Raw genomic sequence first — 81094 nt, 5'->3', positions numbered from 1 at the left:
TCAGATTCCACGTCACCATGGACACCCTTGTCTTAAGCTATGCACTTGGCACTATTAACCCGTGCTAGGGACTTTCACCCTTTAGATTGCGCCCATGCTGGGCGCACAATACAAAAATCCCTATGGATAAATCCATAGGGCGCATATACACGGTACCACCTAATATTTAGAAGCTATAATAAAGCTTCTACTCAAACAGATACACTACGATATCCTACCTTTGTAACGTAAGGCTTACGTCAAGGACTACTTTACTTCATCCCGAATCTTAGAGACCCATTCAACTTAAACATAATTATCGTAATTTCAATATCTACGACTCTCTTTAAATCTGTTTTTAAGCTTACTTACTTCTCATCAACGATTATAACATTATAAATAATTAAAATATCTTTAAATTATAATATTCCTATTTGCTTAAACTGTCAAGAAAAATTTTAATATTATGCTTGACAGCAAAGTTTAAATATTATGCTTTCCAAAGTCCATGTAAGTTGCAGTATTCGCGTACGAATAATACTTCTTCTTCTAATTTAAATTCTGCTTCTGGTTTTTCACCTGGTTTTAAGTATTTTCTGTACACTTTATTTTCTGTGTGTACTTCAATAAATTCTATATGATGTTCTTCAAGCATTGGATGTTCAACTGCTCCAACCTTAACTCTAATTCCACCTTCTATCTTCTCAATTACAGGAACATGTTTCTCAACTGCTGCATCCTGAGTATTTTCTGTTTTAAGTGTCATTGGTTTTCCACAACAGACTAAAGTTCCTCCAGCGTTATGAACTACCTCAACTATATTGCCACATACATCACATTTGTAAATTTGTCTTAATTCAGTCATTTTATATTCCTCCTTTAAACTTATAACTCAATAAATACTGATTATACTTACTTTAACATATAACAATTATTTATTGATAATTATTATATATATTCTACACTAATTAAAATTTTCCTCTTTTTTATAAAAAATTTTCATTTACACTTATATTGTAAGCAAAGCTAACTGATTATATGCAACTATGATTTTATTTCAATGCACCTAATATGACATTCATTTTTTCTCTACTTTGTGGAACACTATATCATATAAATATAAAGGGAGGCATTCAAATGAATAAAAGACAATTAAAAATGTATGCACCTCATCAAAGAGAGTTCTTAGAGCAAGAACCTAAAGAAATAAGATCTTATTCTAAAACGGATTCCACAAAGTTACCGGACCCAGTAAGTGATCCTATAGTTGCTATGAATATATCCAATGTTGAATTTGATTATACCTACAACGGCGGTGAAGACATTTTAGATACAGAAGATTAATTTTTCTCATTGAACCTAAATAGTTTAAAAATAGATGACATCTTGTTAAGATGCCATCTATTTTTTTAAATTATCACTTCTACTTTATGCTCTCCATCAATAAATGGAACTAACGCTCCGGCGCATTGCTTACCATCAAGCCAAGTACCTTTTTCTCCCTGGCGTTTAACCTCAATAAAATATTTAAAGTTATCTTTTTTATAAGTAATCTCATATCCAGGCCAATCCTCTGGAATACAAGGTTCAATGCTAAAACCCTTTCCCTCCTTTATCCTAAACCCTAATATAGCTTCTATTCCCGCTGTATACATCCATCCTGAGCTTCCTGTATACCAGCTCCAGCCTCCGCGCCCAACATGAGGCTCTTTTCCATAAACGTCTGCAGTCATTACATAAGGTTCTGTTTTAAATCTCTCACAGGAAAGCAAAGTTCTTGTATGGTTAATAGGATTTATCATATTATATAACTTAGCTGCCTTATTGCCCTGTGAAAGTTTGGCAAAGGCAACTATGACCCAACTGGCAGCATGTGTATATTGCCCTCCATTTTCTCTAACTCCAGGTACGTAACCTTTTATATATCCTGGTTCTAAATCAGATTTACTAAAAGGTGGGGTTAAAAGTAGTATCATCCCTTTATCTTCTTTTATTAAATAGTGCTCTAATGACTTCATAGCTTTCTCTGCTCTTTCGCTACTTGCTGCTCCCGATATAACTGCCCAAGATTGGGATAGCGAATCTATCTGGCATTCTTCATTTTGTGATGACCCTAGCGGAGTACCATCATCAAAGTAAGCTCTCCTATACCAATTACCATCCCATGCATTTGCCTCTAGATTCACTCTGATATACTCTCGCATTTCTTTATATTTTTCAAGCTTTTCATCGTCTTTTTTATAAGTACAAGCTTCTAAGAAATCACCTAATATATCATATAAGAACCATCCAAGCCATACACTTTCACCCTTTCCTTGGTTTCCCACAGTGCTCATTCCGTCATTCCAATCCCCGCTTCCCATTAGTGGAATATTATGATCACCAAATTTAAGACTTCTATCTATCGCTTTTATGCAGTGTTCATATATATTGCCTGAATAGTCTGCTCTTCCTGAAATGTTATATCTTTCGTCTTCACCTGGTTGCAATGGCGTATCCATTAGATACTCAACTTCCTCATCAAGAATACCAAGATCACCTGTATTTTTTATATAATACATGGTTACAAAAGGTAGCCATAATAAATCATCTGAGAATCTTGTTCTTATTCCACTATCTACAACAGGATGCCACCAATGTTGAACATCACCTTCGACAAACTGTCTTGAAGCACTATATAAAATTTGCTTCTTAGTCATACTTGGTTCTACAAAGCTTAGAGGCATAACATCTTGAAGCTGGTCCCTAAATCCATATGCTCCGCCAGATTGATAAAATGCAGTTCGTGCCCATATTCTACAAGCTATGGTTTGATACATTAGCCATCCATTAAGCATTAAGTCCATACTCTTATCTGGAGTTTTAACTTGTAAAGTGTGAAGTAGTTTATCCCAATAATCCTTCACTGCTATAAGCTCCTCATTCACTTTTTTAAAGTCTTCAAACTGCTTAATAACGCTCGAAATATTCTCTAAGCTTTCATCTTCACCTAGCATTGCCACTAGTTCAATCTCCATGCCAGGCTCTAGTATAATTTTAGATGTAACTGCAAGGCATGGGTCTAGGCCAGCTCCTACAGTGTTTGAAAGTCTTGTTCTCTTTAATGCTTCAGGACTTTCGATGCTTCCTCCTCTACCTAAAAACTCACTTCTATTACCAGTAAAGCTTTGCTGCTCTCCACCAATCAATTTCAAAAAGGCATTTAACTTTCCAAAATTTTGACTATAAGAATTTGTAGCATATATATATTTATTTTCTTCATCTAAATAAGTAACAATGTGCTGTGCTGTGTGCTCCCGTACAACCCCCATTACAAGTTCTGCATAGTAGGTTATAGAAAGTTCACGGGTTACATCACTGTTATTCTTAAGTTTAATTTTGCAAATCTTAAGATTATGCTCCATAGGTACAAACATGGTTACTTCGCCCATAATTCCAAATGCTTCATGTTTAAAATTTGAATGCCCAAAGCCATGCTCAATTAAGTATTCTCCACCATCCCTTATAGGTTTCGGCGTAATACTCCAAATATTTCCTACTGCCTCATCTCTCAAATATATAGCTTCTGAGCATTCATCACTGACCCAATCATTAGACCAAGTAGTAATTTTGTTTTCTCTGCTGTTTTGATGCCAAGTATAAGCTGATCCAGATTCTGACACATGAAAGCCAAAGTTTCTATTAGAAATTACATTTATCCAAGGTGCGGGGGTATTATTAAAATCTTTAAGTAAAATAGTATAGTTTTCACTTTCTTCATTAAAACCACCTAAATCATTAAAGAATTCTAATGGTTTAAGATTAAACTTTTGAGTTTTAAATGTAAAATTAGCGTCTCTAGTTTCTAATAATGGTTGTTTTTCTACTTTCGCTGCATTGCTTCTAATTTGTGATACTAACATCCCCTTACTAGAATCTATAACAATTCTACCTATAGCTATTAAAAGCTCTATATCGTCATCTCTTATCGTCGCCTTGTTAAGTATGAAAATTCCTCCTGGTTTATTTTCCTTATCTCTTAAGTGGCTACTACCTACTAAATCCTTAATATCTACCTGTAATGGTTGATCATATGAGGTTTTTTGAAGATTTATTATTACCAAATCAACTCTTAATCCTTTTAGACTTAAGTATTCATGAGCATTTAAAAGTTGGCGAACTAAATCCCCATCTTTACTCTCACGTACTATGAGTAGAATTATAGGTAAGTCTCCTGAAATACCATAGCCCCAAAGGGTATATTGTCCCTTCTTCACCTCTCTTATATATTTTTCTCTTTCTTTGAAAGTAGAATTTAAAAATAAGATTTTGGAAGCCATTACTTGATATAAATTTGCTTGAGTAGACTTTATACCTAAATACTTCATATCTACTTGAGTTTGACTCCACGCTAATTCAAAAACCCTATTAACATTGTGAAGTTCGCTATATTTTTTAGCTAGACTTATTACTTCCGCTCTGCTACTAGCTATTGCTGTGGTGAAAGCAATAATGCAGGTTTCACCAGGTTTTATCTTAATTCTCCGTCTTATACTTATTATTGGGTCTAACACCGCTCCCACAGTATTAGATAAAAGAGAGTCCCGCTTCATTGTTATAGGATGTATTAAATTTTCGCCACGTCCTATGAAGTTTGCCCTACTTGTTTCATATTGAACTGTTCCTACAGTAGTTCCTAATATTGCAACAGTCTGCATAACCCAAGGCTGCTTCTTACCTTTAGCTCTAGGTCTTCTTGTTGCTAGGATGCAGCTAGGATTATCTACATACTCAGTCTTTATAAATAGATTTCCAAAGGCTGGGTGCACTATATCAGCATCGTAATGTGCTAAGGTTACTTCTAAATAGCTAGTTATTTCTAAGGTTTTACTTTGGGTTCCATGATTTGTAATAGATAACCTTCTTACCTCTGAGTCATCTTCAGTAGACACAGTTATTTCAGTGCTGGTTGAAATATAGCTGTCACTTCTTTTAAATTCAGCTTTGTCTAAAGAGAAAGTTACCTCGTAGCTATCAGCATCTTTTTTACAAGGCTCATATGCAGCACTAAAATATTCATTACTTTCTATATCTTTGATATACACAAACATTCCAGTATTGTCTTTAGTGACATCTTCTCTCCATCTGTAAATCATAGTTCTATTTCTAGCTGCATACCCTGCTCCACTATTAGAAATCATAAGTGAGTAGCTCCCATTAGAAATTAAATGTGTTTCTGGTGTCTCTGTTTTTGCTGTAGTATATTTTCTAACTACAATCTTTTGTTTTCCCATGGCTGTTTCTGATACAATAAATTTATGTTCCCTATCATATACTACCCTCTTGGAAACTTTCTCTTGAAGTAATAACTCTGTAGCTTTTACCTTTGGTAGTGCATGAAATCTTCTCTGAAGCGTATTATTTAATAATACATTATCTAATGCCATTAAACTCATTCCTAGGTGATGAATCATGAAGCACTTAATAATAGCCTTAGATTCATCTTTACCTATCCTGCTTTTAGTATAATCTACTGCTTCATAAAACCCATAAGTTCCTTCAAGTCCTTCCCTAGCAAGTCTTTTAAGGTTATCAAAAGCTCCTCTAAAATCAGTTTGGAGCGCCATTATTGTAGAATATGGTGAAACAACTAATTCATTTTCAAGACCTCTCTTCAATCCTACTCCAGCTATACCAAATGCTTTGTATTGATAATTTTGGTTTACATCAAAATTGTAAAATGCCGATTCAGATATTCCAAAGGGAACACCTCTTTCACTACAATATTTCTTTTGTGCCTCAGTTACAGATTTATAAGTTTCATCTAGCATTGTGCCCGGATAATTCTTCATTATAAGTAAAGGCATCAAGTATTCGAACATAGTTCCACTCCAAGATACTAATCCCTTACCTTTCCCCATTAGGGTCATAGATCTACCCAGTTTAACCCAATGTTTCTTAGGAACATCTCCTTTTGCTATTGCCATAAAGCTAGCTTGCCTTGACTCAGAAGCTAATAAATCATAATAGCTCCTACCTAAATTATCATTCTCAACATCATACCCAATATTAAATAGTGACCTATCTTCATCATATAGCATTTTAAAATCTGTAGCTTCAACTTTAGCATTTAATCTTTCTTTTAAGCTCTCTATGTTATTTATAGTCATCTTAGATCTTTCTTTTGTGATTTTTAATAGCTCAATAAATCTCTCCAAAGACTTATCCTTCATTGATTTACCACTTAGCATATTTAATATATCAGTAACCTTTTGAGGAATATTACTTAATGTTGTGCTTTCTAATAAACTTCGAAGAGAATTGCTAATCTCCAAATCAAAGTCTTTTTTTAAATCAAAATCAAGCCAAGGAAAAAACTCATTTATTTCTCGTAAAAAACCATCAACATCGTCCCTTAGCTTATTATTCCAATATAACTTCTTTTCTACTTCTATCTTTTCTACTTCTGAAATCTTAGTAGCTAAGTCTTCAAGCATAGATTTAAAGGAGTTAAAGTTCACTTCATTTTTTTCCATATCATAAAGTGCGACTTGATATAATTCCTTCACTCCAAGGGCCTCTTCAATCTCTTTATTAGCTAGTCTCATTGTATCTTGTAGACCTATTCCCTGAATAGTGCCCCATACTGGATTGCTTAAATACTCCTCTAGAGCCTGTGCAATTACCCAAAGGTATCCAACTAAATTCCCACTATCCACAGTAGATACATATCTAGGATAAAGGGGTGCTTTAGTTTTCGTATCATACCAATTGTAAAAGTGCCCTTTATAAGTAGGCATATCTTCCATTGAAGTCATTGTCTTTTCTATTCTATCTACAGTGTCAATGATACCTATATACCCTAAATCATGAGCTATTAAATTTGAGATTAATCCCATGCCCATGTTGGTAGGTGAAGTTCTGTGCGCTACTCCATTAAGTGGATCTTCTTGGTAGTTATCAGGTCCAAGCCAATTATCCTCAGCACTCACGAAATCCTCAAAATACGCCCAAGTCTTTCTGCTTATTCCCCTTAAAAAAATTCTTTCTTCTCTTCCCACTTCAAGGTTTTGTAAGTTATTATCTAGACTTATGATGTACGCAATTAATGGACTTAAAAACCAAAGTATACAAGACGGAATGCTAAGAATACCTATACTCCTACTTGTATTAAAGGCTAGAAATAAAATTAAAAGTGAAATAGCACTTCCAACCCACATGGTAGCTATAAAATCTTTAAGTCTTCTTCCAAGCTTTACCTCTACATCTGCTGCTGATTGCCACTCTAATAAGTTTTTCTTACTTATTAGTAACCTATATAACGTTCTAATTATGGCATCTAACATTAAATATGCTTGAAAAGGTATAAAGCAAAAGATTAAAAATACTTGCTCTATAGCCATCTTGCTATTTTTAATTTTACCCGATAAACTTAATCCCTTTACCTCTGAGACCACAGATTCAGTTACATCAAAAAGTATTGGAGCTAAAAGTGCAACAACGGCTGTAATGAACCACTTATCTGTTCCATCAGGTAGTATTCCCGCCAATGTAAAAATAAGTAATATTGTAATTGAAGGGGCTAATAAACTCCTTCTTAGGTTATCCAATATCTTCCACTTGGATATTTTATTTAAAGGCGAAGATTTTTTAAGCCAATGTAACAGTTGCCAATCCCCTCTAGTCCATCTATGTAATCTCATAGCACTAGAGTTGTAATAGGCTGGGTATCCATCAATAAATTCCACATCTGTAACTAAGGCAGTCCTAACATATGACCCCTCCAGCAAATCGTGACTTAATACTGAATCTTCAGGTATCTCATCTTTTAGCATATAATTAAAGGTATCTACATCGTAAATTCCCTTCCCAGTAAAAATCCCCTCTCCAAATAAATCCTGATAAACATCAGAAATAGCTGTAGTATAGATATCTATACCCGTTTCACCAGAAAATATCTTTGAAAACAAAGTTTTATTGGCACTAAGTATAGACACTCCGACACTTGGTTGCATTAATCCATATCCCCTAGTTACACTCTTTTTGCTAGGATTTATAACAGGAGTATTTAATGGGTGAGCCATAGCCCCTATTAGTTTTTTTGCAGCATCTCTTGGAAGTTTTGTATCTGCATCAAGTGTTATAACGTACTTCACATGGGTAAGGGTTTGCGCATCCGTGCTCATTACGTTGTAGCTAGTATTTGTACTCCCTCGTAAAAACTCATTAAACTCCATAAGTTTCCCACGTTTTCTTTCCCATCCAATCCATTTGCCCTCTTTTTTGTTGTGCTGCCTATATCTATTTAAAAAGAAAAATATTTTTTTTCCATCTCTACAATACTTTTTATTTAAAGCCTCTATGGCCGAAATACCCGCACTTACCACTTCTTTATCTTGTTCATCCTCTTTACTATCACTATCTTTAAAATCTCCAAGCAATGCAAAAAACAAATTTTTCTGGGCATTAGCAAGATAATGTATCTCCAGATCATGAATTAGCTCTTTTACTCGAGACTCATCATTTAATAGAGTTGAAATTACTACGACTGTGCTATACTTCTCTGGTATTACTTCCTTAAAATCCATTTTAGGAATAAAGGATGGAGTTCCTAAAATATTTACACTCCAGTTAAAAATTGATATTACTATTTCACTACAGGGAACTAATATAACAATTATAGCTACAACATATCTCCATAGTACTTTGTCATTATCATTTAATAAGCTAATCACAATAAATAAACCGACTATCAACATTGTAAATGTTATAATGGTGCCTATATAAAGGTTTTCTCTACTCTCTTTTTTACTGTTTATGAAGTCCTTAATGCCAGCATTCTTATATCCTATCTTTTCCTTTAGTTTATGAACTCCATCATCTATCAAGTAATAGCCTACATGCTGCTTATACGTATTTATCTCTGTGACTTCACCATCACTGCAACATTCAATAGCCTTTTTTGCAATATATGATTCTGGAAGCTTTGTATGTTTAGATATCTTTTCTATTTCATGTCTATAATAATCTCTAGACTTAAAATCCATTTCGCCATAAATACAAGAAGGGTCTTCCCTCAAAATACCCTCTACTGAGCTTAGTTTTTCAAAATAGTTTCTCCAATTTAAACCTTCCATGACCCTTATACTATTAATAGAATTCCCCATAGATATTTGAAGACTTGCTTCAACTTGGTGTTCTAATGATATAATCTTTTCCGCACTAGTTTCCTGTGCCCCAAGTTTTTCATCTATAAAATTGTAAACTTCTTTAGAATCAATACCATTGTCCCTTAATATTTTTAATAGTCTTTCTGTAAAGTGGGAATTAAATGTTAACTCTTCATTATTTAATAAGGATATCTCTGTTACTATTTTACTTTCATTAAAAGCATTAATTAGCCTCTCTGCGACTAATTCTGCTTTTTCTTTATATTGTTTCGCTTCTACAATTTTTTCAGTTACCTTCCCAATGTTTTGAATTAAAGCTATTCGTAACATTATAGGTATAGCCCAAAGTTCACCTGAGGTTAGCAAAGTATTCTTTTGATATGCTCTTATAAAGCTTAAAATAACTCCTTCGTCCATCCTACCATCAGTATGAGATACTATTTCAATGGCAATATGATAAACTCTTGGATAACCCTTCATAAACCCTATGTCTATGGTTGGTAGGTCTTTGTAATATGCTTTTGGCATGTCTTGTTTTATACTTTTATACTCTTTTTCTACTAAGTAAATGTTATCTAAAAGCCATTCCGCCGCAGGTAATATCTCCTTTCTATCTACTCCTTCCTTGTCTATGTCTTCATAGCCCTTTAAAATATCTTCATAGCTTCTGTCTAAGCTATTGATAAGCTTTTTCTTGCAATTGCTATTTCTTATATCAGAGTAATGATGTGCTATTTCAAAGGCATGTTTCTCTAAATCCTCTCTATTCACATTTATGGTTGGAATATCTTTTAGTAGATTTTCCTCTTCATAATAATTTGAATTTCTTTTAACCACTATGCAAATTAAAATACCTATTACCACTATTGCCCCTAATGTAACATATGGCACTATAACCACCCTTTCAACGCTTTTTTGTTATAAAATTTATTTTCATGCGCCTAACTCAAACTATTATCTCCAACAAAGTCTTTAATTATTAGTAAAAATACAAAAAGAACTCACAACGAAATATTGTGAGTTCCTTTTGCTTACAGCTTCTTATTTTACTTAAACTAAATTTTATAAAATTCCTCAAAGGATTTTGTAACATAAGTATGATCTAAAACCCCGCCTAGCTCTCTTATTGAATGCATTGCAAGAGTTGGGCTTCCCATATCTACTGAGCGTATATCTAGATGAGTTGAAGATATAGGTCCTATAGTTGATCCACCCCGTACATCAGAACGATTAACAAACTTTTGCACTGGCACTCCTGCTTTTTCACAAACCAGCTCGTAAACCGTACTGGAATTGCTGTCTGTTGTATAGCTTTGATTAGCATTAATTTTTATAACTGGCCCTTTGTTCATATAAGGTTTATTTGTTGGGTCATGCTTTTCTGGGCTGTTAGGGTGAACAGCATGGGCATTATCTGCAGATATTATAAAGGATTTTGAGATAGCTCTCAAAAATTCCTCTCTATTTTTACCTAGAGATATTGTAATGCGCTCTAATATATTAACCAACATATTTGAGTCAGCACCTTGCTTTGTTGAGCTTCCTACTTCTTCATTATCAAAACAAACCATTACATTTGTTGCCTCTACGGCAGAAGTTCTAGTTAGCGCTCTTATTCCCGCATGTACCATAGCTAAATCATCTAATCTTGAACTTGAAATGAATTCATTATTGAGGCCAATAATTGATCCTTTTTCATATTCATATAAAAATAAATCAAAATCTATAATTTGTTTAAGTTCTACTGATAACTCTTTTGCAATGGCACTCATGAGATAATTATCTTTCTCTAATTCCTCATTAACCATTGAAAGTAGTGGTAATGTATCCTTTTGCTTATTTAATTCAAATCCAGTATTCGCTTCTCTATTCATGTGAATAGCTACGTTAGGAATTATCATTATAGGTTTATTAATATTAACTAGTCTAGTTTCTGGGTATAAAATATTTTCACTTTTTAAAGTTACTCTTCCAGCTATTGATAGTGGTCTATCCATCCAAGTATTTAGAATCGGTCCACCATAAACCTCTGTGTTTAATCTTACATATGTACTTTCTACTACTATTTCTGGACGCGGCTTAATTCTAAAACTAGGCGAATCTGTATGAGCTCCAATAATCTTAAAGCCTTTTTCCTCTATTTCGCCATTTCCAACAACAAAGGCTGTTATTGCAGAGTCATTTTTTGTTACAAAGTACTTTCCACCTTTTTCAAGATTCCACTTTTGTTCTTCTCTAATTTCTACAAAGCCTTCTTTGCATAAATCTTCTTTAACCTTTGCTACAGCATGAAAAGCTGTTGGACTATCATAAATATAATCAATAAGATCTTGAGCAAATTCTAATTCTTTATTCATATATATTCCCCCAATTCATATAATTTATTTTAAGGTGCCTTAATCAAACACCTTTCCTATGCACTTACTAGTATAACAAAAATTCTGTCAATATTTCTATAAAATTAAAATAAATCTTATCTTTTGGACAATATTTCTCTAAAATCTAAATGAATGTTATAATTAAGTTGTTAAATATATGTTTAAAATTCAATATTTAAATTATACTATACAATCAGAGGTGGAAAATATGATATCAAAGTTTTTAGTTTTAAAATTTATAAAAAATTCAGAGGATGTTAACAATAAAAAAGTAAGAGATGCCTATGGTTACTTAGGTGGCATAGTTGGAATTATAGTAAACCTAATTCTTTTCGCTACAAAATTAATTGTAGGAATAGTATTAAACAGTATAGCAGTTACCGCAGATGCCTTTAATAATCTTTCAGATGTTGCTTCTTCAGTTATTACAATTCTAGGCTTTAAACTAGCTGGTAAACCTGCAGATAAAGAGCATCCTTTTGGTCACGGAAGGCTTGAGTATATTTCTGGACTTATTGTTGCCTTTTTAGTAATGCTAGTAGGTTTTGAGTTTATTAAAACCTCATTTGATAGAATAATTCATCCTTCAAAGGTAGTCTTTAATCTTATACCCTTTGTATTAATATTGATTTCTATAGGCGTCAAAGTTTGGATTAGCAGATTTAACAAGTTCATGGGTAAGGCAATAAATTCTTCCGCGCTTCAAGCTTCTTCCTTTGATGCCTTGAGCGACGTAGTTAGTTCAAGTTGTGTTGCACTATCACTAATCTTATCCAAATGGATTGACTTCCCAATAGATGGTTATATTGGAGTATTGGTTTCCTTTTTTATAATGTATGCTGGATATTCACTTATTAAGGACACTTTAAATCCCTTGCTTGGTGAGGCTCCTGACCATGAATTAGTTAAAGGACTTCAAGAAAAATTATTATCTTATGACCATATTACTGGCGCCCACGATTTAGTTATCCATAACTATGGCCCTAGTAGACGCATGGGTTCCGTCCATGCAGAAGTTCCCTGTGATATTTCTATAGTTAAAATCCATGAAATTATCGACAAAGCCGAAAAAGAGATTTCTGAGGAATTCGATCTTCATCTAGTTATTCACATGGATCCTATAAATACAGATGACGAAGAGGTTAATGAATCTAGGCTAGATCTTTTAAATGTATTGGAGTATTTTCCTGTAATAAAATCAATTCATGACTTTAGGATTGTGGGTGAAGGTGACTATAAGAACTTGATTTTTGATGCAGTAATTGACTTTAATCCAAACTTTACAGAACATGATGAAACTAAACTAGAAGAAGATATCAATAAAGAACTTAAAAAGTGTTGCCCTAATTATAATGCTTTAATGACAATAGATAGAGATTATTTAGGGGTGCAATAGATGTAAAATCATCGTAGCTTATTTTGAACTAAAACTTTTTTCTTAGATTATGCTTTAACTAAAAGTATATGTTGCGGGAATGCTTTCACTGCGCCTAGGAATTCTAAAATTTATTTTATTTATAGTTGCTAAAAAATACAAACTCGCTGACGCTCAAACATGTATTTTTCTAAACGCAACTCTAAATAAAATAAATTAAGAATTACTAAGGCTTGTTCAAATGCATTCTACGCAACATATACTTTTGTTAGCATAATCTAAGAAAAAAGAGTTTGTTTCAGAAAATCTGTATTGTGTTTTTTTAGTAGTGTTATATCTATAACTAAGAACGATATAACAGTGGAAAGACAATGGCGTTAATTTGTCAAAAGACATTAAATCATCACCTGCGGTGCTGCAATATTAACAACTTTGGAAGCAGATTTAGACTGCCACCAAAGTAACTTTTCTGGGTTAGGCAACTGCCACTTATAGAAGATGGAAGACTTGAAGCTTCCAAAATGTTGTTAAAACCAAGTCAGTATATAGCAAATTATATGAAAAAACATATGATATTGGACATGCATGCTAACAGGAAATAAACGAATGCATATTTCCGAATAAAATGGTATATTCATTTTCGGTTCTCAATTTACTGTAATAATGTTATAATAAGGTAAGTCTATTGTTCTATAATCGTTAAAAAATATGTTATGGAGGGTTGTATATGATAATATTTAAGGATAAAAAAATAAAGAATATCATAGTTATCTGCATTACGCTAATATCCCTATTGGAGTTGTACTTTGCATACAAAGTACAAAAGGAGTATACAGGAATTTATGAGGTTGGAATTTTTATTCTATTTATATTTCAACCATTTTGGTATAAATCATTATTTAGAGATCAAGAAACTTATTTGAAATTAAGAGTTATCGCAATTGTATTAATATCATTAATTTTACCTTTAATAATCTACTTTACTTTACCAACGTATACATACAATGAAGGAAAACAGATTGTTAAAGAATATGTACAGTCAAGTGGGAATCTTATATTTATTGATATTTCTAAAGATAAAGATACTGTACCTTTAACAGCTAACCCTAAACGATTATTTGTATCCGATAGAGCATATTATTATGGAATTAAATCAACCTTTAATAATAAATATTTTATGGTTAATCCACTAACAGGTAAAGTAATACAATTATCAGAAGATTATTGGGAGTTTAAAGATAACAAGTGATTGATAAACCATATTCTTAAGTTACGACATAGTAATATCAGATGAAGGAGTAGCAACTAAAATGACTTTTAAACAGAGTATTCAGCCACAAATTATTCCCATAGATGAAAATTTGAGATTAAGAAATCCAGATAAAATCGAATGGAAAACCGCATTGCCTTGGTATCAAAATCCCAAAGTATTACTCTACTCCGAAGGTGTTACTGATAAGGTCTATGATATGGATATCATTAATAGGATGTACAAATACTTAAACAGTATTGGGGAATTGTATTTTATTGAAATATTCCAAGGTAAAATTTGGAAATCAATCGGTGATGTAACATTAGCTGAAAAAAATATGCCTATAGCAATTGGATATGAAGAATACTGGGGTAGAGGAATTGGAAAGAAAGTTATCGGTAAACTTATAGAAAGAGCAAAATCAATTGGATTAAGTAAAATCTATATACCAGAAATTTATTTATATAATAATCGTTCACAAAATTTATTTATTTCTATGGGGTTTATTGAAGTAAATAAAAATAATATTGAAAAATCTTATGAATTAAATTTATTATAAAATATCTACAATAAATTTAATTCATAGGATTCTAGGACATTTTCATATATTCTGTCTTAATAATAATTTATTCTATATTATACTAGGTATTATAAGGAGTTCCTGAATATTGGATAGCTTCTCCAATGTCTAAGAAAGTATATGTATATACTTTAGAAAATAATAGATATGAGCTAACCTGGGAATATAACTTTTTAGAAGAAGAAATAAAGTCGATCAGATTTAAGGATTTAACATTAGATATAAAAAATATAGAGCTATTTGAAAGTGAAGAAGATGATGATATTTAAAGATATATTAGCAAAAGGCATAAAAATTAAGATTATAGGCGATAGTGTTGCCGCGGGTGCTGGTAGTTCTATGAGTTATAAGACTGATGAACTGATATTTGAGGATGAGGGAACAAGATTTTTTAGAAGAATGGCACCAAATAGTTGGTGGGGTTTATTTGAGCAATATTTACATAATAATTATATAACATGTACTGTTGAAAATAGAGGATGTGGGGGAGCCTTTTCCTTTCAGATAAATAAGTACCTTGATACACTAATATCAAATGATGATAGCTTTGTATTTCTTTTATTTGGATTGAATGACCGTAAACGCAGCAATGGTATGGAAGAATTTAAGACTAATTGTGAATGTGTTATTGATCAATTGATTAGCAAAGGCAAAACTGTGGTTTTATTAACCCCAACACCATCCGCTTATAGTAATGAGTATTATCCAAACAGGATTTATCATACCGATGAAGTTGTTGCTATTTTACGTGATATTTCAGATAGCAAGAAAATTCTATTAGTAGATAATTATAAGTATATAACGGAACATCTTGCAAAAAATAAATTAGTAATTGATGATATTATTTATGGTGACGGATGCATAAATGATGGTTTGCACCCATCAGACTATGTTCAGAAATTGATATTTCAAAACTTAATTGAAACACTTGAAATATAATTATAATTCCAATATAAGGCGTGTACCTGACCCCATGTTCGTACTTAGAACATTCATTTTAGGGCTATTGGATTTTAACTAAATAAGACAATAAGAAGAGGTGCTACCTTTTGCAGGATGGAGCATCTTTTTCTTTGCTTTTAATTTCAATATAACGACCAATAAATTTAATTGAAATGCTTAAATAATAGATGAAAAGATTATGTTTTAAAACTAATCTAATAGTATAGCTAGTAACAATGATTTTTGTATAGCAACTGACAGTTGTCATATTTGTTATCATTAATTGATAGAAATGGGATAATTTTTTATGTATCATATAAATAGGGGTGATGAAAATGAAATTTCAAGATAAATTACAAACATTAAGAAAACAAAGTGGAATGTCTCAGGAAAAGTTAGCAGAAAAAATCGGAATATCAAGACAATCAGTTGCTAAATGGGAACTAGGACAGTCATATCCTGACGTTGATAAAATAATTATTTTAAGTGATTTATTCAAAATAAGTATTGATAAACTTGTCAGAAATTATGATGATGAAAATTGCTCATGTGAATGCACAAAGGATCTGCAGTACATAAATAAAAAAGAATTAGACTTCCTACGTCGTGCAAAAAAAATCACTTATGCAGGTAAAGGAACAGAGACTACTTCATCTAGGCCTAGCTCACATGATTTGCACTATGTAGAAGATAATTTAAAGTATATTGACACCTACTTAGGTGGGGAAAAATTTGCAGGCGAAGAAGCAGTGTGGTGTGATGATTCCCCCTTTTGGTCCATGAATTATATTGGTCGTATTATTGCTGATGGTTTTTCTGGGGATTTCTTAAGAGAATGTCTATTATTAGCACCAATGGAGTCTCCTTATCGTGGACCCCTTGTATATCAAAATGGTGATTATAAGTATCATTGCATAGTAAATGGAGAATTTGAGTGGTTTAATGGTTATGAAGAAATATTCTGTAATGATATTAAAGTGTATGAATGCATTTTTCATGGTGGTTGTATTAAATAGCAATTAAGGCATGGGGCCAAACCCCATGCCTTATATTTTTAAATTGGATTTGCAAATGTAGCCTTTCTATTGTTTAATACACCCTCAAAGCGAATTCTTAAGTCTACCATCCATTCTGGTTCATTATCCCATCTTTCTTCTATAGATTGAAGTAGACGAACATATCCATATAAATTAGCATATCTTTTGAAGACAGGTAACAGTGTAAGCATATCATCAGAAATATTATATTCACCGCGATAACCCTTGATAAACTGATTTACTGAAGATTCTATTTGCCCTTTTGGCAGCTCCTCCTTGAGACTATCTAATGATTGCCCTATATCCATTGCGTACCAATGATATGTGGAATCATCAAAATCTATAGGGTTATATGCTTTTGAAGATTCATCATAAAATACATTATCAAGTTCAAAATCATAGTGGATAAGACCAAAGTTCTCCTTTGTAGCAGATAATTTGAGAAAATAATCTTTAAGTATGCGTAGTTCTTCTTTAGCCGCAATTTCCTCTGGAAAACCCTGTAATACAACCTCTATCCAGTCCATTGTTTCCTTCCAGTCCATACGTCTTTCTTTTAATGGTGTATATTCACTACTTAGCCTATGCAATCTCCCTAGGGATTCACCTAAGCCAAAAATAATGTCATCTGTTAACGGTACTTCACTTAGTTGTTTACCTGACACTTTTTTAAATGCAACTGCATAATAAACTCCCCAAGGTGTATTTACAACTTCAAGTTCATTACCAGCTTTAGATAATATGGTCTCCACTGCCGGATAGCCACAATTCCGTAAATATGTTAAAAACTCAAGTTCTGCAAGTATTTTCTCCATAGACTTTTCTTCGGCAGCTACAAATCTAAGAAAAAAAGTATTCCCTTGGTTTTTACACCAGTAAACTGCATTTGATGAAATTCTAAAATAGTTTAGTAAATCAGAATCCTTATTATCATTCTCCCAATTATTAAGTATCATATGGGCTAAATCTTTATTATTAAATAGATATTTTAATTTTAGCATTCAACATAACCTCTTTTCTTATTTTGTTTGTTTATTTTATTTGCTCTACTGTTTTCATAGGATTTCCTAGTATTTTTTAGAGTTTTCAATTCTTTCAATTGACTTTTATAACTATTGAATCTTTCAATTGTTAATTTGCCATCTTCAATAGCTGCTTTAATTGCACAGTAAGCTTCTTTTTCATGGGTACAATCCCTGAATTTACATTGGCATGTTAAAGAATAAATATCTTCAAATGCTTCAGAAAGTATATCTTCATCAGCCCATAGCTGCAATTCCCTAATACCTGGAGTATCTATAATTGTGCAGCCTGAGCTATGCTGTAAAAGTTGAGATCCCGTTGTAGTGTGCCTACCTTTTCCATTAGAACTACTTATAGTATTAGTTTTTTGCATTTCATCATCAAAAATATAATTTATAACTGTAGACTTACCTACTCCAGATGATCCCAGAAATACTATTGTTTCATTGCAACATAAAAATTTTTCAAAAACATCCATGTTAATATTATTTAATACACTTATTGCATAAACATCTATACCCTTAGCAATGTTATGTATTTTTTCTATATAATCAGGTATATTGTCACAAAGGTCACATTTATTTAGTAATATTACTGGGTTTGCTCCACTACTACGAACTAAAGTAATATACCTTTCAATTCTACCTATATTAAAATTATCATCTAGACCCATTACAATAAATGCAGTATCTATATTTGAACCTATAATTTGCTCTTCTATATTCCCACCAATAAGTATACCGTTTTTCATTTTTCTTCCACCTGATATAGCAAGTTTGCGGGCAAAGTAACTCTTCCTTGGTAAGACAGCGTATATAACAGCCTCAGTATCATTAAGCATTTTAATTGCTACCCAGTCACCAACTGAAGGATAATCTTTTTTTACATCTGCATTGTACAGAAACTTACCACTTAACTTACCAATAAAATCTCCTTTTTCAGAACATACAATATAATTGCCTTTGTGCTGAGTTATGACTCTTGCGGCGCAAAAGCCTTTGCCCGAATATGGCTCAAAATTCCTTTGAAAAAATGTGTTCCATCCTAACTTTTCTAAACTCATAATGTCCCCTTCTCTTTCGCAAGTTACAATTTACTTGCTAAATTTTTATGTTTAAGTGAGTTTGAGATAAAGTTACTATGAAGTTTTCAATAAATCAGCATTACCCTTAACTTATGAAATAAAAAAGTATACAAAAATACCACAGCAAGATTAACCTACTGTGGTATACCTAATATTTGGACATGAAAAATACACGCTAACCCGTACCGTGTATTTTAGTCCTATATATTAAGGCTAAAAGGTTAAATCAAAGTTGTTCAAAAGGCTTAACAAATAAAAGGTACACTAAGTACTCTTAAAAAACCTTTTGAACCTATATGCAATTATTTAGAAATCACCTCATATAACTTTTGCATAACAACAGATCCACTCCTTTCGCCTCATCTTACTATTAAACTTTGTTATAATATAACACATTCTTACTTAAAATACAATACACGGTTTATATGTTAAATATACATTCAATAAAATACAATAGCTGTTATGTCCCCCTCTTCGCACCCAGAGGGCTGCATAACATGAATAAGTATGAAATTTCTCCGCAGTGACTTGCAATACGAAATGCAGAAACTATTGAAATTCGATTTAGAAATTCTTGGTTTGCGAATGTCAAATTCTCGTGAGCCTGCCAGGACGGCAGGCTAGCGAACCCAAGACAGGACGTCGAGTGTGAGCGGTAGAGAATTTGACATTAGCAAAGCATTAGAATTTCTTAATCAAATTTCCAGTTTTAAATTCGTTTGCAAGGCACGCAGGATAAATTTTATACTTTCTGTATTATAAGCAAACTTCGTTACTAATCATATCTTTATAAGTTTGTCTTTTGCATATAATTCTATGCTCCCCTTCACTTACTAAAACCACAGGAGCCTTTGGTATCTTATTGTAATTATTACTCATAGAATATCCGTAAGCCCCGGTGGAAAGTACAACCATAAGATCTCCACTATAAATCTTTGGCAACTTTACATCTTCTAATAAAATATCCCCGCTTTCACAGCACTTGCCTGCTATTGTAACTACTTCCGTGCAAGGCCCACCTATCTTATTTGCCATTACACATTGATATTGTGCTTTGTATAAAGCAGGTCTTATATTATCTGTCATTCCACCGTCCACAGCTACATACTTTCTAACTTGCGGTATATCCTTTATAGCACCCACGGTATATAGGGTAATGCCTGCATTAGCAACGATTGATCTACCTGGCTCTATTACAAGTGTAGGATATTTTATTCCATATTCCTTGCATTTAAGTTTAGCTTCCTCAATTATTACTGTGCAAAACTCCTCTATTTCCTTAGGCTTATCACCTTTATTATAGTAAACTCCAAAGCCTCCACCTAAATCTAATTCTTCCATGTCATAGCCAAACTTTTCTTTAATATCTTTCATTATAGACATCATTATACCCACTGCATCCCTATAAGGCTCTAGTTTAAAGATTTGAGACCCTATATGACAGTGTAGCCCTTCTAATTTTATGTTTGAAAGTCCTAAAGCAGTTTTTATAACTTGCTCTAATTCATTGTTTAATATAGTGAATCCAAACTTTGAATCAATTTGTCCTGTTTTTATATAATCATGAGTATGAGCCTCTATACCTGGGGTTATTCTAAGAAGTACCCTCTGAAAAATACCTGCTCCCTTTGCTTTATCATTAATAATTTCAAGTTCATGAAGATTATCTACTACAAAAGTTCCTACTCCAAGTTCTAATGCCATTTCAATTTCATCTATGCTTTTATTATTGCCATGAAAATATACCTTTCCCATTGGAAACCCAGCCTTAGAAGCAGTAAATAGCTCCCCTCCTGAAACAACATCTAAATATAAACCTTCACTTTTTATAATTTCGCACATAGCAATAGTTAAAAAAGCTTTTCCCGCATAGGCCACCTTATTTTGCTCTTCATCAGCCCCAAAAGCTTTATAAAACCTTCTGCAATTATCTCTTATAAGTTGTTCATCCATAACATAAAGAGGTGTACCGTATTCCTTAGCAAGAAGCTCAACGCTAACTCCTGCAACATTTAATCTATTATTTTCATCACTTATATTACCAAAAAGTTTCATATAATTCCTCCTTCGTTCCTTTCTCAATTACAAATTAAATTCCTTTGCAACCAACTGTATTGCCTTTGATTTATCCTCTGTTTTAATAGCACAAGTAATTCTTATTTCTGAAGTTGTAATCATCTTAATCTCTATATTATTTTCGCTAAAAACCCTAAACATCCTAGCTGCTACCCCTGAAGTTGTCTTCATTCCAAGACCAACCATTGAAAACTTAGTGATATCCTCATCAACAATAACCTTATTGTTGATAATAGAATTCGATATAATTTCTAGGCTCTCCTTTAGACTTTCTTTTGGAATTGTAAAAGATACATTTACCATTGCATCTATAGGGGATGTTTGACTTATCATATCTATATTAATTCTTTTGCTTCCTATAGCTTCGAATATAGTGGACAATATGTTCACATCTTTAGGTATCCGCTGCAGAGTTACTGCCACATCATCATCACTAGTTGCTATTCCCGTTACTGGTTTGCTTTCCATATTCATACTTACCATCTCCTTAATTAAAGTTCCCCTAATATTACTATTGCTAAGTCCTACATAGATAGGTATGCCATATTTTTGAGCAAGCTCTATAGATCTTGAATGCATTACTTGAGCCCCTAAACTTGCTAATTCTAGCATCTCTTCATACTCTATTTCATCTAATTTTTTAGCTTCTTTATAATCCCTAGGATCTACACTATATATTCCAGCCACATCCGTATATATTTCGCAGCTACCATTAAGCTTAACTGCAAGTGCTACTGCAGTGGTATCAGAACCACCCCTACCTAGTGTTGTAATATCCCCTTCTCCATTTATTCCTTGGAAGCCAGTAACAATTACAACTTTGCCTTGTTTTAAGCTCTTTTTAATTTTATTGTCCTGCATGTCTTCAATTAATGCTTTGCCATATTGTCCACTAGTCTTAAGTCCAATTTGATACGCAGTATAACTTATAGCATCGCATCCCAAATCTTTAATTGCCATGGCTAAGAGAGCACTTGAAATTATTTCTCCTGTGGATAACAACGCATCTAATTCCCTTTTACAAGGTTCTCCCGTAATACCTTTCGATAGTGCTATTAAATCATCGGTAGTCTTTCCCATAGCAGATACTACTACAACCAAATCTGTATTTTCGTTTTTTCTATGCACAATGCTTTGCGCAATCCCTTTGATTTTCTCTGTAGTACCTACAGATGATCCTCCATATTTTTGAACAACAACTGCCATAACTAAACCACTCCCATTTCAACTTATAATTTTTTATATTCTCAAATAAACTACTAATATTTTTAGAATTATTTTTAAAGAAATTAATCAGTTATTCCAAAAAAAATAAATGCAGCAAAGGAACACCTTTGCTGCATAAAAATACATAATTTTATACAAACTTCGTGTACCTTGTAGCTCTCCACTGAAAAATCAGTGACAACCTTACACATATTATGTATAAAGCCAGAAAATAATTTCACCAAATATATTTTCTTCGGCCATAGCTCCTTTTCTTATTCATCAATGCTTGTCAGCTACGAATAAGTACTTTTAGATACAGCACCTCTACCCTAGGTAGTTTATTTTTTAAATTAGTTATTAGTCTATCACAGTATGTTTATAAGCACAAGTATTAATTCTAGATATTCTTACTAAAATATCTACCCATCTATCATGAATACTTACAATAATACTTACACATTTTTGTATTTATAATAAAACCCAATTAAATTTAAATTAACTATAACCAATTTCACCTTATCTGAATATTATATAAGATATGATGATATGGAGTGTGATATTATGAATGGTACAATTAAAAACTTTTTTCCCGGTGGCAATACTTCAAGAGGTTTTTATTCCTTCTACAGGTATATCCTAAGTCAAGACAACGCAAGAAGAATTATGTGCTTAAAGGGTGGCCCCGGAACAGGGAAATCCTCTTTAATGAAGAAGGTTGGTAAATACTACAATGAAAAAGGCTACGATATAGAGTATCATCACTGCTCTTCTGATAATAATTCATTGGATGGAGTAGTGATTAAAGAGCTAAATGTAGCAATACTTGACGGAACAGCACCACATGTAGTTGATCCATTAAATCCTGGTGCAGTTGATGAAATTATAAACATGGGCGATTGTTGGAATGAAGAAGGCTTTAAAAAGTACAGACATAATATACTTGATATAAATAAGAAAGTGGGCAAAACTTTCAAAAGAGCCTATAGATTCTTTGGAGCATCCAAATTAGTTTATGACGATTGGTATAACTATAATAACGAAGCCTTAAATATAAATAAATTGAACTTACTAAAAGAAAACCTAAAAGAGTCTTTGTTTACTACATCACCATCCAATATAGGCTTTGATAGACATTTATTCGCTACAGCTTTTACACCAAATGGCATTATTACCTATATCGAAAACTTAAGCGAAGGTTATAAGAAAGTTTATATTTTAAAAGGTGGCCCAGGTACTGGTAAGACAAATGTATTAGAATTTCTATCTAATGAAGCCTTAAAAAGGGGTTACTATGTAGAGATCTTCCATACCCCACTTATTCCTGAAAAGATTGAGCATATATTAATTCCTGATTTAAACGTTGCTATATTGACCTCTAATGAAATAAATAATTTAGATTTGCAAGGCACTATAATTGACATGAATGATTGTTTAAATCCACATACTCTTGAAAAAAACAAAGCTGAAATGGACTATGATGCAACAGAATTTTATGCATTACTAAATAAAGGGTTAGCTACTATAAAAGAAGCTAAAGCCCTACATGATGAGCTTGAAACTTTCTTTATCCCAAATATGGACTTTTCCAAAGTCAGCGATGTACTGGCAAAGGTAATTAAGAAGATAGATGGATATGAAGAAGATTATTTAAATAATAGATAAATAAAAAAATAGCGAAATAATAGTTATTTGTAACTATTATTTCGCTATTTTAAATATTCTACTCAAGTTATCTACAAATCTCTTTACTTACTTCTTTTTAGCATTTCTATCATTATATTTTCATAAAATCTCTAATATAGTAAACACTAATAAAACTATGCACTAGAATATACTAACTCTTCTATGGAGGTGTTAATTTGATATCTTTTATAAAAAGCTACACCCTTGAGAATATAAAGTATAAGATTTTAGTCTTATACATTCTAAATGTGATGGACATAATATTTACCCTTTTTCTCTTATCTACAGGCTTCTTTATAGAGGCCAATTTCCTAATGTCAAAAGCAGTAAATAGTTTACTTACTAGCTTCATATTAAAAGTTGTATTGCCAGCTGTTTTATTATCTTATCTATTTATTAGAATGAAAAAGGCAAGTGAAAAACAATTAAAACAGTCCAACATTCTGCTTAGTGTTGCTACCGGATTTTATGTAGTGATTAATGGTTTTCATTTAATATATTTATTATTATTTGGATTATTAAAAGTATTTACCATTGGATAAGTGTTAGCTTGTTTGAATATGTTATAATATTTGTACTAACTTAAATTAGTTGTATAAATATAATAAAAGGGGAGTAATCACATGGAAAAATCTAAGGTATATTTTACAAATTTAAGAACTAACCCGGGATATAGTTTACTAGATAAGCTTCAAAAACTTGTAGTAGATGCAGGTATTAAAAACATTGATTTTAAAGATAAATTTGTAGCTATAAAAATCCACTTTGGAGAGCCAGGAAACCTTGCATATATTAGGCCAAATTATGCTGCTGTAATTGTTAAACTTATAAAAGAATTAGGTGGCAAGCCCTTCCTTACTGATGCAAACACCTTATACTCCGGAAGAAGATTTAATGCAGTAGACCATATTGAAGCAGCTATGGAAAATGGTTTTAATCCAATTTCAGTTGGATGTAATGTAATTATAGCTGATGGTTTAAAAGGTGGAGATTATAGAGAAATTCTAATTGATCAAAAACATTGCAAAACTGCTAAAATAGCTTCAGCCATTGCTGATTCTGATATCGTTGTTTCTATGACTCACTTTAAAGGCCATGAAATGACAGGATTTGGTGGAACACTAAAGAATTTAGGTATGGGCAGCGGTTCTATTGGAGGAAAGCTTGAAATGCATTCTGCCTCTAAGCCTGTTATGAAGAAAGAGAATTGTGTAAGCTGTGGCCTTTGCATCAAAAACTGTCTACATGAAGCTATTTCTTTTGACGAAAATAAAAAAGCAACTATAGATTATGATAAATGCGTAGGTTGTGGCCAATGTGTTGCAGTTTGCCGCTTTGATAGTGCCACAGTGCAGTGGAATGAATCTGCTGACATTGCTAATGAGAAAATTGCCGAGTATACCTATGCTGTTATTAAAGATAAACCTACCTTCCATATTAGTTTTATTATGAATGTTTCCCCTAATTGTGATTGTTGGGCTACAAATGATGTTGCAATTGTTCCAGACATAGGTATGGCGGCATCCTTTGACCCAGTAGCCTTAGATATGGCCTGTGTTGATATGGTTAACAAAGCAACATCCTCACTGGGAAGTGAGCTTGACCATAAAGACTTCCATGAAGGACATGATAAATTCTCCCATATACATCCAGATACTGATTGGAAAGTTGGACTAGACCATGCAAAGGCTATCGGCATTGGTACAGATGAATATGAATTAGTAATAGTTAAATAATCTTTTTCTTAAATTCAAATTAGGGGAAGCGTTAAATCTCACGCTCCCCCTAGAATATTATGTAAATAGTAAGTATTGAATTTCTCCGAAGTGACTTGCAAAAGAGACGATAAAATAATTAAATTCAATTTAGAAATTCTTGTTTTGCGAATGTAAAATTCTTGTAAGCCTGCCAGGACGTCAGGCTAGTGAACTCGAGACAGGACGTCGAGTGTGAACGCTAGAGAATTTCACATGAGTAAAAGATTAGAATTTCTTAATCGAATTTCTTGTTTGGAGTTCATTTGCAAGGCACTCAGGAGAAATTTAATACTTTTTTAAAACTTTTAATATTGAACACTTCTTAGGTATAATCCTTTTGTTTTAGTCATTGGTATATATGCTGATGCAGTTTTATCCTTCACCAAATATTCTATATCCAATGGTCTAAGATTTTCTTTTCCCACTTCTAAAAGGCTGCCTATTACAATTCTCATCATATTCCATAAGAAATCATCTCCATTAATCTCTATTTCAATGATGCCAGCTTCTTCTGTGATATTGATATAATTAATAGTTTTAATAGTATCTCTCACAGTTTCCGTCACTGTAGAAAAACTTTCAAAGTCATGAGTTCCAACCAAAGCCTTTGCCGTAATTCTCATTTCTTCTAAATCCAGTTTTACATCAGTGTGATAAACATATTTTCTATTAAATACATCTCTTAATTCATTATTATTTATTTTGTATACATATGTCTTTGATTTTATGTTGTAGGCTGCATGAAATTTCTCACTTGCTTCCACCATAGATTTTACTACTATATCTTCTGGCAGCTCTTCACATAGGCAATCTAATATAGTATCGTCGCTTAAGTTACAGCTAGTATGAAAGTTTGCAATATAATTTTCAGCATGTACTCCTACATCGCTTCTTTCACATCCTGAAATTTTCACTGCCTCTCCTGTGATTTTGGATAATACTTCTTCTAACTTACCTTGAAGTGTTAAGTCATTATCACCTTGCTTTTGCCACCCTTTATATCTGCTTCCATCAAATTCTAATACCATCTTTAAATTTTTCATATATATCCACCTTTAATTTGTTTAATTATTTATAACTTAATTTTACCCAAGTAACATTTTAATTATATCTTTCACACTAAAATAAAACTACTATATTTTTAATAAATTGGCTCTTGATTATTCATAGAAAAGCCATCACCTATTACGTCTAACTTGTCCACAGTATCTTCTTTTATATCCACAGGTTTTAGTTTTTTTACAATACCAAAGGGTTCATTTAAGGAAAGTTTATCTCCACGTCCCGATATAACCCACAAGGTTTTATAGCCCCTTGGTGTTACCCTTAAGTTTTCCTCTCCCTTTCCATCTGTAAAATATATTAATATGTTTGTGTTTGTATTATTTACATAGTTGAATACCGGTGTAAATTTTGTGCCACCACCGCTGCTACTACGCTTTCTTATATTGTTAATAGATTTTACTTTATATACTTGCCTTATTTCTGAATCACATTCTATAAGAGTTATTTCATGCTTATAAGTTTTTATAATATTAAAAACTTCCTTTACCGCACCATTAAACTCCTCCTCGCTTATGCTACCACTTATGTCTATAGCTAGGGTAATTCTAGCTGTATGTCCTCTTAGTTCTCCTCTTAGATCTAGCCTATTAGGTTGCCGTCTACTTCTTCTTGAAACGGTCCTTTTTTTGTCACTTTCTAATGTTCCCATTATCCTCTTTAGATACATATTCCAAGGAATTTCACTTTTTGTACCCGCAAGTCCCTTTAGCATCTCTTGTAAATAAGCAGGATTTGATCCCTTATCTGATAGCCTGGCAAGTTTCTCAGTGAAATCTTTAAGAGTCTCCTCGTCCACCTCTGTTGATTCTTCCCACAAATCATGAGTTCTCTTTGCAACATATTCTTTTTCTACATTATCTTCCTTAGAATCATCCTCTTCACTTTCCTCCTTCTCCTGGAGTAAACTTAAGGCAAGTTGAATTTCATCAGTGTAGTACTCCATAGTCATATAAGGCTGCATTTTTAAACTATACTTAATGTTTATCTGCTCTAAGGTTGTAGCATAGGGCGGAAGATAATCTATATGTTGGTTCACCACTATATCCATTGCCATATTAATTGCCAAGGTACTATATTTCTTTTTAAGTTTTCTTCCACGATTTAAGTGAAAGGACAATATATGATGAATCTCATGTTTAATAGTGCTCTTCATCTGCTGCTCAGTAAGATTTAAAAATATATAGGGGTTAAAGTAAATTATATACTTAGATAACTTAAAGTTCACAGCAGTGGGTGTTGCTATATCATATCTTATCTCCCTGGACATTTGAAGTAGAAAATATCCATAAAAGTTTCTTTTCTCTTCTATAAGCATATAATTAACATTTGCCACAAGTTTCAAGAAATTTTCTGTAAAATCCTTTGGCATCTTCTCAATACTTTTCACATTAGAAATCTCATCATAAAGTGAGTCTTTAAGGTTATCAAAACTTATTCCCATAATTTCACCTAGCCCTTAATTTCGCCATAAGCCTTAAAATACATTTCAACGAAAGCTTGATTTTCCAAACAAAACTTGTAAATATCCTTATGACTTTCCTTAATATCCTGCATAATTCCAAGCCTTAAGTCCACAGGGTAGAACTCCATAAATTCCACTAACCTTTTTATATCGCTGCTTAAAATCTCCTTGTTACTTAAAGTTCTTAATATATTGTTTGCAATCAAATATAATCTAGTGTGACTTTCCGTCTTTACCTTTTCTACTATTTCCTGTGGTAATTCTGTATTTTCAAATACCTCTTCATATGAAATTAAAGGTTCATTGTCTTCCTCTGCAAAGCTCATAAACTCATGAGCAATTCGGTTACCCAAACTACCCTTTAATATATTTAAAAATACTCTTTTAGGAATTATATCCTTCTTCTTTTTATATATTCCATAACTTTTAGAAACCCTTTCAAAGCTTCTAGGCGTTGCTTTTACCTTCTCATCTCTGTGAGTGTTATGTAAGTATTCTGGGAACGTAGATATAAACTCTATAACCTTTTGCTCTAGTTTATTTTCACTAGCCCATGCCAGCCAAGCTTTTGAATCGCTTTCCATGTGCAGCCAAACAAATCTATTTTCTTGTGCTGCATCCATATCAACTACTTGATAATCAAATTCTTCTCCATATTTACTAGAAGGGTTCATAGCAGCTAAAATTTTTACTTTTTCATGAAGTTTATATCCATTTATCTCTCTATTTAAAATTAGATTCATAAGTTCTTGTTGAACTGTATGCTCACAACGGTTAATCTCGTCAATAAATAAAAATACCTCTTTACCCTCTGCTATCAATCCATCTATTTCTTGTAGTTTTGTGTGAACAGCATAAACCGTTCCCTTTCTAAAAGCATCCCTGCCTTTATCATCCTTAAAACTAACCTCCTCAACGGTAGGAAGCCCCCCTATTTCTCCTTCTTTCAAAAGGTTTCCATCTATAATAACTAAGTCCCAACCTTTCTTCTTTGAAAGAGTCCTAGCTAATGCAGTTTTCCCTATTCCACTTTGTCCTACAATTAACGGTACTTCATTTGTCTCTATAACAAGCTCCACACTTAGTAATGTATCCTTAAAATTCATTAATCTATCACCTCTTACATCATCTTTAGCTTTTCATCAACTGCTATTTTCTTGCAAGTCTCACTACCATACTTATAAATAAAAATCATTTTGTCCATAGATATATTCCCATACTTCTCATTTATACTGTCACAATTTATAAAATCTCTTACATATTTTTCTGATACACTTTCTTTAGATAATACCTCTTTAAAAGCAATCTCTACAGAATTTTGCGGTAGATCATTGATAATGTATTTCATTACCAAGGCATTGCTCTTTAAAAATAATATCTTTTTATTTTCATCTATGTATGAAATGAACTTTATGGCAGCTTCATTTTCAGCAATTGCTATGAGCTCTGCCTTTAAAGTTGCATTTTCTATATATCTTAAAGCATCATAATTTCTTTTTATAGCTAGAATCTGTATTTCTTCAGTTGGATTATCTATGTATTTTATGGAATCATAATCTTTTTCTATAGCTACTCTTTGCAATAGAATGCTTGGATTTCTAGCATATTTTATTGAATATCCCTTTTGATCAATTCCTATTTTTATTAATTCTTCGCAAGGATTTGCAATAAATTCTAAGGTATTCCATAGCTTAGACACAACATATTTTTTCATATCATAAGTTGGACTTTCTATAAACTCAATTGCCCGAGGATTACTTTTTATTGCAAGCTTCTGCATTTCTTTTGTAGCATCTTTTATATAGCGTATCAATAATCCATCTTTCTTTATGGCTGTAAGTTTCATTTCATCACTTGGATTTTCAATGCTTTTTATAACAATTGCGTTACGTTTTATCATTTCAAGGATTTTATCTTCTGTCATAAAAGTACACCTCTATACTCGGCATTTTCGAAAGATTATCTAGTGCTCCCTTACCTCATTTCTTTCAATATACCTTAATAATTTAAAGTTGCTAAACTTCTAAAATTTATTATATACACCTAAAATTATTATAACACAAAAAGAATAAATTTAATTTTCTACGCATTAAAAAAAGAGATATTTCTATCTCTTTAATAAACAAATCTAAAGTTTTATAATTTATAATCCAAGGTACCGTTGCCCCGATTTTGACACCTATCTTTTCGATAGGTGGGTGTCCTCAGAGATGTTTAACAGTCCTTGCCAATTTAAATACACTGGGCTTATAGGCCACATCCACATCTTGATTTTGAACTCCCGTATTTGTGATGTAGGTTGAAAATAGGAGCTTCACGAATATCTCAGAAATATAAATTTATAAAGTTTTCAAATATGTTTTATTACTATCTATTAACTTTATTATATCAGAATTAAAACTAATTTCAATAGTAATTTATGGTTTTTTAAAAATAAATATGCTAAGCAATACTATGTTGTTTTAGTGAATTTTCTTTTGAATTTTCATTTGTATCCCCAGTTTTATATTCCCTTTGCATATTTTTCATAGTGTTTAATATAACGTGATCTGTAATGCTCATACCCTCTACAGATAAAACACCTAAATTTCTAATTGTAGCTTCTGCCGTCTCTGCAATGATTCCGTTCCTCGCCTGCACAATAGAATCATTTATAGCTAATATTGCAGATTGTACAGCAACTGATGCAGAAGTTGAAAGCTTTATTGCACAACCTTCCTTAGCACCGTCACATATCATCCCGCTTGTATTTGCAAGGGTATTCTTTATGACTCCATCTATTTGATCTTCTGTAGCTCCCATTAGCCATGCTATAGCTATTCCTGCGCCAGTTCCAGCTGCAACCCCACAAGCACAAAGCGCTGATAATCTTCCTATATAATGCTTTATGTAACTGTTCATAATATGACTTATTGCCACTGCCTTAGCCAGCTTTTCATCATCTACATTAAATTTATTTTTATATGCAACTATGGGAAGAATTGCTGTTAGCCCATTGTTTCCACTTCCATTACTACTCATTACAGATACATTTATTCCTGACATTCTCGCATCACTAGCAGCCGCTGTGAGCATCATTGAAGAAGTCATTAAGTCTTCTGACAAAAACCCTTGCTCTACACTTTTCAAAAGACTAAAGCCAACTCCCATACCCAGTTTTTCTTTAAGTCCTAGCTGAGCTATTGCTTCATTCATCACTATTCCATCTAACATAAAGGCAATATCCCTATGCGGAATTTCTTCAATTTCCTTTATAATATCTCTTATCTTTAAACTATATAAAACATTCTTTGTATTACTACTACTCGTATCCTCTTTTCTAACATCTAGTAGAACTTCTCCAAGCTTTTCAATATAAACAAATCTATTATGTTTTCCACTGATAATTACCTTGCATTCACCTTTGTCTGTTACAAGATTTACTTCTACATAAACCTTATCTGATGTATCTTTAATATCTAATGATAACTTTCCACTATGTAAGAAGCCTTTTGCAATCTCTACATTTTCTTTACTTATTCCCTCAAGTACATTTAAATCTTTTTCACTTTCTCCGCCCATAAACCCTAAAGCAGCCGCAATATATAGTCCAACTTCCTCAGTATTTGGTATACCAACTGACAAACCATTTTTATATATATTAGGACTAACAAAAACTTCTGCTTTTTCTATATAATTAAAATTTATTAATTCCTTAGCCTTTGCACAGGCAAGAGCAACAGCTACTGGCTCAGTACATCCCATTGCAGGAACAACTTCTTCCTTTAATGTCTCAACTATAAGATTTCTTAATTTCATAAAATCACTCCTCTACAAATTATCTTAATACATATTAAAGCAATATCTATGCCAACAATTTTTTACTTGAAATAGCCCTTTGTATACTTCTTTTTCTCAAAATGATACATTGCAAACAAAAACAGTATCATAATGAGAATTAATTCTCATTATGATACTGTTTAATTTCATACTCTTTTATCTTTCTATATAGAGTCGCTCTACTTAATTCCAAAGCCATAGCCGCCTTTGTAATTGCCTGCTTGTCTTGTCCAAAATAATCCAGTGCCTTTTGAATCTCTTTTTTCTCTAGCTCCTTAACAGGTATAATGCCTATATCTCCCTTACCCTTTAAGTCAATTTCAGGTGTTTTGGTTCTTAGTTTCTTGGGTAAATCTGCAACTTCGATAATGCCACTACCACACATATTTACAGCATATTCTATGGTATTTTCAAGTTCACGTACATTACCAGGCCACTGATAATTCATAAAAACTTCTAAGGAGCAATTATCTATGTTATTTATATGTTTTTCAAGTTTAGTGTTACATTTTTCTAAAAGATAGTCTACAAGAATTACTATATCTTCTTTTCGCTCTCTTAAAGGAGGTATATTGAGCGGAATTACATTTAATCTATAAAACAAATCTTGCCTAAACTCTCCCTCTAACACTTTTTTTTCTAATTCCTTATTTGTAGCTGCTATAATTCTCACATCTATAGGAATAGATTCCTTACCACCAACCTTCTCAATAACATGCTCCTGCAATACCCGTAGCAATTTAGCTTGAAGGTGAATTGGCATATCCCCTATTTCATCTAAGAATATGGTTCCCATATTTGCAAGTTCAAATTTCCCTGAGGTTCCGCCCCGTCTTGCTCCTGTAAATGCACCATCTTCATATCCAAAAAACTCGCTTTCTAACAGTTGTTCTGGAATAGCCGCACAATTTATTGGAATAAATGGTCCCTTAGCTCTATTACTATTAAAGTGAACAGCCCTAGCAAACAACTCTTTTCCAGTTCCACTTTCACCTTGAATAAGTACGGTAGAAGTAGACTTAGATGCTTTTTCTGCTTCTTTTTTAACCTGATCTAAGCAATGGCTACTCCCTATAATACTGTCAAAGGAAGTAACAATAGTCCCTGTGGTAATATTGTTAACTGTCTTTAACAAATCAGAAATATTGCTAAAGGTGCATACTATCCCTACACTCTTATCACCAATACTAATAGACTTTGCATCAAAAACCCCTCTAAAATGATAATTACTCCCATTGTACGTAAACTCTTTATTTGTTAAGTTTTTATGCTTTTCAATAAGGCAATTAAAATCTAAGTTTCCAATAAGATCTCTTATATTGGTATTTAAAATTTCCTTTCCTGAAATCCTAAATAACTCCACAGCTTTGGTATTATAATGAAGAACAGCACCCCGGTGATCCGTTGCGATAATTCCTCTGTCAACAGAATCTAGAACTATCTCAAGTTCCCCTGCCAAAAGCTTTATTTGTTCTGTATTTTCCTGTTCTATTACCTTTGAAGATATTAAATCTGCCATTCTATTTAAGAAATTCATTAGGTTTGCTTGATTGCTTATAATAGCCTTTCGTTGCTCTTCTTCAAAAGCAATTAGCCCAATTACCCCCACGGTGTCATTACCTACATTAATAGGGCAACAAACCTCTGCAAACTCCTCACAAGTTTCCACATTATCACACTTTAAACAAGTAAAATGCTGCCCTGGATTTTCAATAATGAGACTTTCTCCTTGCGTTAAAACAAATCCAAAGGCGGAGTTTTCATTTACTTTCTCACCAATACAATTTCTATATCTTCCTGTCCCTGCAATTCTATTATAATTGTTATCTACAACAGTTACATCTACTCCTATAACACTTGATATTGCCTCAGAAATCATTTGAACATTTGAAACAATCCTTATCAAATCCATCCCTATCGCTCCTTTTAAACATCTAGTGCCACCCACGTGGCAAGTGGCAAGTTTAATAGCTAGTCTTTCCCTTAAATCTTACCACTATAAAATATTAAATATAAGTCATTCTTTATAAAATCCTAAAATTAATACAAATCATAAACTTGGGAATACTAATAGTTGAAAGGAGCTGTTATTAATGGATGAAGGTTTAATGACATTTGTGAGAGGAATTATTGGATTTTTCACCTTACTTATATTCACTCGCGTTCTCGGCAAACAACAGGTTAGTCAGCTGACTTTTTTTGATTATGTAGTTGGCATAACTATAGGTTCCACAGCCTCTTCTCTAACTACAGACTTAACTAGTAGGGCATGGCCACATTGGGTAGGCTTATTTACTTGGACTTTCTTGTGCCTGATTTTACAGCTTGTAGTTGTTAAATCAAAATCTGCTGAAAAATACCTAGATGGGAATCCTAGCATTATTATTGCAAATGGGAAAGTGCTTGAGAAATCCATGAAAGAATCGCGTTATACCATAGGTGATCTTTTAGCACAATTAAGAGATAAGGGTATCTTTGACTTAGATGATGTAGCCTTTGCAGTTCTTGAAAAAGATGGTCAATTGTCTATCTTAAAAAAATCTGAATGCGACTCAGTGTCTCCAAAGGATTTAAAGCTCAAGGTTTCCCCTGCTAGTATTAGCTGTGAAGTGATTTGTGACGGCTCTATTATAGATGAAAACTTAACAAGCATTAATAGAAATAAAAAATGGCTAATGAATAAATTGAAAAAACAAGATATTAGTGATGTTTCAGAAGTATTCTTAGCCACTTACAATGCTTCAAGTGGTTTACATATAGATCTTTACGATGATAATTTAAAGGATGAAAGCAAGTAAAATGAAGGTGGTGATTTTATCCCGATGAAAAAGTTTATATCATTTGCAATACCAGTAATTACTTTGTCTGTCTTTGTATTATTAATGCTAGGAGGTAATTTTCTAAAAAATCCTAACAATCCTTCAGAAGATGTAATTTCTTTTGTAGAACTATCCATCGAACATGCAAAAGCTGAAAAATGGACTCTACTTCATGAAGATATAGTAAGTATTGATACTGCTTGGAAAAAAATTATGCCACGTATTCAATTTAGTGTTGAAAGAGACGAACTGTATAATATAAGTTTAAACATTGCAAGACTTAGAGGTTCCATATCTGCTGAAGATAAAACTAGTACTCTTATAGAATTAAATGAAGTTATTGAAAATTGGGCTGAACTAACAAGGTAATAACTAAAAAAAAAAAACTTTATACATTACTTATTATTTGCGCTAAAGTTTTATTTCTAAATTCCTTATCCCTTGTGACTTCAGTTCCAAACCAACAAGGTACTTCAAAATTATTTGCGGAATCAATGTCGATAAATTCAACCTCTACCACCTTTAAATCTTCAAAATTTTCATATATATCTAATTCAGCAACATCAACTTTGTTTAGAGGTATTTCGTATCTTCTTTTTTTTAACACTAAACCTGCTACTTTATCGCTCAATTCTTCATATGTGTTTTGAGATATTTCTATTTCATATTCTTCCCTTGCAATATCTCCATCTGATTTCACAGTCAAATAAAACTTCTCATCTTTTTTTCTTGTTCTTACTTCTGGAAAAAAAGATAAATAACCTTGTTCAATATCGATAGCCTGTACATTTGTTAAATCTGGCATTTTTTTAATTAAAAACTTTCTTTCTATTTCCATTTTAAAATATCCTTTCTGTATTTTGATTTTCTCATATATCCTTATAAACAAAAAATAATTGTAACTATTTTTTTACTCTACCTTGCTGCATATGATTTCAAAAAACAATATCTACTTTTCAACCAAACTGTTTTTTCTTATATTATGCTAGCAATCTATACTTTTAGTTAAAGCATAATATAAGAAAAAACCTTTTATTTAATCTAGAATTGATTTTTAACCCCCACATGAAGTTCATGTAATGCCCTAGTTGCCATCACATATCTAAGTTTATCCTCTTGTTTATATTCATCTGCATCACTTTGCTTATCTAATACCATGACCACAGCATCAAATTCAAGTCCCTTAGCAAAATATGATGGAATAACAACAATTCCACTATGGTATACAGCATTTTCTTTATTTATAATTCTAACCTTTTCACTATCTTTAATTAATTCAAAGACATCTTCAGCTTCGTTTATATCTTTACAGATAATTGCAATATTTTCATAAGTTTTATTTTTAAACACTGCTATTTTACTAAGAATAAATTCTTTAAGTTCATCCTTATTTGAAATTAATTTCTCCGTTACTACTTCACCATTTCTAACTATAGGGACAATAGGTTCTGCATCCAAATATTTATTAGCATACTCCATAATCTCTTTTGTAGATCTGTAGCTAGTATTTAGCTTAAATTCCTCCACATTGCACTCTGGAAGTATTTCTTTTATGTTAAGCATAGGAAGCTTTCCTTCATATGGAATCATTCTTTGGTTACTATCTCCAACTATAGTAAAGGAAGTGCACTTTGTTAATTCCTTTATTACCAGGAATTGAAGATGGTTATAGTCCTGAGCTTCATCAATTACTACATGTTTTATTTCCTCAGAAAGCTTTATTCCTTCCATCTTAATCTTTAAATATAAGATACCACTTAAATCATTTTCAGTTAGCACCTTATAGTCATTTATTTTATTGTATAACTCAACACAATTTTCATTTTCAAGAAAAGTAAAGTTTCTTTTTAACTTTATTACTTCTTTAATAACTTCACGTATTTTAAGTCTTCTATTAAAATCTAAATCACTTACTTTAAAATTTTGCTCTTCCTCAGATAGATCCTTTATAGCATTCTGATATTCATTTTGTATAAATCTAACCTTTTCATCCCTAGCATCTCTAATTTTAGAATAAATAATTCTTTTAATCTTCTTACTTCTTCTAAATAAAGGCATGGTTTTATAATGATTATAAAACATATCCATTATATCTTCCTTAGATACTATTATTTCATCCATGAAAAGTAAATCTTCCATTTCAAAGTATTCACTATCTAATCTTTCTATTGATTCATCAAGAAAGTGCATATACTCTATAGAATTTTTATACTTAATGTCCTTCGTAAATTCCTTTTCCCCACTAAGTACTTTTTCCATGTATTCTTTTAGACTCATTACTTCTGAAAGTTCTAAAATATCAAAAGCAAAGTCCCTAAAGGTGGTTTGTTTAACTCCAGATTCCCCAAGGCTTGGTAGCACTGAAGATATATACTCCATAAACACGTTGTTTGGCCCTAATATTAAAACCTTGTCTTCTAGTACTTTTCTGTAATTATAGAGTAAATATGCCACCCTATGAAGTGCTATAGTAGTTTTCCCACTTCCAGCCACACCATCCACGACAATAGTTTTAGTTCGTGGTTGTCTTATTAAATCGTCTTGTTCCTTTTGTATTGTCATTATTATATCTTTTAACTTTTCTCCTGCATTGCTACTAAGCACCATTTGAAGTATTTCATCTTTTATATCTAGTGCTGAATCAAACATACCAAAAAGTTTTTCTTTTTTTATAATAAATTGTCTTTTAGCCAAAATGTTTACTAATATCTTCTCTTTTGGCGCATCATAAGATGCTTCCCCTAATGCACCTGCATAAAATAATGATGCAACAGGAGCTCTCCAATCCACTATTAAAGGCTCAAAGGTATTTTGTGGAGTAACTCCAAACCTTCCTATATACATTTTATCAATGCCAAAGTCTTCCTCTGAAAAATCTATTCTTCCAAAATAAGGGGAACTCTTAAGCGCAGTTAACTCCTTAAGTCTTCTATCAATAGTTTTGAAAGCCTCTTCCATGACATATCTCTCATGATCAAAATATTCTATTCCCATATCTTCATCATCCCTATAGTCTTCAATTACACTTTTTCTATAGTCTAAAATATATTGTAGAATTTCCTTCCTTTTCTCAATGTAGTTAAGGATTTCTTCACTAATAACTTGAGTGGATTCTCTTAACTTTTCTTCTTCTACATTAAATTCTAATTGCTTTTTTAATTCCACTTCTAAAAGACTAGCCTCTACATCATATTCAGTATCCTTATTATTCAAAACTATCACCCCATTTCAATGATTTTACCTTGTATCTATAAAATTTCATGCCATCCAATAATATCAGAAATACCAAGACCCGGAAAATCATTGATGATTATCTTATTTGCTGAAATGCTTGCTCCTCCAATTATTGAATCTTGCTCAAATAACAATATAGTATCTAGATCCGCTTTAATCATATTAGATTTTGATGCTGCAAAACTAGCCGCTGCAGTTATTCCTATTCTGCTTTCTAGCATACATCCCATCATGCATCTTATACCCATATTTTCTGCCATGTTATATATTTTTATTGCATTATTGATGCCTCCGCACTTCATAAGCTTTATACTTATGAGGTCTGCCGCTCTTTTTTCAATTATTTTAAAGGCATCTGATGGTCCAAAAACCGCTTCGTCTGCAAGGATTTTTGTTGACACATTGTCTGTAACGTATTTTAGTCCATCAATATCCCAAGCCTTAACTGGCTGTTCAACAAATTCAATATCTAATCCCATATCTTCAAACTTTCTGATAATACTTACAGCTTCCTTTGGAGCCCACCCCTGGTTAGCATCTACTCTTATTTTTATTCCTCGCCTTACTGCTGTTCTTACTGCTTTTACTCTTTCTATGTCAAGGTCTATATCATTCCCAATCTTTACTTTTAAATAAGTGTACCCATCTAATACAGCTTCTAAAGATTTCCCCACCATATGCTCCACTGTATCATTTGCAATTGTAATATCTGTGGTCAGTGTAGTTTTATATCCTCCTAGAAACTTATAAAGTGGCAATCCATACCTCTTACAATACAAATCGTATATTGCAATATCTATAGCTGCCTTTGCACTATTATTTCCAAAAATGGAATTATGAATAATTTTCATAATTCCTTCAAGATTATCAATATCCAGGCCTATAATTTCATCTTTCATATGGTTTATTGCACCTACAATTGAATTCATTGTTTCTCCTGTTATTAACGGTGTCGGTGCTGCACTACCATAGCCGATTTCCCCTGTATCTGTAATTATTTTTATAACTATTTCATCTGAATATGTAAGAGTTTTCTTTCCTACTCTATATGGATGTTTTAATGCAATATTAATTTTTCCTATTTTAATATCTTGTATCTTCATACTTATCCCTCACTTAAATTTAATATTTTAAATTTAACTTAACCTGCTTATAAATTTATTAACAAACTATTAATAGCATAATATTTTATTATACCCCTATTTCTATTTTAAATCTATGCTTATTTAATAAATTCAATGACCAATATTTTTTTAAATTCACCTCTTATAAAATATTTAGACCTACATCTTATTTTGTAAGATATAGGTCTAAAATTTATTTTCTATTGTTAAAACATATGTTTACTTTGCTAATTCATATAATGCATGAGCATATATTTTAGCATTTTTAATTAAATTATCTATAGTGATATATTCATTTGGTTTGTGGATAGTATCTTCTTCTCCTGGAAACATTGGTCCAAAAGCTACAGTGTTAGGCATCTCTTTAGCATAAGTACCACCACCTATAGACACTAGCTTAGCTTCTTCACCAGTTTGTTCTGTGTAAACCTTTTGAAGTGCTTTAATAATTGGACTATCTGGTGAAAAGTATAATGGTTCTTGATGCACAAACTTTTCTACTCTTATTCCTGCCCCTTCTATTCTATCATTGAATGGATTCATCATATCTTCTAATTTGTTTGTCACAGGATATCTTAAATTTAAAGTTACTGTAGCTGATTTTTCATCCATGCTTATTACTCCAACATTAAAAGATAACTTGCCTGAATCCTTATCTTCAAGGCAAATACCAAAAGACTCTCCATGTACTTCCATACCTATATTTTTATTTAAAAACTCTATGAATTCTGACACGTCATTTAACCCAAGTTCTAAAGTTCCAAGGAAAGCAACTAATTGCATTATACCATTGCGTCCAAGTTGTGGTAAACTTCCGTGAGCTGATTCTCCTACAGATTTAATTATTACCATGTTTTCTTTAACTTCTGCTGAAATTTTATAATCCATTTTTTTCGCAAATGTCTCCACTGATTTTATGGTGCTTTGTGCATCCTTAGCTATAATCCCTGCTTCACAATAATCAGGCACCATGTTAGCTGCTTGCCCGCCTTTTATGTATTTTATAAGATTCTCACCTTGTCCTATATTATTAAAATCCTTTACAATATTGAAAATAGTTATACCTTTTTCTCCATTGATTATTGGATAGTCTGCATCTGGCGTAAATCCAGCAACTGGTGGCTTCTCTCTTTCCAAATAATGTTCAAGTTCCTTGCTTCCAGTTTCCTCATTAGTTCCAAATAATACTCTAATTCTTTTAGAAAGAGGCAATTTTGCATCCTTAATTGCTTTTAATCCGTACAGTGTTGCCATTATCGGACCCTTATCATCTGTAGTTCCACGTCCATACATTCTTCCATCATGAATCTCTGCTCCATAAGCTGGGTAAATCCATCCATCTCCTTCTGGAACAACATCTAAGTGGCCTAAGGCTACAACATAATCTTCGCCCTGTCCGTGCTCTGCATATCCAACATATCCATCTAAGTTAACTGTGTGAAAACCCAATTCTTTTGCTACGTTTAATGCACATTCTAATGACTTAGCTACACCCTCTCCAAACGGCATTCCCGGTTTTGGCTGGCTTTCTATACTTTTGATTCTAACAATATCTTGAGTTGATTTAATAATTTCTTCTTTCATATAATCAATTAATTTATTCAATTGCATTTTGTTTTACCTCCAGTAATAGTCCACAAAAGTGGCTTATTTTATTATTTTAATTTTCCAAATCTACTAAAAGGACTAATAATAATTCTTGCCTTCCCCATTATATCCTTCGTAGGTATATAAGGCTGATTCCAATATCTTGCATCAGAGGAATTTGCCCTGTTGTCTCCCATAAAAAAGTAACTGTCTTGTGGAACCTTGAATTTTCCTATTTTGCCACCGGGATATACAACATAGCTCTCATCTACTTTTTTTTGATTCACATATACCGACCCATCTTCTTTAATATCCACTTCATCATTTGGTAATCCTATAAGCCGCTTTATTAGATCCTCACCTAATTCATCAGAATGAAATACTATTACATCTCCATTTTTAAGATTATTCTTATTATGAACTCTTGTTACTAAAATTTTATCCTTTAGGTTTATAGTAGGTAGCATAGATCCTGTTGGAACAGTAACATTAAAGAAAACAAATTTGTTTATCAAAAACGCTATTATAATTGCAGCGATTATAGGTAATATCCAATCTTTAAATACTTTTTTCATAATATCCATAATTATCTCCTCTCAAAACTAGTACATTAACATTTTATCACAATGTTTATATTATACTAGTATTAAAAGTTATTATATATTAACATTTAATAAATTTTTTATTTTATTTCTTATGTTCAAAATAATCTGCAATTTTTACCCATATGATTTTATTTCTAGGCATATACTACTGATACCCATTTACCACCACTTCAAGGCATCCTGTATTAGGTTCAATAATCAATCCATGAATATTAACATCCTTAGGAATTAGAGGATGATTTTTAATTGCATTTACGCTTTCTTTTACTGATTCCTCTACAGTTTCAAATCCATGAAGCCAATGCCCAACATCTATACCTGAATTATATAATGTAGATATAGTTTCTTTTGATACTCCTCTATCTATTATCTTCTTCATAATACTCTCTGTATTTAGATTACTCATACCACAACCATGATGCCCAACAACCATTACGTCTTCGGCTCCAAATTCATAAATAGCCACAATTATACTCCTTATAATACTGCCAAAGGGATGCATTATGGTAGCACCTGCATTTTTAATTATTTTAGCATCTCCATTCTTAATATTCATTGCTTTTGGCAATAATTCTGTTAACCTAGTATCCATACATGATAAAATCACTAGCTTTTTATTTGGATTCTTCGTTGTTATGTATTTTTCATATTTTTTATCTTTTACAAATTCATTGTTATATAATAATATTTCATCTAATCTTTTTACATCCACATTAAGCACCTCACAAATATTTTGAAATCATATCCTACAGTTTTTGTATAACTTACAATTAAATAATAAAAAATAACATCCCCATAATACTGATTTTACTATTTTTGTTAAAACCCAACAACTTCAATTCCAGCTATATAACAAATATCTTCGCAAGCAATTCCGTTTTGCTTATTATATAATTTGATTTTAACTTTACCTGAAACCTCTTCCTTTATTACTTTTATCATCTCACCTTGCTTTGGTGCAATTAATTCTCCTGTTTCATTTAGATACGCTTCTATTTTAAGCTTCACCTTGTTATTCTCTAATGTTATTATTATCTTTTCCTTGGTTATACTTTCAACTCTTAATTTGCTATTATTATAAGTTGCAAACCGATATTCAACTCCAGCTATGATTAAATTGCATATGAATCCTAAAAAGTTTTTTCCCATGAAGGGTATATCAGCTATTGAACAAAAAATGCTAGTATCGCTATTATTGAAATTGTTACTTTGTATCCAAATGTATCTTTCTGGAAATGAAGTTCCCCAGTCCTTTTCAATGTATCCTTTTCCATCATGGAAATCTACGTCTTCACTATCAATCCTAATTGTTCCATTGACTCGATGATTCATACTTACAATGCCATGATAGCATTCCATTTTAGGTATATATGCAAAAAAAACCATTATATTAGGAGTTAAAACAGATTTTTTTATGGTGGTAAATAGATCTAGATTCAATTTTCCTTCTATATCAATATTATTATCTACCATTTTAATTGTTATCGTTGATTCTGTGAAAATGTTATCTGCTATCTGAAGCCTAAAAGGATTATTATTAAACTTAAAATCCTCAATTGGATATTTAACATAACCTGTTTTTATAAGTTTCTTATTATCATCATCTAAGCTTACATATATATATTGAACGAAACTATGAACATCATTATTAAACGAGCTAATTCCGGGTATAAAACTTATTACTCTTTTATGATCCCTAGAAACTTGTTTATAATACCAACCTTCGAAATAATTTTCTTTCTTGCTACTACCCTGAAATAATAGCGGATTTCTAATTTTATTTAACCACATATTTATACTCTCCTGTCTCCTTTACCAAATCTCAATATAATGCACTTCTTTGCTTTTTTAGAACTTTGAGTTATGTACACAAAAGGGATGCCTAACTGACACCCCAAAATAATGACCTTCTACTAATGTTGCGACCTCTAATTCAACCTTTCTTTTAATGATTCATACCAGTGTATATAAAAACTGCATCCCTCAAAAAAGCTGCTGTTCCAGGTTGCTTCTCATCATAGTATGCTGTGAATCTTTCATCATCAACATACATTTGGGCAAGACCTGCATGTGCCTCTTTGCTATACTCACTCCAATAATATGTGAGCCACTTCTTGTGCAAATCAGCTGCTTTTTGTGCTATATCACTAGCTGGGTCACCATTTTTAAAAGCTTCTGCTAATGTTGCTATTACTTGCTCCGTTAGTTTTGTCACCTCACCATATTGCTCCTGCGTCATGTTCATCATTTTTGCATTTGACTTTTCAATTGTATCCTTCCCATATTTCTCTCTTATTTCTTTACCATACTTTTTCTCATTATTATCGATGATATTTTTCTTAAAGCCTTCAAATTTTTCTTTATTACTCATTTTAATTACCCCTCCTGTTAATGCTATTGTTTTATCCACATTAGCTATTAAAGTATCCAATTGATTTCTTTTTTCCAGGAGCTTTTCACGATGTTCCCTAAGTGCAATAGTTCCATCAAAGGAAGGTGATGTTACTATTTCTTTTATACTATCTAAACTCACCCCTAGTTCTCTGTAAAACAGTATTTGCTGTAACCCATCAACTTCTATTTCACCGTAGATTCGATATCCTGATGAATTAATTCTTGCCGGCTTAAGAATTCCTATTTCATCATAATACCTAAGTGTTCTGGTGCTTACACCTGCCAACTTCCCTAGCTTTTGCACTGTATATTCCATACGCTCATCTCCTTGCAATCTTATTGTACACATTCACGTAGCGTTAATGTCAACAGTATTGGTAAAATATTTTTAAATGTTACAAAAGTGATAAATCAGTAATTTCACATTGATTCTATATGTTTAACTTTAAAAGCAAACAATGCCCCACAAAGTCCACCAATAATATGAGCAAGTTGTGAAATATTATCTTGCGCAAAAACACCTCCAAATATTTCTCTACCTATGAATACAAAAAACACAATTATTAAAGTCAGTGGAATTCTACCCTTCTGTGCATTTGTAAAGGAGCTTAATATAATAAACATATAAACAATTCCGCTTGCCCCTAGCAGTGCAGCACTAGAGAAAATCACATGTATTAAGCCTGTAACAAAAGCTGTTACCAATATTAATTGTATTAAAACTTTGGAACCGTACTTCTCTTCTAGCATAGGCCCAGTTATTAAGATTATTATAAAATTTCCTGAAAAATGAGCCCAATTAGCATGACCTAGTATATAAGAAAAAAGCCTCACGTATTGCATAGGATCTAAAAAAGAAGTTCTGTAATTTGAAAAAAGCACTCTTGTCAAAGTGTCATTTGTTACATAACACAATAAGTAACTAGCAAGAGCTAAAAACGTAAAAGTTAATATTACAGGTGAATTGTATTGTATTTTTTTGAATTTTGAAATCATGACTTTTCTACCTCCTTTTTATATTTGCTTTACTTATTATAAACTGATTTATTTTATATATTTCTTACTAATAATTCATTATATATTTGCAATTAAAAAGTGGCAATAGAAATCCCCCAAACTTTAACTTAAGTCTGAGGGAACATAAATCATATTAAATTTTTTACTTAAGCATTTTATTGTCTGATGTATTCTCTTCCTTTTTCAGGTTTTTGTGGTGCTGCAGCTTGTATCTTATCAGCTTGATCTTTAGTTAAAATGCCTGCTGTTACAAGCTCAGTGAATATATTAGTATTTGAAGGTCTATTAGCCTTCATATAAGCAGTTCTTTCCTCTACAGTCATAGCTTTTAGCTTAGCCTTTTGTGCATCTCTTTCTGCTTTTTTAGCTTCCATTGCTACCTTTTTATCAGCATCAGTCATTGCATCAAATTTAGCCTTTTGTGCATCCATTTCAGCTTTTCTCGTAGCTTCTTTAGCTTTTAAGAATTCTGTTACCTTATCAGCTTCAATTTTAGTTATAACACCCGCTGTTACCTGAGTCGCTAATACTGTTCCTAAATAATTACTCTTTTGCATGCCTCCCTTTTGAATATCTCCACTTCTATGTTTAACACCTAATCTGCCTTCAATCTTAGTTTTAGTAGAGTTGTTAGCCTTAACATTATCTGCAAATGCTACAATTGCACTTGAAATAGTTATGCTCCCAACAATACCCAAAACAAGTAGTCTCTGATATAACTTTCTCTTTACCATAATAAAACCTCCTAAATTCATTTTAAGAAATTCTCATTCTTATCCTCTCATTATCAGCTTTATGTATGGCAATCGTGTTACAACTTTACAAATTTTACGTTAATTTTACCATATATATTCACACAATATTCACATTTATTATATCATGATATTAAATCATCATCTTGAAGTTCTTTAGCTACATTAAGTGGCCAAAATGGATTTCTTAAAAGCTCACAACCAATGTAATCTAAATATGTTATTTCAACAAAATTCCCCCAAACTAATTTAGTTTGAGGGAATATAAAATAAACTTCAGTTTTTATTTAAAATCCACTACATGCCACTTGCCACGTGGGTGGCACTAAGTTTAACCACACACTCCACATGCGCCGTCTGCGGAAACATGTCCACCGGCTGAATTTCTATAGTTTTATAGCCAAGCTCCCCTAAAATTCCCAGATCACGAGCTAAGGTTCCTGGATCACAAGACACATATACTATAGTTTTAGGCTTCATACTGCTGATAGCTTCCAAAAGTGATTTATCGCAACCCTTTCTTGGAGGGTCAACAACCACAACATCAGCACGTACTCCTTCACTAATAAGTTTTGGAATAACTCTCTCTGCTTCACCTACTATAAATTCTGTATTATGTACATTGTTTTCTTTGGCATTTATTTTGGCATTTTCAATAGCTTCTGGTACTATCTCTACACCGTATACTTTTTTAGCCTTTTGTGATAAAAATAAAGATATAGTTCCTGTACCACAGTAAGCATCTAGAACCACTTCTCCACCACTTAAATTTGCATACTCAAGTGCTTTACCATATAATACTTCTGTTTGAATTGAATTGACTTGGAAAAAGGATAGTGGAGAAACTTCAAATTTAAATTCACCTATGTAATCAGTTATAGTATCTTTTCCCCATAAGGTTTTACATTGGGCTCCTAGTATTACATTTGTCTTTTCATTATTAACATTTTGTACTATGCTAACTAGTCCTTGAATTTTTTTAGTCATTAAAGCTATAAATTCTTCTTTAAAAGGGAGACTCTTACCTTTAGTAACTACCACCACCATTACTTCCCCTGTTTTAAATCCTTTTCTAATCATAATATGACGAACAGATCCTTGATGATTTTCCTCATTGTAACTCTGAACACCATACTCTTTCATCCATTGTTTTGTTAGTTTCACCACAATATCTGCTACCTTGTCTTGAATATAGCAAGTTTCCATATTAATTATGTCGTGGCTTCTTGCTGCATAAAAACCAATGTTTACTTCTCCAGCCTTATTTGATACAGGTAATTGAACTTTATTTCTATAATTATAAGGATCCTTCATACCTATCGTAGGATGTATTATTACATCTTCGAGTTTCCCAATTCTGCCCATAACTTGCTTTACCCTATCAGTTTTAAAATCTAACTGCGCCTCATAGTCAACATGCTGTATATTACACCCTCCACAGTTTTTATAAATACTACAAACTGGTTCTATTCTACTTTTAGATGTTTCAATAATCTCTAGTAGTTTACCAAAGGCAAAGCTTTTAGACAGTTTAACAATTTTTACTTTTACCTTTTCTCCTACAATTGCACCAGCTACAAAAACGGTAAAATTGTCTATCTTTCCTACCCCTTCGCCCTCGTATCCCATATTGTCTATAGTCATTATGTAATCCATGTTTTTTTCAACAGGAATAACATAATTATCAAATTCTTTCTTACCCTTCATAATTTTCTCCTCTCTAATAATATCTATTTTAATTCTAGCAATTCTAGGCTACAATTTTAAAATGATAAGGCACAGGAAAATAAACAACAAGTAAACTATACTAGTTCATTTATTCCCTGCGCCTATTTAATTGTAACTAAAAAACAGCTACTGTAAATATATTTTTCATTTGATTAAAAGCTTAACTATTCTTTAAATGTCTCACATTGTGTTCTTTCGCTATTTAAAGCATCTATTCCACTTATTATAATATTATCTGCAATACATAAATCTTTTTCATTATGAACACAATTTGTAGCCTCGCATTTAATACTTGGACTCATCTTGATAATATCATGATTAAATGCTTGTTTTATTTCACCAATCACATTCATATTTAGTACATTTGTTAAGGAGTTTTTTAAACCCTTTTCGGCAAAGGTTTCGCATTGTGTTTCCTCAGTACTATGAGCATTTGCACCTGAAACATTGATATTACTTGCTGAGCATATTCCAGACATATTATTAACACACCTTGTTGCACTGCAGCTTAAAGTTCCAATCATGATTATCACTCCTATCATTTATTTTTAGATAAAGTCATGGTTATAGTTTTGCAATTTTTAGTTTCAGTTTCCAACTATAATTTATAGCCTTTAATTATAATTTGTAGCTTTTGATTTTATTATACTATACATATGAAGAATAAGTTAGAAGTAATCTTTATATTTTTATAAGATTTTCTATGTTTCTGCTTTTATAGACAAAAAAAGCACCATATAGGTGCTAAATAGAAATCAGTTGCCATACTGTTTTACCTGTAATTATAACCATATGTGTTTCAATTATACACAATCACGCCTCATGTTTCAACCTTTTTTTGGTAGTTATTAGTACTTTATATTAGCTCTTCCACTATATACGATACCTCTAGCTGCATCCATTGTTATAAATGAACCAGTTTTAATGATTTCTGCTGCTCCTGTTGCATTATATATTATTGGAATTCCTTTTGAGGTACATTCAATAACAACGCTTGAGCTTAGCTCATCTTCTTCTACAATGATTCCTGAAACTCTATCTAATATATCAATATATTCCCTATTTAATCTTTTCACTACTAAAATATCTCCATCTTGAATAGTATCATTAGCTTCTTTTGCAGATTTTACATAATGAGCTGTTCCACAAGCTGATGCACTTATATTCCCCTTACCTTGAAGTAATATATCCCCAACAACATGAACCTTCATCATATTTGTGCTACCTACGTAATTTGCAGGGATTCCAGCTGCAATAACTACTAAGTCTCCCTTTTCCACATAACCTGCTTCTAGTGCAATGTTTACAGACTTATCTATAAGTTCATCTGTAGAATCTACTTTATCTGAACATACTGGAAACACACCCCAATTTAATGCTAAGCTTCTTGCTACTTTTTCATAAGGAGTAACAGCTATAACAGGACATTCCGGTCTATAAGCCGAAACCTTTTTAGCTGTATGACCACTTTGTGTTGCAGTGATAATAGCTGAAGCATTTAATTCCATAGCCGTATTACAAGTAGCTAAACTAATAGCATTTGGCACATTGGGAATATGGGATTTTCTCTTCTTCTTTAAGTTAGCCTCATAATTAAGAGCATTTTCAGCAGCTTGCGCTATCTTAGACATTATCATTACTGTTTCTACAGGGTATTTACCACTAGCAGTTTCACCACTAAGCATTATTGCATCTGTACCATCAAATATTGCATTTGCAACGTCTGAGGACTCTGCTCTAGTTGGTCTTGGGTTTCTCATCATGGAATCTAACATTTGAGTAGCTGTTATAACTGCTTTCCCTGCAGCATTACATTTTTCAATAATCATTTTTTGAACTATAGGGACTTCTTCCGTAGGAATTTCAACCCCTAAGTCTCCTCTTGCAACCATAATACCGTCAGAGAATTTAATAATATCATCAATATTATTAACCCCTTCTCTATTTTCAATTTTAGAAAATATTTGTATTTCTGCTCCACCATTTTCGTTAAGTACACGTCTTATATCAAGTACATCTGCAGCTTTTCTTATAAAAGACGCAGCAACAATATCAACTTCTTGGGAAATCCCAAATTTTAAATCTTCAATGTCTCTCTCTGTAAGTGAAGGTAGATTTATTGAAACTCCAGGTACATTAACCCCTTTATGGGTACCTACCATTCCAGTATTTGCAACGGTGCAAAGTACTCTTTTACCTTTTACTTCATCTACCCTAAGTCCAACTAAACCGTCATCTATTAATATAGTATCACCTGGCTTAACGTCTTCATGTAACTTATTATATGTTACCGAGCAAATTGTTTCATCCCCCACAACTTCCTCACCACAAACAATAGTAAATTTTGAACCTTCTTTTAATTCAACTTTACCAGCTGCAAAATTCCCTGTTCTAATTTCTGGTCCTTTAGTGTCTAGTATTATAGCAATATGTTTATTAAGCTCTGTTCTTAGTTTTTTTACTAAGTCCATTCTTACCTTATGTTCTTCATGATCTCCGTGAGAAAAATTATGCCTTGAAGCATCCATCCCCTCATTGATTAGTCTTTTTATAGTTTCACTATTGTCACTAGTTGGTCCTATTGTACATATAATTTTAGTTTTCTTCATAAATTACTCCCCTTATTGAAAATTTATTTTGTATTTATTCTATATTTATTTTGTATTTATTATTAGCTAATCTTATGCTACAGCACGTAAGTGATGCCTACAGCACCACAGGTGATGCTTAATAAGATAACACTTTTGATATTTCATAAAGCTTTTCATCAAATGCCCTTGGTATTGCTAGTGCAACATTTATATCTTCATCTACTACTTTGCCTTCTCTCATACCAATTACTCTTCCTGATCTACCTTGTATAAGCACTTCTACTGCTTCTACTCCCATTCTTGAAGCCAATATTCTATCAAAGGCACTCGGACTTCCGCCCCTTTGAATATGCCCAAGTATTGTAGCTCTTGATTCAATTCCTGTTATTTCTTCAACTTGCTTTGCTAGCTCATTTGCTTTTCCTACACCTTCAGCTAGTATTATTAAATTATGCATCTTCCCTCTTAGCTTACCTTCGAATATAGTTTTGCATAAATCATCTATTTCATACCCTATTTCAGGAATAATTACACTTTCGGCCCCTCCGCCAATTCCAGCATATAAGGCTATATCCCCACAATTTCTTCCCATTACCTCAACTACACTAATTCTCTCATGGGAACTTGAAGTATCTCTTATTTTATTTATAGCATCAAGTACAGTATTTAGTGCTGTATCAAATCCTATAGTATATTCGCTATAAGGCAAGTCATTATCTATAGTTCCTGGAATACCAACAGTTGCAATGCCCATTTCTGATAACAGCTGTGCCCCTTTAAAAGAACCGTCCCCTCCGATTACTACCAACCCATCAATACCAAATACCCTTAGTACATTAACTGCCTTTTTTCTACCTTCTTCTGTTGTAAATTCTTCTGATCGTGCAGTTCTAAGAATAGTTCCCCCTCTATGAATTATATCAGAAACTGAGTGTCTATCCATTTCAAAGATTTCACCATTTATAAGCCCGCTATACCCTCGTTGTACACCCATAACTCTAATGCCTTTGTGTATAGCCATTCTAACTACAGATCTAATGGCTGCATTCATTCCTGGTGCATCTCCTCCACTTGTTAATACTGCAATTGTTTTCATAAACATTCCTCCTCGTAGTACTCTTGGCATAAGATAATTATTAATTATTTATCCTTATAGTTCTCACTGGGACAAGATTTATTAACTATGGTCAAAATATGTCCCTGATTGTTTATAGACTCTTGCTGCTAAATATAATGTTATTATAATCTAATTTTATACAACTTTCTCAGAACATTCAACATATTATATTTATAAATATTAAATATAATATTATAACGGCATTGTAAACCTTTTAATGGCATTTTAGAAGATAATTTAATTAATAAACATGGAAGAAAATATTTCTCCCATGTTTAAATTTATCATAGGCAAAAGCCTTATTGTATTTTTATATTATCTTTTCCGAATACACCTCGAAGCATTTCCATAGTATCTGTTTCCTCGCTGAGCCATAAACCCTTATCTACAACATACATCTTTCTTGGCTCCTTTGTACAAAGGTATACAGGGGTGTTTCCTCTATATATGGTCAAATTCTGTTTTAGTTTTTTTAGGGCATCCTTCATCATAGATTCATTTTCTATCAAGATATAAATCTTTTCACTATTAATCTTTAATAATGGTTTAATATCTTCACATAATATTTTGGGTTGTTCCTCTTCCCTGATACTTACTCTTCCCTTTATTATTATTATTTCATCCTCTTCTATTAAGGACTTATATTTTTCAAAGGTCTTAGGAAAAACTATTACCTCAACACTAGCGTATAAATCCTCAAGATTAATAAAGGCCATCATTGCATTATTCTTAGTAACTTTCCTTGTAACCGTTGATATTATTCCTCCAATGATAACATTATCACCATCTTTAAGTTTAAAGCTTTCACTTAGTAAATCATTACCTTCTTCAAGGCTTTCCTCCACTAAAATATCAGATATTCTTGTATTGGTCTGAATCTTTAAGGTCTCTTCATAATCATCTAGTGGATGTCCAGACAAGTATATTCCTGTCATTTCTTTTTCCATTGCTAAAATATGTTTCTTTTTAAATTCTTTAATATTTGGATACTCTATTTCAAAATTATCATAATCATTATCAAAATCTAAAAATAGATTTATTTGTCCTGAAACATTCCTCTTCCTATCGTTGTTTACTCCATCTAATACTTTCTCATAGATTGCTAGTAGCTTAGACCTATAAACCTTAAAATCATCAAATGCTCCAGCCTTAATAAGACTTTCTACTGCTCTTTTGCTTACACAAGAGGTATCTATCTTATTGCAAAAATCCATGAATCCAGTGAAATCGCCTTTTTCCTCTCGGCTTTTTACAATAGTATCTATTACATTTGCCCCAACATTCTTTATAGCTGTGAGCCCAAATCTTATAGTATCCCCCTTTACAGTAAACCCTGCAAAACTTTCATTTATACTAGGTGGTAAAACTTGAATACCAATTTGGTCCGCATATCTAGTATAAAAGGCTACTTTCTCACTACTACCTTTTATACTATTTAGCATAGCGGCTATAAATTCTGTAGGGTAATAACACATTAAGTATGCTGTTTGATAACCTACAACTGCATAGGCTGCTGCATGGGATTTATTGAAAGCATAGGAAGCAAAATCCATCATCTGATCAAATATCCGGTTTGCTGCTTCCTCCGTAATCCCATTACGTAGGCACCCCTCCACTTCTATGGTGCCATCTATTCCAACTATTCCATGAATAAAGTTGTAGCGCTCTTCTTCCATGACCTTGTGTTTCTTTTTAGACATAGCACGACGCACTAGATCTGATCTACCCATGGAATATCCAGCAAGCTTTCGAACAATTTCCAATAGTGATAGGTAAGGTTTTGAGATTATCTCCACCTTTTCCCCCACTTCACACCGTACATGAGAGTTTCCTACTCATACGGCGTTCCATCGGACATATAATAATTTAATAATTAACATTAAGATATATTCAAGATTTTATAATTTATCCTGCAACATTAATTTCTTGTAGTTCACAAAGTTTTCTATATTGGTTTACTTTCTTAATTTGATTTGCTTCAAGTCCAAGTTCTTTTATTAATTTTTCAATCAGTTTCTCATCGACTGCATGTATTAGCCTATGTACTCTACCTTCGACTATTACTAAGTTTTGATAACTGTCATCGCCACCTAAGTGTTTAGGGGTTTTATGGTGACAATGAAAATGAAATGTTTTAAGAACCCATTTTGTAATTGCACATTGACCATTTTGTGCTGAAAATACTGATATTCTATTATCATTGTATTCAACACTATCATTTTTAGAGAAATACCTCATCATATCTGCTATTCTACTTGTTATTGTTAGTTTTAAATAGTCATGTACTAACTTCCTACCCTTTTCAGTGTAGTCACAAGTTTCTTGTTTAAATTGCATTGGAGGTCTCATCTTTATATATGATATTGGTATTAATGCATATTTACAATAATACTTGATAGCTTTACTATCTCCATAATACTTTTCAACCACTTTATTCTTTGTTCCACTTTCTGTTGCAAAAGGTTTGAGTCTATTTTTCATATATTTAAGCACATTGAATTCAATAATATGAAAACTCTTACATACATGAGAAGCACTGTCATAATAATTATGATATCCAAATAGCATTTGATTTAACTTTGCTAATTCTGCCTTTGGTTTTTCTGAGTGTTGGATAACTTTAATATGTCTTTTGATTTTAACTGTTAAGTTGTTAACCGCTTTATTTGATACACAACTTTTAATTGTGTACTTTTCTTTTTCATTACCATTGTAATGTTTTATTCCTTTTCTATGAACCTTCATTTTAAGTCCTAAAAATTCAGAATAGGATTCTCTTAAATTAACAATCTTAGACTTTTCCTCATTAATTTCAAGTTTAAGTCTATCTTTTAACCATTCTGTGATTGCTATTTTAATTTTACAAGCGGTTTTATAATCTCTACAAAATACTTTAAAGTCATCCGCATATCTAACGATATGCATTTCCTTTAGATTTGTTCCTTTGAGTGCCCTTCCATGTGATAGTTGACAACTATATTCATGTTTTGTTGGTATTCCATAGAATTGAGAATCAATCCACCAATCCAATTCGTTTAAAACGATATTTGATAATAACGGGCTTAGTATTCCGCCCTGTGGTGTACCTCTTTCTTGTTTTCCTTCTCCAACTACTTCACACTTTAACATTTTCGATATTATACTTATTACCTTTTTATCCTTAATGCCTAAACTATACATCTGTTTTAGGAGCTTACTATGATTTACATTATCAAAAAATCCTTTTAGGTCTATATCTACAACGTAATGTAAGTCAGCTCTTTGCATTAAGTGATAACATCTTGCTATTGCATGTTTGGCACTTCTATTTGGTCTAAATCCAAAGCTGTAATCATAAAATTTTGCTTCACATATAGGTTCCAATACCTGTTTGATACACTGTTGAATAATTCTGTCCTCTATTGTTGGTATTCCTAAAGGTCGCATTTTTCCATCATGCTTTGGTATAAAGATTCTTCTAACTGGTTGCGGTTGATAGTTGCTTAGTCTTTTTCTGACATATTCAACTATTTCAAGCTCACTCCACAGTTTTATATCTCTAATAGTATGTGGATTACTTCCCTTTGTTGTACTTCCTTTATTTGATTTAAGTGTTCTATATGCCAATAAAATGTTTTCCTCACTTATGATGAGGTCATATAACTTATAGAAATTTTCATTTCTTTTAGCCTTCGCATACAATTCATCAAATATTTTCTGAGTTCCATAGTATTCATTATATCTAAGTGTATCCTTTTTCTTTTTATCTTGAATTCTATCTATCAAAGTCACGTCCCATCAATTGTAGTTTTGACAGTACATTCTCTTAGTCTTACTCGAACCTTTGAAATTATCAATTTTGATAATAATGTTATATTTTAATTATTATATAATCCGACTAAAGCCCATTCCTCCGCAGTTTATTATCCCTGTTTCATCAGTACTATGGCTTCACTATCACTTGAATTAAGATAAGTTATAACAAATTTCGTTTTTCCTTATCAACATTTCATAGGGATTGAATTTCCTCCATGTTTCAAGCTTTCCACGTTCCTATAATTTTAGCTTTACATATATCTTTAGGTGCTTCCTTTAAGCCCGTTAGCTTGATAGTGCCTGTAACACTATAAGGTCTTTCATAAAGCAAAATCTTACTCAACCTCACTAACTCCCCACAAGGGGCTGTAGCATTTCTACTACTTAGAACTCAGGACCCGTACATTCGGAAGTTCGTCAGTATTTACTAATACATTCTCACCATAGATATTTTATAGCCTCTCGGTCTATAGATTACTTCACATATCTCTATGCTATTTTCCTCAGCACCACTTATTATTCCAACGACGTTGTAACAATGAGCTTTTCTGTTAGGGTAATTTTCAACCTGCCTTACCCAGCTTCATACAATTGAATATTCAACTTCTCATGCATGTGGGGACTATTAGAGAGAGCATTTCAGGGCGTTACTCCTTCATTCTACTCTTCAAATTATAAGTTCTAATTAGATTTCTCTAACTGTCACATCTTCGATATTTCTATCTTTTTGCGAAACGTGTCGCACTAACCTGTTCTTGATAAACCATTACTCCATAGGTAACTCCAAGTATATCCTCTAACTGAGGTGTTTCATATTCCACCTTATCCATGCTATTTTTATTTCTTATATAACGTGGAATTTCTGCCATAGGACCTGGTCTATATAAACTTATTCCAGCAATAATATCCTCTAAATTGTCTGGCTTAAGTTCTTTCATAAAGCTAGTCATTCCTGCAGATTCTAGTTGAAATATACCTACAGTTTTTCCTTCTCCAATCATCTTGTAAACTTTGTGGTCTTCAATGTCCAAATCATCTATGTCAATATCCACTTTTCTATTTTGTTTTATGAGCTTCACACAATCCCTCATTACTGTTAAAGTTCTAAGCCCTAGGAAATCCATCTTTAAAAGGCCAAGCTCCTCTAATGTTCCCATGGGAAACTGTGTTACTATCATTTCATCATTTTTCTGAAGAGGGACATAGTTTACTAAAGGCTTAGATGCAATAACTACACCCGCTGCATGAGTGGAACTATGCCTTGGAAGTCCCTCTAAGGCTTTTGCAATATCAATAAGTGCTTCCACACGTGTATCGTCTTCATAAAGACCCCTAAGCTCAGCATTCATTTCAAGAGCTTTATCTATGCTTATATTAAGCACAGATGGTATCATCTTAGCAATCTTGTCTACCTCTGCATAGGAATAATTCATAGCCCTTCCTACATCTCTTATACAAGCCCTAGGGGCCATTGTTCCAAAGGTTATAATTTGCGATACATTATCTGACCCGTATTTATCCACTACATAATCAATTACAGCCTGCCTGCCTTCGTAACAGAAATCCGAATCTATATCTGGCATTGATACCCTCTCTGGGTTCAAAAACCTCTCAAAAATCAAGCTATATTTAATTGGATCAATTTTAGTTATATTTAAAGCGAAGGCAACTATAGATCCTGCTGCAGAACCACGACCTGGCCCCGTTGGGATATCATGTTCTACTGCAAACTTTATAAAATCCCATACTATAAGAAAGTAATCTATGTATCCCATTTGTTTTATAATATTAAGTTCATATTCAAGCCTGTCTACATACTCTTTGGCGTCAATATTTCCTTTAGCTATTTCGTTTACAGCTTCTATTGAAAATTGATTAGATAATAAGCAACTAAAAACCTTATACCTCTCGATCATTCCCTGGTAGCAAATTTCCCTTAGATAATCATAAGGGTCCACACCATCTGGCAGTGGAAACTTTGGTAGTTTTGATACATGAAATTCATAATCAAAGTTACACTGCTCTGCAATTTTCACCGTATTACTTAGAGCTTCTTTAACATAAGCAAAGGATTTTTGCATTTCGCCTGGAGATTTTAGGTAAAACTCATCAGAAGGGTACCTCATTCTATTTTCTTCATCCACAGTTTTTGCCGTTTGAATGCAAAGAAGAACATCATGAGCCTTGGCATCTTCTTGATTAATATAGTGAGTATCATTGGTGCAAATTAGTGGTATTCCAGTATCTTTTGATAATTCCACTAAAAGATCATTAACCTTAAGCTGATCCTCCATACCGTGATATTGTAATTCTAAGTAGAAACCATCTTTAAATATCTCTCTATACTTTAAAGCTATTTCCTTGGCTTTTTCATAATTATCCCGTAGAAGATGACTCTGAATCTCGCCACCAAGACAAGCACTACTAGCAATTATTCCTTCACTAAATCTTGCCAAAAACTCATAATCAACTCTAGGTTTATAATAAAAACCCTTAATTGATGCAGCAGATACTATCTGCATTAAGTTTTCATAACCTATCGCATTCTTAACTAAAAGCACTAAGTGGTGAGTTTCATTTTCCCTATCCACTTGCTTTATATTCATATCTTTAGCTGCTACATATATTTCACAACCTATGATTGGCTTAATTCCTTGCTCCTTCGCCTGTTTGTAGAACTCAACACAGCCGTACATTGCTCCATGGTCTGTTATTGCAATACTCTTCATGCCAAGTTCCTTTGTTTTAGCTAAAAGCTCTTTAATCTTGCCTGAACCATCAAGAAGGCTATACTCTGTATGAACATGAAGATGGACAAAACTTCCCAGGTCTTCTTTTTCTAATTCTTGGTTCACATTTTCACTTCCCTTTAAACGCTATATTTATCCACAGGTAACAGTAAATGACTCCACAATTTAAACCTATTAATCCACCACTAAAAAGACTTGTTATTTACTAAATACCTTGGCAGAAATCATAGCCTTTGCTACAGCTTCTTTTTTACTATTGTACATACTAATTTCTACCTTAGAAAAGTTTCTACCTTTATCCACAACTTCTGTAATTATATCTATATTACTACCCATTTGTACTGGTTTCATGAAATATGCCATAATGCTATCTACAGAAATATTAATATTATTATTTTGTCTTAAAGCCATTATTCCCATAGTTGACAACAACATATTCAAAGAACTCCAAGAAGCCGTTCCAACAGGGTCTAACATCTGAGGAATAATCTCACCGTTAAAGTGCATCTTATCTCCCTCACGCTTATATTTAAAATTCTTTAATATAAGATCCTCTATAGTTTCTGATACTTGAGGTTGTCTTAGTGCAAACTCCATGGCTTTTATAACATCTTCAATGCTTAAAACTCCTACAAGCCTTTTTTTATCAAGTACAGGGCAAAGCTTTATTCCATCCCAACCCATAATATGAGCAGCATAAGCTACAGTTGTTTTAGGTGTTACACTTATAGGCTGTTTACTCATGATTTTATGTATAAGTTCATTATCATCATTATGTCCCTGTATGTCTCTTAAAGTAACTATACCAATAAGATTCATATTCTCATCAACTACAGGATATCTCTCATGATTGCTTTCTGATAGTAGCTTTTTCCAAATAGCAATAGTGTCATTTCCCCTGAGATATTTCACATCAGGTTCCATAACATCTTCCACTAAAATTATTTCTTTTTTAACCATACTTTCAGAAATAGCCTTATTTATCATACTTGCTGTAGTAAATGTATCATAAGTAGAGGATAAAATAGGAATATCCTTTTCATTTGCCAAAGCCTTTATCTTTTCACTACAATCAAAACCTCCAGTAATTAATACTGCTGCTTCATTTTCAAGTGCAAGCTCCTGCGCTTCTTCCCTATTCCCAACAATAAGTAAGTATCCTGGTTTTATATAATTATTTATTGTGTCTACTGCCATTGCACCTATTATGAACTTATTTAAACTTCTATTTATACCTTCTTTTCCACCCAATATTCTTGCATCAAGAATTCTTACAACTTCAGCATAGGTAAGACTCTCAATGTTTTTTTTAGATACCTTAGAAACTCTAACAGTACCGACCCTAGGCACAGTGTTTACAATCCCCATAACTTCAGCTTCTTTTATAGCTCTGTATGCTGTACCATCACTAATCCCCAGCACTGAGCTTACACCCCTTACCGAAATCTTAGTTCCAATCTGCAGTGAAAGAATATAATTAATAATCTCTTCATGCTTCGACATTATATATTTTACCTTCCTTCTTTCCTTAATTCTTCAGCTATTTTTTCTATTCTTCTGAGTCTATGGTTAATTCCAGACTTACCTACTGGTGGTTCTAGAATTGCCCCTAGTTCCTTTAAAGATTCATCTGGATATTCCAGTCTTAGCTCCGCAATTTCTCTTAAGTTTTTAGGCAATCTTTGAAACCCAATTTCCTTTTGTATTAACTTAATGCTTTCTACTTGTCTTACTGAAGCATTTACTGTTTTACTAAGGTTTGCAGTTTCACAATTTACAAGTCTATTTACATTATTCCTCATTTCCTTCATTATCCGTACATTTTCAAGGAACAATAATGAACTATGTGCACCAATTATATTAAGAAGATCCACAATTTGCTCACCTTCCTTAATGTAAATCACGTAACTATTTTTTCTTTGTATTATTTTTGAAAGTAATCCATAACTATTAATAAGTCTGCATAACTCCTCTGCATAACCCTCATCATGTGTAACAAACTCTACATGGTAGTTTTTTTCTGGGTTACTAATGCTACCACCACCTAAAAAAGCACCTCTTATATATTTACGTCTGCACTCTTCAGCTTCAATTAATCTTTCCGGTATAGTATAATCTATGGAAAAAAAGTTGCCATCCTCTAATACTGCTACTTGCTTTAACAGATCTTTGACACCCATTTCTTCTGTAATTATAACCACATAAACATTCTTTTTCTTAAGAGAATTACTCCTCTTAACTAACAGTCTAGCGTGAATATCAAAATGTTCCTTTAGTAACTTAAATATCAACCTTGCTATTGCAGGGTTTTCAGTGGTTATTTGAAAATTCACTTGCTTATTTGAACCTAGCCCGATAGTTCCACTTACCTTCATTATAGCTGCCAGTTCAGCCATGGCTTCTTTCTTACTCATTTCTGTAAATCTGCAAATTTCATTTTTAACCTTAGACGAAAATGACATTATTCTACTCCTTATTATGTTTATTTGCCAAAGAAACGTAAAAACAAATATTAATTTATTATTTGTTTTTATGTTCCTTGAGCCTCTCTGATAAATAAAGGTACTCAACTATTTTTTCTTTATCATAAAATAGTTTTTTCTCCATAATTGTTTCAATCAAAATAGAAGCAAGTTTTTTTTCATCATGCCTTACATAGCCTTTCCTTACTTTAACAAGGTCACTTTTAATTACCCCTATGCCTAGCTTTTTAACTTCTTCTTCATTTATATTAACTATATTAGAATTATCTTTAAGATATTTTTCTTCTAGGTCACTATTTATTGTACCTATGTTTACTAAAACATAATCGATAACTTTGCATTTAGCATGTTTATTAATTGCCATTATATGATCGGATACAGTGTAGTTATCACTTTCCCCTGGTTGAGTCATAACATTTGACACATAAATTCTTAAGGCTCTTGTCTTATTCAACGCCTCTCTTATTTCCCTTACTAATAAATTGGGGATAATACTAGTATATAGGCTACCCGGCCCTAGGATTACTGCATCTGCTTCATTCAAAGCAATTAATGCTTCTTTAATTGCTTTAGCATCTTTTGGTTCTATAAAAACCTCATCAATACCGCTATTATACTCTAGTGCAGCTTTCGGAATATTGGATTCTCCTTGGATCACTCTTCCATTCTTAAGTCTTGCCTTTAAAATCATATTATCTAAAGTTACAGGGATAACCCTTCCTGTAACTGCCAGGACCGAGCTCATCTTCTGAACAGCCTCTTCGAAATTATTTGATATTCCATCCATTGCTGCTAAAAACAAGTTGCCAAAACTTTGATCTTTTAGCCTTCCATCTTTAAACCTATACTGTAGTAACTCCTCCATAAGTGGCTCTGTATCAGCTAAGGCTAAAATACAATTTCTAATGTCCCCAGGAGGGAGCATACCTAAATCCTCTCTTAAAACCCCGGATCCTCCACCGTCATCTGCTACAGTAACTATTGCAGTTATATTATTAGTATATTTTTTTAAGCCTCGGAGCATAGTTGCAAGTCCAGTACCTCCTCCGATTACTACAATTTTAGGTCCCTTTACAAGCAATCTCTTAGCCTGCAGTGAATTCCCTGATTTTTTCGAATTTATGGCCACCTCTAAGTTTCTTGTATTTATCAATATAATAAAATACTTAATACCTTGAACTGCTGCTACATATATATTTAAAACTCCAATTCCTATAAGTAATATGGGAATTGCTATACTTTGCAAAGAAAAATCTTTTTTATCTATAGACAAAATAGCTCCGAAAACCAAAAATAACAACCCCATAATACCTAGGATAATCCATCTTTTTATACTGATTCCAGACTTAAGCGATGCCCTATTTGCTATAGCTTTTCGCCATGGCATCATAGCTTTCCGCCACCTCGATTTACATCTTCATTTATATCTCTGTGATCTATATTAACACTATATCCACTACGATCTAATATTTCATGGATTCTATTAGCTATGGCTACAGACCTATGTCTTCCCCCAGTACAGCCTATAGAAACAATTAGCTGCCTTTTTCCCTCTTTTTTATAATTTGGGATGAGGTACTCTAGCATATCTTGAAGTTTATCTATAAATACTTTTGTGCCCTCAAACTCTAATACATAATCTCTAACAGGTTTATCATTCCCTGAAAACTGCTTAAGTTCTGGAATATAATATGGATTTGGTAAAAACCTAACATCAAATACCAAATCTGAATCCATAGGTATCCCATATTTAAATCCAAAAGAAAGCACAGTTATCATAATCTTAGTTTCCATTTGACCTTCTTCACCATAAATATCGTTTATTTCTTCTGTAAGCTCTCTTGCAGAAAGTTTAGTTGTATTAATAATATGGTCAGCACGTTCACGTACATCCTTAAGTTTTCGCCTCTCTGTAGCAATTCCATTTAAAACTCTACCTTCTGGTGCTAATGGATGTTTTCGCCTTGTCTCCTTATATCTTTTAATAAGAGCTTCATCTGAGGCCTCTAAAAACAGTATTTCATACTTATATCCTTCTGCTTTTAGATAGGTTAGACTTCCGAATAAATCATCAAAGAACTTTCCTCCCCTAATGTCTATAACTAACGCAATCTTATCTATATTTCCATTACTTTGATAACAGGCCTCTGCAAACTTTGGGATTAACGAAGGTGGCAAATTATCCACACAAAAAAATCCTAAATCTTCTAGGTTCCTTATAGTTTGAGTTTTCCCAGCACCTGATAATCCTGTCAAAATAACAAATCTCATTAAAAAACCTCCTAAGCTAATGCCAATTTTATTTATTAATTATAACACATTTAAAGCTAATTAAATTAATCATGGCACAAAAAATACACAACAATTAAATTGTTGTGCATTTTAAAATCTTAGTAAATATCCTGGTCTACTAATAACACCTTTTAAAAGTAATTTTTCAAAGATTAATCTTCTCCCCAAATCCTTACCTCAGTGGTTAGTTCTACTCCAAACTTTTCTCGTACTTCATTTTGAACAAATACAATTAGATCTAGAATATCCTTTGCACTTGCATCATTTTTATTAATAATAAATCCTGAATGTTTTTCAGACACCTGTGCTCCACCAACATAAACGCCTTTCAAATTACAATCTTGTATTAGCTTACCTGAAAAATATCCTTCTGGCCTTTTAAATGTACTTCCTGCTGACGGATATTCTAACGGTTGAATATCACTTCTTTTTTTAGCAAGGGTGTCCATTCTTGCTTTTATGACTTCTTTGTCCCCTTCATGAAGGCTCAAAGTAACTTTTACTACAGCATACCCATGCTTTAGTATAGCACTACTTCTATACGAAAGATCCATTTCATCCTTGGTTAAAGTTAATAATTCACCATCACTATTAATGGCTAATACACTTTCTAGAATCATAGACATTTCACCATCATAGGCCCCTGCATTCATAGCCGCTGCTCCACCAATGCTACCTGGAATTCCACTTGCAAACTCCATACCTTTAAGTGCAATACCTAATGCTACTTGTGCCACATTGTGCAAACTAGCTCCACCTTGTGCTATTATTTTGTTTCCTTCTACCTGAATCTTATCAAGCTTAGTTAGTTTTATAACTACCCCTCTAATTCCACCGTCGCGTACAATTAAATTAGAACCATTACCCATTAAATAATACTTAACCTTATTTTTATTACAAATTCTTATTATAGCTTGAACTTCTAAATCATCTTCTGGAGTTACTAATATGTCAACTAACCCACCTACTTTGAAGGAAGTATGACTTTTCATAGGTTCATCTATCATTATATTCGCTTTGCTCGTTACTTCATCTAATTGTCTTGCTACTTCTGCATAATTTTCCATATAAAACTCCTTGAAAATATTAATATATTTGTATAGATTTATGTTGTAAGCTTTATAGCTTATGCTATTAAAGTTATAACCCATATAGTTTAACCCTTTTCCTAAGATATTTCAACAGTTTAAATTCATAGTTTATACTTCAAGCCTCTTTCTCTTTTGTTATTTATTTTTTTTAAAATACTCTAAAACACACTGCGCGGCCTTACTATCCATAGATGGCGTCTCCGATAGTTCCTTGCTACTTGCATTTTTTATGTTGTCAATGCTACCAAATTTCTTTAATAACTCTCTTCTTCTTTTTTCTCCTACATTAGGTATGTTATCTAATATAGAATATAAAGTTCTTTTATCTCTTAAAGTTCTATGATAAGTAATGGCAAATCTGTGTACCTCATCTTGTATTCTAGTAATTAAGTGCATACCTTGAGAATTGCTCCTCATAAGTAGTTCTATATTATTATATATTAAACCTCGTGTTTTGTGCTTGTCATCCTTAACCATTCCACAAACTGGTATATTAATATTAAGGCTATTTAGAACTTCTAATGCTACATTAACTTGACCTTTTCCACCATCCATTAGAATTAAATCAGGAAATATGCAAAATTTACCCTTACTTAATTCTAAATTTCTATCCTTTATTTTTTCTACTTCCAAAAGCCCACGTCTAAATCTTCGTTCTAGGATTTCCCTCATGCTATCATAATCATTAGCTCCTATTACAGATTTTATTTTAAACCTCCTATAGTCACTACTTTTGGGTTTCCCATCCTCAAAAACTACCATGCTGCCTACAGAATCTACTCCCATTATATTTGAAATGTCGTAGGACTCAATTCTCTGTGGCACCTCGGTAAGCTCCAATAACTCCACAAGCTCCTGAAGTGCAACTTTATGAAGTTCCTTATCTTGCTTATCCTTTAACTTAAATTGTTCTAACGTGATTTTAGCATTGTTCTCTACCATTTCTAAGGTTTTTTTCTTTTCTCCCTTTTGAGGAACCTTAATGATTACCTTTGAACCTTTTTTAGAGCTAAGCCATTGCTCTAGAATCTCTACTTCTTTTATAAAAGGCACATATATGGTTTTAGGAATAAATGCTGTGCCTCCATAAAACCGTTTTATAAATTCTTCAATAAGTTCACTTACTGGCCCCTCTGCATCGTCCACCTCATCATTTAGTATGAAATGTTCCCGTCCTACTATCTTGCCATCACGAAGAAAAAATATCTGTATGCAGACATCCTTTTCATCAACATATACATTTATAAAATCTTCATTCTCACAATTTCCTATTACAATTTTTTGCTTTTCATTTATTTTATCTATAGCCATTATTTTATCTCGAATAAGGCCTGCCTTTTCAAACTCCAAGATTTCTGCTGCACTTTCCATTTCTTTTCTAAGTCCATTTTTTATATTTTTATCTTTTCCAGTGAGTAGATCCACCGTATCCTTTATTATTTCACCATACTCCCCTTTACTGATAAATCCTGCACATGGCGCCTTGCATAATCCAATATGATAATTCAAACAAGGTCTAGTACTTGGTAATCCTTCTTTTATAACCCTCTTACAAGTTCTAAGAGGAAATATCTTTTTTATAAGTTCCATGGTACTATATACTGCTGCTGAATCTGTATAGGGACCAAAATATTTCGCACCATCATTTGCAATATTTCTGGTCACAAATATCCTTGGAAATTCCTCATTTATAGTTAGCTTTATAAATGGATAGTGCTTATCATCCTTTAGCAAAATATTATATCTTGGACTATACTTTTTAATAAGATTACACTCTAAAATCAAGGCCTCCATTTCTGAATCAGTTACAATATATTCAAACTCAGTTATATTTTTTACCATAGCCTTCACTTTTTCAGAATGATTTTTTGAATTTTGGAAGTACTGTCTTACTCTATTTTTTAATATTTTAGCTTTCCCCACATAAATTACTTCACCAAGGTGATTTCTCATAAGATATACACCTGGTGACTCTGGTAAAACTTTTAGTTGATATTCAAAATCAAACACACACAGACCTCCTCTAAACTATTCTAAAGCATTTTGGGCAGTGCATAAACTATGTACACAACTCCAAAAATCATAATTATTTCTTCAATTAACTTACCCGCTTTAGACCCCACCTTATAAGTACAAGGAAACTTAAACTTTCTATTTGAAAAGGGATAAAACAGTGGTACTCCCATTTTAGTAAACATATCTCCTACTAAATGAGATCCATATCCTATAATAAATGGATAAACTAAAGGTGGAAGCAAGTATTTTGTGCAAGTATATCCTAGCATGAGCATTAGAAGCATCATACCTGTCAAACTATGCAAGAGCCCATTTCTATGAGTTGATAATCCAATAATTATAAAGCACACTGCTAAAGATTTCAAGGCAAGTTCCTTGGTATACAAAAAATCAAACCATAATATTATTATTCCCAAGCAAATATATATTGTTACTTTAGTAGTTTTGTTTTTAAAGGGTAAAATATACTTATTAATCATACTTTTAGGATGATCTACATCTGGTAATATTGAAGCAAAAAACACCAAAATCATACCTATATAATTAAATTTCCCGGGCAATTGATTACAAATTGCTACATATATCACACTGCCAATGCCAGCATGAGTCTTTCCTGTCATTTACAGTCACCTTCTTTAGTTAAATCATCATATTGCTACTGCAATATTAACAATATTGTCATCTTTAGTTTATTACTTCTTTTTAAATATATTAGGTCTTTTTATGTAAAATATAATAAAGCCAGATATTAGTTAAATATCTGACTTTATTATATCACCTTTCTGCACATATGTTCGTGTATTTTGTTATTTATTCAAATAGCTTTTAATAAGTTCTCTAGTAATTTCTGCAGCAATTCCACCACCAACTCCTCCTTCTTCTACAATTACCGCTATGGCAATTTGAGGGCTATCGTAAGGTGCAAAACCAATGAACCAAGAATGTGGTGCTTCTTGCTTACTAGGATCATCATTATGATCCGCAGTACCTGTTTTCCCAGAAACCACTATTCCAGGCAGAGTTGCGTTACCACCTGTACCTTCAATCACTACTGCTTTCATTAACTCCTTCATGATATTAGCATTTCCCTTTGTAATAACTTGTTCTAAACGTTTAGGCTCTATCTTCTTTATAGACTTTCCCTTACTATCTAATATTTCTTTAACCATCATAGGTTCCATCATAATTCCATCATTAGCAATTGTACTTACAACTAACGCCATTTCCATGGGTGTAGCTAAAACTGCACTTTGGCCAATAGCGCTCTGTGCAATGTTACCTTTTTCATTGCTTTTATAGCTTGGGAACCTACTATTATCAATAGTTAATCCTATAGATGGGGTATCCCTATTAAAATAAAACTTTTCTGCTGTTTCCTTTAACGCCTTATTCCCTAAATCAATACCTAAAGTTCCAAAAACCACATTGCTAGAATGCACAAAAGCGGTTTTAAAATCTATATTTCCTAAGACTTCACCATCATAGTTTTTCAAGGATTCTCTTTCATTGAAAACTAACTTACCTTCATCATTAAAAGTTTTATCATAGATACTAGGTAGATTCTCTAAAGCACTTATTGCAGTTATTGTTTTAAAAACAGAACCTGGCGGATATAATCCTGATACTGCCCTATTAAGCAGTGGAACTTGCTTATTTTCAACTATGTCCTTCCAATTCTTATTCAAATTGTTTGGATCATAAGAAGGCTTAGACACCATGGCTAAAATTTCCCCAGTCTTAGGGTTAATAGCCACTACCGCACCTCTCTTATCTCCTAAAAGTTCAAAAGCTTTCATTTGTAGTTTTGAATCAAGAGTAGTTCTTAGGCCATTACCAACCTTTTCCTCAGTATCTTTACTAAAAAACAAATATTTTGAAACTCCCGTATTTCTTCCCATAAGCTCTTCATCATATTTCTTTTCAAGCCCAGAAAGACCATATACAGGGTTCATATAACCTAAAGCATGAGCAAAAACTTCTCCTTGCAAATATTGTTGCTTTTGAGACACTGCATCTATCTTTGTGCTTTTAGTTAATGCTTTCATGTCTTTATCGTAAATTGTTCCTCTGAGCACCTTATTTCTTTCTGCCCATAACCTGCTATTAAAGGTGCTAGATACTGCTTTTTCACTATTAAATATATAAAAATAAGTTATATAGGAAATCAAAGCAACAAAAAATATTAAAAACACAAACATTACCTTTTTTATATTATTCATAAAATCATTCATAACTTTGTCCATCCTCCGAGATCTTTTGAAGTATGCCTAAGGAAAAGAAAGTTATTATCATGGAACTTCCACCGTAACTCACTAGAGGTAGGGTTATACCTGTTAGAGGAATGGCTCCAACTACACCTCCCACTATAACCAATACTTGAGAAGCTATCATAGTACTATATCCCACTGCAAGTAGCCTTGAAAACTTATCCTTTCCATGAATAGGCACTCTCATGCATCTGTAAAATAATAAAAAATATAAAATAAGCATTCCAAATCCAGTAAGTAAGCCCATCTCCTCACAAATTGCTGCAAAAATAAAGTCTGTAGTAACTACAGGAACCATTGTAGGATATCCAAGTCCAAGACCAGTTCCAGAAAGTCCCCCTGCCGCTATAGAAATTATTGATTGTACAACTTGATGTCCTTGATCATATCCATATTTCCATGGATCTCCCCAAATCAAAACCCTAAGCCGTACATGGCCAAAAAGCTTGTAGCTTATAAATGCGCCTACCATAAAAAGTGCCAAACATACTACTACATATTTGAATTTTGATGTAGCAATATATAACATAGTCACTGAAATAGCAAAAAATATAAGTGCTGATCCTAAATCCTTTTGAAGTACCATAAAACCAAGTGAAACCATAACCACAATTCCAGGTTCAATTAAGGATTTTAATCTGGCGAACTCAGAACGCCCCTTAAGATTTTCACCATAATATTGTAGTGATGCAGCCAAATATGCCACCAAAGATAGCTTACCAAACTCTGTTGGTTGGAGACTGAAGCCTTTTATAATTATCCAATTTTTTGACCCATTAATTTCTTCTCCAAATAAACTTCCCATGGACATAAGAATAAGGGTGCATATCATATAAAACATCTTGTACTTACCAAAGCTAGTTAAGCTTGGAAAAAGCACTACCACTAAAACAAAAATAGCAATCCCTACCGTGTACCATATGAGTTGTTTAAGTGCAACAGGAGAGTCTAGTCTATATAATATTCCCATTCCAATAACCGCCAAAACATTTGAAAACAGCAAAATATATTTATCTCCATCGGGAAAAAATCTTCTTATTATAAAATAGGAATAAGCAAAAAGTAAGCATACTATTACACCCATTATTATTGCGCCTTTATCAAACCCATCTTTGCCTATAAGAAACATATTTAAAAACAAAACTATACATAAGAGATAGGTATACTTTAAAAGTTGCCTTTCTTCTTTTATGCTTTCCATACTATCACCTCTTTCACTCCCGACTTTAGTTCCTATTGCTAAACCTCTTAAAACCTTGTAAACATTATAATCTATCCTATAACCTTAAAGATTGAAGTTCCTATTTGGATATCATCACCTTTTTTTATACCCACTTTATCTATCACTCTTTTGCCATTCATTAATGTACCGTTAGTACTTTTTAAATCTTGTAGAATATAATCTGTATTTTTGAGATATATGATTGCATGTTTAGATGACACATATTTATCCCCTAATATTAAAAGATTATCTTCATTTCTACCAATTGATAGTTCATTGTTTAGGGGAATAACAGCGCCAACCCTTAAATTAAAATTCTCTCCTCTTTCTATAACTTCCAGGCCCATAGGTCTCTTTATTACTGGTTTTTTCTTTCCGCCACCTTTAACATCTTTATACATTATTCGGAGAGCAAATATTATTATAATGTAAATAATTCCTATAATTATAAATTTCATAATCAAGCTTATATTAGCCATACACACTTTCTCCTCTTTTAAAAAATAATGAAAGACTAGCATTGAATTAATATGCTAGCCATAACTGAATTATAACATCTTTTTTAAATATTGTCCTGTATATGAATTTACATTTAAGGATATTTCTTTCGGGGTTCCACTGCATAAAATGGTACCTCCCATATCTCCACCTTCTGGACCTAAGTCTATAACATGATCTGAACACTTTATAACATCTAAGTTATGTTCTATTACAACTACAGTATTTCCTGAATCTACAAGCCGTTGAAGTATTTTAATAAGTTTGCTCACATCATCAATATGAAGTCCTGTAGTAGGCTCATCTAAGATATAAAAGGTCTTTCCTGTACTTCTTTTAGATAGCTCTGACGCAAGCTTAATTCTTTGAGCCTCACCACCAGATAATTGTGTAGAAGGTTGACCTAACCTAATATACCCAAGTCCAACATCCATTAAGGTTTGGAATTTGGTATATATTCTAGGGATATTTTCAAAGAACGATACAGCCTCCTCCACTGTCATATTTAAAATTTCATCAATATTTTTGCCCTTATACTTAACTTCTAAAGTTTCTCTATTATATCTTTTACCTTTGCAAACCTCACAAGGAACATATACATCAGATAAAAACTGCATTTCTATTTTGATTATTCCATCACCCTTGCAGGCTTCACACCTTCCACCCTTTACATTAAAGCTAAATCTACCTGGCTTATAGCCACGAATCTTTGCTTCGGAGCTCATGGAAAATACATCTCTAATTATATCAAATACCCCAGTATATGTAGCCGGATTAGATCTTGGAGTACGTCCAATAGGCCCTTGATCAATATTTATAATTTTATCTATATTCTCTACCCCTAGAATATCCTTATGAAGGCCTGGATTTTTCTTAGAGTTATTTAACTTCTTGTTGATACCCTTATACAGGATTTCATTTATTAAAGTACTCTTTCCAGAGCCTGAAACACCTGTAACAGAAGTAAATACTCCTAAGGGGAAATCTACACTAACATTCTTAAGATTATTTTGCTTTGCATTAACTATTTTTATACTATTTCCATTGGATACTCTAGTTTCTTTTGGAGCCTCAATTCTTTTTTTACCACTTAAATACTGACCAGTAATTGATCCCTCACAGTTTTTTACCTCTTCTAAAGTTCCAGCTACAACAACTTGCCCACCATGTTCTCCTGCTCCTGGTCCAATATCTACAATAAAATCTGCTGCTTCCATGGTATCCTCATCATGTTCCACCACAACCAAGGTATTTCCTAAATCTCTTAGATGCTTTAATGTCATAATAAGTTTTTCATTATCTCTTTGATGGAGTCCAATACTTGGCTCATCTAAAATATATAAAACTCCCATTAAACTTGAACCTATCTGTGTTGCTAGCCTTATTCTTTGAGCTTCCCCACCAGACAAAGTACCTGCTGATCTAGATAAATTCAAATAATTAAGTCCCACATTCTTAAGAAAACTTAACCTACTATTTATTTCTTTAAAAATCTGATTTGCTATAAGCTCATTTTTTTCCGATAACTTAATTTGATCTAAAAACCCAACTTCATCGGTTATAGACATTTTGCAAAACTCATATATATTCTTATCTCCAACTGTCACCGCTAATGCCTCTGGGCTTAATCTTGCACCCTTGCATTTAGGGCATGGATTATCGCTCATATACTGCTCTACTTCTCTTTTTATATAATCAGAAGAAGTTTCAAAATATCTTCTTTTTAAATTGTTTATTATACCTTCATAAGCGTGGTTAAAGGTACCAGTTCTAAATTCCTTAACATAGTCAACCTTAAGTTTCTCTCCGTTAGTTCCATATAGTAGCATCTTCAGAATATCTGGATCATACTTTTCAATCGGTGCATCTAGATCAAACTTATATTTTTTGCTTAAAGCCCTGAGTACTGCAAAAGTCCAGGAGTCTTCCTTAAGACTACCTTCTCCAAAAGACATAATAGCTCCGCCAGCAATACTCTTACTTCTATCTGGTATTATTAAATCCTCATCAATTTCCATAAGAGTACCAAGACCATCACAGGTATCGCACTTACCAAAGGGTGAATTGAAAGAAAACATCCTAGGTTCTAACTCTCCTAAGCTAATTCCGCAATCTATACAAGCAAAATGTTCACTAAAAAGAAGATCTTCACCATCTATAATACTAGCTATGGCAGTTCCCTCTGCCAATTTCAAAGCACTTTCCAAGGATTCAGAAAGCCGTCCACGAGATTCCTCTTTTACAGAAATTCTATCAATGACTATTTCTATACTGTGCTTTTTATTTTTTTCAAGCTTTATTTCTTCTTCCATAAGCTCCACTGTAGTTCCATCTATTCTAGCTCTTACAAATCCATTCTTCTTAATATTCTCTAATATTTTCTCATGCTCACCCTTTTTCCCCCTTATCACAGGCGATAAAATTAAAAGCTTAGTTTTAGGTGGCATTTCCATTATTGTATCCACCATTTGGTCTACAGTCTGTTGAGTAATAATCTTGCCACATTTAGGGCAATGAGGCGTCCCAACCTTTGCATAAAGAAGTCTCAAGTAATCATAAATTTCAGTTACAGTACCCACTGTGGACCGTGGATTTCTATTAGTGGTTTTCTGATCTATGGAAATAGCAGGAGATAGCCCCTCTATGTATTCCACATCTGGCTTATCCATATTACCTAAAAATTGCCTTGCATAGGCTGATAGTGACTCTACGTATCTTCTTTGTCCTTCTGCATATAATGTATCAAAAGCTAATGAAGATTTACCAGACCCTGAAAGCCCAGTAAATACAACAAACTTATCCCTAGGTATCTCTAAATCAACGTTTTTTAAATTGTGAACCTTAGCACCTTTTATAAAAATCTTATCCCTCATAGTTCCTCCTCTGTAATTAAGCAATCAAATCATCTTTTGAAATATCTTAAATGTTTTTAATCTGCTTTTTCAATTTATAAATTATATCTCTAAGCTGCGCAGCTCTTTCAAATTGTAAATCCTTAGCTGCTTGCTTCATTTCTTTTTCATACTTATCCATTAACTTTTTAGTGACCTCAGAATTTACCTCCATAGCCGCTTCAAGGGTTTCATAAACCACTTCATCCTCTGCCACCATAATAGATCCAATTACCTCCCTAATATCTTTAATAATAGTAGTTGGAGTAATCCCATTTTCTTCATTATAGGCTATCTGGATTTTTCTACGTCTATTAGTTTCAGCAATGGCCCTTGCCATAGATTTTGTAATATTATCTGCATACATTATTACTTTACTTTCTGAATTTCTCGCAGCTCTTCCTATAGTTTGAATAAGTGCAGTTTCCGAACGCAAGAATCCTTCCTTATCCGCATCTAATATAGCAACAAGTGCTACCTCAGGAATATCTAAGCCTTCCCTTAAAAGATTTATGCCTACTAGCACATCATGATTACCCAGCCTTAGATCCTGAATAATCTTCATTCTTTCTATAGTATCAATATCTGAGTGCAGATAGGTAACCTTTACTCCTATTTCTTTTAAGTACTTAGTTAAGTCCTCTGACATTTTTTTTGTAAGGGTTGTAACTAAAATTCTAAACCCTTTTTTTATTGTATCCTGAATACTAGCATATAAATCATCTATTTGCCCTTTAACGGGTCTTATTTCTATTTCAGGATCTAGTAGTCCTGTAGGTCTTATTACTTGCTCTGCAACGTTTTCACTATGCTCACCTTCGTAAACATTTGGAGTTGCACTTACGAAGACTGTTTGATTTAAACTACCCTCAAACTCTTGAAAAGTTAATGGTCTATTGTCATAAGCAGAAGGAAGTCTAAATCCATATTCCACTAAATTAGTTTTTCTTGATTTATCTCCCCCAAACATAGCTCTAACCTGAGGAAGAGTTACGTGGCTTTCATCTATAAACATTAAAAAATCCTTAGGGAAATAATGCATCAAAGTTTGAGGCGCTGTCCCCGCAGGCCTGCCATCTAAAATCCTAGAATAGTTCTCAATTCCACTACAGTAACCAACCTCTCTCATCATTTCAATATCAAAGTTAGTTCTTTGTCTAAGTCTTTGTGCCTCTAAAGCCTTATCCTGAGAGGTAAGCTCCTTAAGCCTCTGCTCTAGTTCTTCTTCTATCCTAGTTATTGCAATCTCCAGCTTATCCTTTGAAGTAGCAAAGTGAGATGCAGGAAAAATAGATACATGCTTTCTAGTTCCAAGGATTTCCCCTGTAAGCACATCAAAAGATCTAATTTTCTCTATTTCATCACCAAAAAACTCCACCTTAATTCCTTCACTTGAAGAAGATGCAGGGAATATATCCAAGGTGTCTCCCCTAACTCTAAAAGTACCACGAATAAAGTTAATGTCATTTCTTTCATACTGTATATCTATTAAATCTCTTATAACCTTATTTCTGTCCTTTTCCATGCCTTCCCTTAAAGACACCGTGAGTTTTTTATACTCTTCTGGGTTACCAAGTCCATATATGCATGAAACTGAAGCCACCACAATAACATCATTACGCTCTAGCAATGCTGATGTAGCTGAATGCCTTAGTTTATCTATATCGTCATTAACAGATGAGTCCTTTTCTATGAATGTATCCGTCTGAGCAACATAAGCCTCAGGTTGATAATAATCATAGTAAGACACAAAATATTCCACACAATTATCCGGAAAAAACTCTCTAAATTCTGAGCAAAGTTGCGCTGCTAGAACCTTATTATGAGCCAGCACCAATGTGGGTTTTTGAACTCTCTCAATAATATTGGCCATAGTAAAAGTCTTTCCAGAACCAGTTACTCCTAAAAGAGTTTGAAACTTCTTTCCTTCCTCGATTCCTTTCACAAGACTATCAATTGCCTGTGGCTGGTCTCCAGTAGGTTTAAACTTTGAATGCAATTTAAATTCATGCATAAAATCACCGCCTTGTATTGCTATATGTTGTATAAAAATTATTAATTATCATGTATCATCTGAACATTTGTTCGTCACTTAATATTTTAACTATAAGTTTTTGATATGTCAAATATATTGTATCCTAATCTAGGTGCAACAATTATGATATTTCTCCTGCGTGCCTTGCAAAAGAGCTGGAAGGTAGAAATATCATACTATCCTTATGTAACTGTATTCTTAAGATACTGCGTGAGAATTGCCACGTGCAAGGTTAAAGACGCAATTTTCAGATAATCATCTCCCTTATACTTGAAGTTCATGTTATAATTAGTATATAAACAGATTAGCGCCACCCACGTGTCAAATTTAAGAAATTTATATTTTGAGTCAAGATGAATTAAAATGTTTTATCATAACCAATAAGGAGGAATTTTATCATGTTAAGAAAAGCTTACAGTGCAGCAGGAGCTGTTTCAGTTGGACCGTATTCCCATGCAATTGAATCGGGAGATTTGATATTCTTATCTGGACAAACCCCAATAGATTCCCAGACTGGAAAACTTGTTGAAGGTGATATTTGTGACCAAACAAATCAATGCTTTAAGAACCTTTTTAATGTATTGGAATCGGCAGGTTTGACACCTGATAACGTTGTAAAAGTGAATGTATTTTTAACAGATATGGGTAAATTCGCTGCAATGAATGAAGTTTATTTGAACCAGTTTTCTTTACCATATCCTGCGCGTACAACTATTGGAGTAGCTTCATTGCCTCTAGGAGCTCAGGTTGAAATTGAAATGATTGCCAGGAGAAGCTAGTGCAACCTTAATAAAGTAAAAGTTATTTAGATTATGATAATTTTGATACAGATATACAAACATCCTTAGGGTTAAACCCTAAGGATGAATATATAATCATTATTTTTTTATTTAATTGCCCTTATTTGACTAATAAAATTCTCATGTTGCTCAACTTCCCCAGTTAATTTTGTAACTTTCCCTTGTATATCAGCAAGCATATACATCATTTTGCTTTGTTCTGCTCTTGTTACCTTTGCATTTTCCTCTAGCGCTCTTTGCATCACATACATCTCATCTTGTCTTTTTTCCATACTATCTTGCTTGTTTTCCATACCGCCTAATTTAGCTAATATTAATTCAAACATATGTTTTGTTTCCATATCCATTTTAACACCTCATTTATATCGTCGTATATTATCTCAATATATTATAATAGAATTATAACATTGTAAATTTCTTTTATCAACATGCAAGAATTTACAAAAACTGAGACCTCTTTTATGTTTATTAGACTAATAGCGAGTATGAAGTTTCTCCGAAGTGACTTGCAATAAGAGGCGAAAGGACTATTGAAATTCCATTTAGAAATTCTTTCTTTGCTAATATAAAATCGTCGTAATTCCGCCAGGACGGCGGCATAGCGAGCCCGAAGCAGGACGCTGAGTGTGAGCGGTAGATGATTTTATATTCGCAAAAGATTAGAATTTCTTAATGGAATTTCTAGTACCAAGCTCGATTGCAAGGCAAGCAGGAGAAGCTTCATACTTTTTCAGACAATAAAAAAAGCGCAACCTCAGTTACGCTATAAACTCATTCCTTGTCTTTATCTTTCATTTTCTCCAGTATATCTTTAAAGCTTTCGTCATCCACTTTTACTATAGTAGTATCTTTTGGTACTTCTCTTGGCACTACAACTATTCCTAGTCTTTTGTTGCCACTCATATTACTATAACTTATGTCCTTTAGTTCTCCAGAAGGCTTTTTAATTTTAAGAGATATAGAATTATAGCTTCCTCTAATTATATTGAAAATTTCCTGTTCACTTTCTATTAATTCATTATTAAGTTCAACTATTAAATCTCCACTTTCAATTCCTATTTGGAATGCAGGTGATTTTGGCACTACTTCAAGTACCATTATACCCTGCTTACTACTAACAAATTTAGGTTTTCCAACAAGCTCCGTATGCTTTTCTATTCTTATCATTGCTTCATGGGCAACAGCAGCGAATATCAAAATAAACAGTTGGAAAACTGCTCCAAATGCTGCAAGTTGTGAAACAACTGTTAATATTACACCATATCCAATTATTAAAGCGCCTGAAGTAATACTCTTTTTTTTCTTGCTCTTAGTAAAAGTTATACTGCTATAGCCGATAACTCCATACAAAGCAACAGATGCAATAACTGACGTCTTCAAAATCTTAAGTACTATGTCCCCCTTTATTAAAGGCCACCACTGCGGAGTCATAATGCTTTGCCCTGTAACTAAATCTGATGTACTCGCACTTAAAAGTATAAGAATAGCAATTGGTAATGCCCAATATCTTTTTAATGCAAATCCACCAATAATCTTATCATCTCTATTTGTAAAAACAGGAATAGCTCCTCTTGAACCATCTATCATTACTAATCCACCCTCTATAACATGAAGTATTCCAACCAAAGTCATTAGGGTAAGAATATCTACATTTATGATATTTAACTGTGGCATATGTAGTATACTTGCTAAATATTTAGAAGCTAGACTTATTATACCGAGAACTGCACCGGAATAAGAAAAACAAATAAATCTAGGTTTAAATGCCATAAAGAATAATGACACCATAAACAGCAAGTAAATACTTGAATTTTCATCAAAAACTAAACCTAGGAAGGTAAATATTAGACTTGCCACCGCTCCAGCAGCAATTCCTATTACAACTTGAGATATAGTTAATTCGAAAGGTGAATCTATACTTTCTCCCATTATCATCTTCTGCATAATAGCTATTTTTTTATTTTTATTGTAAAAAATCAATGTAATCATCATTAAAATAAGAGCATTTGTCGGGTCTACAATTGCAGAAGCAACTGCCCTTAAAGTATGTATAGCAATGTCCATCGGATAAAATTCTCCCCTCATATCACTGTGACTATCCATATTTTCTACATGCATTATCCTCGAGCCATGCATATCATATGTGTGTACTTATTGTTGTTAAATCATCACCTGCGGTGCTGCAATATTAACAACTTCGGAAGCAGATTTAGATTGCCACAAAAGTAACTTCTCTGGACTAGGCAACTGCCACTTATAGAAGATGGCAGACTTCAAGCTTCCAAAATGTTGTTAAAAACCAAGTATCTACCAAATGACTTAGTAGATACTTGTATTATTACTTGATTTTATCCTTAGCTAGCTCTAAAGCTTTTTTAAACTGAGGATCTAATTTTCTATCATAATCTTTTTCTTTAAGTTCTTGAGGATATACAATATTTATTTCTGGCTTTATTCCAATATGATGTATATTTTCCCCAACAGGTGTATAGTACTTTGATATAGTTACTTTTAATGCAGTACCGTCATTAAACCCGTCAACACTTCTGTATAGCATAGTTTGAACTACACCCTTACCGAAAGTTTTTTCTCCAACTAAAGTACCAACTTTATAGTCCCTTACTGCTCCTGAAAAAATTTCTGAAGCGCTTGCAGTTCCTCCATCTGTTAATACTGTTAGTGGCATTCCTATAGCAGAACCACCTTTAGACTTATATTCCTTCTTATTCTTATCTTTATCTATTGTGTATGTTATAACCTTTCCTTCTGGTACAAAATTAGAAGTTACATCTACACATTGATCTAGAAGTCCACCAGGATTACCTCTTAAATCCACTATTAAGCTCTTCATGCCCTTAGCTTGCAATTCTGTTAATTTCTTTTTGAAATTATCACCAGTGTGTTCATCAAACATAGTAAGCTGAATATATCCAACACTATTTTCTAGCATTTCACCCTTAACTGTTATAAGTTCAATCTTAGCGCGCTTCATGCTGACATCAAAGCTACCTTTTCCTTTTCTATTAATAGTTAAGGTAACTGATTCATTTTCCTTGCCTTTCATCATTGAAACAGCTTTTTCAAGCTCTTTTCCAGATACATCTGTCCCATTAACCTTTTCAATAATATCTCCAGAAATTATTCCAGCTTTTTTGGCTGGCGATTCATCAAATGGAGCAATTACAACTATATTATTTTCTTTAACTCCTACCTGTAACCCAAGGCCCGTATAAGCCCCTTCTGTTTGAGTGTTAAAATCTAAGAACTCTTTCTTATTCATAAAGACTGTGTAAGGATCCTCTAGGGAATTAGTCATACCCTTGATAGCTCCCTCTACTAAAACATCGTCATCAATTTTACCATCATAGTATTCATATAACTTGTTCTTAACTAAAAATAATTTTTGAAATTTTGAGATTTCGTTATAAGCTTCTCTTCCTATTATAACCTTTCCATTAGGAGTTCTTATAGAAATTTGATTTGAAACAAATAAAGTTATAACATTAGTAACTAGCACCAAAACTATAATCCACGCAATACTCTTGTTTTTTTTAGTTTTACCTACTTCGCTACGGGTTTCTACAGTTTTAAACTGATCTAACTTATTTTGATCGCCCATTTAATACACCTCTTTGTAATTCTCTATATATTATTTATGTGAATATATAGAATTTATAACACTAATAAGAAAATAAATATATTTGTTATTACACAACTAGGAATTTCCTTATTGATATAATGCTTCCTACCGCTCCAATAAACAACCCACCTAATATAAATTGCCATAAGATAGTTCCCAGTATAAAATATGGACTAATTAGAGTAAACCCTAAAAATCCTAATGATATATTCGCAAACTTTCCAAATACTACATCATAAGAATAATATAGTATTACAGTAGAAATAATTGCTCCTGCAACACCAAGTATCATTCCTTCAATAATAAATGGCCACCTTATAAACCAATCAGTAGCTCCAACATATTTCATAATACCAATTTCTTTTCGTCTTGAGTAAACAGTAAGTTTAATTGTATTTCCTATTAAGAATAAAGATACACTTATCAAAATTGCAAACAATATAAGCCCAATTACCTTAAGGGTATTGGTTATCTTTATGATCTTATCAACAATCTCACGGACATCCTTAATTTTTTCAATTCCTGAAAGCCCTTCAGCAGCTTTAACTACATTACTTACAACTTCTGGTTTTTCTACCCTTACTAAAAATGCATTAGGAAAAGGATTATCTTTTTCAAAGCCTTGTACTAACGCCTTACTATCTTCTCCAAATTGCTTCTTTACCTTTACCAGTGCATCACTTTTATTTTCAAATTTAATATTTGAAACTCCTTCTACACCGTTTAGCGCTTTTTCTATAGCTATTTTATCTGAAATTGTATACTCATCTTTAAGATAAATCTTCACCTCTAGTTTTGAACCTAATTCACTAACACCTGCATTGACATTAAAAACAATTAGTAAAAACACACCTAAAATAAACAGTGTAGCTGCAACTGTAGCCACTGATGCTATACTGACAGTTTTATTTCGTCTTAAACTCTTTAAAGCGTCCACAATAAAATATTTAATTGTACTAATCTTCATAACCGTATCTTCCCCTCTGCTCATCTCTAGCTAAAACACCTTTTTCTATAGCTATTACTCTCTTTTTCATAGAGTCTACTATATTTTTTGCATGTGTTGCCATAACTATTGTAGTACCAGCCTTATTAATATCATTTAACACATCCATGATTTCAGCTGCTGTTTCAGGGTCCAAGTTACCTGTTGGCTCATCTGCTATTAACAAAGCAGGATTGTTTACTATTGCCCTAGCAAGAGATACCCTTTGCTGCTCGCCACCAGATAATTCACGTGGAAAAGCCATATGCTTTTTTGAAAGTCCAACTAAATCCAAAACTAATGGTACCTTTTTCTTTATATCTCTTGGAGAAGCCTCTATAACTCTAAGTGCAAATGCTACATTTTCATAAACATTTAGATTATCAATTAGCCTAAAATCTTGAAAAACCAATCCAATTTTTCTTCTATAATAGGGTACCTGATTTCTGGTTAATTTCGTTAAATCTATACCATTGGAAATAACATTACCTGTAGTTGGTTCTACCTCTTTTAAAAGTGTTTTAATAAAAGTAGATTTCCCTGCTCCACTTGGCCCTACAAGAAATACAAATTCTCCTTTTTCAATAGTAATATCAATATTCGACAATGCTATTACATTATTATCGTAAATCTTAGTTACTTTGTTAAATTGTATCATATTAAACTCTCCTTACCCCATTTATGTGCTTTATTCCTGTTAAATTGCTAATAACAGTATACCATAAGCACTAACTGTATAATAAATTTTTTTTTAAAGTTTTCGTGAACTTTGAAATAAGTAATATTTTTTTATTAAAAGCATTCAAAATAATATCTATATTTATGTTTTCCTATAAAGCAAAAATTATGAACATCCTGCAAAATTATCACAACTTTTATTTTGTAAATACATATAAAATTGGTGTAGCCCAAACGGTACTACACCAATTAAGTTATTTAATAAATTCTAAATAAAGCCACATCTATTATCACTGAATAACCTAACATAAATAATGAAATAAAAAATATAACTCCAACTAAGTTCAGTACACTAAAATATTCTACCCATTTCTCTTCATAATTTAAGGGTTCCATCATTCTAGTCTTTACAAGCCCTATAGCTGAAATGGCAAGTCCAAAGCACGATACTCTTATTGTCATTCTATTTACAAAGCTAAATATTTCTTGAAGATAAAATTCTCCCCTAATTAAACTAGCTATTAACCCAACCACAGCACCTAAAATTAAAGGAACTAAAAATATCTTTAAAGATAATTTAAAACAACGAAATAAATCCTTTAAAATCCCCTTCATGAATAACCCCTCCTATTATGTTCTTTAATAATTATAACAATATTCTTCATTATAACAACATACTTTTTAAGTTTTTTATAAATAAGTAATCGAGTAGGAGCTGAATAATTAATTTATTCAGCGACCTCTCACACCACCAAGCATACCGTTCGGTACTTGGCGGTTCAATAAGATTTACCTAATCATAAATATTTTTCA

The 81094-nt window shown here is 32.6% G+C and carries 60 protein-coding genes, 1 other RNA gene, 2 pseudogenes and 1 riboswitch; of the genes and pseudogenes, 13 read left to right on the top strand and 50 right to left on the bottom strand.

Annotated elements, in window-relative coordinates:
- Positions 1-469 precede the first annotated feature (469 nt).
- Positions 470-844: a desulfoferrodoxin gene (locus LGK97_RS12315; RefSeq protein ID WP_226260072.1), complete on the bottom strand. Its 375-nt coding sequence runs from the start codon at positions 842-844 to the stop codon at positions 470-472.
- Positions 845-1116: 272 nt separating this feature from the next.
- Between LGK97_RS12315 and LGK97_RS12310 the strand changes: the two genes are divergently transcribed.
- Positions 1117-1323 carry a hypothetical protein gene (locus tag LGK97_RS12310; RefSeq protein WP_226260071.1) on the top strand — a complete coding sequence of 69 codons (207 nt, stop codon included), beginning with the start codon at positions 1117-1119 and terminating at the stop codon, positions 1321-1323.
- Positions 1324-1388: 65 nt separating this feature from the next.
- On the opposite strand, the gene LGK97_RS19955 is transcribed toward LGK97_RS12310, so the two are convergent.
- Both LGK97_RS19955 and LGK97_RS12300 read right to left on the bottom strand, forming a co-directional pair.
- Positions 1389-10019, bottom strand: coding sequence for a GH36-type glycosyl hydrolase domain-containing protein (locus tag LGK97_RS19955; protein WP_226260070.1), 8631 nt, complete (start codon positions 10017-10019; stop codon positions 1389-1391).
- Between the two features lie 164 nt (positions 10020-10183).
- The gene (locus LGK97_RS12300) at positions 10184-11485 is read right to left on the bottom strand and encodes a M18 family aminopeptidase (protein WP_226260069.1); all 1302 of its coding nucleotides are present in this window, start codon (positions 11483-11485) and stop codon (positions 10184-10186) included.
- Between the two features lie 229 nt (positions 11486-11714).
- Here LGK97_RS12300 and LGK97_RS12295 point away from each other — a divergent pair, with 229 nt between their 5' ends.
- The 6 genes from LGK97_RS12295 to LGK97_RS12270 all read left to right on the top strand — a co-directional run bounded on the left by LGK97_RS12295 (position 11715) and on the right by LGK97_RS12270 (position 16671).
- A complete protein-coding gene (locus LGK97_RS12295; protein ID WP_226260068.1) occupies positions 11715-12902 on the top strand; it encodes a cation diffusion facilitator family transporter in 1188 nt (395 codons plus the stop codon).
- Positions 12903-13608: 706 nt separating this feature from the next.
- Positions 13609-14130 (top strand): hypothetical protein, encoded by a 522-nt coding sequence (locus LGK97_RS12290; RefSeq protein ID WP_226260067.1) that lies wholly within the window; start codon positions 13609-13611, stop codon positions 14128-14130.
- Between the two features lie 61 nt (positions 14131-14191).
- Positions 14192-14692 carry a GNAT family N-acetyltransferase gene (locus LGK97_RS12285; RefSeq protein WP_226260066.1) on the top strand — a complete coding sequence of 167 codons (501 nt, stop codon included), beginning with the start codon at positions 14192-14194 and terminating at the stop codon, positions 14690-14692.
- Positions 14693-14817: 125 nt separating this feature from the next.
- Entirely contained in the window at positions 14818-14982 is a 165-nt protein-coding gene (locus LGK97_RS12280; RefSeq protein ID WP_226260065.1) for a hypothetical protein, read from the top strand.
- Positions 14969-15652: an SGNH/GDSL hydrolase family protein gene (locus LGK97_RS12275; RefSeq protein WP_226260073.1), complete on the top strand. Its 684-nt coding sequence runs from the start codon at positions 14969-14971 to the stop codon at positions 15650-15652. Before LGK97_RS12280 ends, LGK97_RS12275 begins: the two co-directional genes overlap by 14 nt.
- Before the next feature lie 338 nt (positions 15653-15990).
- Complete coding sequence (locus LGK97_RS12270; RefSeq protein ID WP_226260064.1) at positions 15991-16671, top strand: DUF5680 domain-containing protein; 681 nt, start codon at positions 15991-15993, stop codon at positions 16669-16671.
- A gap of 38 nt (positions 16672-16709) precedes the next feature.
- On the opposite strand, the gene LGK97_RS12265 is transcribed toward LGK97_RS12270, so the two are convergent.
- From LGK97_RS12265 to LGK97_RS12250, 4 genes are all read right to left on the bottom strand, one after another.
- Positions 16710-17693, bottom strand: a complete 984-nt coding sequence (locus LGK97_RS12265) for a phosphotransferase enzyme family protein (protein WP_226260063.1) — start codon at positions 17691-17693, stop codon at positions 16710-16712.
- Entirely contained in the window at positions 17687-18778 is a 1092-nt protein-coding gene (gene rsgA, locus LGK97_RS12260; protein ID WP_226260062.1) for a ribosome small subunit-dependent GTPase A, read from the bottom strand. Before rsgA ends, LGK97_RS12265 begins: the two co-directional genes overlap by 7 nt.
- Positions 18779-19555: 777 nt before the next feature.
- Positions 19556-20854, bottom strand: coding sequence for a diaminopimelate decarboxylase (lysA, locus tag LGK97_RS12255; RefSeq protein ID WP_226260061.1), 1299 nt, complete (start codon positions 20852-20854; stop codon positions 19556-19558).
- A 27-nt stretch (positions 20855-20881) separates the two neighbouring features.
- Positions 20882-22081, bottom strand: a complete 1200-nt coding sequence (locus LGK97_RS12250; RefSeq protein WP_226260060.1) for an aspartate kinase — start codon at positions 22079-22081, stop codon at positions 20882-20884.
- Positions 22082-22247: 166 nt separating this feature from the next.
- Positions 22248-22419: riboswitch (Lysine riboswitch) on the bottom strand.
- A 226-nt stretch (positions 22420-22645) separates the two neighbouring features.
- Between LGK97_RS12250 and LGK97_RS12245 the strand changes: the two genes are divergently transcribed.
- From LGK97_RS12245 to LGK97_RS12235, 3 genes are all read left to right on the top strand, one after another.
- Positions 22646-23746, top strand: a complete 1101-nt coding sequence (locus LGK97_RS12245) for a PRK06851 family protein (protein WP_226260059.1) — start codon at positions 22646-22648, stop codon at positions 23744-23746.
- A 197-nt stretch (positions 23747-23943) separates the two neighbouring features.
- On the top strand, positions 23944-24309 hold the full coding sequence (locus LGK97_RS12240; protein ID WP_226260058.1) for a DUF5658 family protein: 366 nt from the start codon (positions 23944-23946) through the stop codon (positions 24307-24309).
- An 81-nt stretch (positions 24310-24390) separates the two neighbouring features.
- Positions 24391-25503, top strand: a complete 1113-nt coding sequence (locus LGK97_RS12235) for a DUF362 domain-containing protein (protein ID WP_226260057.1) — start codon at positions 24391-24393, stop codon at positions 25501-25503.
- Positions 25504-25829: 326 nt separating this feature from the next.
- On the opposite strand, the gene truA is transcribed toward LGK97_RS12235, so the two are convergent.
- The 7 genes from truA to LGK97_RS12200 all read right to left on the bottom strand — a co-directional run bounded on the left by truA (position 25830) and on the right by LGK97_RS12200 (position 33782).
- Entirely contained in the window at positions 25830-26567 is a 738-nt protein-coding gene (truA, locus tag LGK97_RS12230; protein WP_226260056.1) for a tRNA pseudouridine(38-40) synthase TruA, read from the bottom strand.
- Positions 26568-26665: 98 nt separating this feature from the next.
- Positions 26666-28030: a VWA-like domain-containing protein gene (locus tag LGK97_RS12225; RefSeq protein WP_226260055.1), complete on the bottom strand. Its 1365-nt coding sequence runs from the start codon at positions 28028-28030 to the stop codon at positions 26666-26668.
- Between the two features lie 8 nt (positions 28031-28038).
- Positions 28039-29157: an ATP-binding protein gene (locus LGK97_RS12220; protein WP_226260054.1), complete on the bottom strand. Its 1119-nt coding sequence runs from the start codon at positions 29155-29157 to the stop codon at positions 28039-28041.
- 14 nt (positions 29158-29171) lie between these two features.
- Complete coding sequence (locus tag LGK97_RS12215; RefSeq protein ID WP_226260053.1) at positions 29172-29975, bottom strand: hypothetical protein; 804 nt, start codon at positions 29973-29975, stop codon at positions 29172-29174.
- A gap of 220 nt (positions 29976-30195) precedes the next feature.
- Positions 30196-30386, bottom strand: a non-coding RNA gene (gene ssrS / locus LGK97_RS12210) — 6S RNA.
- A gap of 107 nt (positions 30387-30493) precedes the next feature.
- Positions 30494-31849: a serine dehydratase subunit alpha family protein gene (locus LGK97_RS12205; protein ID WP_226260052.1), complete on the bottom strand. Its 1356-nt coding sequence runs from the start codon at positions 31847-31849 to the stop codon at positions 30494-30496.
- Positions 31850-31988: 139 nt separating this feature from the next.
- Positions 31989-33782, bottom strand: a complete 1794-nt coding sequence (locus LGK97_RS12200; RefSeq protein ID WP_226260051.1) for a sigma 54-interacting transcriptional regulator — start codon at positions 33780-33782, stop codon at positions 31989-31991.
- A 181-nt stretch (positions 33783-33963) separates the two neighbouring features.
- Here LGK97_RS12200 and LGK97_RS12195 point away from each other — a divergent pair, with 181 nt between their 5' ends.
- Both LGK97_RS12195 and LGK97_RS12190 read left to right on the top strand, forming a co-directional pair.
- Complete coding sequence (locus tag LGK97_RS12195; protein WP_226260050.1) at positions 33964-34668, top strand: DUF421 domain-containing protein; 705 nt, start codon at positions 33964-33966, stop codon at positions 34666-34668.
- A gap of 24 nt (positions 34669-34692) precedes the next feature.
- Positions 34693-35058, top strand: coding sequence for a DUF4363 family protein (locus LGK97_RS12190; protein WP_226260049.1), 366 nt, complete (start codon positions 34693-34695; stop codon positions 35056-35058).
- 19 nt (positions 35059-35077) lie between these two features.
- Here the strand turns inward: LGK97_RS12190 and LGK97_RS12185 are convergent, their stop codons facing one another.
- From LGK97_RS12185 to uvrB, 30 genes and pseudogenes are all read right to left on the bottom strand, one after another.
- Positions 35078-35527: a CYTH domain-containing protein gene (locus tag LGK97_RS12185; RefSeq protein ID WP_226260048.1), complete on the bottom strand. Its 450-nt coding sequence runs from the start codon at positions 35525-35527 to the stop codon at positions 35078-35080.
- 203 nt (positions 35528-35730) lie between these two features.
- Positions 35731-37902, bottom strand: coding sequence for a HelD family protein (locus tag LGK97_RS12180; protein ID WP_226260047.1), 2172 nt, complete (start codon positions 37900-37902; stop codon positions 35731-35733).
- A 35-nt stretch (positions 37903-37937) separates the two neighbouring features.
- Entirely contained in the window at positions 37938-39026 is a 1089-nt protein-coding gene (locus tag LGK97_RS12175; RefSeq protein ID WP_226260046.1) for a dipeptide epimerase, read from the bottom strand.
- A 240-nt stretch (positions 39027-39266) separates the two neighbouring features.
- Positions 39267-40658 carry a dipeptidase PepV gene (gene pepV, locus LGK97_RS12170; RefSeq protein WP_226260045.1) on the bottom strand — a complete coding sequence of 464 codons (1392 nt, stop codon included), beginning with the start codon at positions 40656-40658 and terminating at the stop codon, positions 39267-39269.
- Positions 40659-40702: 44 nt separating this feature from the next.
- A complete protein-coding gene (lepB, locus tag LGK97_RS12165; protein WP_226260044.1) occupies positions 40703-41218 on the bottom strand; it encodes a signal peptidase I in 516 nt (171 codons plus the stop codon).
- 166 nt (positions 41219-41384) lie between these two features.
- Positions 41385-41951 (bottom strand): beta-class carbonic anhydrase, encoded by a 567-nt coding sequence (locus tag LGK97_RS12160; protein ID WP_413228431.1) that lies wholly within the window; start codon positions 41949-41951, stop codon positions 41385-41387.
- Between the two features lie 107 nt (positions 41952-42058).
- On the bottom strand, positions 42059-43030 hold the full coding sequence (locus LGK97_RS12155) for a tocopherol cyclase family protein (protein WP_226260042.1): 972 nt from the start codon (positions 43028-43030) through the stop codon (positions 42059-42061).
- A 154-nt stretch (positions 43031-43184) separates the two neighbouring features.
- The gene (locus LGK97_RS12150) at positions 43185-43949 is read right to left on the bottom strand and encodes a MerR family transcriptional regulator (RefSeq protein ID WP_226260041.1); all 765 of its coding nucleotides are present in this window, start codon (positions 43947-43949) and stop codon (positions 43185-43187) included.
- A 104-nt stretch (positions 43950-44053) separates the two neighbouring features.
- Positions 44054-44629: a rhomboid family intramembrane serine protease gene (locus tag LGK97_RS12145; protein ID WP_226260040.1), complete on the bottom strand. Its 576-nt coding sequence runs from the start codon at positions 44627-44629 to the stop codon at positions 44054-44056.
- Positions 44630-44805: 176 nt separating this feature from the next.
- A complete protein-coding gene (locus LGK97_RS12140; protein ID WP_226260039.1) occupies positions 44806-45384 on the bottom strand; it encodes a hypothetical protein in 579 nt (192 codons plus the stop codon).
- Between the two features lie 315 nt (positions 45385-45699).
- Positions 45700-47109 carry a 23S rRNA (uracil(1939)-C(5))-methyltransferase RlmD gene (gene rlmD, locus LGK97_RS12135; protein ID WP_226260038.1) on the bottom strand — a complete coding sequence of 470 codons (1410 nt, stop codon included), beginning with the start codon at positions 47107-47109 and terminating at the stop codon, positions 45700-45702.
- Between the two features lie 185 nt (positions 47110-47294).
- Complete coding sequence (locus LGK97_RS12130; RefSeq protein WP_226260037.1) at positions 47295-47654, bottom strand: DUF1540 domain-containing protein; 360 nt, start codon at positions 47652-47654, stop codon at positions 47295-47297.
- A 324-nt stretch (positions 47655-47978) separates the two neighbouring features.
- Positions 47979-49739 (bottom strand): pyruvate kinase, encoded by a 1761-nt coding sequence (gene pyk / locus LGK97_RS12125; RefSeq protein WP_226260036.1) that lies wholly within the window; start codon positions 49737-49739, stop codon positions 47979-47981.
- Between the two features lie 118 nt (positions 49740-49857).
- On the bottom strand, positions 49858-50817 hold the full coding sequence (pfkA, locus tag LGK97_RS12120) for a 6-phosphofructokinase (RefSeq protein WP_226260035.1): 960 nt from the start codon (positions 50815-50817) through the stop codon (positions 49858-49860).
- A gap of 320 nt (positions 50818-51137) precedes the next feature.
- Positions 51138-52604, bottom strand: a pseudogene (locus LGK97_RS12115) (OB-fold nucleic acid binding domain-containing protein); the annotation flags it as partial.
- A gap of 139 nt (positions 52605-52743) precedes the next feature.
- Positions 52744-54603: a group II intron reverse transcriptase/maturase gene (ltrA, locus tag LGK97_RS12110; protein ID WP_264175031.1), complete on the bottom strand. Its 1860-nt coding sequence runs from the start codon at positions 54601-54603 to the stop codon at positions 52744-52746.
- Positions 54604-54853: 250 nt separating this feature from the next.
- Positions 54854-54976, bottom strand: coding sequence for a hypothetical protein (locus LGK97_RS19800; RefSeq protein ID WP_264175030.1), 123 nt, complete (start codon positions 54974-54976; stop codon positions 54854-54856).
- Positions 54977-55379: 403 nt separating this feature from the next.
- Positions 55380-57488, bottom strand: a pseudogene (gene dnaE, locus LGK97_RS12105) (DNA polymerase III subunit alpha); the annotation flags it as partial.
- 93 nt (positions 57489-57581) lie between these two features.
- Positions 57582-58886 (bottom strand): DRTGG domain-containing protein, encoded by a 1305-nt coding sequence (locus LGK97_RS12100; RefSeq protein ID WP_226260033.1) that lies wholly within the window; start codon positions 58884-58886, stop codon positions 57582-57584.
- An 8-nt stretch (positions 58887-58894) separates the two neighbouring features.
- A complete protein-coding gene (gene whiA / locus LGK97_RS12095) occupies positions 58895-59845 on the bottom strand; it encodes a DNA-binding protein WhiA (RefSeq protein WP_226260032.1) in 951 nt (316 codons plus the stop codon).
- A 58-nt stretch (positions 59846-59903) separates the two neighbouring features.
- Positions 59904-61253 (bottom strand): gluconeogenesis factor YvcK family protein, encoded by a 1350-nt coding sequence (locus LGK97_RS12090; RefSeq protein WP_413228433.1) that lies wholly within the window; start codon positions 61251-61253, stop codon positions 59904-59906.
- Complete coding sequence (gene rapZ, locus LGK97_RS12085) at positions 61253-62137, bottom strand: RNase adapter RapZ (protein ID WP_226260030.1); 885 nt, start codon at positions 62135-62137, stop codon at positions 61253-61255. The genes LGK97_RS12090 and rapZ overlap by 1 nt, the downstream gene beginning before the upstream one ends.
- Before the next feature lie 173 nt (positions 62138-62310).
- On the bottom strand, positions 62311-63225 hold the full coding sequence (gene murB / locus LGK97_RS12080) for a UDP-N-acetylmuramate dehydrogenase (protein WP_226260029.1): 915 nt from the start codon (positions 63223-63225) through the stop codon (positions 62311-62313).
- 159 nt (positions 63226-63384) lie between these two features.
- Positions 63385-65259, bottom strand: a complete 1875-nt coding sequence (gene uvrC, locus LGK97_RS12075; protein WP_226260028.1) for an excinuclease ABC subunit UvrC — start codon at positions 65257-65259, stop codon at positions 63385-63387.
- Between the two features lie 23 nt (positions 65260-65282).
- A complete protein-coding gene (locus tag LGK97_RS12070) occupies positions 65283-65885 on the bottom strand; it encodes a metal-dependent hydrolase (RefSeq protein WP_226260027.1) in 603 nt (200 codons plus the stop codon).
- A gap of 186 nt (positions 65886-66071) precedes the next feature.
- Positions 66072-67496, bottom strand: a complete 1425-nt coding sequence (locus LGK97_RS12065) for a peptidoglycan D,D-transpeptidase FtsI family protein (RefSeq protein WP_226260026.1) — start codon at positions 67494-67496, stop codon at positions 66072-66074.
- Complete coding sequence (locus tag LGK97_RS12060; protein WP_226260025.1) at positions 67489-68733, bottom strand: FtsW/RodA/SpoVE family cell cycle protein; 1245 nt, start codon at positions 68731-68733, stop codon at positions 67489-67491. Before LGK97_RS12060 ends, LGK97_RS12065 begins: the two co-directional genes overlap by 8 nt.
- Positions 68734-68804: 71 nt before the next feature.
- Positions 68805-69233 carry an FHA domain-containing protein gene (locus tag LGK97_RS12055; RefSeq protein ID WP_264175029.1) on the bottom strand — a complete coding sequence of 143 codons (429 nt, stop codon included), beginning with the start codon at positions 69231-69233 and terminating at the stop codon, positions 68805-68807.
- Between the two features lie 69 nt (positions 69234-69302).
- The gene (uvrA, locus tag LGK97_RS12050) at positions 69303-72125 is read right to left on the bottom strand and encodes an excinuclease ABC subunit UvrA (RefSeq protein WP_226260023.1); all 2823 of its coding nucleotides are present in this window, start codon (positions 72123-72125) and stop codon (positions 69303-69305) included.
- A gap of 46 nt (positions 72126-72171) precedes the next feature.
- Entirely contained in the window at positions 72172-74157 is a 1986-nt protein-coding gene (gene uvrB / locus LGK97_RS12045; RefSeq protein ID WP_226260022.1) for an excinuclease ABC subunit UvrB, read from the bottom strand.
- 419 nt (positions 74158-74576) lie between these two features.
- On the opposite strand from uvrB, the gene LGK97_RS12040 reads away from it, so the two are divergent.
- Positions 74577-74957 carry a Rid family detoxifying hydrolase gene (locus LGK97_RS12040; protein WP_226260021.1) on the top strand — a complete coding sequence of 127 codons (381 nt, stop codon included), beginning with the start codon at positions 74577-74579 and terminating at the stop codon, positions 74955-74957.
- A 107-nt stretch (positions 74958-75064) separates the two neighbouring features.
- Here the strand turns inward: LGK97_RS12040 and LGK97_RS12035 are convergent, their stop codons facing one another.
- From LGK97_RS12035 to LGK97_RS12010, 6 genes are all read right to left on the bottom strand, one after another.
- Positions 75065-75325, bottom strand: a complete 261-nt coding sequence (locus tag LGK97_RS12035) for a hypothetical protein (protein ID WP_226260020.1) — start codon at positions 75323-75325, stop codon at positions 75065-75067.
- 424 nt (positions 75326-75749) lie between these two features.
- Entirely contained in the window at positions 75750-77042 is a 1293-nt protein-coding gene (locus tag LGK97_RS12030; protein WP_226260019.1) for a PDZ domain-containing protein, read from the bottom strand.
- 274 nt (positions 77043-77316) lie between these two features.
- Complete coding sequence (locus tag LGK97_RS12025; protein ID WP_226260018.1) at positions 77317-78597, bottom strand: S41 family peptidase; 1281 nt, start codon at positions 78595-78597, stop codon at positions 77317-77319.
- 88 nt (positions 78598-78685) lie between these two features.
- Positions 78686-79585: a permease-like cell division protein FtsX gene (gene ftsX / locus LGK97_RS12020; RefSeq protein ID WP_226260017.1), complete on the bottom strand. Its 900-nt coding sequence runs from the start codon at positions 79583-79585 to the stop codon at positions 78686-78688.
- A complete protein-coding gene (gene ftsE, locus LGK97_RS12015) occupies positions 79575-80261 on the bottom strand; it encodes a cell division ATP-binding protein FtsE (protein WP_226260016.1) in 687 nt (228 codons plus the stop codon). The genes ftsX and ftsE overlap by 11 nt, the downstream gene beginning before the upstream one ends.
- Positions 80262-80539: 278 nt before the next feature.
- A complete protein-coding gene (locus LGK97_RS12010) occupies positions 80540-80896 on the bottom strand; it encodes a hypothetical protein (protein WP_226260015.1) in 357 nt (118 codons plus the stop codon).
- Between the last annotated feature and the right edge of the window lie 198 nt (positions 80897-81094).

Origin of the sequence: Clostridium sp. CS001 (genome assembly GCF_020443565.1) — a bacterium.
Taxonomy (GTDB): domain Bacteria; phylum Bacillota; class Clostridia; order Clostridiales; family Clostridiaceae; genus Clostridium_AD.
Note: the sequence above shows the minus strand (reverse complement) of the source record. Positions and strands in the feature narration are given on the sequence as shown.

Excerpts from the sequence above, each read along its gene's own strand:
- LGK97_RS12315 (WP_226260072.1), bottom strand. The coding sequence starts at position 844 with ATGACTGAATTAAGACAAATTTACAAATGTGATGTATGTGGCAATATA.
- LGK97_RS12310 (WP_226260071.1), top strand. The coding sequence starts at position 1,117 with ATGAATAAAAGACAATTAAAAATGTATGCACCTCATCAAAGAGAGTTC.
- LGK97_RS12300 (WP_226260069.1), bottom strand. The coding sequence starts at position 11,485 with ATGAATAAAGAATTAGAATTTGCTCAAGATCTTATTGATTATATTTAT.
- LGK97_RS12295 (WP_226260068.1), top strand. The coding sequence starts at position 11,715 with ATGATATCAAAGTTTTTAGTTTTAAAATTTATAAAAAATTCAGAGGAT.
- LGK97_RS12290 (WP_226260067.1), top strand. The coding sequence starts at position 13,609 with ATGATAATATTTAAGGATAAAAAAATAAAGAATATCATAGTTATCTGC.
- LGK97_RS12285 (WP_226260066.1), top strand. The coding sequence starts at position 14,192 with ATGACTTTTAAACAGAGTATTCAGCCACAAATTATTCCCATAGATGAA.
- LGK97_RS12280 (WP_226260065.1), top strand. The coding sequence starts at position 14,818 with ATGTCTAAGAAAGTATATGTATATACTTTAGAAAATAATAGATATGAG.
- LGK97_RS12275 (WP_226260073.1), top strand. The coding sequence starts at position 14,969 with ATGATGATATTTAAAGATATATTAGCAAAAGGCATAAAAATTAAGATT.
- LGK97_RS12270 (WP_226260064.1), top strand. The coding sequence starts at position 15,991 with ATGAAATTTCAAGATAAATTACAAACATTAAGAAAACAAAGTGGAATG.
- LGK97_RS12265 (WP_226260063.1), bottom strand. The coding sequence starts at position 17,693 with ATGCTAAAATTAAAATATCTATTTAATAATAAAGATTTAGCCCATATG.
- rsgA (WP_226260062.1), bottom strand. The coding sequence starts at position 18,778 with ATGAGTTTAGAAAAGTTAGGATGGAACACATTTTTTCAAAGGAATTTT.
- lysA (WP_226260061.1), bottom strand. The coding sequence starts at position 20,854 with ATGAAACTTTTTGGTAATATAAGTGATGAAAATAATAGATTAAATGTT.
- LGK97_RS12250 (WP_226260060.1), bottom strand. The coding sequence starts at position 22,081 with ATGGCAGTTGTTGTTCAAAAATATGGAGGATCATCTGTAGGTACTACA.
- LGK97_RS12245 (WP_226260059.1), top strand. The coding sequence starts at position 22,646 with ATGAATGGTACAATTAAAAACTTTTTTCCCGGTGGCAATACTTCAAGA.
- LGK97_RS12235 (WP_226260057.1), top strand. The coding sequence starts at position 24,391 with ATGGAAAAATCTAAGGTATATTTTACAAATTTAAGAACTAACCCGGGA.
- truA (WP_226260056.1), bottom strand. The coding sequence starts at position 26,567 with ATGAAAAATTTAAAGATGGTATTAGAATTTGATGGAAGCAGATATAAA.
- LGK97_RS12225 (WP_226260055.1), bottom strand. The coding sequence starts at position 28,030 with ATGGGAATAAGTTTTGATAACCTTAAAGACTCACTTTATGATGAGATT.
- LGK97_RS12220 (WP_226260054.1), bottom strand. The coding sequence starts at position 29,157 with ATGAATTTTAAGGATACATTACTAAGTGTGGAGCTTGTTATAGAGACA.
- LGK97_RS12215 (WP_226260053.1), bottom strand. The coding sequence starts at position 29,975 with ATGACAGAAGATAAAATCCTTGAAATGATAAAACGTAACGCAATTGTT.
- LGK97_RS12205 (WP_226260052.1), bottom strand. The coding sequence starts at position 31,849 with ATGAAATTAAGAAATCTTATAGTTGAGACATTAAAGGAAGAAGTTGTT.
- LGK97_RS12200 (WP_226260051.1), bottom strand. The coding sequence starts at position 33,782 with ATGGATTTGATAAGGATTGTTTCAAATGTTCAAATGATTTCTGAGGCA.
- LGK97_RS12195 (WP_226260050.1), top strand. The coding sequence starts at position 33,964 with ATGGATGAAGGTTTAATGACATTTGTGAGAGGAATTATTGGATTTTTC.
- LGK97_RS12190 (WP_226260049.1), top strand. The coding sequence starts at position 34,693 with ATGAAAAAGTTTATATCATTTGCAATACCAGTAATTACTTTGTCTGTC.
- LGK97_RS12185 (WP_226260048.1), bottom strand. The coding sequence starts at position 35,527 with ATGGAAATAGAAAGAAAGTTTTTAATTAAAAAAATGCCAGATTTAACA.
- LGK97_RS12175 (WP_226260046.1), bottom strand. The coding sequence starts at position 39,026 with ATGAAGATACAAGATATTAAAATAGGAAAAATTAATATTGCATTAAAA.
- pepV (WP_226260045.1), bottom strand. The coding sequence starts at position 40,658 with ATGCAATTGAATAAATTAATTGATTATATGAAAGAAGAAATTATTAAA.
- lepB (WP_226260044.1), bottom strand. The coding sequence starts at position 41,218 with ATGGATATTATGAAAAAAGTATTTAAAGATTGGATATTACCTATAATC.
- LGK97_RS12155 (WP_226260042.1), bottom strand. The coding sequence starts at position 43,030 with ATGTGGTTAAATAAAATTAGAAATCCGCTATTATTTCAGGGTAGTAGC.
- LGK97_RS12150 (WP_226260041.1), bottom strand. The coding sequence starts at position 43,949 with ATGGAATATACAGTGCAAAAGCTAGGGAAGTTGGCAGGTGTAAGCACC.
- LGK97_RS12145 (WP_226260040.1), bottom strand. The coding sequence starts at position 44,629 with ATGATTTCAAAATTCAAAAAAATACAATACAATTCACCTGTAATATTA.
- LGK97_RS12140 (WP_226260039.1), bottom strand. The coding sequence starts at position 45,384 with ATGGTAAAGAGAAAGTTATATCAGAGACTACTTGTTTTGGGTATTGTT.
- rlmD (WP_226260038.1), bottom strand. The coding sequence starts at position 47,109 with ATGAAGGGTAAGAAAGAATTTGATAATTATGTTATTCCTGTTGAAAAA.
- LGK97_RS12130 (WP_226260037.1), bottom strand. The coding sequence starts at position 47,654 with ATGATTGGAACTTTAAGCTGCAGTGCAACAAGGTGTGTTAATAATATG.
- pyk (WP_226260036.1), bottom strand. The coding sequence starts at position 49,739 with ATGAAGAAAACTAAAATTATATGTACAATAGGACCAACTAGTGACAAT.
- pfkA (WP_226260035.1), bottom strand. The coding sequence starts at position 50,817 with ATGAAAACAATTGCAGTATTAACAAGTGGAGGAGATGCACCAGGAATG.
- LGK97_RS12100 (WP_226260033.1), bottom strand. The coding sequence starts at position 58,886 with ATGTCGAAGCATGAAGAGATTATTAATTATATTCTTTCACTGCAGATT.
- whiA (WP_226260032.1), bottom strand. The coding sequence starts at position 59,845 with ATGTCATTTTCGTCTAAGGTTAAAAATGAAATTTGCAGATTTACAGAA.
- LGK97_RS12090 (WP_413228433.1), bottom strand. The coding sequence starts at position 61,253 with ATGCCATGGCGAAAAGCTATAGCAAATAGGGCATCGCTTAAGTCTGGA.
- rapZ (WP_226260030.1), bottom strand. The coding sequence starts at position 62,137 with ATGAGATTTGTTATTTTGACAGGATTATCAGGTGCTGGGAAAACTCAA.
- murB (WP_226260029.1), bottom strand. The coding sequence starts at position 63,225 with ATGGAAAATTATGCAGAAGTAGCAAGACAATTAGATGAAGTAACGAGC.
- LGK97_RS12070 (WP_226260027.1), bottom strand. The coding sequence starts at position 65,885 with ATGACAGGAAAGACTCATGCTGGCATTGGCAGTGTGATATATGTAGCA.
- LGK97_RS12065 (WP_226260026.1), bottom strand. The coding sequence starts at position 67,496 with ATGAATGATTTTATGAATAATATAAAAAAGGTAATGTTTGTGTTTTTA.
- LGK97_RS12060 (WP_226260025.1), bottom strand. The coding sequence starts at position 68,733 with ATGGAAAGCATAAAAGAAGAAAGGCAACTTTTAAAGTATACCTATCTC.
- LGK97_RS12055 (WP_264175029.1), bottom strand. The coding sequence starts at position 69,233 with ATGGCTAATATAAGCTTGATTATGAAATTTATAATTATAGGAATTATT.
- uvrA (WP_226260023.1), bottom strand. The coding sequence starts at position 72,125 with ATGAGGGATAAGATTTTTATAAAAGGTGCTAAGGTTCACAATTTAAAA.
- uvrB (WP_226260022.1), bottom strand. The coding sequence starts at position 74,157 with ATGCATGAATTTAAATTGCATTCAAAGTTTAAACCTACTGGAGACCAG.
- LGK97_RS12040 (WP_226260021.1), top strand. The coding sequence starts at position 74,577 with ATGTTAAGAAAAGCTTACAGTGCAGCAGGAGCTGTTTCAGTTGGACCG.
- LGK97_RS12035 (WP_226260020.1), bottom strand. The coding sequence starts at position 75,325 with ATGGATATGGAAACAAAACATATGTTTGAATTAATATTAGCTAAATTA.
- LGK97_RS12030 (WP_226260019.1), bottom strand. The coding sequence starts at position 77,042 with ATGGACATTGCTATACATACTTTAAGGGCAGTTGCTTCTGCAATTGTA.
- LGK97_RS12025 (WP_226260018.1), bottom strand. The coding sequence starts at position 78,597 with ATGGGCGATCAAAATAAGTTAGATCAGTTTAAAACTGTAGAAACCCGT.
- ftsX (WP_226260017.1), bottom strand. The coding sequence starts at position 79,585 with ATGAAGATTAGTACAATTAAATATTTTATTGTGGACGCTTTAAAGAGT.
- ftsE (WP_226260016.1), bottom strand. The coding sequence starts at position 80,261 with ATGATACAATTTAACAAAGTAACTAAGATTTACGATAATAATGTAATA.
- LGK97_RS12010 (WP_226260015.1), bottom strand. The coding sequence starts at position 80,896 with ATGAAGGGGATTTTAAAGGATTTATTTCGTTGTTTTAAATTATCTTTA.